This is a genomic window from Steroidobacter flavus (genome assembly GCF_042651805.1).
GTDB lineage: Bacteria > Pseudomonadota > Gammaproteobacteria > Steroidobacterales > Steroidobacteraceae > Steroidobacter > Steroidobacter flavus.
In genome coordinates this window covers 1-114,325 of record NZ_JBHSDU010000002.1, presented here as the reverse complement: position 1 = coordinate 114,325, position 114,325 = coordinate 1, and the positions used below count along the sequence as shown (strand labels likewise).

105 protein-coding genes, 1 tRNA gene, 1 other RNA gene, 1 pseudogene and 2 riboswitches (1 of these 110 cut by a window edge) are annotated in these 114,325 nt (G+C 62.5%); of the genes and pseudogenes, 32 read left to right on the top strand and 76 right to left on the bottom strand.

The features are described 5' to 3' along the window. The 3 genes in view from thyA to ACFPN2_RS04665 are tightly spaced (at most 57 nt apart) and all read right to left on the bottom strand, a layout consistent with a single transcriptional unit that may run on beyond the window. Positions 1 to 696: the 5' portion of a thymidylate synthase gene (thyA, locus tag ACFPN2_RS04675; protein ID WP_380595462.1), read on the bottom strand. Its footprint begins 99 nt before the window's first position; only the first 696 of its 795 coding nucleotides appear in the window; its start codon is at positions 694 to 696; the stop codon falls past the left edge of the window. Then, positions 693 to 1,580, bottom strand: a complete 888-nt coding sequence (gene lgt / locus ACFPN2_RS04670) for a prolipoprotein diacylglyceryl transferase (protein ID WP_380595461.1) — start codon at positions 1,578 to 1,580, stop codon at positions 693 to 695. Before lgt ends, thyA begins: the two co-directional genes overlap by 4 nt. Positions 1,581 to 1,637: 57 nt before the next feature. After that, positions 1,638 to 2,870, bottom strand: coding sequence for a class I SAM-dependent rRNA methyltransferase (locus ACFPN2_RS04665; RefSeq protein WP_380595460.1), 1,233 nt, complete (start codon positions 2,868 to 2,870; stop codon positions 1,638 to 1,640). Positions 2,871 to 2,888: 18 nt separating this feature from the next. On the opposite strand from ACFPN2_RS04665, the gene ACFPN2_RS04660 reads away from it, so the two are divergent. After that, on the top strand, positions 2,889 to 4,961 hold the full coding sequence (locus ACFPN2_RS04660; RefSeq protein WP_380595459.1) for a thioredoxin domain-containing protein: 2,073 nt from the start codon (positions 2,889 to 2,891) through the stop codon (positions 4,959 to 4,961). A 26-nt stretch (positions 4,962 to 4,987) separates the two neighbouring features. Here ACFPN2_RS04660 and ACFPN2_RS04655 read toward each other — a convergent pair whose 3' ends face one another. The 5 genes from ACFPN2_RS04655 to ACFPN2_RS04635 all read right to left on the bottom strand — a co-directional run bounded on the left by ACFPN2_RS04655 (position 4,988) and on the right by ACFPN2_RS04635 (position 8,317). After that, a complete protein-coding gene (locus ACFPN2_RS04655; RefSeq protein ID WP_380595458.1) occupies positions 4,988 to 5,392 on the bottom strand; it encodes a TfoX/Sxy family protein in 405 nt (134 codons plus the stop codon). Positions 5,393 to 5,553: 161 nt separating this feature from the next. Beyond that, entirely contained in the window at positions 5,554 to 6,003 is a 450-nt protein-coding gene (locus ACFPN2_RS04650) for an HIT family protein (RefSeq protein ID WP_380595457.1), read from the bottom strand. After that, positions 6,000 to 6,341, bottom strand: a complete 342-nt coding sequence (locus ACFPN2_RS04645) for a DMT family protein (protein ID WP_380595456.1) — start codon at positions 6,339 to 6,341, stop codon at positions 6,000 to 6,002. Before ACFPN2_RS04645 ends, ACFPN2_RS04650 begins: the two co-directional genes overlap by 4 nt. Then, positions 6,338 to 7,051, bottom strand: coding sequence for a 2-phosphosulfolactate phosphatase (locus tag ACFPN2_RS04640; protein WP_380595455.1), 714 nt, complete (start codon positions 7,049 to 7,051; stop codon positions 6,338 to 6,340). Before ACFPN2_RS04640 ends, ACFPN2_RS04645 begins: the two co-directional genes overlap by 4 nt. A gap of 27 nt (positions 7,052 to 7,078) precedes the next feature. Next, positions 7,079 to 8,317 carry a type III PLP-dependent enzyme gene (locus ACFPN2_RS04635; protein ID WP_380595612.1) on the bottom strand — a complete coding sequence of 413 codons (1,239 nt, stop codon included), beginning with the start codon at positions 8,315 to 8,317 and terminating at the stop codon, positions 7,079 to 7,081. A gap of 295 nt (positions 8,318 to 8,612) precedes the next feature. Here ACFPN2_RS04635 and ACFPN2_RS04630 point away from each other — a divergent pair, with 295 nt between their 5' ends. Beyond that, positions 8,613 to 10,109: an AAA family ATPase gene (locus ACFPN2_RS04630; protein WP_380595454.1), complete on the top strand. Its 1,497-nt coding sequence runs from the start codon at positions 8,613 to 8,615 to the stop codon at positions 10,107 to 10,109. 78 nt (positions 10,110 to 10,187) lie between these two features. Here the strand turns inward: ACFPN2_RS04630 and ACFPN2_RS04625 are convergent, their stop codons facing one another. From ACFPN2_RS04625 to gcvT, 7 genes are all read right to left on the bottom strand, one after another. Then, positions 10,188 to 11,234, bottom strand: a complete 1,047-nt coding sequence (locus ACFPN2_RS04625; RefSeq protein ID WP_380595453.1) for an L-threonylcarbamoyladenylate synthase — start codon at positions 11,232 to 11,234, stop codon at positions 10,188 to 10,190. A gap of 55 nt (positions 11,235 to 11,289) precedes the next feature. Continuing rightward, complete coding sequence (locus ACFPN2_RS04620) at positions 11,290 to 14,148, bottom strand: trypsin-like peptidase domain-containing protein (RefSeq protein WP_380595452.1); 2,859 nt, start codon at positions 14,146 to 14,148, stop codon at positions 11,290 to 11,292. 67 nt (positions 14,149 to 14,215) lie between these two features. Continuing rightward, the gene (locus tag ACFPN2_RS04615; protein WP_380595451.1) at positions 14,216 to 14,587 is read right to left on the bottom strand and encodes a diacylglycerol kinase; all 372 of its coding nucleotides are present in this window, start codon (positions 14,585 to 14,587) and stop codon (positions 14,216 to 14,218) included. Further along, positions 14,584 to 16,044 carry an aminomethyl-transferring glycine dehydrogenase subunit GcvPB gene (gene gcvPB / locus ACFPN2_RS04610; protein WP_380595611.1) on the bottom strand — a complete coding sequence of 487 codons (1,461 nt, stop codon included), beginning with the start codon at positions 16,042 to 16,044 and terminating at the stop codon, positions 14,584 to 14,586. The genes ACFPN2_RS04615 and gcvPB overlap by 4 nt, the downstream gene beginning before the upstream one ends. 5 nt (positions 16,045 to 16,049) lie before the next feature. Next, positions 16,050 to 17,417, bottom strand: coding sequence for an aminomethyl-transferring glycine dehydrogenase subunit GcvPA (gene gcvPA, locus ACFPN2_RS04605; protein WP_380595450.1), 1,368 nt, complete (start codon positions 17,415 to 17,417; stop codon positions 16,050 to 16,052). 8 nt (positions 17,418 to 17,425) lie between these two features. After that, positions 17,426 to 17,821: a glycine cleavage system protein GcvH gene (gene gcvH, locus ACFPN2_RS04600; RefSeq protein ID WP_129775013.1), complete on the bottom strand. Its 396-nt coding sequence runs from the start codon at positions 17,819 to 17,821 to the stop codon at positions 17,426 to 17,428. An 87-nt stretch (positions 17,822 to 17,908) separates the two neighbouring features. Next, complete coding sequence (gene gcvT, locus ACFPN2_RS04595; protein WP_380595449.1) at positions 17,909 to 18,991, bottom strand: glycine cleavage system aminomethyltransferase GcvT; 1,083 nt, start codon at positions 18,989 to 18,991, stop codon at positions 17,909 to 17,911. Positions 18,992 to 19,056: 65 nt separating this feature from the next. Beyond that, positions 19,057 to 19,180: riboswitch (glycine riboswitch) on the bottom strand. Between the two features lie 27 nt (positions 19,181 to 19,207). Beyond that, a riboswitch (glycine riboswitch) is annotated at positions 19,208 to 19,295 on the bottom strand. Between the two features lie 43 nt (positions 19,296 to 19,338). Between gcvT and ispG the strand changes: the two genes are divergently transcribed. Genes ispG through ACFPN2_RS04580 form a run of 3 tightly spaced genes read left to right on the top strand, consistent with a single transcriptional unit; the run spans position 19,339 to position 21,342 of the window. Further along, on the top strand, positions 19,339 to 20,571 hold the full coding sequence (gene ispG / locus ACFPN2_RS04590) for a flavodoxin-dependent (E)-4-hydroxy-3-methylbut-2-enyl-diphosphate synthase (protein ID WP_380595610.1): 1,233 nt from the start codon (positions 19,339 to 19,341) through the stop codon (positions 20,569 to 20,571). Next, positions 20,568 to 20,906 carry a 4a-hydroxytetrahydrobiopterin dehydratase gene (locus ACFPN2_RS04585; protein WP_380595448.1) on the top strand — a complete coding sequence of 113 codons (339 nt, stop codon included), beginning with the start codon at positions 20,568 to 20,570 and terminating at the stop codon, positions 20,904 to 20,906. Before ispG ends, ACFPN2_RS04585 begins: the two co-directional genes overlap by 4 nt. A 13-nt stretch (positions 20,907 to 20,919) precedes the next feature. Next, on the top strand, positions 20,920 to 21,342 hold the full coding sequence (locus ACFPN2_RS04580) for a hypothetical protein (protein WP_380595447.1): 423 nt from the start codon (positions 20,920 to 20,922) through the stop codon (positions 21,340 to 21,342). Here the strand turns inward: ACFPN2_RS04580 and ACFPN2_RS04575 are convergent, their stop codons facing one another. From ACFPN2_RS04575 to ACFPN2_RS04545, 7 genes are read right to left on the bottom strand one after another with little or no spacing between them, the layout of a single operon-like run. After that, positions 21,343 to 22,329, bottom strand: coding sequence for an alpha-L-glutamate ligase-like protein (locus ACFPN2_RS04575; RefSeq protein ID WP_380595446.1), 987 nt, complete (start codon positions 22,327 to 22,329; stop codon positions 21,343 to 21,345). Continuing rightward, positions 22,329 to 23,861, bottom strand: coding sequence for an inactive transglutaminase family protein (locus tag ACFPN2_RS04570; RefSeq protein ID WP_380595445.1), 1,533 nt, complete (start codon positions 23,859 to 23,861; stop codon positions 22,329 to 22,331). Before ACFPN2_RS04570 ends, ACFPN2_RS04575 begins: the two co-directional genes overlap by 1 nt. Then, positions 23,858 to 25,495: an acyl-CoA dehydrogenase family protein gene (locus tag ACFPN2_RS04565; RefSeq protein WP_380595444.1), complete on the bottom strand. Its 1,638-nt coding sequence runs from the start codon at positions 25,493 to 25,495 to the stop codon at positions 23,858 to 23,860. The genes ACFPN2_RS04570 and ACFPN2_RS04565 overlap by 4 nt, the downstream gene beginning before the upstream one ends. A gap of 37 nt (positions 25,496 to 25,532) precedes the next feature. Beyond that, positions 25,533 to 26,783, bottom strand: coding sequence for a UbiH/UbiF/VisC/COQ6 family ubiquinone biosynthesis hydroxylase (locus ACFPN2_RS04560; protein ID WP_380595443.1), 1,251 nt, complete (start codon positions 26,781 to 26,783; stop codon positions 25,533 to 25,535). Next, positions 26,780 to 28,036 (bottom strand): 2-octaprenyl-6-methoxyphenyl hydroxylase, encoded by a 1,257-nt coding sequence (gene ubiH / locus ACFPN2_RS04555; RefSeq protein ID WP_380595442.1) that lies wholly within the window; start codon positions 28,034 to 28,036, stop codon positions 26,780 to 26,782. Before ubiH ends, ACFPN2_RS04560 begins: the two co-directional genes overlap by 4 nt. After that, positions 28,033 to 29,337, bottom strand: coding sequence for a Xaa-Pro aminopeptidase (pepP, locus tag ACFPN2_RS04550; protein ID WP_380595441.1), 1,305 nt, complete (start codon positions 29,335 to 29,337; stop codon positions 28,033 to 28,035). The genes ubiH and pepP overlap by 4 nt, the downstream gene beginning before the upstream one ends. A 17-nt stretch (positions 29,338 to 29,354) precedes the next feature. Continuing rightward, positions 29,355 to 29,972 (bottom strand): UPF0149 family protein, encoded by a 618-nt coding sequence (locus ACFPN2_RS04545; protein WP_380595440.1) that lies wholly within the window; start codon positions 29,970 to 29,972, stop codon positions 29,355 to 29,357. A 95-nt stretch (positions 29,973 to 30,067) separates the two neighbouring features. On the opposite strand from ACFPN2_RS04545, the gene ACFPN2_RS04540 reads away from it, so the two are divergent. The 6 genes from ACFPN2_RS04540 to rpiA all read left to right on the top strand — a co-directional run bounded on the left by ACFPN2_RS04540 (position 30,068) and on the right by rpiA (position 32,997). Continuing rightward, positions 30,068 to 30,319 (top strand): TIGR02449 family protein, encoded by a 252-nt coding sequence (locus tag ACFPN2_RS04540; RefSeq protein ID WP_380595439.1) that lies wholly within the window; start codon positions 30,068 to 30,070, stop codon positions 30,317 to 30,319. Further along, positions 30,316 to 30,627: a cell division protein ZapA gene (locus tag ACFPN2_RS04535; protein WP_380595438.1), complete on the top strand. Its 312-nt coding sequence runs from the start codon at positions 30,316 to 30,318 to the stop codon at positions 30,625 to 30,627. Before ACFPN2_RS04540 ends, ACFPN2_RS04535 begins: the two co-directional genes overlap by 4 nt. Before the next feature lie 100 nt (positions 30,628 to 30,727). Then, positions 30,728 to 30,914, top strand: a non-coding RNA gene (gene ssrS, locus ACFPN2_RS04530) — 6S RNA. A 28-nt stretch (positions 30,915 to 30,942) separates the two neighbouring features. Beyond that, on the top strand, positions 30,943 to 31,551 hold the full coding sequence (locus tag ACFPN2_RS04525; RefSeq protein ID WP_380595609.1) for a 5-formyltetrahydrofolate cyclo-ligase: 609 nt from the start codon (positions 30,943 to 30,945) through the stop codon (positions 31,549 to 31,551). Between the two features lie 21 nt (positions 31,552 to 31,572). Next, complete coding sequence (locus ACFPN2_RS04520; protein ID WP_380595437.1) at positions 31,573 to 32,046, top strand: EVE domain-containing protein; 474 nt, start codon at positions 31,573 to 31,575, stop codon at positions 32,044 to 32,046. 297 nt (positions 32,047 to 32,343) lie between these two features. Then, on the top strand, positions 32,344 to 32,997 hold the full coding sequence (gene rpiA / locus ACFPN2_RS04515; protein ID WP_380595436.1) for a ribose-5-phosphate isomerase RpiA: 654 nt from the start codon (positions 32,344 to 32,346) through the stop codon (positions 32,995 to 32,997). Here rpiA and ACFPN2_RS04510 read toward each other — a convergent pair. From ACFPN2_RS04510 to rplM, 4 genes are all read right to left on the bottom strand, one after another. Then, entirely contained in the window at positions 32,975 to 34,018 is a 1,044-nt protein-coding gene (locus ACFPN2_RS04510) for a quinone-dependent dihydroorotate dehydrogenase (RefSeq protein WP_380595435.1), read from the bottom strand. The genes rpiA and ACFPN2_RS04510 overlap by 23 nt on opposite strands. 111 nt (positions 34,019 to 34,129) lie before the next feature. After that, a tRNA-Gln gene (locus ACFPN2_RS04505) sits at positions 34,130 to 34,203 on the bottom strand. An 18-nt stretch (positions 34,204 to 34,221) separates the two neighbouring features. Then, positions 34,222 to 34,614 (bottom strand): 30S ribosomal protein S9, encoded by a 393-nt coding sequence (rpsI, locus tag ACFPN2_RS04500; RefSeq protein WP_380595434.1) that lies wholly within the window; start codon positions 34,612 to 34,614, stop codon positions 34,222 to 34,224. Between the two features lie 22 nt (positions 34,615 to 34,636). Then, a complete protein-coding gene (gene rplM, locus ACFPN2_RS04495) occupies positions 34,637 to 35,065 on the bottom strand; it encodes a 50S ribosomal protein L13 (RefSeq protein ID WP_380595433.1) in 429 nt (142 codons plus the stop codon). 191 nt (positions 35,066 to 35,256) lie between these two features. Here rplM and coq7 point away from each other — a divergent pair, with 191 nt between their 5' ends. Together coq7 and crp are read left to right on the top strand one after the other, a co-directional pair. After that, positions 35,257 to 35,931: a 2-polyprenyl-3-methyl-6-methoxy-1,4-benzoquinone monooxygenase gene (gene coq7, locus ACFPN2_RS04490; protein WP_380595432.1), complete on the top strand. Its 675-nt coding sequence runs from the start codon at positions 35,257 to 35,259 to the stop codon at positions 35,929 to 35,931. A gap of 197 nt (positions 35,932 to 36,128) precedes the next feature. Beyond that, a pseudogene (gene crp, locus ACFPN2_RS04485) lies at positions 36,129 to 36,764 on the top strand (cAMP-activated global transcriptional regulator CRP); the annotation flags it as partial. A 215-nt stretch (positions 36,765 to 36,979) separates the two neighbouring features. Here crp and rpe read toward each other — a convergent pair. Both rpe and djlA read right to left on the bottom strand, forming a co-directional pair. Beyond that, the gene (gene rpe, locus ACFPN2_RS04480) at positions 36,980 to 37,660 is read right to left on the bottom strand and encodes a ribulose-phosphate 3-epimerase (protein ID WP_380595431.1); all 681 of its coding nucleotides are present in this window, start codon (positions 37,658 to 37,660) and stop codon (positions 36,980 to 36,982) included. Positions 37,661 to 37,910: 250 nt separating this feature from the next. Continuing rightward, on the bottom strand, positions 37,911 to 38,732 hold the full coding sequence (gene djlA / locus ACFPN2_RS04475; RefSeq protein ID WP_380595430.1) for a co-chaperone DjlA: 822 nt from the start codon (positions 38,730 to 38,732) through the stop codon (positions 37,911 to 37,913). Positions 38,733 to 38,895: 163 nt separating this feature from the next. Here djlA and ACFPN2_RS04470 point away from each other — a divergent pair, with 163 nt between their 5' ends. Beyond that, positions 38,896 to 39,768 carry a phosphoribosylaminoimidazolesuccinocarboxamide synthase gene (locus tag ACFPN2_RS04470; protein WP_380595608.1) on the top strand — a complete coding sequence of 291 codons (873 nt, stop codon included), beginning with the start codon at positions 38,896 to 38,898 and terminating at the stop codon, positions 39,766 to 39,768. A 22-nt stretch (positions 39,769 to 39,790) separates the two neighbouring features. Further along, entirely contained in the window at positions 39,791 to 40,783 is a 993-nt protein-coding gene (locus ACFPN2_RS04465; RefSeq protein WP_380595429.1) for a sensor histidine kinase, read from the top strand. On the opposite strand, the gene ACFPN2_RS04460 is transcribed toward ACFPN2_RS04465, so the two are convergent. Further along, the gene (locus ACFPN2_RS04460; RefSeq protein ID WP_380595428.1) at positions 40,749 to 41,567 is read right to left on the bottom strand and encodes an ABC transporter substrate-binding protein; all 819 of its coding nucleotides are present in this window, start codon (positions 41,565 to 41,567) and stop codon (positions 40,749 to 40,751) included. The two genes, ACFPN2_RS04465 and ACFPN2_RS04460, sit on opposite strands and share 35 nt — an antisense overlap. A gap of 23 nt (positions 41,568 to 41,590) precedes the next feature. On the opposite strand from ACFPN2_RS04460, the gene ACFPN2_RS04455 reads away from it, so the two are divergent. After that, positions 41,591 to 42,973, top strand: a complete 1,383-nt coding sequence (locus ACFPN2_RS04455) for a YihY/virulence factor BrkB family protein (protein ID WP_380595427.1) — start codon at positions 41,591 to 41,593, stop codon at positions 42,971 to 42,973. A gap of 9 nt (positions 42,974 to 42,982) precedes the next feature. Here the strand turns inward: ACFPN2_RS04455 and pmbA are convergent, their stop codons facing one another. Further along, complete coding sequence (gene pmbA / locus ACFPN2_RS04450; RefSeq protein ID WP_380595426.1) at positions 42,983 to 44,341, bottom strand: metalloprotease PmbA; 1,359 nt, start codon at positions 44,339 to 44,341, stop codon at positions 42,983 to 42,985. Between the two features lie 77 nt (positions 44,342 to 44,418). On the opposite strand from pmbA, the gene yjgA reads away from it, so the two are divergent. From yjgA to ACFPN2_RS04430, 4 genes are all read left to right on the top strand, one after another. After that, a complete protein-coding gene (gene yjgA, locus ACFPN2_RS04445) occupies positions 44,419 to 44,937 on the top strand; it encodes a ribosome biogenesis factor YjgA (RefSeq protein WP_380595425.1) in 519 nt (172 codons plus the stop codon). Positions 44,938 to 44,950: 13 nt separating this feature from the next. Next, entirely contained in the window at positions 44,951 to 45,457 is a 507-nt protein-coding gene (gene purE, locus ACFPN2_RS04440) for a 5-(carboxyamino)imidazole ribonucleotide mutase (protein WP_380595424.1), read from the top strand. Then, on the top strand, positions 45,454 to 46,536 hold the full coding sequence (locus ACFPN2_RS04435) for a 5-(carboxyamino)imidazole ribonucleotide synthase (protein WP_380595423.1): 1,083 nt from the start codon (positions 45,454 to 45,456) through the stop codon (positions 46,534 to 46,536). Before purE ends, ACFPN2_RS04435 begins: the two co-directional genes overlap by 4 nt. A 116-nt stretch (positions 46,537 to 46,652) precedes the next feature. Beyond that, entirely contained in the window at positions 46,653 to 48,053 is a 1,401-nt protein-coding gene (locus ACFPN2_RS04430) for an AAA family ATPase (RefSeq protein WP_380595422.1), read from the top strand. Here the strand turns inward: ACFPN2_RS04430 and ACFPN2_RS04425 are convergent. From ACFPN2_RS04425 to ACFPN2_RS04395, 7 genes are read right to left on the bottom strand one after another with little or no spacing between them, the layout of a single operon-like run. Further along, on the bottom strand, positions 48,050 to 48,277 hold the full coding sequence (locus ACFPN2_RS04425; RefSeq protein ID WP_380595421.1) for a hypothetical protein: 228 nt from the start codon (positions 48,275 to 48,277) through the stop codon (positions 48,050 to 48,052). The two genes, ACFPN2_RS04430 and ACFPN2_RS04425, sit on opposite strands and share 4 nt — an antisense overlap. Before the next feature lie 44 nt (positions 48,278 to 48,321). Next, positions 48,322 to 49,827: a metalloprotease TldD gene (tldD, locus tag ACFPN2_RS04420; protein WP_380595420.1), complete on the bottom strand. Its 1,506-nt coding sequence runs from the start codon at positions 49,825 to 49,827 to the stop codon at positions 48,322 to 48,324. Positions 49,828 to 49,856: 29 nt separating this feature from the next. Further along, complete coding sequence (locus ACFPN2_RS04415; RefSeq protein ID WP_380595419.1) at positions 49,857 to 50,714, bottom strand: carbon-nitrogen hydrolase family protein; 858 nt, start codon at positions 50,712 to 50,714, stop codon at positions 49,857 to 49,859. Then, positions 50,707 to 54,705: a YhdP family protein gene (locus tag ACFPN2_RS04410; RefSeq protein WP_380595418.1), complete on the bottom strand. Its 3,999-nt coding sequence runs from the start codon at positions 54,703 to 54,705 to the stop codon at positions 50,707 to 50,709. The genes ACFPN2_RS04415 and ACFPN2_RS04410 overlap by 8 nt, the downstream gene beginning before the upstream one ends. A 23-nt stretch (positions 54,706 to 54,728) precedes the next feature. Further along, positions 54,729 to 56,213, bottom strand: coding sequence for a ribonuclease G (rng, locus tag ACFPN2_RS04405; RefSeq protein ID WP_380595417.1), 1,485 nt, complete (start codon positions 56,211 to 56,213; stop codon positions 54,729 to 54,731). Continuing rightward, the gene (locus tag ACFPN2_RS04400) at positions 56,210 to 56,824 is read right to left on the bottom strand and encodes a Maf family protein (protein ID WP_380595415.1); all 615 of its coding nucleotides are present in this window, start codon (positions 56,822 to 56,824) and stop codon (positions 56,210 to 56,212) included. The genes rng and ACFPN2_RS04400 overlap by 4 nt, the downstream gene beginning before the upstream one ends. A gap of 51 nt (positions 56,825 to 56,875) precedes the next feature. Continuing rightward, on the bottom strand, positions 56,876 to 57,820 hold the full coding sequence (locus ACFPN2_RS04395) for an O-acetyl-ADP-ribose deacetylase (RefSeq protein WP_380595413.1): 945 nt from the start codon (positions 57,818 to 57,820) through the stop codon (positions 56,876 to 56,878). Between the two features lie 180 nt (positions 57,821 to 58,000). Here ACFPN2_RS04395 and ACFPN2_RS04390 point away from each other — a divergent pair, with 180 nt between their 5' ends. Beyond that, positions 58,001 to 58,840, top strand: coding sequence for a serine/threonine protein kinase (locus ACFPN2_RS04390; RefSeq protein ID WP_380595411.1), 840 nt, complete (start codon positions 58,001 to 58,003; stop codon positions 58,838 to 58,840). A 2-nt stretch (positions 58,841 to 58,842) separates the two neighbouring features. Here ACFPN2_RS04390 and rlmH read toward each other — a convergent pair whose 3' ends face one another. From rlmH to holA, 4 genes are read right to left on the bottom strand one after another with little or no spacing between them, the layout of a single operon-like run. Next, a complete protein-coding gene (gene rlmH / locus ACFPN2_RS04385; protein WP_380595409.1) occupies positions 58,843 to 59,313 on the bottom strand; it encodes a 23S rRNA (pseudouridine(1915)-N(3))-methyltransferase RlmH in 471 nt (156 codons plus the stop codon). Between the two features lie 9 nt (positions 59,314 to 59,322). Beyond that, positions 59,323 to 59,859, bottom strand: a complete 537-nt coding sequence (gene rsfS / locus ACFPN2_RS04380) for a ribosome silencing factor (protein WP_380595407.1) — start codon at positions 59,857 to 59,859, stop codon at positions 59,323 to 59,325. 2 nt (positions 59,860 to 59,861) lie between these two features. Then, positions 59,862 to 60,509: a nicotinate-nucleotide adenylyltransferase gene (gene nadD / locus ACFPN2_RS04375; RefSeq protein WP_380595405.1), complete on the bottom strand. Its 648-nt coding sequence runs from the start codon at positions 60,507 to 60,509 to the stop codon at positions 59,862 to 59,864. Positions 60,510 to 60,522: 13 nt separating this feature from the next. Continuing rightward, the gene (gene holA / locus ACFPN2_RS04370; protein ID WP_380595403.1) at positions 60,523 to 61,542 is read right to left on the bottom strand and encodes a DNA polymerase III subunit delta; all 1,020 of its coding nucleotides are present in this window, start codon (positions 61,540 to 61,542) and stop codon (positions 60,523 to 60,525) included. Positions 61,543 to 61,844: 302 nt separating this feature from the next. Here holA and ACFPN2_RS04365 point away from each other — a divergent pair, with 302 nt between their 5' ends. Together ACFPN2_RS04365 and ACFPN2_RS04360 are read left to right on the top strand one after the other, a co-directional pair. Beyond that, positions 61,845 to 62,156 (top strand): hypothetical protein, encoded by a 312-nt coding sequence (locus ACFPN2_RS04365; protein WP_380595401.1) that lies wholly within the window; start codon positions 61,845 to 61,847, stop codon positions 62,154 to 62,156. Between the two features lie 115 nt (positions 62,157 to 62,271). Continuing rightward, positions 62,272 to 64,260 carry a TonB-dependent receptor gene (locus ACFPN2_RS04360; RefSeq protein ID WP_380595399.1) on the top strand — a complete coding sequence of 663 codons (1,989 nt, stop codon included), beginning with the start codon at positions 62,272 to 62,274 and terminating at the stop codon, positions 64,258 to 64,260. Positions 64,261 to 64,306: 46 nt separating this feature from the next. On the opposite strand, the gene ACFPN2_RS04355 is transcribed toward ACFPN2_RS04360, so the two are convergent. Beyond that, positions 64,307 to 65,911: a methyl-accepting chemotaxis protein gene (locus ACFPN2_RS04355; protein ID WP_380595397.1), complete on the bottom strand. Its 1,605-nt coding sequence runs from the start codon at positions 65,909 to 65,911 to the stop codon at positions 64,307 to 64,309. 494 nt (positions 65,912 to 66,405) lie between these two features. Between ACFPN2_RS04355 and ACFPN2_RS04350 the strand changes: the two genes are divergently transcribed. Genes ACFPN2_RS04350 through ACFPN2_RS04340 form a run of 3 tightly spaced genes read left to right on the top strand, consistent with a single transcriptional unit; the run spans position 66,406 to position 70,022 of the window. Beyond that, positions 66,406 to 67,752, top strand: coding sequence for a transaminase (locus ACFPN2_RS04350; RefSeq protein ID WP_380595395.1), 1,347 nt, complete (start codon positions 66,406 to 66,408; stop codon positions 67,750 to 67,752). Then, a complete protein-coding gene (locus ACFPN2_RS04345; protein ID WP_380595393.1) occupies positions 67,749 to 69,098 on the top strand; it encodes a glutamine synthetase family protein in 1,350 nt (449 codons plus the stop codon). The genes ACFPN2_RS04350 and ACFPN2_RS04345 overlap by 4 nt, the downstream gene beginning before the upstream one ends. Positions 69,099 to 69,107: 9 nt before the next feature. Then, positions 69,108 to 70,022, top strand: a complete 915-nt coding sequence (locus tag ACFPN2_RS04340) for a LysR family transcriptional regulator (protein ID WP_380595391.1) — start codon at positions 69,108 to 69,110, stop codon at positions 70,020 to 70,022. Here the strand turns inward: ACFPN2_RS04340 and ACFPN2_RS04335 are convergent. Next, positions 70,019 to 70,927 (bottom strand): DMT family transporter, encoded by a 909-nt coding sequence (locus tag ACFPN2_RS04335; protein WP_380595389.1) that lies wholly within the window; start codon positions 70,925 to 70,927, stop codon positions 70,019 to 70,021. The two genes, ACFPN2_RS04340 and ACFPN2_RS04335, sit on opposite strands and share 4 nt — an antisense overlap. A gap of 366 nt (positions 70,928 to 71,293) precedes the next feature. Here ACFPN2_RS04335 and pip point away from each other — a divergent pair, with 366 nt between their 5' ends. Continuing rightward, positions 71,294 to 72,196, top strand: a complete 903-nt coding sequence (gene pip / locus ACFPN2_RS04330; RefSeq protein WP_380595607.1) for a prolyl aminopeptidase — start codon at positions 71,294 to 71,296, stop codon at positions 72,194 to 72,196. Here pip and ACFPN2_RS04325 read toward each other — a convergent pair. From ACFPN2_RS04325 to ACFPN2_RS04250, 16 genes are all read right to left on the bottom strand, one after another. Next, positions 72,189 to 72,683 (bottom strand): hypothetical protein, encoded by a 495-nt coding sequence (locus tag ACFPN2_RS04325; protein ID WP_380595387.1) that lies wholly within the window; start codon positions 72,681 to 72,683, stop codon positions 72,189 to 72,191. The two genes, pip and ACFPN2_RS04325, sit on opposite strands and share 8 nt — an antisense overlap. After that, positions 72,683 to 73,189: an LPS-assembly lipoprotein LptE gene (locus ACFPN2_RS04320; RefSeq protein ID WP_380595385.1), complete on the bottom strand. Its 507-nt coding sequence runs from the start codon at positions 73,187 to 73,189 to the stop codon at positions 72,683 to 72,685. The genes ACFPN2_RS04325 and ACFPN2_RS04320 overlap by 1 nt, the downstream gene beginning before the upstream one ends. A 70-nt stretch (positions 73,190 to 73,259) precedes the next feature. Further along, positions 73,260 to 74,345: a response regulator gene (locus ACFPN2_RS04315; RefSeq protein ID WP_380595383.1), complete on the bottom strand. Its 1,086-nt coding sequence runs from the start codon at positions 74,343 to 74,345 to the stop codon at positions 73,260 to 73,262. A gap of 89 nt (positions 74,346 to 74,434) precedes the next feature. Then, positions 74,435 to 75,211 carry a class II aldolase/adducin family protein gene (locus ACFPN2_RS04310; RefSeq protein WP_380595381.1) on the bottom strand — a complete coding sequence of 259 codons (777 nt, stop codon included), beginning with the start codon at positions 75,209 to 75,211 and terminating at the stop codon, positions 74,435 to 74,437. Between the two features lie 69 nt (positions 75,212 to 75,280). Beyond that, entirely contained in the window at positions 75,281 to 77,881 is a 2,601-nt protein-coding gene (gene leuS / locus ACFPN2_RS04305; RefSeq protein ID WP_380595379.1) for a leucine--tRNA ligase, read from the bottom strand. A 451-nt stretch (positions 77,882 to 78,332) separates the two neighbouring features. Further along, positions 78,333 to 80,063, bottom strand: coding sequence for an ATP-binding protein (locus ACFPN2_RS04300; RefSeq protein ID WP_380595377.1), 1,731 nt, complete (start codon positions 80,061 to 80,063; stop codon positions 78,333 to 78,335). Between the two features lie 298 nt (positions 80,064 to 80,361). Further along, positions 80,362 to 82,080: a methyl-accepting chemotaxis protein gene (locus tag ACFPN2_RS04295; RefSeq protein ID WP_380595375.1), complete on the bottom strand. Its 1,719-nt coding sequence runs from the start codon at positions 82,078 to 82,080 to the stop codon at positions 80,362 to 80,364. Positions 82,081 to 82,276: 196 nt separating this feature from the next. Then, on the bottom strand, positions 82,277 to 83,131 hold the full coding sequence (locus ACFPN2_RS04290) for an HDOD domain-containing protein (protein WP_380595373.1): 855 nt from the start codon (positions 83,129 to 83,131) through the stop codon (positions 82,277 to 82,279). Positions 83,132 to 83,294: 163 nt separating this feature from the next. Next, complete coding sequence (locus ACFPN2_RS04285) at positions 83,295 to 84,407, bottom strand: protein-glutamate methylesterase/protein-glutamine glutaminase (RefSeq protein WP_380595371.1); 1,113 nt, start codon at positions 84,405 to 84,407, stop codon at positions 83,295 to 83,297. Positions 84,408 to 84,424: 17 nt separating this feature from the next. Further along, entirely contained in the window at positions 84,425 to 85,057 is a 633-nt protein-coding gene (locus tag ACFPN2_RS04280) for a chemoreceptor glutamine deamidase CheD (RefSeq protein ID WP_380595369.1), read from the bottom strand. Next, entirely contained in the window at positions 85,050 to 85,931 is an 882-nt protein-coding gene (locus ACFPN2_RS04275) for a CheR family methyltransferase (protein WP_380595367.1), read from the bottom strand. Before ACFPN2_RS04275 ends, ACFPN2_RS04280 begins: the two co-directional genes overlap by 8 nt. A gap of 70 nt (positions 85,932 to 86,001) precedes the next feature. Next, positions 86,002 to 86,508, bottom strand: coding sequence for a chemotaxis protein CheW (locus ACFPN2_RS04270; RefSeq protein ID WP_129775075.1), 507 nt, complete (start codon positions 86,506 to 86,508; stop codon positions 86,002 to 86,004). A 163-nt stretch (positions 86,509 to 86,671) separates the two neighbouring features. Next, entirely contained in the window at positions 86,672 to 88,417 is a 1,746-nt protein-coding gene (locus ACFPN2_RS04265) for a methyl-accepting chemotaxis protein (protein ID WP_380595364.1), read from the bottom strand. A 151-nt stretch (positions 88,418 to 88,568) separates the two neighbouring features. Continuing rightward, positions 88,569 to 90,665, bottom strand: coding sequence for a chemotaxis protein CheA (locus ACFPN2_RS04260; RefSeq protein WP_380595362.1), 2,097 nt, complete (start codon positions 90,663 to 90,665; stop codon positions 88,569 to 88,571). A 6-nt stretch (positions 90,666 to 90,671) separates the two neighbouring features. Then, positions 90,672 to 91,034, bottom strand: a complete 363-nt coding sequence (locus ACFPN2_RS04255; protein ID WP_380595360.1) for a response regulator — start codon at positions 91,032 to 91,034, stop codon at positions 90,672 to 90,674. Continuing rightward, positions 91,031 to 91,684 carry an STAS domain-containing protein gene (locus ACFPN2_RS04250; protein ID WP_380595358.1) on the bottom strand — a complete coding sequence of 218 codons (654 nt, stop codon included), beginning with the start codon at positions 91,682 to 91,684 and terminating at the stop codon, positions 91,031 to 91,033. The genes ACFPN2_RS04255 and ACFPN2_RS04250 overlap by 4 nt, the downstream gene beginning before the upstream one ends. Positions 91,685 to 91,872: 188 nt before the next feature. On the opposite strand from ACFPN2_RS04250, the gene fliK reads away from it, so the two are divergent. Then, positions 91,873 to 93,081, top strand: a complete 1,209-nt coding sequence (gene fliK / locus ACFPN2_RS04245) for a flagellar hook-length control protein FliK (RefSeq protein WP_380595356.1) — start codon at positions 91,873 to 91,875, stop codon at positions 93,079 to 93,081. After that, entirely contained in the window at positions 93,078 to 93,431 is a 354-nt protein-coding gene (locus tag ACFPN2_RS04240; protein WP_380595354.1) for an EscU/YscU/HrcU family type III secretion system export apparatus switch protein, read from the top strand. Before fliK ends, ACFPN2_RS04240 begins: the two co-directional genes overlap by 4 nt. On the opposite strand, the gene ACFPN2_RS04235 is transcribed toward ACFPN2_RS04240, so the two are convergent. The 4 genes from ACFPN2_RS04235 to ACFPN2_RS04220 all read right to left on the bottom strand — a co-directional run bounded on the left by ACFPN2_RS04235 (position 93,424) and on the right by ACFPN2_RS04220 (position 97,912). Continuing rightward, positions 93,424 to 93,963 (bottom strand): DUF2802 domain-containing protein, encoded by a 540-nt coding sequence (locus tag ACFPN2_RS04235; protein WP_380595352.1) that lies wholly within the window; start codon positions 93,961 to 93,963, stop codon positions 93,424 to 93,426. The genes ACFPN2_RS04240 and ACFPN2_RS04235 overlap by 8 nt on opposite strands. 166 nt (positions 93,964 to 94,129) lie before the next feature. Next, positions 94,130 to 94,468 carry an Hpt domain-containing protein gene (locus ACFPN2_RS04230; protein ID WP_380595350.1) on the bottom strand — a complete coding sequence of 113 codons (339 nt, stop codon included), beginning with the start codon at positions 94,466 to 94,468 and terminating at the stop codon, positions 94,130 to 94,132. Between the two features lie 48 nt (positions 94,469 to 94,516). Further along, positions 94,517 to 97,084 (bottom strand): protein kinase domain-containing protein, encoded by a 2,568-nt coding sequence (locus ACFPN2_RS04225; protein WP_380595348.1) that lies wholly within the window; start codon positions 97,082 to 97,084, stop codon positions 94,517 to 94,519. Between the two features lie 93 nt (positions 97,085 to 97,177). Beyond that, positions 97,178 to 97,912 carry a Crp/Fnr family transcriptional regulator gene (locus ACFPN2_RS04220; protein WP_380595346.1) on the bottom strand — a complete coding sequence of 245 codons (735 nt, stop codon included), beginning with the start codon at positions 97,910 to 97,912 and terminating at the stop codon, positions 97,178 to 97,180. Positions 97,913 to 98,032: 120 nt separating this feature from the next. Here ACFPN2_RS04220 and ACFPN2_RS04215 point away from each other — a divergent pair, with 120 nt between their 5' ends. Then, positions 98,033 to 100,588 carry an HWE histidine kinase domain-containing protein gene (locus ACFPN2_RS04215; protein ID WP_380595344.1) on the top strand — a complete coding sequence of 852 codons (2,556 nt, stop codon included), beginning with the start codon at positions 98,033 to 98,035 and terminating at the stop codon, positions 100,586 to 100,588. Between the two features lie 3 nt (positions 100,589 to 100,591). Here the strand turns inward: ACFPN2_RS04215 and ACFPN2_RS04210 are convergent, their stop codons facing one another. From ACFPN2_RS04210 to flhA, 12 genes are all read right to left on the bottom strand, one after another. Continuing rightward, positions 100,592 to 101,104, bottom strand: a complete 513-nt coding sequence (locus ACFPN2_RS04210) for a GNAT family N-acetyltransferase (protein ID WP_380595342.1) — start codon at positions 101,102 to 101,104, stop codon at positions 100,592 to 100,594. A 51-nt stretch (positions 101,105 to 101,155) separates the two neighbouring features. Beyond that, positions 101,156 to 102,259, bottom strand: coding sequence for a glycosyltransferase family 4 protein (locus ACFPN2_RS04205; RefSeq protein ID WP_380595340.1), 1,104 nt, complete (start codon positions 102,257 to 102,259; stop codon positions 101,156 to 101,158). A gap of 9 nt (positions 102,260 to 102,268) precedes the next feature. Further along, entirely contained in the window at positions 102,269 to 103,096 is an 828-nt protein-coding gene (locus ACFPN2_RS04200) for a PIG-L deacetylase family protein (RefSeq protein WP_380595338.1), read from the bottom strand. Beyond that, positions 103,093 to 104,373 carry an oligosaccharide flippase family protein gene (locus ACFPN2_RS04195; RefSeq protein WP_380595336.1) on the bottom strand — a complete coding sequence of 427 codons (1,281 nt, stop codon included), beginning with the start codon at positions 104,371 to 104,373 and terminating at the stop codon, positions 103,093 to 103,095. Before ACFPN2_RS04195 ends, ACFPN2_RS04200 begins: the two co-directional genes overlap by 4 nt. Positions 104,374 to 104,489: 116 nt before the next feature. Continuing rightward, positions 104,490 to 105,464: a flagellar motor protein MotD gene (gene motD, locus ACFPN2_RS04190; protein ID WP_380595334.1), complete on the bottom strand. Its 975-nt coding sequence runs from the start codon at positions 105,462 to 105,464 to the stop codon at positions 104,490 to 104,492. Positions 105,465 to 105,481: 17 nt separating this feature from the next. Next, positions 105,482 to 106,222, bottom strand: a complete 741-nt coding sequence (locus ACFPN2_RS04185; RefSeq protein ID WP_380595332.1) for a flagellar motor protein — start codon at positions 106,220 to 106,222, stop codon at positions 105,482 to 105,484. Positions 106,223 to 106,299: 77 nt separating this feature from the next. Continuing rightward, the gene (locus ACFPN2_RS04180; RefSeq protein WP_380595330.1) at positions 106,300 to 107,055 is read right to left on the bottom strand and encodes a protein phosphatase CheZ; all 756 of its coding nucleotides are present in this window, start codon (positions 107,053 to 107,055) and stop codon (positions 106,300 to 106,302) included. A 39-nt stretch (positions 107,056 to 107,094) separates the two neighbouring features. Beyond that, complete coding sequence (gene cheY / locus ACFPN2_RS04175; protein ID WP_129645882.1) at positions 107,095 to 107,469, bottom strand: chemotaxis response regulator CheY; 375 nt, start codon at positions 107,467 to 107,469, stop codon at positions 107,095 to 107,097. A gap of 28 nt (positions 107,470 to 107,497) precedes the next feature. Further along, positions 107,498 to 108,244 carry an RNA polymerase sigma factor FliA gene (locus tag ACFPN2_RS04170; protein WP_380595328.1) on the bottom strand — a complete coding sequence of 249 codons (747 nt, stop codon included), beginning with the start codon at positions 108,242 to 108,244 and terminating at the stop codon, positions 107,498 to 107,500. Further along, positions 108,241 to 109,113, bottom strand: coding sequence for a MinD/ParA family ATP-binding protein (locus ACFPN2_RS04165; RefSeq protein ID WP_380595326.1), 873 nt, complete (start codon positions 109,111 to 109,113; stop codon positions 108,241 to 108,243). The genes ACFPN2_RS04170 and ACFPN2_RS04165 overlap by 4 nt, the downstream gene beginning before the upstream one ends. A 42-nt stretch (positions 109,114 to 109,155) precedes the next feature. Further along, entirely contained in the window at positions 109,156 to 110,751 is a 1,596-nt protein-coding gene (gene flhF, locus ACFPN2_RS04160; protein ID WP_380595324.1) for a flagellar biosynthesis protein FlhF, read from the bottom strand. Positions 110,752 to 110,780: 29 nt separating this feature from the next. After that, the gene (gene flhA / locus ACFPN2_RS04155; protein WP_380595322.1) at positions 110,781 to 112,886 is read right to left on the bottom strand and encodes a flagellar biosynthesis protein FlhA; all 2,106 of its coding nucleotides are present in this window, start codon (positions 112,884 to 112,886) and stop codon (positions 110,781 to 110,783) included. A 233-nt stretch (positions 112,887 to 113,119) separates the two neighbouring features. Between flhA and ACFPN2_RS04150 the strand changes: the two genes are divergently transcribed. Next, positions 113,120 to 113,275: a DUF3800 domain-containing protein gene (locus tag ACFPN2_RS04150; protein ID WP_380595606.1), complete on the top strand. Its 156-nt coding sequence runs from the start codon at positions 113,120 to 113,122 to the stop codon at positions 113,273 to 113,275. 115 nt (positions 113,276 to 113,390) lie between these two features. Here ACFPN2_RS04150 and ACFPN2_RS04145 read toward each other — a convergent pair whose 3' ends face one another. Continuing rightward, complete coding sequence (locus ACFPN2_RS04145; RefSeq protein ID WP_380595605.1) at positions 113,391 to 113,786, bottom strand: VOC family protein; 396 nt, start codon at positions 113,784 to 113,786, stop codon at positions 113,391 to 113,393. A gap of 216 nt (positions 113,787 to 114,002) precedes the next feature. On the opposite strand from ACFPN2_RS04145, the gene ACFPN2_RS04140 reads away from it, so the two are divergent. Beyond that, on the top strand, positions 114,003 to 114,239 hold the full coding sequence (locus ACFPN2_RS04140) for an ORF6N domain-containing protein (RefSeq protein WP_380595320.1): 237 nt from the start codon (positions 114,003 to 114,005) through the stop codon (positions 114,237 to 114,239). Positions 114,240 to 114,325: the final 86 nt, after the last annotated feature.

The window sequence follows — 114,325 nt, the reverse complement described above, 5'->3', positions numbered from 1 at the left end:
GATCACGAGCTTGGGCAGCGGGAACGGCTCGCGGCGCAGCTGTTCGTCGGCCTGCTCGAGATGATTCAGATACAGGTGACAATCGCCGCCGGTCCAGATGAACTCGCCCGGCTCGAGATCGCACTGCTGCGCGAACATGTGCGTCAGCAACGCATACGAGGCGATATTGAACGGCACACCGAGGAACACATCGGCGCTGCGCTGGTACAGCTGGCACGACAGCTTGCCGTCGCCCACCCAGAACTGAAACAACGCGTGGCAAGGAGTCAGCGACATCTGCTCCAGCTCGCCCACGTTCCAGGCGTTGACGATGATGCGGCGGGAATCGGGATTGCGACGGATCAGATCCAGCGTGCGGCTGATCTGGTCGATGGTCTTCCCATCCGGGCCCGGCCACGAGCGCCACTGCTTGCCGTAGATCGGGCCGAGCTCGCCGTTCTCGTCGGCCCACTCGTCCCAGATCGACACACCGTGGTCGTGCAGATATTTGACGTTGGTGTCGCCCTTCAGGAACCACAGCAACTCATAAACGATGGACTTGAGGTGCAGCTTCTTGGTCGTGACCAGGGGGAAGCCCTGCGCCAGATCGAAGCGCGCCTGATGCCCGAACACGGACAGCGTGCCAGTGCCGGTGCGATCGGTCTTGCGCAGACCGTGCTCCCGGATCTGCCGAAGCAGCTGCAGGTACTGGATCATGACGCGGTCGCGAGCTGCTTGGCGCCGTAGTTGCCGCTCGCCTGCTGGCTGCGATACGCCCAGGCCATCACGATGGCGCCGAGAATGATCATCGGCAACGACAGGATCTGGCCCATGGTCACCCAGTTGAACAACAGGTAACCGCGATTCTCATCGGGCACGCGCACGAACTCCACGGCGAAACGGCACACGCCATACACGATCAGGAACAAACCCGTCGGCGCCAGTCTCGGCCGCGGCGTGCGCGTGAACAGCCACAGGATGACGAACAGCAGCAGCCCTTCGAGCACCCCTTCATAAAGCTGCGATGCATGGACGTGCAGTACGCAGGGATCGATGCCAAAGCGCTGACACAAACGATTGGCCTCGGCGGCCTGCACGGGATAGAGCGGCGCCGGGTCGACGATAAATCCCCAAGGCGCGTCGGTGGGCTTGCCCCACAACTCACCGTTGATGAAGTTACCGATGCGACCGGCGAAGATGCCCACGCCAGGCAACGGCGCGAGAAAGTCGAGCACGTCGGCAAAGCGGCGCTGCCGCTGACGGGCGAACAACAGCGTCGCGAGGATCACGCCGATCAAACCGCCGTGGAAGGACATGCCGCCTTCCCAGATGCGGATGACGGTGAGCGGGTCCGCCATCACCTGTTCGCCGCCGTAGAACAGGATCCAGCCCAGACGACCGCCGAGGATCACGCCGATGGCGGCGAAGAAGATCAGGTCGTCCACTTCGGTGGGCTGCCAAGTCGAGTCGGAGCGAGCCGCCCGCCGACGCGCCAGCCACCAGCCCGCCGCGAAGCCAATGACATACATGAGCCCATACCAGCGCACGGCCAGCGGGCCCACCGAGAAGATGATCGGGTCGATCGCGGGGTAGGGAATCATGATCGGCGAGTATACCAATGCCTCGAGCGATGGCCTGACTTCGCCCGCCCGGTGGTTCTAATCGGTCACGACCCGGCAGAAGTACGCCTTCAGGTAGCGCGTCTCCGGGATTGCAGGGTGGATCGGATGATCCGGCGCCTGGCCCCCGACTTCCACCACCTGCGCGAACCGACCGAGATGACGCGCACCCCGCTGAATCGCAGTCAGCAGGTGATCCGGTTCCAGGTGATACGAGCAGGAGCACGACACCAGGATGCCGTCTTTATCCAGCAACTGCATGGCGAGCTGATTGAGCCGCTTGTACGCCGCCTCGCCCTTGGGCACGTCTTTCTTGCGCTTGATGAACGCCGGCGGATCGATCACCACCACGTCGAAACGGCGGCCTTCGCTGTGGAGCTTCTCCATCACGTCGAACGCGTCGCCTTTGACTACCGCGGGCTTCAGGCCGTTGGCGGCGGCACTCGCCTGCAACTGCTCCAACGCCGATGCCGACGAATCCACACAAGTGACTTCGGTCGCACCCGCCTTCAGCGCGCCCAAGCCCCAGGCACCGAGATAGCTGAAAACGTCGAGCACACGCGCGCCGCCGACGTATTTGCGCAAAGCCAGCCGATTGGCGGCCTGATCGAAGAACCAGCCGGTTTTCTGGCCGCTGCCCAGCGGCACCTGGAATCCCACGCCGCCCTCGTCCACGACCACCGACTCGGGCGCATCGCCGAACACCGTCTCGACGTAGTGCGGCAGCCCTTCCAGATCGCGCACGCCCGCGTCGTTCTTCCACACCAGCGCCGTGGGATTGATGACCTTTTTCACTGCGGCTTCGATCTGCGGCCGCAAGGCTTCCATACCCGCCGTGGCGATCTGCCCGACGATCACGTCGCCGAATCGATCCAGCACCAGGCCCGGCAGCGCATCGGATTCGCCGTACACCAGCCGATAGAACGGCTTGTCATAGAGCGAATGACGCAGCGATTGCGCCACTTGCAGACGATGCACGATCAGCGACTTGTCCGGCGGGTACTGCGGGCTGCGGCCCACGATTCGCGCGCTGATCAGCGAATGCGGATTCACATAGGCATAGCCCAGGAATTTGTCGCGATCGGAGACGATGCGACAGAGCGCACCCGGCTTGAACGCCGTCAGCGGCGTGCGGGCTGTGTCCACTTCGTTGGAAAACACCCACAGGTGGCCAGCGGCTAGACGACGATCCTCGCCCCGCTTCAAGCGCAACTCGGGCAGCTCGGCGGGCGTAGAGGGCGTGGGGGTCGGTGTATCGGGGGAGGTGTTCATTTAAAGTGGGCGCATTCTATGCACGATTCAACACATCGCAACCGTCTCGCTCGAGAGACGAGCCCGTACCTGCTGCAACATGCCGCGAATCCGGTCGATTGGCACCCCTGGGGCGAGGAAGCCTTAGGCCTGGCCAGGCGCGAGAACAAGCCGATTTTACTGTCGATCGGCTATTCCGCCTGCCATTGGTGCCACGTCATGGCGCACGAGTCCTTCGAGGATCCGGCCAGCGCCGCGGTGATGAACGAGCTGTTCGTGAACATCAAGGTCGATCGCGAGGAGCGCCCCGACCTGGACCGCATTTACCAGATTGCGCAGCAGATGCTGACTCAGCGCGGCGGCGGCTGGCCGCTGACGATGTTTCTCTCCCCCCAGGATCAGCGTCCCTTCTTCGGCGGCACTTATTTTCCCAAGGAAGCGCGCCACGGCCTGCCCGCGTTCACCGACTTGTTACAACGCGTGGCCCAGTTCTATCGCGAGCGCGGCGCTGACATCGCCCAGCAGAGCGAAGCGTTACAGCAAGCGTTCGATCAGCTGCACTCGCCGCCCGCCTCGGGCGACACCGCTTTGACATTGGCGCCGGTCCACGCCGCTCGCCAGCAACTCGCCGGTGCCTTCGATCCTGAATTCGGCGGCTTCGGTGGCGCGCCGAAATTTCCGCATCCAACAAACATCGAATTCCTGTTACGTCAGTGGCGCGCGACGGCCGGCGCCGAAGAGCCGGATCTGCACTCGCTCTACATGGGCACACTGACGCTCAAGCGCATGGCCGACGGCGGTATCTACGATCATCTCGGCGGCGGCTTCGCGCGATACAGCGTCGATGCTTACTGGATGATCCCGCACTTCGAAAAGATGCTTTACGACAACGGGCAACTGCTGCGCGTTTATGCACACGCCGCGCTGGCCACCGGCGAGCCGCTGTTCAGTCGCATCGCCGGTGAAACAGCCGATTGGATGATTCGGGACATGCAAGCTCCCGAAGGCGGTTTCCGGGCGGCGCTCGATGCCGATTCGGAGGGTCACGAAGGTAAGTTCTACGTGTGGCAGCCCGAGGAAGTGTCACGACTGCTCGATGCGGACGACTACGCGGTGTTCGCTCGACACTTCGGCCTCGATCGCCCGGCGAATTTCGAAGGTCAGGACTGGCATCTGCATGTGTTTCGTTCGGAAGACGATATCGGTACCGAGCTGGGCATCGAGCCGGCGGAAGTCACCAAACGTCTCGAGCATGCGCGTCGCGTGCTGCTGGAAGTGCGCAATCGCAGAGTCTGGCCGGGGCGTGACGACAAAGTGCTCACGTCGTGGAACGGTCTCGCGATCAGCGGGCTCGCTGTCGCAGCCCGTGCGTTACGCCGAGCCGATCTGGCCGACGCCGCAGCTCGCGCGGTCGATTTCATTCGTCAGCAATGCTGGCGCGATGACCGGCTGCTCGCGACCTACAAGGACGGCCGCGCGCGTTTCGCCGCTTATCTCGACGACTACGCGTTTCTGCTCGACGGCGTGCTGGAACTGTTGCAAACCCGCTGGCGCAGCGAGGATCTGACATTCGCGACCGGGCTGGCCGAAGCTCTGCTGGCGCATTTCGAGGATCGCGAGTCCGGCGGTTTCTTTTTCACCGCCGACGATCACGAACAGCTCATGCATCGCTCCCGTTCGTTCAGCGACGAAGCATTGCCGGCAGGCAACGCGATCGCAGCCCAGGCACTTACCCGGCTGGGGCTACTGCTTGGAGAAACGCGATACCTGGATGCAGCAGCCAAGACGCTGCGCGCCGCCTGGCCTGCCTTGCAGCACTATCCTCACGCGCATACGGCTCTGCTCGTTGCTCTCGAAGAACATCTGGAACCGCCCGAGATCGTCATCGTGCGCGGCGAGCGCACCGAAGCGGAAAGTTGGCGTGACGAGCTGGCGAGGGTCTACACGCCGCGACGATTGGTGTTCGCGATCGCAGCGGATGCCTCGGGACTTCCGTCTGCAATTGCGGATAAGAAAGCTCTGCCTGAAACCGCTGCGTATGTGTGTCGCGGGATGACTTGCTCAGCGCCCGTGCGCTCGCTGTCTTCGCTGGTGGCGCTGACCCGGGGTTAACCTAGGGCCTGTGAACAGGCCCTGGTTTATTTCTTTTCTTTGGCGCGCTTCTTCGCCTGCTTCATGTGGCGGGAGCGCTCGATGCCGGCCATTTGTTTGGCACGCGCCGATTCGATAGCTGCGTTGAGCGCACGCTCGCCCCAGAGCTTCAGCTGCACGACGTCGTCGATCACGTCCTGCGGCACTTCGTGATGATCGGTGGTGAGGTCGAACGCGTTCGGGTACGGCTTGAACTGCGGCATGCCCCGCGCGACATAATCGTCGAGGTTGCTCTTATCGGTGTGCAGGTACAACTTCTCGCCCATCACGATGGCGAGCAAACGATCGTCGATGAACACACCGACGCCGCCGAAAATCGCACGACTGGATATTCGCCCGAGCGGCGCTAGTTGTTCTGCGACGTAACTGGCCAGGCTCGACTTGACCCGCATATCGAGCTACTCACTCTTCCTGATTGCTTCCAAGCAGCGCAGAGTTTACATCGCGAGCCCTTACTGTAAACCCGCGATCGTCACTAACTGGCGACACTGTGCGCCAGTCGACAACAAGGTGCTGGGAAAATCCGCCAAAAACGCCCGGGCGGCAGAAAAAGTTATACGGTCGCGCCGAGACGTTCCAGGTGCTGGCGAATTAAGTCACGCAGCGGCGCGTGCACCCGGACGTCAAATGCAGGTGCCTGCTGCCAGTCATAGCCCCAGGGATTGGCGCTGCGCATGGCCTCCGGCTCGTCGACGAAGCGCGGATGCACGTGAGCATGTAGAGCGGGCTCCACGTTACCGAAGATCGCGTAATTGATTCGCAGCGCGCCGGTCGCGGCGAACACCGCATCGCCCAGCAAGCCGAGCTCGGAGAGGAACAAATCGCGTTGGGAGCGCTCCAGCGCGTGCAAATGCGGCACGACCGGATCGGGTAACAGCAGACAATAGCCGGTGAGCACTTGTCGCTGGCCCATCACCGCCCAGCCCGAGCGCAGACGCGCGACCACGGTGGGATCGTTACCAGCGCGGCAAGTCTCGACCAGACGATGAATGGCAGTGGTCATTTGCGGAACACGAAATAAACCGCGCCCATCATACAGAGCGCCGCCCACAGGTAATCGAGCTTGAGCGGCTGACGCATGTACAACATCACGAACGGCACGAACACCGTCAGCGTGATCACTTCCTGCAGGATCTTCAGTTGCGGCAAGGTCAGCACGGTGTAACCGATTCGGTTCGCCGGCACCTGTAACAAATATTCAAACAGCGCGATGCCCCAGCTGATCAGCGCCGCGATGATCCAGGGCTTCTGACTGAGCTCCTTGAGATGCGCGTACCAGGCAAACGTCATGAAGACGTTCGACATCGTCAGTAACAGGATGGTCCGGAATACCGGGCTCATGGGGTTTCGATACGGGGTTGGGGCACGTCGATCTTGCGCAGACGGGGCGGCGACGCGCTGCTATCCCGCTGTAATACGAAATCGAACTCGTCGACGCGCGTGCACAGATCGAAATCGCGTTCCGGCGCCCAGTCGCACGCCGGGTCGAAGAACTTCACGGCGCTGGACGCCTTGCGCAGCTGCTCGCGGATTCCACCGACAGGCATGGGCTCACCCAACAAGCGAGAGCGCAGCAGCTCGGCGCACAGATCGTCTTCGTCGCAGTTCTCGCGCGCCTCGTGGCCCATGCGAACCAGCGTGACTGCCTCGGGCCGGAGCGCCTGGATATATCGAACAATGGCGCCGGCATTGACCAGCGCGCCGGTAAGCGTCTCTACGGAAGCGGGCACGCTGGTGAATCCCTGCGTTCCAGCGTGCGTGGTGTGAATGATGGTGCGGCCGGCGACATCGAGCTTTTCCAGGTCGGCAGGTGAATTGCCGCAGTCGAAGCCGGGCAACGGTCGCGCGTGACGCTCACCGATCAGCAGCCAGTCCGGATGCTGACGCTTGAGCTCGCGCGCGTAATCGACTTCAGCGACGGGAATGACGGTCGCCGCGCCACGCGAGAACGCGTACGCGGCGACCGAAAACGCTCGGAAGACATCGATGACGACGGCCACGCCCTGCGCCGACTGCGCACCGACGACGTGATCTACAACCGTGACCTGCAAGCGGCGACCTCGTTCAGGCCGCCGCGCTCAGGCAGCGCGGCCTCGACCGCCAGCAGCCTTGCGCTGCAGGCGAACCACACGTCGCGCGTCGGCGGTCTCGTTCATCACGACGACCTTGGCGCGCTTGAAGAAGTTGAAGTCGGTGGCGCTGGCCCAGGTGTAGGCGCCCATCATGCGGCCCACCACCAGATCGCCCATCTCCAGCTCCGGCAACATGATGCATTCGTCGATCACGTCGATGGAGTCGCAAGTCGGGCCCGACAGCACGCTCTCGAACAGCTCGCCACCTTCGCGCAGCACCGACACCGGATACTTGGCGTGGTCGAACATCTGACCGCTGTACGAACCGTACAGACCGTCGTCCAGGTAGTACCACCAGCGACCGTCACGCTTGGCCTTGCCCATCACCGAGGAGACGGCGATAGCGGCAGGCGCGGCGATGAACCGGCCCGGCTCGGCGATCACGCGGACGTGCGGCGGCAACTTGGCGAGCGCGGCGCGGATCGGACGGCAGAACTCGTCGATCGGCGTGACCGCGTCGTTGTACGAAACGGGGAAACCGCCACCGATGTCGAGCACGTCGAGCGACGGCAGGCCGGCCAGCACGGCTTCCGCCATGATGCTGGTGCATGCCTGAACCGCTTCGACATACTTCGCCGGATCGGTCGCCTGGGAGCCGACGTGGAAGGACAAGCCTTTCACGCGCACGCCGAGGCGGCGCGCCTGCTCAATCATGCCGAGCACGTCGCCAGGGGCGCAGCCGAATTTCTTCGACAGGTCGACGACAGCGTTCGGGCTACGGAACGACACGCGGATCAGCAGCTCGGCACGCTTGCGATAGCGCACGAACTTCTTCACCTCTTCCGGGTTGTCCGCGACGAACGTGGTGACGCCGTAACGGAGCGCGTCACGGATGTCGCTGTCACGCTTGATCGGGTGAGTGTGAATGCAGCGGCTCGGGGCAATGCCCTGCTGCTTCACCAGCTCGACTTCGCCGGTGGTGGCGAGGTCGAAATAAGCACCTTCGTCGCGCAAGCACGACACGACCGCGGCGTGCGGCAGCGGCTTGAGCGCGTAGTGAAGGTCAACACCAGGCAGCGCGGCCTTGAGGGCGCGGTACTGGCGGCGCACCTGCTCGCAGTCCACCACCAGCAGGGGCGAACCGAAGCGGGCGACCAGCGCACGGATTTCGGTTTCCGTCAGCGTGGTGGAATCGAAGGAGTGAGCCGGAGAAACGGCGAGCGATTGCTTGGCTGCGCGGGGCAACACCTGTTGGGCACCTCTCAAAAAGCTGCGAACACTTAACCAACCAACAAGAGCGACAGAAATCTTGAACGTCTGAAGCTCTCACAAGTTCTGGTCGAGCGGCACTGCAGCTTACGCGTGGTGCTCTCTTACACAGGGCGACGCGAAATTTATCAAAAATGTCCGGCGATGCAAGAAGCGCGTCACAGTTTTTATCCCCGCGGGCGAAAAAAACTCCGGACGCGCGAACTACAGCACGCAATCAACCACACTCTCGCGCTCTCTTACGTACGAAAGTCCGAGTTAGATTCACCACATGACCGCCACGACAGACACGCGCAGAGAGTTGGACGCGCTGCTGAAGAGCCGCGTGCCGCTGATCGTCATCGAAACGCGCGACGAGCCACGCGCGCTCGCTCTGCTCTCCTCGCTGACGCCGAACCTCGCTACCACCGGACACACGCCGGTATTCCAGTGGACTGTCACGGAAGGTTTGCGCCGGCTCGACATTAGTTTGGGCGGCGCGCAGCAACACAATGCCGAGCCGGACGCGGTGCTGAAATCCATGCGCTCCACGCCGACCGCGGGCGTGTACATCCTGCTCGACTTTCATCCGTTCCTGGCCGATCCGGTGAACGTGCGACTGCTGAAGGACATCTGTCAGGACTACGACCGCGTCGCTCGCACCGTCGTGCTGATCAGTCATGAGATTCAGCTGCCGCGCGAGCTGGATCACTTGTGCGCTCGGCTGACGCTGGCATTTCCCGATCGAAACGAGCGTCTCGGCATCGTCGAGCGGGTCGCTTCGGAGTGGTCGAGAACTTACGGTCAACGTGTAAAGACAGATCGCAAGTCTCTGGAACTGCTCGTGGAAAATCTCGGCGGACTTTCCACCGGCGACACCGAGCGACTGGCGCGCAAAGTGATCTTCGACGACGGCGCGCTGCTGCCGACGGATCTGCCGGCGGTGATGCAGGCGAAATATGAATTGTTAAACCGTGGCGGCGTACTCGCGTTCGAGTACGACACCGCGCAGTTCGCCGATCTCGGCGGCATGTCGCGGCTGAAGGAGTGGCTGCGATTGCGGAAACCGGCGTTCGACGGCAGCGCGCCTCAGCTCGAGGCCCCGAAAGGTGTGCTGCTGCTCGGCGTGCAGGGCTGCGGTAAGAGTGTCGCGGCGAAAGCGGCGGCCGGCATTTTCGGCGTGCCCCTGCTCCGGCTGGATTTCGGCGCCATCGTGAACAAATACATCGGCGAGTCGGAGCGCAACCTGCGCGAGTCGCTGACAACCGCGGAGACGATGTCTCCGTGCGTGCTGTGGATCGACGAGATCGAGAAAGGCGTCTCCCTCGGCGACGGCGACAACGGCACCTCCCGGCGTCTGCTCGGCACGTTTCTCACCTGGCTGGCGGAGAAGAAGACGCGCGTGTTCGTGGTGGCGACGGCGAACGATATTTCCGCGCTCCCGCCGGAGCTGGTACGCAAGGGACGCCTGGATGAAATTTTCTTCGTCGACCTGCCGAGCCCCGCGGTCCGCGAGGACATCCTGCGCATCCATTCGAAGAAGCGAAATCTGGCGCTGGTCGACAACCACGTGCGGCAACTGGCCACGGCGTGCGAAGGTTTCTCGGGCGCGGAAATCGAACAGGCAGTGGTGTCGGCGGTGTACGCCGCTCACTCGAGCGGCGCGCCTGCGACCGCTCAGCACATCCTTCAGGAGATCCGCGCGACCCGTCCCCTCTCGGTGACGATGGCGGAGAAGATTTCGGAGCTGCGGGAGTGGGCGGCGGAGCGAACGGTTCCGGCTGACTGAAGAGGGCCCTCAATCGCCGTACGGCTCAGAACTGCACTCGCATCTGTCCGAGCCGTACGGCGATTGAGGGCTTCTTATTCAGCCCGGCGGCCCGCCCTCTTCGCCGAAGTCGGCGACCCAGGCAGCGATGTCCTGGTCGTAGGTGACGATGTTCTCGGCGCTGGCCGAGCGACGCAGCCGGTCGCGCACGGCGTCCCACTTCTCACCTTCCGGGACTTCCTCGACCAGAATGATCTTCGCTGACGCCTTATCGAGCGTGCGCAGATTCGCGTACAGGTTGCGCGCGTAAATATCCGGCCGGATACCGGCGTTGATCCACGTCATGAACGGATTGGCCGTGCCCGGCGGCCGCTGCGCCAGCACCGCGACTTTCTCGTGATTCGCCGTGAACTCGTTCATCACCGTCTCGAGCCGACGGCTCGGCACGACGTTGACCGGTGTTGCCGGCGAGTAATGCCGTGACGTCGAGCCCGGCACGCGCGGCGTGCTCGGATTCGGACCGACCTGGATGGTCGGCACCACCGCCTGGAGCTGCGACAGACTGATACTTCCCGGGCGCAACACCCGCGGACCGTCAGCGAGACAGCTGACGATGGTGGATTCGAGACCGACCTTGCAGTCGCCGCCATCGAGCACGAACTTCAGCTCGTCGCCGAACTCTTCGCGCACGTGCTCGGCCCGCGTCGGACTGACATGGCCATATTTGTTCGCTGACGGTGCAGCGATGCCGCCGCCGAACGCGTTGAGCAGCTGCTGCGCGACCGGGTGATTCGGCACGCGAATCGCGACCGTGTCCTGCCCGCCAGTAATCACGTCGTTGACCGCCGGGGCGCGCTTCGCCACCAGCGTCAGCGGGCCCGGCCAGAATGCATCGGCGAGCTTCTTCGCCTCCGGCGTCATGTCGCGCACCCAGCGCTGCAAATAACGCGGGTGATCGATGTGCACGATCACCGGATGCGTCGAGGGCCGACCTTTGACGCGGAAAATCTTACGCACCGCGTCCGGATTGTTGGCGTTCGCGCCCAGGCCGTACACCGTCTCGGTAGGAAATGCCACGAGCTCGCCGGCGCGCAGCGCTTCGACGGCCTCCTGGATTTCCTGTTGTAGAACTCGTCCTATAGCCATGGGCGCAATGATAGCAAGAGGGCTCCGGCCCGTTGGTCGCGCGCGACGAACGGTCTTATTCGAGTGCCGTCCGGGTCCAGCCTTGCGCCGTTCGGCGCAGCTCGTAGGTCGGCCAGAAACGCTTGTCGAGCTTCAGTGTCATGACTTCAACCGACCCGTTCCAGGTCACAGTCCGCAGTCTGAGCGAGCTGCGGTCCTCGCGGCCGCTGACGGCCTGGATGAACTGATCCAGATCGGCGACAGGTTTGCCGTCCACCTCGACGATGCGCCGGCCCGCCCACAGCTGATAACGCGTCGCTGGCGAGCCGTACGAGAAGTACGCGACAAACACGCCGTCTGGATCGATACCACGCTGGGCCGCCAGCGCACGGTGCGGCTTCTGCAACACCGCGCCGGCCCACACGACGATGCGATCGAGATCGCGGCCGCCGAGCTCTACCGTCGGCACCTCGATGACCTGCACGCCTTTGTCACGCCAGACGGTCACTCGCACCGACGGCTTCTGCACGCTTCGCTCCACCTCACGGAAGCGATTCACGATGGTGCCGTCGACATCCAGAATCAGATCGCCCGAACGCAGCAGCCCGTCCGCAGGCGAGCCGCCGACCGTGCGCACCACGCTGAGTACCTGACGGCGCTCGGGGCTGTGTTGTTCCAAACGGCGGATCCAGTCATCCGGCAAATCCTGCTTGCGCGCAACCGCCAGCGGCACCGGCTGCAACTCAGCTTCGAGCGAATGCAGCGCGCGGCCTTCGCGCAGTAACGGCAACATCTCCTGCACCAGTTCGGCCGAGATGCCGCGGTTCTCCTGCGCAATCTCACGACCGGCTTCATAAGCGAAGCTGGCCCACGTTGCGATCACCGCGCCGCTCTTGTCGACCAATACACCGTCGTAGTCGGCCGGTCCATTAACCAGGGATATAGTTTCCAGATTCGACTCGCGGAACTGCAGTGTACGCGACAGGGGGAATCCCACAGGGTCCACCGACGCGACCGTTGCCGAGCGCGACTGCACCTTGCCATCGGCGCGCATGCCGACCGCCCACACTTCCTGACCCGGCTGCACATCGACCGATTTCAACGTAGCGGCCTTGGCGGGCGTCGCCCCGATCAGCTTCGGGTCATACGAAATCGCGGCGATATTGTGCAACGGATGAATGTATTCGACGCGACCCGGCACTTCGATCGAGCCCGCGAACGTGATCCGCACATCGCCCAACGGCGACGGCACCGTGTTGCGATCCACGATCACGAGGCCGCGCTCGGCATCGACGATCAGGCCCGTGCCGTAATAGCTGCGCTCAGTGATGCCCGACACCGAATACGGCATGTCGAAATTCACCAGCACCAGCGACGGCGCGAGCTTGTTGACCAACGGATCGGCCGTCTTGGCAAACGTCGTGGTCGCCGGGTCCGGCGCCTTCGCGACACCGTCCTGACCCCAAGGCGTGCACGGCCAAGTGCCTTGCTTGTCATCACGCTTGCAGACGCGCGCCGGGAACCAGCGGCGATCCATACGAATGCTCCGCCACTGCGCGGTTTTCGGGTCGTCGATGGTGAAGAAACGCAGCGTCACACGCTCGCCGTCGCCCAGCTTCGCCAGCACCTCTTCGAGATCGCCCAGACCGCCAATCTCCGTGCCGCTCGCCTCGCTGATGACAGCACCGCGAGGCACGCCTGCGGCGCCGAGCGAGTAGCCGGGATTTGCGACATACACGCCTTTGATCGGCACATTGATGTGACGTGCCTGCTGCCAGGACAGGTTGTGAACGACGGCGTCCCCGAACTCCAGGAACTCATCCGGCATCACTTCATACATGTCCTGGATGGGCAGCTCGCGCTCGAACGCCTGACCGCCGCGCTCGATCGACAGCTTCACCGTCTTGCCGACGCCATCGTCCAGCGTGCTCGCGAGCAGTGAGAAGTCCGCGGTGAGCTGGCCATTGATACGAACCAACACGTCGCCAGGCTCGAGCACGTTCTCGGCTCGCGAGCCCTTCTGCACTTCCGACACCACCAGCATGCCGACGGTGTTCGGAAACTTCTTGCGCACTTCGATCTCGGATTCATTGCGCAGGCCGAGGCGACGCACTTCGTCGAACGGCGTGTAGACGAACACGGTCTGCAGCGTGCCGCGAGCCACCGGCTTGTTCTTCTGAACCGCTTCCAGGGCACGCGTCACGCGATCCAGCGGCAGATAGAAACTGGACGCCGCCGCCGAGCTGCCACCGGCGTTGAGCGCCAGCACGCGACCGTCGATATCGATCACCGGCGAGCCGGACGAGCCGCCCGAGGTGCTCGACGCCGCCTGGTAATAAAACGTGTTGAAGTCGTTGTACTTGCCGAGGCCGTAGTTGGGCGCCTCGCGATCCAGGCGCGCCAGCGTGCCGGCCAGGATCGACAGTTGTTCGCCGGCATCGTTGCCGATGACCCGGATCTCACGTCCCACCTGCGCGCCCTGCGGGAACAGCTTCAATTCGGTGGGCTTGATGAAACGCAGCTTCGACGGGTCGTAACGATAGAAGCCGAAGTCGTGCACCGGGTCGCGGTACACCGGATACAACGTCACTTCCTCGCGGTTCAGAAACACCGCCGTGGCGGTCACCGGGCCGGGCGTCACGACGTGACGATTGGTGAGAATCAGGCCGCGCTGGGCATCGACGACGAAACCGGTCGCCTGACTCGACATATTCCATTCGGTGTCGAAGGCGCGGGCCAGATCGACCTGGATGGTGACCACGCCGCTGGCGACGCGTTCCAGCGTGCGGGTCCAGCGTGAATCCTCGACATCGGGGACCGGCACCGCCGCGGGCGGCACCGGCGAGCCGGCACCGGGCACCGAGCCGGGCGCCTGGGAATGCGAAGGCAGAGAAGCGAGCAGCAGCAGTCCGGCAACGGCGAGAGTTCTATGCATGAGTGAACCGCGTTCGAGGCTGTTTAAGGAGCCGCGACCGAAGGGTTCACGCTGTTGCCCGGGCCGTTCAGCCCAGCAGCAGGAACCCCCAGATCACGATCAGGACGCCGAAGGATAACAGCACGGCGGTCGAGCCGACGTCCTTGGCCAGCCCGGACAGTTCGTGGCGTTCCAGGCCGATGCGATCGACCACGGTCTCGATACCGGTATTGAGCAGCTCCACGATCAACACGAACAGCACCGAGCTGACCAATAGAGCCTTTTCCACCCCGGTTTTACCGAGGTAGACCCCCAGCGGCAGCAGAACCACCGCCAGGGCCACTTCCTGTCTGAATGCCGCCTCGAAGCGGAACGCGCCCCGAAAACCCTTCCATGAATTGACGAATGCGAGCAGTAGCCGGCGCATGCCGGCCAGCTTGGGGCGCTGCGTTGTTGTCATTCAGTACTTCTCATTCCGTACGTCAGGTCGAGTTGTTTGGCGGCGCGCACATCGTCCAGGCGCCGGACCGGCAAAGTATACGGTGCGCCCTTGACCTTGGCCGCATCCTGCTCGGCCTCGGCCTGAATCGCGATCAATGCGTCCACGAAACCATCCAGCTCCTCCTTGGCCTCGGTCTCGGTGGGCTCGATCAACAGGCACTCGGGCACCAGCAATGGGAAGTACGTGGTCGGCGCATGGTAGCCGTAGTCGAGCAGACGCTTGGCGAAATCCATGGCGTTCACGCCCAGCTCCTTGGCCTGGCGCTTCATCGTAATGATGAATTCGTGGCTGGCGCGACGCTCCGGATACGCCGCATCGAAGCCCGCCTTCTTCAAGCGAGCCAGCAGATAATTGGCGTTGAGCGCCGAGAACTCCGCGACCCGATGCATGCCTTCGCGACCGAGCATGCGCATATAAACATACGCACGCAGCAGCACGCCGGCATTGCCCATGAACGCGGACAGACGGCCGATGGTCTGCGGCACATCCTTCTCATCCAGCCAGCGATAGTTGTCGCCGTCCTTACCCACGGTAGGAATCGGGAGGAACGGTAACAAACGCTGACCTACGCCGACCGCACCGGAACCCGGGCCGCCGCCGCCGTGCGGCGTCGAGAAGGTCTTGTGCAGGTTCATGTGGATCACGTCGAAGCCCATGTCGCCCGGGCGCACCTTGCCGAGAATGGCGTTGAGGTTGGCGCCATCGTAATAAAGCAGACCGCCGGCCTCATGCACGAGCTTGGCGACTTCTTGAATACGACGCTCGAACACGCCCAGGGTCGACGGATTGGTCAGCATGATGCCGGCCGTCTTCGGGCCCAGCGCGCCCTTGAGCGCATCGATATCGATATCGCCATTCGGCAGCGACGGAATCTCGACCACCGTGCAACCACACATGGTCGCAGTCGCCGGATTGGTACCGTGCGCGGCATCGGGGACGATGATCTCCGTGCGCTCCAGATCGTTGCGAGCTTTGTGATAGGCGCGAATCATCGCCACGCCGGCAAACTCTCCTTGCGCGCCTGCCATCGGCGTCAGCGACACACCCTTCATGCCGGTGACTTCCTTGAGCATTTCCTGCAGCTCGAACAGGCACGCCAGGAAGCCCTGGCTGACCGAGTTCGGCGCCAGCGGATGACGACCCAAAAACTCCGGCAGCATCGCGAACGCGTTACACGCGCGCGGGTTGTACTTCATCGTGCACGACCCGAGCGGGTAGAAATGCGTGTCGATGGAGAAGTTCAACTGCGACAGGCGAGTGAAGTGACGCACGGCTTGCAGCTCGGACACTTCCGGCAACGCGGCGCGCTTGCGACGACGAAACTTCTCCGGCACCTCGGCGGAAACCGCTTGCGGATATTGGCCAACGGCGCTGCGCCCGGAGCGCGAATGTTTGAAGATCAAAGGTTCAGAAATATGGCTCACGGCTTGCGCTCCAGAACGTCGGCCAGGGCAGCGGCGTAGGTATCCAAATCCGCATCGGTGCGCGTTTCCGTCGCACACACCAGCAGCGCGTTGCCCAGTTCGGGATAAAGATTCGACAAATCCAATCCACCGACGATATTGCGTTTAGCCAAGGCGTCGAGCACATCGCTCACCTTGACCGACAGCTGTAACACAGCTTCATGAAAACGGTAACCGTCGAACGCGAGTTTCACGCCGGGGATGCGCGTGAGTTTCTCGATCAGCTTGCTCGTCTGCCGTTGCGAAGTCGCCGCCACCGATTCCAGACCGGCCGCGCCGAGCAGCGACATATGAATCGTCGCCGCCGTCACCAGCAGGCCCTGGTTGGTGCAGATGTTCGAAGTCGCCTTGCTACGACGGATGTGCTGTTCGCGCGCCTGCAGAGTCAGCGTGAAACCCTGCTTGCCATCGAGGTCGACGGTGCGACCGATGATACGTCCCGGCATCTGACGCACATGTTCCATACGCGTGGTCATGAAGCCGAAGTACGGGCCGCCCGAAGACAGCGGCACGCCGAACGGCTGACCGTCGCCGACGACGATATCGACGCCCTTCGTGCCCCACTCGCCCGGCGGCTTGAACAACGCCAGCGACAGCGGATTCACGACCGCAATGACCAGCGCATTGTTGGCATGCGCCCAGTCGGTGATCGCATCCACGTCTTCCATCTGGCCGAAGAAATTCGGCTGCTGGATGACGACGGCGGTGAGATCTTCGCCCTTGAGCGCCTCGAGCTTCGAGAACTGCAGTGTGCCCTTGCCGGACTCATACGGCAGCACCGTGAAGCTGAGATTCTGACCTTCGACGACGGCGCGCGAGACCGACAGATACGTCGGGTTCAACGTCGACGGCACGACGATGCGGGCCGACTTCGATTTGCGATGGGCGCGCACCGCCATCAAGCACGCTTCGGCGAGCGCCGATGCGCCGTCGTACAGCGACGCATTCGAGACTTCCATGCCCGTCAGGCTGCTCATCATGGACTGGTATTCGTACAACAGCTGCAGCGTGCCCTGGCTCGCTTCGGCTTGGTACGGCGTGTACGCGCTGTAGAACTCACCGCGCGTGACGATCGCCCAGACAGCAGCGGGAATGTGATGCTCGTAAGCGCCGGCGCCCAGGAAGTTCAGCGGCCGACCGTCCTGGCTGGCTCGTGCCTGCATGAGGCGCCCGACATCCATCTCGCTCAGTGCATCGGGAATCGCGGCGAGCGATTTGATCCGCAGCGCCGCCGGAATTTCGTCGAACAGCGCATCGATGCTGGGCGCGCCGATGGCGGCCAGCATTTCGCCGATCTCGGTTTCGGTATGAGGAATGAACGGCATGGCGGCACTCAGTGGGCAGCGTCAGCGACGACCTTCTCGTAGGCCTTGGCGTCGAGCAGCTGTTGCAGCTCGCCGTTGTTGCTCGGCTTGATCTTGAACAACCAGCCGGCGCCGTACGGATCGCTGTTGACCAGCTCGGGCGAGCCGCTCAGCGCGTCGTTCGCGGCGATCACTTCACCCGACAGCGGGCTATAAACATCGGAGGCGGCCTTGACCGACTCGACCACGGCGGCGGCGCCGCCTTTGCTCAGCGACTTGCCCACTTCCGGCACTTCGACGAACACCAGATCGCCCAGCGCGCCCTGCGCATGGTCGGAGATACCGATGGTGACCGTGCCGTCGCTTTCGACGCGCGCCCATTCGTGGGAGTCCAGATACTTCAAATCGGCTGGAATGTTCGACATGACGATGTCCTCAATAACGAAGCGAAGATGAAATCAGAAAAACTCGAATATTCGAAATCTGGCATACGGCACGGAGGCCGCGGCGCGTTACGAGACGAGCGGCTTGCCGTTGCGCACGAACGGATATTTCACGACGCGTGCGGAGAGCAGCTTGCCGCGGATATCGACCTCGACGCGATCGCCCGTCGCCGCCGGCACCCGCGCGAAGCCGATGGATTTCTCCATGGTCGGCGAGAAAGTGCCGCTGGTGAGCTCGCCGTCGCCGGCCGGAGTCACGACGCGCTGATGACCGCGCAGTACGCCGCGATCGTCGAGAATCAAACCGACGAGCTTGCGCTTCACGCCCGCCGCACGCTGCGCATCGAGCGCGGCGCGGCCGACGAAATCGCGCTCCGGCGGATCGAATGCGACGGTCCAGGTCAGACCGGATTCGAGCGGTGACTGTTTCTCATCCATGTCGTTGCCGTACAGGTTCATGCCCGCTTCGAGACGCAGCGTGTCGCGCGCACCGAGACCGCACTCCGCGACGCCGGCCGCCTTCAGATCGCTCCAAAACTTGGGCGCTTCGCCGACCGGCAACATCACTTCCCAGCCGTCTTCGCCGGTGTAACCGGTGCGGGCGATGAAGTATTGACCGAGCTCGCGGCCCACAAAGGTCTTCAATTGCAGCGCTTCGTCAGCATGCTTGCCGATCAGCGTCGCGGCCTTCGTGCGGGCGTTTGGGCCTTGCACGGCGATCATCGCCAGATCGGTGCGCGGCTTGATGTCGACGCCGAACTTGTCGGAGAAGCGCTTCAGCCACGCGATATCCTTGTCACGCGTGCCGGCGTTCACGACCACACGGAACCAGGACTCGTTGATGAAATAGACAATGAGGTCGTCGACCACGCCGCCCTGCTCGTTGAGCATGCAGCTGTACAGCGCTTTGCCTGAATCCTTCAGCTTGGCGACATCGTTGGCGAGCAGATAGCGCAGGTAGTCGCGCACGCGAGCGCCGGTGACATCGGCGATAAGCATGTGGGACACATCGAACATGCCGGCGTCGCGACGGACCGCGTGATGTTCTTCGATCTGGGAGCCGTAATTGACCGGCATGTCCCAGCCGCCGAAATCGACCATGCGGGCGCCGGCGGCGACGTGTGTGTCGTACAGGGGAGTCTTGAAGCCCATCGAATGCTCCGGATTGGCCGAGAGTTGAATCAGGTAAAAAGGTCCGCGCCGAACGGATGACCGTTCAACGCCCCTCTGTCCTGTGACCTGAGAGATCCGGCCCTCACTGGCAGTAAGGCACCTCTCCCCTTCGGTGAACTGCCCCTCCGAATCAGTCAGAGTTCGCAGTTACTCTCCAGAGCCCGCCGTGTGGTGGGCGGAATTCCGCCCGGTCCACAGTGCACGCCGTTCATTTGCCTGAGCGTTTCCGGGCGGTTGCGCCTTCGGCGGCGGGGTCGTTCCCGCTCTCTCCGGCCGTGCCTTGCGATGGGTGCGCGTATGGTAGCCGAAGCCGGCATACAATACGCATCTCTATGCGCCCAACCCGACGTCAATCCATCCCCGTTCGTATCGGCTCTGTCACTGTGGGCGGTCCCGCCCCGGTCGTCGTGCAATCGATGACCAACACCGACACCGCCGATATCGAGTCCACCACCCAGCAGATCAAAGCCTTGGCTCGCGCCGGCTCCGAACTGGTGCGCGTTACTGTTAACACCGACGAAGCCGCCGCCGCCGTCCCGCACGTCCGCGACCGGCTCGCACGGATGGGCATTCACGTGCCCATCGTCGGCGACTTCCATTTCAACGGTCACAAGCTGCTCAAGGCGCACCCGGCCTGCGCCGAGGCGCTGGCGAAATACCGTATCAACCCTGGCAATGTCGGCCGCGGCAGCAAGCGCGACCCGCAGTTCGCCGAAATGATCGAAGTCGCGATCCGCAACGACAAGCCGGTGCGCATCGGCGTGAACTGGGGCAGCCTGGATCAGGATCTGCTGACCCGTCTGATGGACGAAAACTCCAAATCCGCCGATCCGATGGACGCCCGCGATGTCACGCGCGAGGCGCTGGTCGTCTCGGCGCTGGAATCGGCCAAGCGCGCCGAAGAGCTGGGCCTCGGCTCCGATCACATCGTGATTTCGTGCAAGGTCAGCGGCGTGCAGGATCTGATCTCTGTGTATCGTAATTTGGCGAAACGCTGCGATTACGCGCTCCACCTCGGCCTTACCGAAGCCGGCATGGGCTCGAAAGGCATCGTCGCTTCCACCGCGGGTATGGCGGTCCTGCTTCAAGAGGGCATCGGCGACACCATTCGCGTCTCGCTCACACCCGAGCCCAATGGCGACCGCACCACCGAGGTCATCGTCGCGCAGGAGATTCTGCAAACCATGGGGCTGCGTTCGTTCATGCCCATGGTCGTCGCGTGCCCCGGCTGCGGCCGGACGACATCGACATATTTCCAGGAGCTCGCCCAGAAGATCCAATCTCACATTCGCCATCAGATGCCGGAATGGCGCAAGCAATTCGTCGGCGTCGAGGACATGACCGTCGCGGTCATGGGCTGCGTCGTCAACGGCCCGGGCGAGAGCAAGCACGCCAACATCGGCATCAGCCTGCCCGGCACGGGCGAGCGGCCGGTGGCCCCAGTCTATGTCGATGGCGAGAAAGGCCCCACGCTCAAGGGCGAGCACATCGCCGAAGAGTTTCAGTCGCTGGTCGAGGAGTACATCGCCAAGACCTATGCGCGGCGGGAGACGGCATGACGTCACTCACTGAACAACGCTGCAAGCCCTGTGAAGGCGGCATCGCACCGCTGTCGCTGAGCGAGGCGCAGTCGTTGATGAAGCAGCTGAGCGACGTTTGGAAACTCGCCGCCGACGGGCGCAGCATCCGCGCCGAATGGAAGTTTCGTAACTTTTATCATGCGATGAGCTTCGTGAACGCGGTGGCGCATATCGCCAACGCCGAAGATCATCACCCCGACCTGGAAGTCGGCTACGGCTATTGTCGAATGACCTATAACACTCACGCCATTGGCGGGCTGTCGCAGAACGATTTCATCTGCGCCGCCAAGGTGGACGCTCTACCACGCACTTAGCTGGAGACCCGACATGCGCCGCGTTACGTTAGCTCGACTCGTCGCAAGTATCGCTGCCCTCCTCTACCTCGCCCCCGCATTGGCGATTTCGGTAACCAAGCTGACCTACGACGCGCCGAAAGATCAACTCGTGATGACCATCGCGTATCGCGGCACCAACCCGGATCATCAGTTCCGCGTGCAATGGGACAAGTGCACCAGGCTCGACGATGAGCGCATGCAAATCCTCGGCTTGCTGATCGACGACCAACCCAACGACCACGCCCGCCAGGACTTCACCAAGCCCATGCGCATCGACCTGCGCGACTTCACCTGCCGACCGTCCAAGGTAACTATCCGAACCTCCGCCGGCTTCTTCACCTCGATCGATATCCCCGCACCGAAAACCAAGTGGAGCCCACCTCAGCCCGGCTCGGATCCGCGCAACGCGCCGTAACTACGCAACGCTGGCGACAGCCTCAGTAGAAAGCACAGGCCCGACCGGGTGGCAAAACTCGCGTTGAGCGAAAGCGATGCGCTCGGGGGCGGGGGCGGAGAAGTTGGCGCGCTCGTCGCAGATTTTCAGGCGGCGTAACAAGCCCTGCCGGTTGGCGATCTGAATCGCCAGCCCCGGGCGGGCATTGAGCTCGAGCACCAGAGGACCGAGGTCGCGATCGAGCACGACGTCGACGCCGATATATCCCATGCCGGTCAGCTCATAACATCGCGCCGAAATATCCAGGATCACATCCCAGTCCGGAATCTTCAGCCCCGAAATCGCGTGCGTCGTATCCGGATGATGCGTGACCACCTGCGTTCCGACGACGCCATCCAAAGTCACACCGGTGGCGAGATCGATGCCCGCGCCGACCGCACCCTGATGCAAATTCGCTTTGCCATGCGACTGACGCGTCGGCAGACGCACCATCGACATGATCGGGAAGCCGCGATACACGATCACCCGAATGTCCGGCACACCTTGATAGCTGATGCGCTCGAACAGCGGCGAGAAACGGACCATATATTCGACGATCACCACATCCTGCACGCCGCCCAGACTGAACTGTCCGTTGATGGCATTCGAAAGGTGATGCGACAGGAAGTCGTCGTCGAGCAACGTGCCGCTGATGGTTCGATACCGTTGCGAGCTGCGCCCCGAGATCACGACGATGCCGTCGCCCGCGCTGCCATGCGCCGGCTTCAACGCGAACTCCGGATGATCCTTCACAATCTCCGGCAGCCGCCGGATGTCGTGCTGAGTCTCAATGACTCCATACAACTGCGGAACCGCAATCCCCGCCGCCAACGCCAGCCGCTTGGTTTTCAGCTTGTCATCGACCAGCGGATACAGCCGCCGCGGATTGAAACGCAGGATGTAATCGCCGTTGCGCTTGTTGAGCCCAAGCACCCCTTCGTCGGCCAACCCGCGGTAGCGGCCAAACATTACGGGCCACTCCGCGACGGCGACAGCGCTTTGAAGCGTCGCAATTCCAGCAATCGATAGCCGGTGTAACGACCCGCCAGCAGCGACACCGCGATCACCAGCAACAGCAGCTCAGGGAACACGAAGATCAAGTGTTCCAGCCACGCGATGCCCATGACGACATACGCGACCGCCGCCACCAGCAAGCTGCCGATGCCTTCCTGAATGGCCTCGGACGCGCCACGCTCCTCCCAAACAATGGACATGCGCTCGATAGTCATCGACAGAATGACCATGGGGAACAGCGCAATCGACAGGCCCGGCTGCAGCTCCAACTTCTGACTGAGCACGCTGATGCCCGCCATCAACAACACGACGACCGTGAGCACGGTGGTCAAACGCGGTACCAGCAACAACCGCAGCTTCTCCAGATAAAACCGGATCAACAGCCCCAGCGAGACGATGATCGCGAACAACACGATGCCCCACAGCAACCGCGTCTCGCGAAACGCCAGCGCGACCAGCACCGGCATGAACGTACCGAACGTCTTCACGCCGATGAAGTTACGCAACAGCATGATCACCAGCGCGCCGATCGGGATCATCATCAGCACCGCGTACACCGCCTGCGTCGCGATGGGCAGCGAGAACAGCGAGAAGTCCATCGCGTGCGAGCCGGTCAATTCGGCCCGACGTTCCGCGACCACCATCGAGTCCAGCAGGTTCTGCTGAACCGCGAGCGTCACATCCAGATTGCTGCCGCCTTCGAGGCTGGCGATCGGCTCGTCGCCCCGCCACCAGATCAGAAAGTCCGGCGGCAAGCCCTGCTCCAGCGTCTTGGGATCGAAGTACAACCATTGCACGCCGTCGTGCACTTCCAGCAGCTGCTGGGATTGCACCGGGCCCGTCACGCTACGCAGTTGAATGCCGTGCGCGATACGAGCCGGGATCTGGGCGCCGGCCAGAAAGATCGTCGCGAGCTCAGCCGCATCGGCATTCGCGCTGCCGCGGCTCATGAACAGGCTGACATACGGATCGCGCTCGGCATGATTGATATGACGAAGCAGCTCGGTCGTGAAGCTCGCCACGTCCGCCGACTGACGCCGCACTTCGGCAATCAAACCTTCCATGGCGATGCGCGACGGCTCATCGAGCACCGGCGGCTCAGGAAATGGCGGTGTCGTGTCCTCGGCGATCCGGCTGGCATCGCGATACACCTGCGCCCGGTAATAGAGCGTTTGCGGACCGTTGGCCTGACGCAGCGTCCATTGCGATTCGCGGCCCGCCGGCGCGCTGCGGGTCGCATGACCGAAGCCGCGCGAAATGAAATTCTCATCCAGAATGGAAAAGCCCGGCGTCAGGTTCGGAATGCGCAAAGTCGCTTTGACGGCCGCCGGCCCCGGATCGAAGCGCACCGCCGCCTCGACGGTCCAGACGCGCGTCTGTTCCTGCGGCTGCAGCGGGAAGCCGAGCACTTGCGACTTGTACGCGAACAGCGCCAAGCCGATCAGCGCCAGCACCGCTGACAGCACATAGATGTGACGATTGTTCATTCGATCAGGCGGGCGGAATCTTCGCTCTTGATATCGACCAGCAAATCCACGGGAGCCGCAGCGAACCGACAGGCCGCGGCAACATCGCCATGCTCGACCAGCAACGCCAGCTCCAGCGCGCGACCCAGAGTCATCGCCACCCGGCGGGCGTGGGCCTGCAGGCGACGCGGGTCGTCATTGTGACTCAACCAGCTCGAGACGTGCTCGACAGCAGCCAGTGCCTGCCGACCCACCTTGGCCAGGCGCTCCTCTCCCTGAGCCGAGATAGCTTGCTGGACCCGCTGCCGCAATGCCGGCAAGCCGACGCTGAGCTCCCCACGCAGCACTGTATCCAATGCCAGCACATTCGTGGTTCCTTCCCAAATCGGCAGCACCTGCGCGTCACGTAACAGCAGCGGCAGACCGGTATCTTCTACATAACCGGCACCACCGAACGCTTCTATGCATTCGCTCACAACGTGGACGGCTTGTTTGGCGGTCAGCAGCTTGGCGATGGGCGTGATGACTCGAAGCAGCGCTTTCTGGACATCGTCGAGCTCGCCGGCTTCCTGCCGCCCCATCAGCTCGACCAGTTCGAAGGCCAGCAGGAACGCGCCACGCGTTTCCGCTTCCAGGCCGGCGAGCGTATCGACGTGCAAGGGCAGCTCGTCCAGCTTCGCACCGAACGCGCGTCGCTGACTGGCATAGGCACGCGCCAATGCCATCGCCCGGCGCATGAAGCTGACCGACGTCACGCTGTTCCAGGCGCGGGTCACGGTCAGCATGGGCTCGATGTTTCGAGTGCCATGCCGGGTGTCGCCGACCAGCACTGCCCGCGCACCGTCCAATGTGAGTTCAGCCGTCGGGACCTTTCGCGTCCCCAACTTATCTTTCAAACGCTCGACGCGAATGCCGTTCAAGCTGCCATCGTCGTTGTGAGTCTCGACGTAGAACATGGCCAGACCGCTGCCGCCAGGACCATTGCCTTCGGGGCGCGCCAGCGTGAGCGCCATTTGTGACGTAATGGCCGAGGTGAACCACTTCTTGCCATACAACCGCCATTGGCCCGACTCGTCGCGCACAGCGCGAGTCAACGACGCACCAACATCGGAGCCGCCGGTCGATTCGGTCATCCATTGACCGGACGTCCAGGCCTGCGCAGGATCGCGACTGGTCAACCGAGTGACGGCTCGATCGATGAGTGGCTGATTGCCGGAAACGGACAACGTACGGGCGGCACCGTCGGTCATGGCCAACGGGCAGGTATAAACATCGGACGACGGATGGAACAGATACACCGCCGCGAACTGATGGATTCGGGAAAAGCGCCCGTGACGACGCTCATAGGGAATCGCGATCAGCCCCTGGCTCGCCGCAATGTCAGCGGCCCGGCGCCACAGCGGCGAGACCTCGATACGATCGACGCGATTGCCCCAGGCATCCCACTGCGTGAGCGTCGGCTCGTTGAGTCGGTCCTGCAGCTGCAGTCGATACATCTCGCCGCCAGCCGACTCGCCCAGCTCCGCGAGCGACGGCTCGATCTCAGCCAACATTCCAGCCGGCAGGCGTCGCTGCAAATAGTCACGCAAAAAGGCGTCGTCGCCATACTGGTTGCCCAGCACCGGCGGGGATTGGATGAAGAGCGTGCTTTGCATCCCCCGGCCCACCCTAGTTGAATCGTGTCCGTGCAGTTCAGCGATGCGAGCGAACCAACGCCGGCGCCGCCCCGCGTATGCCGAGCGCACGCCCCATCAGGAAACGTTTGGCGAGCATACTGCCATCGAGCATGCTCAAGCCGGTGCGACGCGCCCAGCCGAGCGTATCGGCGCGACTGCCAAACAATTTGTTCAAGCCATCGACCAGACCCAGCGCCACCGCGTTCTCGCTCTTGCGCCAGCGCTCGTAACGACGCAGGACCCGTCGCTCACCAATAGCGACCGGCGGAAGTCCACCCTCCAGCTCCTCCGCCAGCACTTCGACCAGCGCGGCGCTGTCCAGGAAACCGAGGTTCACGCCCTGCCCCGCCAAGGGATGAATGGCATGGGCCGCATCGCCGACCAGCACGAATCGCTCGCGGCAATACTCTTTGGCATGCGTGAGCCGCAAAGGGAATTGTCCCCGCGGGCCGGCCAGCTCGACCTTGCCGAGCGTGTTGTCGATGGCCCGTGCCAACTCATTGCCAACCTGTTCGGGCGCTTCGGTCACCAGACGTTCGGCATGGTCCGGTGTGGTGGTCCACACGATGGAACTGCGCCCATCCGCGAGCGGCAGGAACGCAATCGGTCCCTCCGGCAAGAATCGTTGCCACGCCGTTCGCTCATGCGGATGTTCGGTGCGCACGTGAGTAACGAATGCGCGTTGATCGTAATCCCAACCGCGAGTTTCGATGCCGGCGAGCTTGCGACTCAACGAGCCGGAGCCGTCGGAGCCCACGATCAGCGCCGCCTCGATACGACGACCGTCGCTGAGAATCGCAGCGGCACGATCGTCCTCGAACTCCAGACCGGTCAGCTCGCCACGAAGCAACGTCACCCGATTGCGGAAAGCGGCGCAGTCATGGATCGACCACAGCACGCGACGGTTCTCGACGATATATCCCAGGTTGGGCTCACCCGATTCGCTGGCGGAGAAATGAATCGACCCGGGACCGCGCGGCTTGCCGTCAGCGTCCCATACGCTCATGTCGTCGTACGCACAGACGTGCTGGCGCGGTATCAGCGGCCATGCACCGATCTCGCTCAGAATGCGCTCTGAAGCGCGTGAGATCGCAGAGACGCGCAGATCGATGTCGTCGACCGCCTCGGGCGGGGGCATTGTTGGCGGGTTCGCCTCCAGCACAGCGATGCGCAGATCGGCGAAGTGACGATTGGAGGCGGCCAAGGCGGCGACACAAGCGCCGACCATACCGCCACCGATGATCAGAATGTGGAAGCCTGTTTTCATCCCTTGCTCAACGGCGCACCGCGTGCCAGTCGCGGCACTCGACCCGCCGCTCCCAACGACAACTGCGATAACGCGTCCTTCGCGGCCGGCATGAGGTCGAACGCCAGCATGCCCGCATTCCGCAGCAGCTTGATCGGACCCAACGGCTGGGAGAACAACCTCACCATGCCATCGGTGAAGCGCACGATGTTGCCGCGATCGGCCGCCCGCCATTCACGATAGCGTTGCAGCCACATGCCATCGCCCGCATCGAACTCGCCGTTGGCTTCCGCGAGCCCGTCGGCAAGCACTTCCGCGAGGCTCACGGCATCGCGCAGGCCGAGGTTGAATCCTTGCCCCGCGATCGGATGCAGCGTCTGCGCCGCATTCCCCACAATCGCCAGACGCTCGGCGACGTACTCGTCCGAACGGGTCAACGACAACGGATACAAGTGACGTTGCCCCACCCGCGTGAAGCGGCCGAGGCGGAAACCAAACGTGTCCTGTAAGCGCGCCAGAAACTCGGTATCGCTCAGGGCCGTCATTTCTTTGGCGGTCTCGGGACTGAACGTCCACACCAGCCCCAATCGACCCTCCGTCAACGGCAGCAGCGCGAGCGGCCCCGCATTAGTGAAACGCTCGTACGCGACGTGATCGTGGAAGTGCTGAGAGAGCACGTTGCTGACCAGCGCGACCTGCTCGTAATCCCAAGTGCTAGAGCCGATGCCCGCCGATTGCCGCACGGTGGAACGAGCACCGTCGGCGGCGATTGCGAGCTTCGCCTCGACGATGCGCACGCTGTCGTCCATCGCGCATTCGAGACGCTGGACGTGCTGTTGTAATTGCATCGACTGAACTTTGGCCGGTGCCAGCACGGTGATGGAGGGCTCAGCCTTCAGCCGCCGCCACAACGCCGCGCCCATGACGCGATTGACGACCACGTAGCCCAGCGAGCTCAGTCCCTGTTCCTTGGCATCGATCCGAGTGAAGCCAAAGCGGCCTTGATCGGAAACATGAATGCGACGGATCGCGGTGGCCTCGCGCTCGATCAAGGGCCACACCCCGAGCGCTTCGAAAATGCGTCGGCTGCCGTTCGATATCGCAGTCGTGCGATCGTCGAAGCTCGGTTGATCGACGGCACCGAAAGGCGCGGCCTCGATCAGCACGACTTTGAGCTGCAGCTTCGCCAATGCGAGCGCCAGGCTCGCGCCGACCAGTCCGCCGCCGGCAATGGCGACGTCGACCACCAGGGGAGTTGAATCCGGGTCGCTCATGAGCTCATCAACTTCTCGATGCCGTCGGCGTCCTTGACCAGACCCGCCGTCAGCACCTCGTTGCCATCCTTGGTCACGACCACGTCGTCCTCGATACGCACGCCGATATTCCACCAGCGCTTCGGCACGCCCTTGCTGCCGGCCGGAATATAAATCCCCGGCTCGACCGTCATCGCCATGCCCGGCTCGAGCACGCGCCATTGATCGCCGATCTTGTAGTCGCCGACATCGTGCACATCCATGCCCAGCCAATGACCGGTCCGATGCATGTAGAAGCGGCGATACGCCCCTTCCTTGATCAGATTGGGCACCTTGCCCTTGAGCAGGCCGAGCTTCACCAGGCCTTGAGTGATCGCTTTGACGGCCGCCTCGTGCGGCTCGTTCCAATGATTGCCCGGCCGGGTCTTCTCGATCGCGGCATGCTGGGCTTCCAACACGACCTCATACACGGCCCGCTGCTCGGGCGTGAACCGACCGCCTACCGGAAAGGTGCGCGTGATATCGGACGCATACAGCTGGTATTCGCAGCCGGCGTCGATCAACAACAGGTCGCCGTCGTGCAGCTCTTCCGAATTCTCGTGATAGTGCAGGATGCAGGTGTTCGCGCCGCTGCCGACGATGGGGTGATACGAGATATCCGCATCGTTCATCCGGAACTCGTGCAGCAGCTCCGCCATCACCTGGTATTCCTTGCGGCCGGGCTCGACGAACTTCATCGCGCGCGTATGAGCGGCGACGGCGATGCGGGCCGACTCGCGCATCGCGTCCAGTTCGGGGCGCGATTTGTATAGACGCATGTCGTGCAGCAGGTGATCGAGCGCCACGAATTCCTGCGGAGGCTGCACACCGGTCCGCGCCTGCGACTTGAGCGAGTTGACCCAGCCGATCACGCGTTGATCGAACTCCTGATGCAGGCCCATCGTGTAGTAAACGCGTGAACAGTGTTCCATCAATCCCGGAAGGATGTCGTCGATGTCGTTGATGGGGAACGCATCGTCAGCGCCGTAATCGCGCACAGCGCCTTCCGGCCCCGCGCGTTTGCCGTCCCAGGTTTCGCGGGCCGGATCGCGCTCGCGAGTGAACAGCACATATTCGCCGTGGGCGCGTCCCGGTATCAGCACGGCAACCGACTCGGGCTCGGCGAAGCCGGTGAGATAGAAGAAATCGCTATCGGGCCGATAGTGATAGCTGACGTCGCTATTGCGCGTCTTCTCGGGAACGGCGGGCAGGATGACGATGGCACCGCGGCCCATCATCTTCATGAGCTGCCGGCGCCGGCGGGCGAATTCGTCTTTGCGCATGATCTACGCTGGTTGGATTAATGCAGAGGACCGGGATCGGCGTTGGTATCGTCGTCGTCCAGCTCGATGCCGGTGTCTTCGCCGGTCTCGATACGATGGGCGGCGGCGGGAATCAGCTCGTCGTGGATCAGCTGCACGCCGACGCGCACATACTCGACCACTTCGGCATAGGCTTCTTCTTCGCTCTCGTTGCCGTCGCCTTCGAGCTCGACGCTGGCGCGACCGATGTGCGTGAGGTCGTTGAGAATCTCGTTGACGTTGCCGGGCAGCTCTTCCTGTTTCACCGGCTTGCCGCCGGTGCCGAATCCATACAGAAAGCCCTGGCACCACTGCGACAGGCCGCTGGCGCGTGCGGTGAGCGGAATATCGTCATCGGGCAGCAGCGCCTCGAATTCCATGTCTTCGCCGCGCAACGCATTGAGCGTGTCGGCATACAACAGACGTAACGCCTGCTGACTGTCCTCGTCGTTACGCTGCTCGGCGTCGGGAATGATTTCTTCCAGCCAGCGCTCCATCGGATAGTGGGGCGAGGTGCACAGCGCGCCGACCAGACAACCGTGGGCTTCCGCCGCCGGCACCGACGAGCCGAGTCCTTCCAGGACGCGAGCGACTTCAGCGAATGTGACTTGCAGCATCCGCCCTATCTTAGCACTGTGCCCTTCGATCCATGGATTTGACCGATTCCGGGCGCGGTTTGACCGGTCGGGGAGCGGGACGCATAATCGCCCGCATGAATCCTGGTTCGTCCAATGGCAGTGGGGCCTCCCGGGCCGTCGTCGATCAAGAGCTGAAACAGCTCGAGCGGCGCGTGGACGAGCTGGTCGCGCTGGTCTCCCAATTGCAGGAAGAGAACCGCGCCTTGCGCCAGCGACAGGATTCGATGATGACGGAGCGTGCCACGCTGCTACAGAAGAATGAGCAGGTGCGTGCGCGGGTCGAAGCGATGATTGGCCGCCTGAAGGCGATGGAGCACAACGCATGAGCGACCGCCTGGTCCGTGTCAGTGTGCGCATCCTGGAAAAGGAGTATCAGGTCGCCTGTCTGCCCGAAGAGCGCTCCGAGCTGCTCGACTCGGCGGAATTTCTCAACGGCAAGATGCGCGACATCCGCGACGCCGGCAATATCGTCGGCCTGGACCGGATCGCGGTGATGGCTGCTCTGAACCTCGCGCACGAGCTGCTCAAGCGCAATCGTAACGAGGCCATCGAGAGCGAAGTCAGCGAGCGCGTCAAGCAGATGCGCGAGCGTGTGGAATCGGCACTGAGCCGAGGACAGCAATTGCCGCTGTAGGCATTGAAAGCCCGGCGATCTGACCCAGATATCGGGCTCGGATGAACTTGGGACTGCGGATGCGCGTTACGGACGCAGACTCAAAATGGTTTTGTTATGGCGCTGCCTGCGGTGTTCGACGTGTGTCGGGTTACCTCTCGACCCTAACGTTAATACCCCAGGGATTCGGTTTCGTGGTAGCCGTGTGCATGTCCGTCTCGAACGGAAAGCCTTAGCTATCATGGCTGCGTCCCACCTATTGCTCCGTGTCGAGAGCAATGGCTCATGACGGCACAGGCGGGTAGCGCCTCCTCTCTCTCCTCCGCGTCGGCGGCACTGCTGGAACGACAGCAGCTGCGCCGACAGATGCGGCAACTCCGACGCGCGCTCTCTCCAGCGACACGCGATGAAGCGCATCGGCAATTCGCCCGCTTACTCAGCGGCACGCATCGGCTGCGCCCTCAACAACGGATCGCGGTGTATTTCGCCTACGGTCACGAAGCGGACCTGCGCTATGTGATCGACGTCGCACGCCGGCGCGGTTGCCTGCTCTACTTACCGGTCATCACCGACTTTCGTCATAGCCGCATGCGCTTCGTGCGTTATCGAACCGATAGCGTGATGCGCGTAAACCGGTACGGCATCGCCGAACCCGATCCTCGTCATGCCGAAGTCATCTCGGTGCGCCGACTCGATCTGATCCTGCTGCCGCTGGTCGCCTTCGATGAGCGCGGCTGGCGACTCGGCAGCGGCGCCGGTTTCTACGATCGCAGCCTGCATCACTTGCGCGAAGGACGCCGCTGGCGACGACCGACGCTCATCGGCGTCGGTTACGAATGCCAGCGCGTCGCTCGACTGCAACCCGATCGCTGGGATGTGCCGCTGGATGGCATCGTGACTGAACGCGGACTGCGTTGGTTCGAGCGTCACCCTGCTACGCTCTGATCATTCACTCACGGAGTCGTCATGAACTACTGGTTGATGAAGTCCGAGCCCTCGGTGTTCGGCATCGAGCAACTCGCGAAGGCCAAGAACAGCACCACCGGCTGGGATGGCGTGCGCAATTTCCAGGCGCGCAACTACCTCAAGGAGATGAAGCAGGGCGACCTGGTGTTCTTCTATCACTCGAGCTGCGAAATCCCTGGAATTGCAGGCGTTGCCGCCGTACAACGCGAGGCGTATCCGGACCCGACGCAGTTCGACAAGAAGAACGATCACTACGATGCCGCCAGCGATCCTTCGAGCCCGCGCTGGCTCATGGTCGATGTGAAGCTCGTCAGGAAGTTCGACAGGGTCATCGCACTCGATGAGCTGCGCAAGCATGCCGACGGCAAGCTCAAGGACATGATCGTGCTCAAGCGCGGCAACCGACTGTCGATCACACCGGTCACGAAGAGCGAATGGAGCTTCATCGAGTCGCTCGAACGAGCATCGAGATGAGTCGAGGCGAGTCCGAGATGAGAGGGAGCACAACAAAATTGCACGCGCCTCTTGCTTGCAACTTTTAGTTTATGTATATACTGCGCCCGGACTAACTCGACATGGAGATCTAGTATCATGGCAACGAAAGCAAAGAAGTCTGCGAAGAAGAAAGGCGGCAAGAAGAAGGCTGCCAAGAAGAAGTAAGTTCTTCTGAGTAGATGATGATGAAGACTGTGCCCGCGAAAGCGGGCACAGTCGTTTCCGGACCCTGGAAAAATAGGCTTTTCCGATTACCGAGCCAAAGAGCCGCACACCATGAACGCCGACCAACTTAAGCAACAGGCCGCCCTCGCCGCCCTTACCCATGTGGAAGAGGACTCGGTTCTCGGCATTGGAACCGGGTCGACGGTCGACCTCTTCATCGACGCGTTGGCTGCGCAAAAGCTGCGCATTCGAGGCGCGGTATCCAGTTCGGAGCGCTCGACGACGCGTTTGAAGCGCCATGGCATCGATGTGCTCGACCTCAATACCACCGGTGAGCTGGACCTCTACATCGATGGCGCCGACGAGTCGGATCGTCACCGACGCCTGATCAAGGGCGGTGGGGGTGCGTTGACCCGCGAGAAGATCGTTGCCGCCGCATCGCGGCGCTTCATCTGCATCGCCGATGAATCCAAACTCGTCGGCGTGCTCGGTAAGTTCCCCTTGCCGGTCGAAGTGATTCCGATGGCGCGCTCGTATGTCGCCCGACAATTGGTTGCTTTAGGGGGACAGCCGGTCTATCGCGAAGGCTTCGTCACCGATAACGGCAATCAAATCCTCGACGTGCACGGTCTGTCCATCGTCGATCCGGTCACGATGGAGAGCGAGATCAATCAGCTCGCCGGCGTCGTGACCGTCGGTCTGTTCGCGCGACGACCGGCGGATCTGTTGATTCTCGGCTCGCCTAACGGCGTGCAGACGATTTGAAGTCGGCAACCGCGGCCAGGATCTCTGTGACCAGCTTTGGACCGCGATAGATGAGGCCGGTGTAGATCTGAATCAGATCCGCACCTGCCTGCAAGGCAGCAACCGCCGCCGCACCTGAATCGATCCCACCCACGGCAACGAGCGGCACGTCGCTCCCCAGATGCTCACGCAAGACGGGGATCGACTTCAGCGCCAACGCACGCATCGGCGCACCGCTCAATCCACCTTGCTGCTCGCTGTTCGCCACACCCTTCACCACATCGCGAGTGATCGTGGTGTTGGTGGCGATCACTCCATCGATGCGCAGCTCGCGAACCAATCCGGCAATCGCGGCGAGATCTTCAGTCGCAAGATCGGGCGATACCTTCACCAATATCGGCAGCGCCTTGCCGGAGCTTGAGGTCAATTGCAGTCGCGCTTCGAGGAGCGCATCGAGGATGGGACGCAATTGATCGACCTGCTGCAGTTGTCGCAGGTTCGCCGTGTTCGGTGACGAGACGTTCACGGTCACGTAGTCGGCATGAGGCGCGACGACACGAAAACATTCGACGTAATTTCGCGCAGCATCTTCGAGTGGCGTGGTCGCGTTCTTGCCGATGTTGATACCGCACGGCCCTTTGAACTTGCGCTGCGCCAGACGATGCGCGATCGCCTCGCTGCCTTCATTCGGAAAGCCCATGCGATTGATGAGCGCATTCACTTCGGGAAGACGAAACAGTCTTGGCTTCGCGTTACCGACTTGTGCCTGAGCTGTCACCGTCCCCGCTTCGATAAAACCAAAACCGAGTGCCCCGAGTGCATCGATGTGCCTCGCGTTTTTATCCAGACCCGCCGCCAGACCAACGCGGTTTGGAAAACGCAAACCCATGAGCGTCACGCCCTCCTCCACCTTCGACTCATGCGCCCCGAGCATGCCCAACGAATGCGCCACCTCGAGCATGGAGAAGGTCACTTCATGCGCACGTTCACCTTCGAGCGAAAACAGCAGAGGCCGAAGCAAAGGGTAGAGCGAGTCGATCATGTTGTGGCTGGCGAGTGCGCGTTTGATGGAGGCGCGATTATCGCAGTGAAGAGGACGCGCGGGAGAACCCCCAAAAAGCAAAAGCCCGCCGAGAAGGCGGGCTTTGCGTATTGGTTGGGGGACTAGGATTCGAACCTAGGTTGACGGAGTCAGAGTCCGTAGTCCTACCGCTAGACGATCCCCCAATAATCCAAGGATCGCGGTTAGCGCTTCGAGAACTGAGTTCCGCGACGGGCCTTGCGGAAACCGACCTTCTTACGCTCGACTTCGCGGGCGTCGCGGGTCACGTAACCGGCGTCGCGCAGCGTCTTGCGCAGAGTCTCGTCGTATTCCATCAACGCACGGGTCAGACCGTGGCGGATCGCGCCGGCCTGGCCGGTGATGCCACCGCCCTTCACCGTCACTTCGACATCGAAGCTGTTGTCCATGGCGACGGCTTCCAGCGGCTGACGCACGATCATGCGCGCGGTCTTACGGCCGAAGAACTCATCGAGAGTCCGGTCGTTGACGCGGATGTTGCCGGTGCCCTTGCGCAGGAACACGCGGGCCGTGGAGGTCTTGCGGCGGCCGGTGCCGTAGTTGGTCTGGGTGGCCATGTCTGAATACGTACCTTAGGAATTAGATCTCGAGCGCCTTCGGCTGCTGCGCGACGTGCGGGTGCTTGTCGCCCGCGAACACATGCAGCTTCTTGAACATCGCCCGACCGAGCGGGTTCTTCGGGAGCATGCCCTTGACCGCGAACTCGATGGCGCGCTCGGGGTGCTTGTCGAGCAGCTTTTCCAGGCTGGTGCTCTTCAAGTTACCCATGTAGCCGGTGTGGTGATGGTAGAACTTGTCCGTCAGCTTGCGACCGGTCACGCGGATCTTGCCCGCATTGACGATGACGATGTGATCGCCGGTGTCGCAGTTGGGCGTGTAAGCCGCCTTGTGCTTGCCGCGCAGACGCGAAGCGACCTGCGAAGCCAGGCGGCCCAGGGTCTTGCCGGTCGCGTCGACCACATACCAGTCACGACGGACCGTTTGCGCATTGGCGAAGACGGTACTCATTGAAATCTCCGGGAAAACTTTAACGCCCCTGCCCACATAACAACAGGGGGGGTCGAAAAGGCCGGCAAGTCTAATGGACGACCGGGGCCAATGCAAACGCTTAGAAGCATTGGATTTACAGCAGGATCCCTTAGGCAGCGCCGGACACCCCGGAGCGGCCCGCCGGCGGGCGACATATATAATGAATCCCCATGGAATCCTCGAGCCCCGCCGAGCCGACCGGCCGCCGTTATACCCTCCTCGACCGCCTGCTGCTGCCGGCCGATCAGACCCTGCGAACCCTGTTCGCCAGCCACGTCGCGGCCCGGCCGAATCCCGCCGAAAACCAGCCCGAAACACCGGAAATTGCCGACAACCCGGCCAACCGCCGCCATGTGGCCGCGCTGATGCGGATCAATCATTCCGGGGAAGTGGCCGCCCAGGCGCTGTATCAGGGACAGGCGTTCACTTCGCGGGCCGATGCAACCAGGGCTTCACTGATGGAAGCGGCTCGCGAGGAGACCGACCATCTGGCCTGGTGCGCCGATCGCATCCGCCAGCTGGGCGGCCGGACCAGTGTGCTGAACCCGCTGTGGTATGCGGGTTCGTTCACCATCGGGGCCCTCGCCGGGCTGGCGGGCGACAAGGTCAGCCTGGGCTTCGTGGCCGAGACCGAACGCCAGGTGGTGGAGCATCTCGACGGACATTTGCAACGTTTGCCGGCGGAGGATGCGCGCACCCGCGCCATCATCCAGCAAATGAGCGCCGACGAAGAACGTCATGGACGCAATGCTGAACTGGCCGGCGGTGCGGAGTTGCCGGGGCCGGTGCGGGGGTTGATGAAGCTCACCGCCAAAGTGATGACACGGACCGCCTATTGGCTATGAGAGTGTGACCGGGTCGACACATTGGGGCTGAACGACGTTGGGCTCTGCCGTCAAATAGTCGACGTAAAGTTTTGCCGTGCAAGCAAAAGCTTGCGGTGTTGGGTCATACTGTATTAAAAGGCGCGGCAAGACATATTGTCGTCAAGTCATCCCACTAAAGTCATTTAGTTACAAGCACAAGGCGAATAGGGGCGGGTATGGAAGAGGGCGCAAGGCCATTGAGCGATATTCCGGCGATCAACCGGTTCCTGAGCTATTGCCGAATCCGCACGGTGCCTTCCAAGACCGTCGTCATCCACGCCGGCGACCTGCCCGATGTGCTGTATTACATCGTCAGCGGCTCGGTCGAAGTGATGATCGAGGACGAGGAAGGCAACGAGATGGTGCTCGCCTACCTCAACAAAGGGCAGTTCTTCGGTGAGATGGGTCTGTTCTACGAACAGCCCACCCGCAGCGCCTGGGTCCGCACGCGTCAGCAGTGCGAGCTCGCTGAAATGACCTATCCCCGCTTCCGTCAGCTCGCGGCCGAAAGCCCGGGCCTGGTGTTCGAGCTTGCCACGCAGCTCGCCACCCGCCTCGATCGCACCAATCGCAAGCTCGGCGATCTCGCCTTCGTCGACGTGACCGGTCGGGTCGCGCACGCCATCATGGATCTGTGCAGCGAACCGGATGCGATGACTCATCCGGAAGGCATGCAGATCAAGGTGAGCCGTCAGGAGCTGTCGCGCCTGGTCGGTTGCTCGCGTGAAATGGCAGGCCGCGTGTTGAAGGTGCTGGAAGATCAGGGTCTGCTGCGCGCTACCGGCAAGACCATCGTTGTATTCGGCGCGCGTCCGAAGATGAAGACCAAGCCGCCGCTGGCTGCCGCCGCGGGTCGCGCTGGCGCTGCTACTGCAGGCACGTCACCTGCCAATCGTCGCACCGACGAGGACGACGAAGATGATGATGACGATTTCGATGACGAGGACGAGGAATAAAACCTCGCCGGGTCGCGAGACGACTCACTGAAGAAGGCCGCGCAAGCGGCCTTCTCTGTTTCTGGCGCCAGCTACTTGGTCGCTTTCGCGATCTCAGCACGCATGTCTGAAATCGTCTTCCGATAATCCTTCGAGCCGAAGATCGCCGAGCCCGCGACGAAGGTATCGGCACCGGCCGCCGCGATCTCACCGATGTTGTCGACCTTCACGCCGCCATCGATCTGCAAGCGAATATCGCGACCGCTCGCCGCGATCATCTCGCGCACCTTCTTCAATTTGCCGAGTGCGGAAGGAATGAACTTCTGTCCGCCGAACCCCGGGTTGACCGACATCAGCAAAATCATATCGACCTTGTCGAGCACGTAATCCAGCACATTCAGCGGCGTGGCCGGGTTGAGCACGATGCCGGGATGACAGCCGTGCTCGCGAATCAAGCCGAGCGTGCGATCGATATGCTCGCTCGCTTCGGGATGAAAACTGATCCACGACGCGCCGGCGGCGGCGAAGTCAGGAATGATCCGATCGACCGGCTTCACCATCAAATGTACATCGATGGGCGCGGTGATGCCGTGCTTACGCAGCGCCTCGCACACCAGCGGACCGATGGTGAGATTGGGCACGTAATGATTGTCCATCACGTCGAAATGAATGGTGTCGGCGCCGGCCTCCAGCACGGCCTTCACCTCTTCGCCGAGACGAGCGAAATCGGCGGAGAGAATCGAAGGAGCGATCCAGGGTTGATGTGTGGGCATGGCGGAAACCTCGTGAGCCAGGGCCTGATAATACTCATTGGCTGGGCCGCGTTGCGCCTCCAATCGCCTGCAGCAAGGCGATTGGAGGCACAACCCATTTAATGAATAAATATCATTAGATGGGACGAGCTATTGCGGTTCAGGACGTCGTTGCTCCTCCCTTATGTACTGCAGAGTACACGGCGGTCGTCCCGCCTAGCCCTGAACCGCAATAGCTCGTCGCGGCCCAGCCAATGAGTATTATCAGGCCCTACCGCATCGCGCGTGCTTCACGCAGCACTTCGTAAGCAGCGCGAACTTGCCGGGTTTTTTCCTCGGCGACTTTCATCATCGACTCCGGCAGGCCGCGCGCGACCAGCTTGTCGGGATGATTTTGATTCATCAAGCGGCGATATGCCTTCGTGACTTCGGCATCCGACGCCTCGGCGGTAACACCGAGCACTTCGTAAGCTTGCGCGACTTTATCGACCTGGGGGCGCGCCTCGGGCGGTTGACGGGACGACTGCTGCATTCGCAGGAGCGCCTCCATCTGTATCACCTCGTAAGCCGACACGCTCAACGTCGCCGCAACGCGTGCCATCACCTGGCGCGCGGCCGGCGCGAAGCTGCCGCTCCACAAGGCGGTCTGCAATTGAATCTGGATGAACATGCGCAGGACGTCGGGGCGGTCGGCCAGCTTGCGGCGCAGCTGTCGCAGTGTCGCCTCCAGCGGAAATTCCTTTTCCTTGCCTTGCGTGAACAGCTGGATCGCGAATTCGACTTCGCGCTCGCCGAGGCGGAACTCGGCCATGATGGCGCGGGCGGCGCGGATATCATTTTCGGAGACGCGCCCGTCCGCCTTGGCCATGTGGCCCATGGTCAAGAATGTGGCGCGAAAGAACGCTTCCTGCGCGCCCATGCCGGACATCTGGGCGGCGGTCGCGTCGTCTTCGTCATTGCCCAGGCGGCCGGCCAGACCGCTCTCGGCCTGCGCGTCGAACAGGTGACCGATGAAGGTGCCGAACAATGCGCCAACCGGACCCGCGGTCACCCCGCCGATCAGCGCGCCCAGTGCTTTACCTTGCCAGAACATCGATGCTTGAAGGCCTCGTCAGCCGCTGCGACAATCGTGTCCTAACTTAGGACACGGGCCCAATGGTAGCAGTCCGGTGCTGCACCACCATTCGCCCGACGCTCAACAGTGTTTTTCCTCTCATTTTTCATCGAGTAATCCTGTGACTCAGCCCTCCCCGCCCATGCACGAGTCGCACTTGAGCGGCCTCAAGCGCATCTATCAGGGCAAGGTCCGCGACATTTACGCCATCGACGACAAGCAGATGCTGATCGTCACCACCGACCGTCTGAGCGCGTTCGACGTGGTGCTGCCCGACCCGATTCCGGGCAAAGGCGCGGTGTTGACCAAGATCTCGCGCTTCTGGTTCGACCGCACCAAGCACATCGTGCCCAATCACATCCTGGATACGCCGCTGGAGAGCGTGGTCACCGATCCGGCCGAGCGTGCGTTGATTGCCGATCGGTACCTGATCGTGAAGCGCCTCAAGGCGCTGCCCATCGAGGCGGTGGTGCGCGGTTACATCATTGGTTCGGGTTGGAAGGATTACCAACAGAGCGGCAAGGTGTGCGGCATCCAGCTGCCGGAAGGTCTGCGACAGGCCGATCGCCTGGCCGAGCCTCTGTTCACGCCGGCGACCAAAGCCGAGATCGGCGAGCACGACGAGAACATCGATTACGACCGCGCCGTCGCGATCGTCGGCCGCGGTCTTGCCGAACAAGTGCGCGCCACCGCGCTCGCGTTGTATCGCTTTGCCGCCGAGTACGCGCTCACCCGCGGCATCATCATCGCCGACACCAAATTCGAATTTGGCGTCGACGACGCCGGTCACCTGACGCTGATCGACGAGGCACTGACACCCGATTCCTCGCGCTTCTGGCCCGCCGATACCTACCGCCCCGGCACCAGCCCGCCGAGCTTCGACAAACAATTCGTGCGGGACTATCTGGAAACATTGGTGTGGGACAAGCGCGCTCCGGGGCCGAAGCTGCCGCCGGAAGTGGCTCAGAAGACCGGCGAGAAATACGCCGAAGCACTGCGCCGCCTGACCGCATAGGGCACGACTTCGAGCCGGTTGCATGCCAAGAACGATCGCATTGATCTATCTGGCCGCTGGCGCCCTCTGGATCTTCCTGACCGATCGCTGGCTGGCCTGGCTGGACCTGGATCCTCACACGCTCGAGGTCCTGCACACCAGCAAGGGCTGGCTGGCGATTCTCGGCTCGGCCGTACTGCTGTACATCCTGCTTCGACGACACAAGCGACGCGATGAAGCGGCAGTCTCCGCGCTGCTCGAATCACAGCGCGAAGTGCAGCAGATGAATGCCGAGCTGGAAAAGCGCGTGGCCGAGCGCACGCGTCAGCTGCAAGCGGCGAATCGCGAGCTGGAGTCGTTCGCTTACGCCGTATCTCACGATCTACGCGCACCGCTGCGCAGCCTGTCCGGCTTCAGTCAGATCCTGCAAGAGACTGCCGCCGAGCAGCTGGACGACAAGTCGCTGCATTATCTGCGACGCATTCACGATGCGAGTCAGCGCATGTCTGGCCTCATCGAAGCACTGCTCGGCTTGTCTCGTATCAGCACCGCTGAGCTGGCGATCCGGCCCGTCAATCTCACCCAGCTCTGCACCGACGCCGCCGCAGCGCTGCGCGAGAAGTTTCCGGATCATAAGGTGCAGATCGAGATCGCACCCAACATGCACGTCGAAGGCGATGCCCGATTGCTTCGTATCGCCGTGGACTCCCTGCTCGGAAATGCCTGGAAATTTTCGATGAAAGCTGCGCAGCCGACGATCGCTGTCGGCGTTCAGACGGGCGTGACCGGCGGTCACATCTACTTCGTGCGCGATAACGGCGTCGGCTTCGACATGGCGTACGCGAACAAATTGTTCGTGCCATTCCAGCGTCTGCATCCGGACGCGGAGTTTCAAGGCAGCGGCATCGGGCTCGTCACCGCGCAGCGCGTGATCGCGCGTCACAACGGTCGCATCTGGGCCGAAGCCCAGGTCAACGAAGGCGCGACGTTTTATTTCACCATCAACGCGCCGCTCGCCCCGCCTGCCACGCCTTGAAGACGTTGTGAATTTCGGTGACGCCGTCGGTCAGCGCCGCCGGCCCCGGCTGCAAAATAATCGGTGACTTGATCTCATAAAGCTGTGCGTTGGCGACCGCGGGCACCTTGTCCCAACCCTCGCGCGCGATCACGTTCCCCGGCTGAAATTTCTTGCCGCACCAGGAGCCGAGAATGATATCGGGCGCGCGTCGCACGACTTCCTGCGGGTCGGCGATGATGCGGTTCTTCGCCAGCGATTGACGCGAGTTGTCTTCGAAACAATCGTCGCCGCCGGCCACGCCGATCAGTTCCGAGACCCAGCGGATGCCCGAGATCATCGGCTCGTCCCACTCCTCGAAATAAACGCGCGGACGGACGGTGAACTGCGCCGCCGAGGCGCGAATCCTCTCCAGATTCTCAGCAAGCTTCACGCACAGCTGTGCGGCCTTGGCCTCGCAGCCGATCATGCCGCCGAGAATGCCGATCATGCCGAAGATCCCGGCGATGTCGCGGTGGTTGAAAATGTGAACGTTCAGCCCGTGCCGCACCAGATCGGCGGCGATGTCGGCCTGCAGGTCGGAGAACCCCAGCACCAGATCGGGCTCGAGCTCACGGATACGATCGACCTTGGCGCTGGTGAACGCCGAGACCTTCGGCTTCTCCTTGCGCGCCCGCGGCGGCCGCACGGTGAAGCCCGAAATACCTACGATGCGCCAGTCCTCTTCGAGCAGGTACAGCGTTTCGGTGGTCTCCTCGGTGAGGCAGACGATGCGGGTCGGGAAGTTGCCGGTTAAATAACTCATAAACTTGCTCACGCCGCGGCCGCGTGTCACGCTCATCGAGCATGATCGCGCCGTTGCTAGCTCGCCTGGAACATTGGCTGTTCGAGCCGCCGGAATCCATCATCGGCCGGCCGTTGTGGAAACTTACGCGCATCCTGCGGTATCCCTACGCGCTGATCCGCGATATCGCCCTCGGCGAGCTCACGCTCCGCGCCATGAGCCTGGTGTACACGACGCTATTGTCGATCGTGCCCATCATCGCCCTGTCCTTCTCGGTGCTCAAAGGCCTGGGCTATCACCGCGAGCTCGAGCCGGTACTGTACAGCTTCCTGGAGCCGCTCGGCGACCGCGCCTACGAGATCACCCAGCAGGTGATGGCGTTCGTCGATAACGTGCGCGGCGGCGTGCTGGGCTCGATCGGCTTGATCTTCCTGCTCTACACCTTGATCACGACCGTGCAGAAGGTCGAAGAGAGTTTCAATTTCGTGTGGCGGGTCGAGCAGCCCCGCAGTATCGGGCGCCGCTTCAGCGAGTACCTGAGCGTCATGGTGGTCGGGCCGGCCGTCATCGTCGCGGCATTGGGAGTGATTGCAACGATCGGCAGCACGACGTTCGTCGAAACACTGTCGCATTACCGGCCCTTCGACACCGTGCTGCTGATCTTGGGTCGTATCACGCCCTATCTGCTGGTCTCGGGCGTGTTCACGTTCATGTATGCCTTCGTGCCCAACACCAAGGTGCGATTGCGTGCCGCATTGATCGGCGGTGTCGCGGCCGGCGCCGCCTGGGCCTTCAGCGGCATGGTGATGGCGCAGTTCGTTTCCAGGGCGTCGACCACCATGGTCATCTACGCCGGTTTTGCCATCGTCATCGTGGCGCTGATGTGGCTGTACATTTCCTGGCTCATCCTGCTGCTCGGCGCGCAGCTGTCGTTCTATATCCAGAATCCGCAGTACCTGCGACCCGGGCGCGGCGTGATTGCGCTGAACTCGAGCATGCGCGAGCGAGTGGCGCTGTCCATCATGTATCTCATCGTCAACGATTACCGGACGGCCCAGCATCGCTGGACGTCGAATCGTCTCGCTGAACATCTGGATCTGCCGGGCGCGGCGCTCACACCGATCATGGACGCACTCGAATATCGCAAGCTGTTGCTGGTCGCGGAGGATGACAGCTGGGTGCCGGCACGCGATCCGCATACGATCGAACTGAACGACGTGCTGGACGCCGTACGTCACGACACCGCAGGCCCGCGTCTCAGCAAATGCAGAGATATCGCGCCCGCGGTGGAAGCGGCTCGGATTGCCGAGCAGGCGCTACAGAACAGCTTGAAGGGAAGAACCGTGGCTGAGTTGGTGAAGGAAACGAATGTCGTCCAGCACACGCACGGCCATCACGTGCCCAATCAGCACGCGTCCAATCAGTGAGGCAGACGATTACTCGCCTGCGATCGTCATCTTCTCCAGCAGCACCGATCCGGTTCGAATGCCGCCGCGCGCGTCGACGTCGCTGCCGATCGCAACGATCTCTCGATACATGTCCTTGAGGTTGCCGGCGATGGTGATCTCGTTCACCGGATATTGAATCTCGCCGTTCTCGATCCAGAAGCCGGCGGCCCCGCGCGAGTAATCGCCAGTGACGCCGTTGATGCCCTGGCCCATCAACTCCGTCACCATCAGGCCGCGATTCATCTTCTTCAGCAGCCCCTGAAAATCATCGGCGCCGTGCGACACGATGAGATTGTGAACGCCGCCGGCATTGCCAGTCGTGCGCAGCCCGAGCTTGCGGGCCGAATAGGTGCTCAGGATGTAGCCGGTCAGCACACCGTCCTTGATCAACTCGCGATCGCGCGTGACCACGCCTTCGCTATCGAAAGGCGAGCTCGCCAGCGCCTTGGGGATGTGCGGCCGCTCGGAAATCTGCACCCACGACGGAAAGATCTGCTGACCGGCGGCGTCGAGCAGGAACGATGCACGTCGATACTGACTGCCGCCACGAACCGCACCGAGGAAATGTCCCATCAGTCCGCGAGCCAGCTCTGGAACAAACAACACGGGCGCAGTGATCGTCGGCAACTTCTTCGCATTCAACCGACGTAATGCTCGAGCGGCAGCCGTCTTGCCAATCGACTCGCCATCTTCCAACTCGCGCCAGTCGCGCACCGAGCTGTACCAATAGTCGCGCTGCATTTCGCCGTCTTCCTGCGCGACGACCACGCAGCTCAGGCTGTGAATGCTGCTCGGGAATCCACCAAGGAATCCAAGTGAGTTACCGAACACGCGCAGGCCTTGATGACTCGACAGCGTCGCGCCTTCGGAATTGCCGATGCGCTTGTCCGCTTTGAGCGCGGCCGCTTCGCACGCCACCGCCAGATCGCGCGCGGCATCGGGCTCGATGCCCCACGGATGTGACAGCTGCAGATCGGGAAACTCACGCGCCAGATCTTCGGGATCCGGCAGACCCGCGCACTCATCTTCCGCCGTGAAGCCGGCGATGCTGAATGCTTTGGCGACGGTTTCGCGAATCGCTTGCGGCCGCAGGTCGGCGGTGCTCGCCGTGCCTTTGCGTTTACCGCGATAGACAGTGATGCCCATCCCCCGGTCGCGTTGATACTCGAGCGTCTCGACTTCGCCCAAGCGTGCGGTCACGGACAGCCCGGTGTCGACGCTGACGCCAACCTCGGATTCGGTGGCACCGAGCTTTCGCCCCTCCTCGATGGCTAGGGCAACCAGGTCCTGCAGGTCCTGTTGCGAGTGGCTGAGCTGGGTGGATGAGGTATTGGGAACTTGAGCCATAGCCCGATTGTATCAGTCGACTTGCATGAGGACCGCCAGGCCCGCATCCTTGCGCCCCCAGAAACGGCCTGTCCTACATGATCGACGACGCCGACCAAGACGACAGCCGCCCCAGCAAAAGCCTGCGGAAGCGGCAGAGCGATGACCTGCAGCAGCTCGGCGAAGCGCTGATCGAGCTGTCGGACAGCGAGCTGGACGCCCTGCCCCTGCCTGATCAACTGCGCGACGCCGTGGTGCTGGCCCGTCGAATCACCGCACATGGCGGCCTGTACCGGCAGAAACAGTACATCGGCAAGCTGATGCGTAAGATCGACGCCGAGCCCATCCGCGAGGCACTGGCTGCCAAACGCGACCGGGAACGGGTCGAGGCAATCCGTTTTCACCGCATCGAGCAATGGCGCGACCGGTTGTTACGCGAAGGCAGCGAAGGCGTCGCCGCGCTGACCGCCGAATTTCCTCACGTCGATGGCAAGGCCGTCGGCAAGCTGATCGAGCGCGCCCGGAAGGAACAGCAGCAGACCTCCCAGAAAGTCACGCCCGCCGGGCGCGAGCTGTTCCGCGTCTTACGCGACGCCCTGTCAAACGCAGCCCCCTGATACAATCCCCCTTATGAAACCGCTAGTTGGCATCATCATGGGCTCCAAGTCCGATTGGGAGACTTTGCAGCCCGCCGCGAACACCCTGGAGCGCCTGGGGATCGCCTTCGAGACGCGCGTGGTCTCGGCCCATCGCACACCGGACTTGCTGTTCGAGTATGCGGAGACGGCACGGGAGCGCGGCCTGGAAGTCATCATCGCCGGCGCCGGTGGCGCCGCCCATTTGCCGGGCATGACCGCTGCGAAGACCAGCCTGCCCGTGCTCGGCGTGCCGGTGCAGTCGAAGATGCTCTCGGGCATCGACTCGTTGTTGTCCATCGTGCAGATGCCCGCCGGCATTCCGGTCGGCACGCTGGCGATCGGTCAGGCCGGCGCCACCAATGCGGCGTTGTTTGCCGCCTCGATCCTCGCGAACAAATACGAGCCGGTGCGCACCGCGCTCGACAAGTTCCGGGCTGACCAGACCGCAACTGTGCTGGCCAATCCCGACCCGTCCATCACTGCCCTTTCCCGCCCATGAAAATCGGCATCATCGGTGCGGGCCAGCTGGGACGCATGCTGGCCCTGGCAGGCTATCCGCTCGGCCTGCGCTTCGTGTTCCTGGATCAGAGCAGCGACGCGCCCGGCGGTCAGGTCGGCAAGATCATTCCTGGTGCATTCGACGATCCGGACAAGCTCGCGGAGCTGGCCGACGAAGTCGACGTTGTAACATTCGACGTCGAGAATGTGCCGGTTGCCGCAGTCGAGCCCATTGCAAGCTCGAAACCTTTCCTGCCGCCGGTGAAAGCTCTCGGTGCTTCGCAGGATCGCTTGCACGAGAAAACATTGTTCCGCCAGCTGAAGATTCCGACGCCGGAATTCATGGCGGTCGACTCGATCGAAGATCTGCGCGCGGCCGTTGAAAACATCGGCCTGCCCGGCGTGCTCAAGACGCGACGTCTCGGTTACGACGGGCGCGGTCAGTTCTATTTGAAAAAGCCCGCGGACATCGAAGCCGCGTGGCAGGCGCTCGGCACCGTGCCGTTGATCTACGAAGGCTTCGTCGATTTCTCGCGCGAGGTTTCCATCATCGGCGTGCGTAGCACGCGTGGCGAAACATTGTTTTATCCATTGTCGGCGAACACCCATTCGCAAGGCATTCTGCGCTACTCAATCGCGCCGTATCGAAGCGCCTCACTGCAGAAGCAGGCGGAAACATATATGCGCCGCCTGTTGAAACATCTGGACTACGCCGGGGTACTCACCATCGAGTTCTTCGTCCGCGGCGGCAAGCTGATCGCCAACGAGATGGCGCCCCGCGTGCACAACTCCGGACACTGGACCATCGAAGGCGCACAGACCAGTCAGTTCGAGAATCACGTGCGTGCCATTCTCGGCTTGCCGCTGGGAAGCACTCGCCCGAACGGGCACTCGGCGATGATGAACTTCATCGGTAGCATTCCGGAGCTCGGGAACATTCTCCGGGTATCGGGCGTACACTTCCACAGCTACGGGAAAGAACCGCGGCCCAACCGCAAGCTAGGACATTGCACCATCAACGCCCCATCGCCGGCCGCCAGGGATCGGGCATTGCAGCAGTTGCTCCGGCTGAAGATGTAACTCGAGCGGGACCCCTGGTCAGCGCCAGATTCTGGTGAATTGACGGTGGGATTTTTGTGTCCGGCTACGGTTCTCCGTAAACTTACCTCGCCTCGACCGGGAACAGATCCAACCGCATGTATCTCGAACTGTTCAAACTGCACGAACTGCCGTTCCGGCTCACGCCGGATCCGCAGTTCCTGTACCTGTCCAAGCACCATGCACGCGCCAAGGCGTACATGGAGTCCACCATCTGGTTCACCGACGGTTTCGTGGTCATTACCGGCGAGATCGGCTCGGGCAAGACCACACTGATCGAGACCTTCCTCAAGGAGCTCGAAAAAGACGTGGTGGTGGCGCAGATCAATCAGACCCAGGTCACCGCCATCGAATTCCTGCAGAGCGTGCTGGTGCAGTTCGGCTTTTCGCCGTTCAAGATGAAAAAGGCCGAGCTGCTCGCCACCCTGAACGAGTTTCTGGTCGAGCAATATGCCAACGGCCGACGCGTGCTGCTGATCGTCGATGAAGCCCAGAATCTGTCAAACAAGGTGCTGGAAGAGATCCGCATGCTATCGGGCGTGGAGACCACCAAGGAAAAGGTCCTGCGCATCATCCTCGCCGGTCAGCCGGAGCTGAACGACAAGCTCAACGCGCCGGGACTGGTGCAGCTGGCTCAGCGCATTCGCCTGCGCTTCCATCTGACCGCGTTGTCCAAGGCCGATATGGCCGCATACATCCAGCACCGTCTGGAAGTGGCCGGCTCGCAGGGGCGGCAGATTTTCGATCCGGAAACATTCTCGTTGATCTACCGCTACACCGGCGGCGTGCCGCGTCTGGTGAACACACTCGCGGACACCGCGATGATGGCCGCGTTCGCGCAGGATCGCCCTTCTGTGACGGTCGACGATGTGAAAGCCGCCGTCGAAGAATTGCAGTGGGTCGAATACGCCGAGCGTTCTGTGAAATTGCAGGCACTGCATGGCATGCCGGGCAGCATGAACGGCGGAATGCACGGTGGCATGAACGGTGGAGAAGAAACATCGACCGGTGCGCGTCGTATCGTGCTCGGTCGCATCCTGGTCGGCTTCAACGGTCAGACCATCGCCGAGCGCGAGCTGACGCCGGGCCGGTTCATCATCGGCCGCACGCCCGATAACGATCTGCAGATCGACAGCAAATTCATCAGCCGTCATCACGCGCAGATCATCACTTCGATTCATACCTCGGTGCTCGAGGATCTGAACAGCACCAACGGTATCTACGTGCGCTCCAAGCGCGTCCGCCGCCGCATGCTGAACGACGGCGATGTCGTGCAGATCGGTCAGCACGAGATCATGTATTTCGATGAGCGGACCAATCGCAGCCGGACGGCGTTCCATGAACTGGACGACGACGCGCAGCCGATGCATGACGGCCCGGATCGCGGTCACGCTGCCACGCTCGCGCAGGACGACGGCTCCTCATTGCAGGAACGGGCCGAGCGCGAGGAAGAAGAAGAGGAAGAGCAGCGGGCGAATGAGTTCGGCGGCGGTCGCTAGATCTTGTCGTCGAGCGAGCGGCTGTTGTATTCGGCCTGTTTGGTCCGATAGTCCTTCCGGCGCAGCCAGAGCACCAGTCCGCCCATCAGGCTCAGTGCACCCACGGTGAGAAACACACTGGGCCAGGTCTTGGCTTCGACCACCCAGGCCGCGGCCAGCAAGGCGATCCCCACCAGCATGTACAGGTAGGGCAGCAGCTCGTAGACGGGACGAGAAATCCACATAGGACGGCAATCGTAGCAGCGCGACCGCCGTCCGGGGAAACTGACTACGCGGCCGTGCCGCCGACGGTCAGGCCGTCGACCCGCAGGGTGGGCTGGCCGACACCCACCGGGATGTCCTGCCCTTCCTTGCCGCAGGTACCGACGCCCTCGTCCAGCTTCAGGTCGTTACCGACCATGGACACCCGGCGCATGACTTCGGGGCCGTTGCCGATCAGCGTAGCGCCGCGCACCGGCGCACCCAATTTGCCGTTCTCGATCAGATAAGCCTCGCTGGCCGAGAACACGAACTTGCCGGAAGTGATATCCACCTGGCCGCCGCCGAAGTTGCGGCAATACAGGCCCTTCTGCACCGAGCCGATGATTTCCTGCGGATCGTGCTTGCCCGCCAGCATGTATGTATTCGTCATACGCGGCATGGTCATGTGGGCGAACGACTCGCGACGACCGTTACCCGTCGGGGCGACACCCATCAGTCGCGCGTTCAGCTTGTCCTGCATGTAGCCGCGCAGGATGCCGTTCTCGATGAGCGTCGTGCACTGAGTTGGCACGCCTTCGTCATCGATATTCAACGAACCACGGCGCGAGCCGAGCGTACCGTCGTCAACGATGGTGCAAAGCTCGGACGCGACCTGCTCGCCGATCTTGCCGGAGAACGCCGACGTTCCTTTGCGATTGAAGTCACCTTCCAGACCGTGACCCACCGCCTCGTGCAACAACACGCCGGGCCAACCCGGGCCGAGCACCACAGTCATCGTGCCCGCCGGCGCCGGGACCGCGTCGAGATTCACCATCGCGCCGCGCACCGCCTCGTGCACCAGTTCTTTCCAACGATCTTTTTCCAGGAACTTGGCGAAGCCATAACGACCGCCCGTGCCCGAATAACCCTGTTCGCGGCGACCGTCCTTCTCGACGATCACAGAAACATTCATGCGCACCAGCGGGCGCACGTCGGCGGCCACCGTGCCGTCGCTCGCCATCACCAGCACGACTTCATGCGCGCCGGACAAGCTCGCCATCACCTGAGTCACATGCGGGTCTAGACGCCGCGCTTCGCGATCGACACGCTCGAGTAATTGCACTTTGTCGGTGTCGCTCAAGCCTTCGAGCGGATCGAACGGCAGATACAACTGATGACCGGCGGTCGAGCGCCAGGCCTGCATGGATTTGTTTGCTCCGCTGCGCGCGATGGCACGCGCGGCCATCGATGCTTCGGTCAGCGCCGGCAACACAATCTCATCGGAATAAGCGAAACCGGTCTTCTCACCCGCGAGCGCACGCACGCCGACGCCCTGCTCGATGCTGTGCGAGCCATCTTTGACGATGCCGTCTTCCAGCGACCACGACTCTTCGCGGCTCAGCTGAAAATACAAATCGGCGTAGTCGACGCTGTAGCCCATGACGCTGCCGAGCACACTGGCGATGCGGTCGTCATCGAGCCCCGACGGCGCGAGGATGGCCTGACGCGCCACATCCAGCGGCTGCGACGCGTTGAACGCCTTGGGCAGCTCCAGATGCAGACGGTCATGAACGGCGGTAACTGTGGTGCTCATGCGCGTGGGTATTCCTCGTGATCGCGAGATCAAAGCGTGGGCGCGATTGTAAATCGCCGGTGCGACAGCGCCGGGAATCGTTCGCGAAGTTCTTGTTGGACAGTGCGGTCGATTTCCGCCACTGCAAGGCCGGGACCGGCGTCGGTCACGCGAGAAAGGACCTGGCCCCAGGGATCCACGATGAGCGAGTCTCCCCAGGTCTCCCGCCCATTGGGGTGGATGCCACTTTGCGCTGGGGCCAGGACATAGCACAGATTCTCGACCGCCCGCGCACGCATCAACAATTCCCAATGTGCCTTACCGGTGGGTGCGGTAAACGCTGAAGGCAGGCTAAGGATTTCCGCCCCCTGCTGTTGAAGTACCCGGAATAGCTCGGGAAAGCGCACGTCGTAGCACACCGCCATGCCGATTCGACCCAGCGGCGTGGGCACGACACAGGGCTCGCGGCCAGGCGCGACCGTGGCAGATTCCCGATAGCGCTCGTCGCGCTGAGGCGCGTCGCGATTCGGAATGCCTACATCGAATAGATGAATCTTGTCGTAGCGACCGACGCAGCGACCGTGATCGTCGAACAGCAGCGACGCTGACGCGACGCGCTGGGGCTCATTCTCGACGCGCAGAGGAATCGTGCCGCCGATGATCCACAACCCCAGCTCACGGGCGCAATGACCTAGAAACGCTTGAATGGGCCCCTCGCCCGGCGTTTCGGCCACCTCGACCTTATCGGTCTCTTTGCGGCCCATGATGGCAAAGTTTTCAGGCAGTGCTGCGAGGGTCACCTCTTGGGCTCGGGCACGCTCCAACAAACCGCGCGCCATCGCGAGATTGGCTTCGACCTCGGGCGCCGAGGTCATTTGCAGGACAGCTGCCCGAACTGTGTTAGTCACCCGTTACTTCCGCTTTGGCGTCCGCTGCATCCACCCGTTCCACCACTGGGGCATCCCAGGGCCCGGTGATGCGATAGTAGCCGCGCGTGATGCCCTTGAGCGGCTCCTTGAAGACTTGCGAGAACAGCAGCACCGCAGCGCCGACGACCGGGCCACCGGCAAGCGCGCCTGCGACCGGCAATGACGCCCCCAGATTCCCTGTGACAACGGCCGTTTGGTCGTAATCACGCGTACCAAGACCAGTACGACCTGCGATACCGATCTCGGCAGCGGGACCTCTCAGCAATAAGTTGTTGGTGTAAGCATTGCCGTCGCGTAATTCGAAATCGCCGCGCACGGTATCGAACGCCAGACCTTTCTCAGTGAGATCGCTGAAGTCCAACGCCAATCGACGCGGCAGCGCGCCGACGCTGAACAGGCCAAGCACGCGCCCCGCGCCCGGCTGCAAATTCACAATTTGCCCGGTCTCCGCTTCGATACGGATCGCGCCCGAGGCGTGCTCGAGAATGTTGCTGTCGTAGCCGCCATTCCACGCGAGGTCCGCTGTGATCGCGCCCCGCTTGGCTTCGAGGAACGGCGTGTAATTCAACGCCTTCAACGTCGCGGCGACATCTTTGCTTTCGATGGACGCATCCAGCGTGGAACGCGGACCATCCACTGTCTTCAACCATTCGCCCTGCGCCTCGGCTCGCACGGATTCGGCGAGGACGGTCGCACTGTCGAAGCGAATGCCTTGCGGGACTCGCGTTGCTTTCAAGTCGACCGCGCCAACGGTGCGCGTGCCGAGCAGCAAGCTGCCCACGTAGATCTGCATGTTCGGCAGATTGCGCGGATCCAGATCTTCATCGTCATCTTTGTTGGCTGCGCCGCCCTGCTCTTCGTTCTGCACTTTGTTGATGACCAGTCGTTCCATCGTCGCGCGCAGCGGCTGTGTGCCCGTGAACGATTCCGGAATCAACACCTGGCCCGTCGCACTGTCGCCGCTCACGTCGACGCGCCACCCACTCTGAGTCGATTGCAACAGGCCGCGCAGATCGGCGAAGCGATAACCGAACATTTGAAAGTCGGCGACCCGCACGTTCGCGGCCTGGAGATAGTCGGACAGCTTCGGACCATCATCGTTGCGTGCGGCGGCGGTACCCGGAGCCGGGTCAGGACCGCGCAGTGCCAGCCAGTCATCGAGAACGAACCGTTGCACATTGCCTTCGATCCGAAAGCCGCGATGACCGGGTAATGCGGGCGCGATCGCATCGGCTCGCACGCCACCGCGATCCAGCGTCCAGCCATCGTCGGATGAACGCAGGCGAATCAACGCTCGCACATCGCCATAAGAGGTGCGTGACACCAGCTGTTCATCGTCTATGTCCAAGGCCACTTGCAACGGCCGCGAATCGGCCATGCCTTTGCCGATCGGTTCCGGCAAAGCAATCCCCAGCCCGCGCAGATCGGAATCGATTTTGATGTTCCGACGCTGAGCCGCCTCGCTGTCGCCGCTCGCGATCGGCATGCTCACGTGGTAGTCGCTGGCGCCACTCAGTTTCACCGTGGCCGGCAACGAGAACAGCGAATGCAGCTCGGTGGCTTCCGCGTGACCCAGCGCATTCAGCTGCGAGGCGTTGGCATTCTGCTGCTCGATCTTCACGCTGAGCGGGCCGCCCAGGAAACGACCCTTCAGGTCCGCCTGCGCGATCAATGAGTTCTTCACCGTCAGCTCGCCGGTCAACGACTGCACCGGTGCCGAGACCTTTTGCATCGTCACGGTCGCATCGGCGAAACGCGCGGTGACATCGATCTTGCGATTGTCGAGATTCTTCAGTGGCAATTCCAACCGTACATCGGCGGTCATCGAACCACGTCCACCCAAGCGCGCGAATGTTTCTCCGAGCCGCGGACCGATCGGGCTGCCTTTCACGAACGCCAGACCTGCATCGAGATCGCTGGCGGCGGCCGCCTTGATCGACAGCTCGTTCTGTCTGAAATCCGGAATGTCGGCCGTGGCCTGAGTCATGCGCAGATCGCCGATCATCGCGGACGTCGCATGCACGCGCATACCTTGATTGCGGAACTCGACTTCCGCCATCAGATCGCGCGCCGGCTGCCAGCCTTCCTGATAATCGAACAACGCATTCTGGACCTGGGCTCGAGCCAGGAACGTTCCTTCGTTCTTACGGAACGGAAACTGGCGCATCGGTCCCTTGTAGGTGAACTCGGCGGTGGCGATGCGGCCGTCGATCAGCGCGTGATCGAACCACTCCAGCGTCTTCGGGCCGAGCTTGTCGGCCGGCAGATATTTGTGGGTCGAGCCGACCTTCAGATCTTCGCCCTGCGCGAACAGATCCATGATGGGCGACGTGCCGTCGCTGGGCAGGGTCAAATGCATGCGCGCCACCGCGCGACCATCATCACCCTGCACCCGGAACTGATCAGTGCTGACGACCAGACCCGCATCGCTTCGCTGCCACGACACCACGCCTTCGGCAGAGGATGCGACCAGCACGTCACGAAACGTTCGCGGCAAGCTGAACTCGATCACCTTGCTCGCGAGTTTCAGCTGACCCGCATGATCGTTGATGTCCAGACTGCCGGTGACGCCAGTGACTCCCGGAGTCTGTAACACCGGCTCGAATCCAATGTTGTCGAGCTTGGTTTCTAACGAATACGTGACGGGCACATCCGGCGCCGTGCGCGCGAATGAGAACTTCACATCCGTCAGCGCGCCTCGGGTCTGCATTGCGCGAACCCGCGCGAGTGTTTCGCTTTCGGGCGCGTAGACCAGCCAGGGCCAGATGTTTGCCAGCACGATGCGATCCGCTTCGCCGCTGACCTTGAGCATGCCTTGATCGTTACGAGACCAGCGCGCCGCGATCTTCTTTGCCTGCCACGACGAGTCGCTGCGAATTGCATCCACATCCGACAGCGTGACGCTCCACTGATTGTCCGCCTTCTGCGCATTCAGCGCGAAGGCCAGTCGCGAGTAGCTCAGGATTTGAGGCGCGGGCGCGGATTCCTCTGCAACGACCGCCGGCTCGGGCTCGATGGGATATTTCGGCGTGGGTTTCGGTGGCGGCGGCGGATCGCTATCGGAAACATAAGGGACGAGCGGCGCGGCCTTCGGCAACGGAATCGTCCACACCGGCAACTCCGTGGTGAGCTGGCCCACATCGACGGCTGCCGACAGTTGCAACAGCTCCGCGCCTCTCAACGTGCCGCTCACCCGTAAGGCGCCGTGACCGCTCTCGGGCGCCGGCCACGCGTCGGGCAACAGATCGGCCCAGCCGGCCAGGTCCAGCTTTTGTCCCTCGACGTTGAAGGTCGATAGCAGCTTGCTGGAATTTTCGAGCGTGCCTTCCGCCGTGGCGCTAAACTTCAATTCCTCGCCCAACGTCCTCGGCAAGGACGCCATGCCTTTCAAGTCCATCGAGTCGGTGCTGCGCTTGAGCTCGAAACTCACCCCCGACAGCGACCAGGGGCCGCGTCCGGTGATCGCATCTCGAAACGACACCACGGCGTCATGCACGACGAAACGACCGGTCGGCAATTGTTCCAACGAGATCGGCTTGATCTCACGTTCGGGCAGCGCGCTTTGGCCGAGCAACTGGATCTTGCCTTCGGTGGTACGGATCAGAGCGATCTCCGGCGCCTCGAGCGAGAAGCGACCGCCGGTCAGACGACCGTTGACGAGGGACGTCCAGAGATCGAAGCCGACGCTGCCCCGACGCGCGACAAACAAAGTCCGTGTGCGATCCGGAGTGCGCACCGCCGCGTCATTGAATACCAGCTCCGGACCATAGAGCCGCAGTCGTGCGCTCAAGGATCGGAACTCGACGATCAAGCCGCTGCGCTCGCCGATCCAGTCCTGCAGCTGTACTCGATATTCCGGCACGCGGCCGACGATGAAACCGAAGGTCGCAAACAACAGGCCCACGAGCATGGCGAGCACGATCAACGTGCCGAGCAGCCATTTGAGAATTTTACGTGGGCGGGAAGACATTACTGTCGGGCATCACACTGCGATCACATCAACACCACATCGTACTGATCCTGTTGATAGAGCGCTTCGGTCTGAAGGCGGATGGGCTTGCCGGTGTGCACTTCCAGCTCGGCCAGCGCCGCCGACTCCTCATCCAGCAGCCGCTCGATCACATCCTGATGCGCCAGCACCATCAGTTCCTGGAACTGGAACTGACGCGACTGTCGCAGAATCTCGCGGAAGATCTCGTAACAAACTGTTTCGGTGGTCTTGACGAAGCCGCGACCCTCGCAGGTTGGACACGCCGAACACAACATATGTTCAAGGCTCTCGCGGGTACGCTTGCGGGTCATCTCCACCAGGCCCAGCGGCGACACCGACGAGATGTGATTCTTCGCATGATCGGCGGCCAGCGATTTCTCCAGCGCCTGCAGCACCTGCTTGCGGTGCTCCTCTTCTTCCATGTCGATGAAGTCGATGATGATGATGCCGCCCAGATTACGTAAGCGCAGCTGACGCGCGATCGCCACGGCCGCTTCCAGATTGGTCCGGAAAATCGTCTCCTCGAGCGAGCGCTGACCGACATACGCGCCGGTGTTCACATCGATGGTGGTCATCGATTCGGTCTGGTCGAAAATCAGATGTCCGCCGGATTTCAGCGGCACCTTGCGCTCCAGCGATTTCTGGATTTCGTCCTCGACGCCGTACAGATCGAAGATCGGGCGCTCGCCGCGATACAGCTCGATGCGCTCGGTCATCTCCGGCATGAAGGTGCGCGCGAATTCGATCATGCGCTGATGCGTCTCGGGTTGATCGACACCGACGTGCTCGATGCCGCTCGATACCACGTCACGCATGACGCGCACCGGCAACGGCAGATCCTCATGCACCAGGCTGCCCGGTTTGGCGGCCGCCGCTTTCTCGCTGAGCACGCTCCACAGTTTCTGCAGGAACATCATGTCGGCGCGCAACGCGTCTGGAGTCGCGCCCTCAGCAGCAGTACGCACGATATAACCGCCGGGTTCATCGGGGCGCACGAACAGGCTCGCGGCCTCGCGTAAGCGCTGCCGCTCAGCTTCATCTTCGATGCGTGCCGAAATTCCGATGCCGCGGCCCTTGGGCATATAAACCAGATACCGTGACGGAATCGTGATGAACGTCGTCAGACGGGCGCCCTTGGTGCCGAGCGGATCCTTCAGCACCTGGACCAATATTTCGCCCCCTTCGCTGACCAGAGTCTGAATATCCGGCGTCCGACCCTCGTCCACCGGCAGATCGGGACTGCCGTTTTCACCCACGGCCGGGTGCACGATGTCGGACGCGTGCAAAAACGCGGTGCGCTCCAGACCGATATCGACGAACGCGGCCTGCATGCCCGGCAGCACGCGCGACACACGTCCCTTGTAAATATTGCTGATGAGACCGCGCTTGTTGGCCCGCTCCAGAAAGATTTCCTGCAGGACGCCGTTCTCGACCAGGGCGGCGCGGGCCTCGCGGGGGCTGATGTTGATCAGGATCTCGGCCGTCATCCCTGAACCTCGCTCGCGATCTGATGCGCGCTCAGCAATTCGGCGGTCTCGAACAATGGCAGGCCCATGATGCCGGAGTAACTCCCGGCGATATGCCGGATGAACACGGCGCCGCGCCCCTGAACGGCATAGCCGCCCGCCTTGTCGGCCGGTTCCCCCGTGCGCCAGTAGGCCCTTATCTCCGCGGGTGTCAGATCGCGAAAAGTGACATCGCTGATGCTCAGGCGCACGTCGCTGCCGCTGGCGCTGCGGACCGCAACGGCCGTGTGGACCTGATGAGTACGCCCGGACAGCAATTGGAGCATCCGGACACAGTCGTTTTCGTCAGCCGGCTTGCCGAGGATGCTTCGATCAACGACGACGGTGGTGTCCGAGCCGAGCACCGGTAGACGCTGATCTTGGGGAAGGCTGTCCCAGAGGGTGTCGGCCTTCAGAGCGGCGAGCCGTGTGACATATTTTTCCGGCGCCTCGGCGCCGGCCACAGATTCGTCGACGGCCACCGGCGCGACGCGGTGCGCGACCCCGATCTGGCTCAGCAACGCGCTCCGGCGCGGGGACGCCGAGGCCAAATAGATCAACGGCTTGGCGGTTGAAATTGGGGGTGATGACATGCGCCGAAGGATACAGGATGAGTTACCTCCTGTACGCTCGGGCGGTGCTCGTTAGAACTGCTGGTTGGCCAGGAACACATCCAGGTCGGCGGCCGAGAAGAACACCAGCGACACCTGCTCGATGGCATCGGCCCGCGCCAGCGCCTCGCTGATCGCGGTCGACGCGATCGCCGCCGCTTCGTCCTTCGGATAGCCATAAGCGCCGGTGGAAATCGCCGGAAACGCCACCGAGCCCAAGGAATGATTCGCCGCCAGCGCCAGGGATTTCTTGTAGCAGGACGCGAGCAGCGTATCGGGCTGCTGATCCCGGCCCCAGACCGGGCCGACGGTATGAATCACGTAACGCGCCGGCAGATTGCCCGCTGTCGTCAGCACCGCCTCGCCGGCCGGCAAGCCGCGCGGATAACAGGTCTCCCGCAGCTCCTGACAGGCCCGCAGGATTTCCCCACCGCCGCGCCGATGAATGGCGCCATCGACGCCGCCCCCGCCCAGCAACGTGGAATTGGCCGCGTTCACCACCGCATCGACCGGCAGCCCGGTGATGTCGCCGGTGCGCACCTCGACCCGACCGTTCAAGAATTTGTGACTCATGCTGGCTTCCGGGCGGTCCTCCCCGCGCACCCAGCGCAGGGCGGCGGCCGGCTCCTCGAACATGCGCATCCTTATGTCCGCTCCGACCGCCTCGCTGATCAATATCAGGACGTGGGCGGCGGCCGCCAGGTTCCCGGGCTTGAAAATTGCGGCCCAGCGCACTTCGCAGGGGACCGCGATGTGCATCAGGTAGTCGCGAAAGCGCTGGATTTCGCTGTAATCCCAGTTGCCGTAGGCCTCGCGATAGTCGGCGACGGCATGCATGCCCGGGACATATTCCGGATCGGCTCGTGCCTGATTCAGCAACTCCATCAACGAATCCGCGCTCAACTCGCCCCAGACTTTGAGTCTTATCAGGTTCGCGCCGGTGTCGATCGAGTAGCTGGACTCCATGACTATCGCCATAACCTTCGATCCCATCCTGGCCAATGCCGTGGCCTGTTCCTATCATAACCTCGTCACGTACATTTGCGACTGTGCCGTGGCAATGGATGCGCTGAGGGAATCAACTTAGGATGTTCTATACATCGATGCGACCGATGTCGAGTCAACCGTTCGCGAGTGCGAATGTGAGCAGGGTCACGGATGCGCCCAGAGGATAAAAAATCTCCCGGCAGTCGGCAGCGCACGGCGTTTCCGGTCATCCCCGGCTACCGCTTTCTGCAGACCATCGCGCGCTCGCCGAAGTCCGAGGTGCACGTGGCGCTGTCGGTGGAGTTGGGTCACAACGTGGCGGTGAAGGTGCTGCGCACCGGTCCGTTGTCGACCCTGGAAGCCGGCGAGGAAGAGCGCTTCGAGCGCGAGCGCGAGCTGCTGATGCGCATCAAACATCCGGCCATCGTGGATGTTTACGACTGGGGGCATGGCGAGGACTTTCGTTACATCGTCACCGAATACTTCCCTGGCGGTAGCCTCGAGTTACGGATCCGTAACTTGATGACAGCGAAAGACAGCGTGGATATCTTTCTGCAGATCGCCGCCGCTTTGCAGGCGCTGCACGCCGCCAAGCTCTGTCATCGCGACCTCAAGCCGGCCAATGTGATGATGCGGCCCGACGGGCGCATCGTGCTCATCGACTTCGGGCTGGCCAAACATCTGGACACATCGCACACCAACGCGGGCGAAGTGCGCGGCTCGCCCTACTACATCAGCCCGGAACAGGCTGAAGGCGCCGAGGTCGATCAACGCAGCGACATCTACAGCCTGGGCATCATGCTTTACGAAATGCTTACCGGGCAGCGGCCGTTCAAAGGGACCTCGGTGATCGGGATCATACAATCACACCGCAACGATCCGATTCCCGTGCTGCCGGAGCCGCTAAGCCGCTTTCAACGATTGATCGATGGGATGCTGGCGAAGGAGCCGTCTGAGAGATTTCCCACCGTTGCGTCCGCGGTTGCGGAGATGGCCCGGCTCAAGGTTTGAGGTCAGGCGCGGTGGTACGGATGACCTTTGATGATCATCACCGCGCGATAAAGAGCTTCCGCCAGCACAACGCGAGCCAACGCATGCGGCAGAGTCAGCGCCGATAAAGACCATCGGAACTCCGCCCGCGCATCGACTTCAGGCGCCAATCCTTCCGGGCCGCCGATGCAGAACACAACGTCGCGACCGTCGCGAGCGCGAGCCTGGAGAAACTGAGCGAGCTGCTCGCTGGAAACGTTCTTGCCGCCGACCTGCATGGCCACGACATACGCACCTTGGGGAATGGCAGCGAGCATTTTCTCGCCTTCCTTAGCGATGGCTTGCGCCGGGGGACTGGAGCCGGCGCGCTGGCCGAGCGCGATCTCTTTGAGTTCGAGTTTGTAATCGCGCGTGAATCGGCCTGCGTAGTCCTCGAAACCGGCGTTGACCCAGTCAGGCAGCTTCGTCCCCGCTGCTACGACAATCAACCGCATGAATCAGTTTTAAGCGCTCTGCTCAGCCGCTTCGCGGCGGGCGGCGCTCACATCCCACAGGCTTTCGAGCCGGTAGAACTCACGCACCTTCGGCAGCATGATGTGGACGATCACATCGCCCATATCGACCAGCACCCATTCGCCGTCCCGCTCGCCTTCCACGCCCATTGGACGGAAGCCCGCCTTCTTGGCGTGCTCGACGACGCGATCGGCAATGGAACGCACATGACGATCGGAGTTGCCGCTGGCAATGATCATCGTGTCGGTGATGTCGGTGAGCTTGGTCACCGCCAGCACTTTCACATTCACAGCCTTCATCTCATCGAGCGCATGCTCCACGACACTGACCACGGGCTGCTGCTTGGCGGCCACAGTGGCAGGCGCCTTGCTGGCAGCGGCCTTCTTCTTCGCGGCGGGCGCCGGTCCCTTACTGGCGAGCTTCTTTCGGGCGGTGCTCAGCTTGGTCACATTGGCAGGCGCCTTGGAAGCAGCCTTCTTCTTGGCGCTGGAGGGTCGGGAAGTTTTTTTCGCTCGCTTGACGGCCATGCTCACCTCTTGGGTTGCGACTTGTAACAGCCGGTCTGCTCAATGATCGCCCGGACCGAATCGGGCATCAGGTAGCGCGGATCGCGGCCCATCGCGATCAACTTGCGCACCTCGGTGGATGAAATTTCCAGCTGCGTCACCGCGTGAATGTAAATGCACCCGGCGCGTTGTTCGTGCAGATCGTTGATGCGGCCCGTGCCGCGATCCACCAGCAGCTCGCCCAACGGCCCCATGCTCGGCGCACGCCAGCCGGGACGATGCGCCACGACCAGATGCGCCAGTTCCAGCAGTTCACGCCACTGGTGCCATTTCGGCAAGCCTAAAAATGCGTCCATGCCGACGATCAGGCACAGCGAGTGGTCGGGAAAGTCCGCTCGCAAGGTCCGCATGGTATCGACCGAATAAGACAATCCTTCGCGTCGGATCTCGCGATCGTCGACGGTAAAGCCTGGTTGGCCTTCGCAAGCGGCCTTGACCATGGCGAGGCGCTGCTCGGCGTCCGCCACCGTCGTATCACGATGCGGAGGGGTGCCGGCTGGCATGAAGCGCATTTCGTTCAAGCGCAGCGCTTGCAGCAATTCAAAGGCGGTGCGCAGATGTCCGAAATGAATCGGATCGAAAGTGCCGCCGAAAATACCGATCGTCGTCATGGTAGCAAGGTCATCAGGCGGCGGTTGCGAGCCGAACGCCGGCCAGGCCCGCCACCAGGCGTTCGAACTCCAGCCACGGATCGTTGCGGATCACGCCCTTGATCATGCGATCGGCGCGTTCGGCGCTGAGCAACAGCTCGCGCACGGTTTTCGGCTTGAGTCGTGACAAGGCATGTTTCATCGCTGGCTGACGATTGCGCCACACATAGAGTGCGTTCATGGCGCTGTCGGGACTCTGACCCCGGCGCATCAGATGCTGGCAACGCGCGATCCATTGCAGATCTTTATTCAGCGCCCAGAGCACGATGGGCGGCTCGACATCTTCACCGCGCAGACCTTCCAGCACGCGCAGAGCTCGGGCGGCATTACCCTTCATCGCGGCGTCACCCAGTTGCAGGACATCGAAGCGCGCACTGTCGGCGACCGCATCGATGATCGTATCCGCGGTGACCGGGCCCGGCGGTAGCAACAGCGCGAGCTTTTCGACTTCCTGATGCGCGGCCAGCAGATTGCCTTCGACGCGCTCGGCGAGCAGCGTCGCCGCCTCGCTATCGGCTTTCAGGTTCTGTTTCGCGAGGCGATCGCGAATCCACGCCGGCAGACGCGGCAACTCCAGCGGCCAGATCTGCACGACCACACCATGCTTCTCGATGGCGCTGACCCAGCGCGAGTTCTGCACGCGCCCGTCCATCTTGCCGGTGATGATCAGCACCAGATTGTCGGCCGAAGGATCGGTCGCCAGTTCGATGATGGCGTCGGCGCCCTGCTCGCCCGGCGTCGGATTGGTCATCCGGATCTCGATGATCTTGCGCTCGGCGAACAGCGACATGGCCTTGCTGTTGGAAAGCAACGCCTGCCAGTCGAAGCCGCGCTCGACCACATTCAACTCACGCTCGGTGAAACCCTGGCTGCGCGCACGCGCGCGGACGGCATCGGCCGCTTCATTGACCAACAGGGGCTCGTCGCCGGAGATCAAATAGATCGACGCGAGCCGCGACAGACTGGCCGCGAGGTTATCGCCGGAGAGCTTCACAGCGTAGCGCCGGAGCACCGGCGTGAAGTTGCGGAGGACACGGCAGGAAGGGTCGAAAACACTCGCGCCAAAATAACTTGCGCCTGAATTGCGGGAGGAACGCGGCCTGATTGCGATGGCCGGGATTATGGCCCAAGCCGGTCCGGGAGCGCCAGTTGCGCCCCACGTTGCAGGCACCCAACAACGGTGCTTTTACTCAGGATTCCGCCAGGAACTGCTGGTATTGTGCTTGGCAAGAGACAGGTCCTCCGTTAGCTTACGTCGCTGAGGGTGTGGCCAACCCCTCGAGTTTCCGACCGCACATGTCCATTTTCCACTTCGCAAGAAACCCACCAGCCTGGCTACGAGCGGCGCTCGTATGCTTGCTGCTGGCGTTTGCGGTGGATTCGGTCGCGCACGTCGTCCACCAGCACGACGATACGGTCAAAACGTTAGGCGCTCATGGTCCGGCCTGCGGCTACTGTGCCGCCTTCGACGGGCTCATCGATGCCCCGAAGCAGAGCTTCGCCGCGGTCAGCGCCGTCACCGTCGTTACTTATGTAGCGCCGGTTGCCGATGTTTCCGTTTCCTTCCGCCCCGCCGTCGTCGCGCAACCGCGCGGCCCGCCTCGATAACTCGCAGTCCGTAATCACTCCTCACCCGCGCCGGTGAGGTCGTTTCTCGTGCGATCGAAGTCCCCAACACCGGACCGTCGCGCGAGTCGCTGCAGTTATTCAGGAATGTTTTGTCATGCGCCGTTCTCATTTGTTACGCGTAGCCGTGGCCGCGTTGTTGGTCAGCCACGTCGCTTTGTCCCAGGAATCCAAGACCGAGGAAGTGGTGGTCACGTCCTCGGCGTTGCGTGAAAACCCACTCGATGTCGCGCAACCCACCTCGGTGATGGCGGGCGACGATTTGCGCCGTCAGATCGCGGGTAGCATCGGCGAGACCCTGTCGAGCCAGCTGGGCGTCAGTTCGACCTACTTCGGTCCGAGCGCCAGCCGGCCGGTGATTCGCGGCCTGGCCGGCGATCGCGTGCAGGTCCTGCAGGACGGCCTCGCGTCGCTGGACGTTTCCAGTCTCAGCCAGGATCACGCTGTGACCTTGGAAACGGTGGTGTCTCAGCAGATCGAGATCGTCAAAGGACCCGCTGCGCTCCTGTACGGCAGCGGTGCCTCGGGCGGTCTGGTGAACGTCGTCAGCACGCGCGTGCCGACCGAAGTGCCGGCACAACCGGTCACCGGTGCCGTCGAGGTTCGTGGCGATACCGCTAGTGAAGAGCGCACCGGAGCGTTCAGTCTCGATGGCGGCGCGGGCAACTTCGCCTTCCACGCCGACTACTTCGATCGCGAGACCGACGACGTCGAGATTCCCGGCTTCGCACAGTCCGACGCCCTGCGTCGTCAGCTGATCGAAGCCGGCGAAGAGCCGGACAACGTCCGCGGCCACATTCCGAACACCCAGGGTGAAGCGAGCGGCGGCGCGATCGGCGGCTCGTATATCGGTCAGCAGGGGCTCGCCGGCCTGTCGTATAGCCGTTACGAAACGACGTACGGTATCCCGGGCGAGGAAGAAGCGTTCATCGACATGAAGCAGGACCGCTTCGACGGCAAAGCCGAGCTCGACCTGGAAGGCGCGATCAAGAAGCTGCGCCTGACCGGCGCGTACAACGACTACACCCACACCGAGTTCGAAGCGCCCGGCGTGCCTGGCACCGTGTTCAACCAGGACGCGTACGAACTGCGCTTTGCCGCCGATCATGAGCTCGGCAGCGGCTGGCGCGGCACGACGGGCTTGCAATACGTCGACGTGGACTTCGAGGCCATCGGCGAGGAAGCGTTCGTGCCGAGCTCGAAGACGCAAACGTTGAGTGTGTTCGCGTTCGAAGAGCATCACTTCGAGAAGTGGACCATCGAGCTGGGCGCACGCGCCGAACAGCAGAAGATCGACGTCAACGCCGATCTGCCCGATTACGACGAGACTGCTATCAGCCTGTCCGCCGGCGCCGTGTGGGACTTCGCGGAGGATCACGCCCTCGCGCTGAACCTGACGCGCACTCAGCGCAACCCGCAGGCGGCCGAGCTCTACGCCGACGGTCCTCACATCGCCGCGCAACGGTTCGAAGTCGGCGATACTAATCTGGACAAAGAAACATCGGTGACAGCCGACCTGTCGCTGCGTCACACGGGCGAGAGCGTCAGCTGGACCTTGAGCGCGTTCTACAACGACTACACCGATTACATCTACGCCTCGCCGACGGGCGAGATCGAAGACGATCTGCCGGTGTACGTCTATCTGCAGAACGGCGCGAAGTTTCACGGCTTCGAAGCCGAAGTGAATGTGCCGCTGATCGATGACGGCAACCGCCACTTGGGCCTGCGTCTCGCGTCGGACTATGTGCGTGGCAAGCTCGATAACGGCGAAGATCTGCCGCAGATTCCGCCGCTGCGCTTCGGCGCCGGCCTGCACTACGACCAGGATGCGTGGCACATCGGTGCCCAGGCGTTCTATTACGACAAGCAGGACCAGGTCGCTACCAATGAGCTGCCGACCGACAGTTTCGTGCTGGCCGAAATGGATGCGAGCTATCGAGTGCCGGTGGGATCGACGAGCGTGTTCCTGTTCTTGCGTGGTACGAACCTGCTCGATGAGGACGCGCGCCAACACGCGTCCCCGTTGAAGGACATTGCACCGTTGGGCGGCCGCTCCTGGCACATCGGCGCACGCGCGGAGTTCTAAACGAGACGTTGAGCGAGGGCTCGATGGAGCCCTCGCTCAGTCGTTGTTACGCGGCCTCAGCGTAAGACTCTTGCTGTTCGCTGACGCTCGGGCTCGCAACGTACGACGCGCGGGCTGATGAGCTCAACCGGAAGAACGACACCAGCTCCTGCAACCGCTGCGCCTGCTGTTGCATGGACTTCGCCGCCGCCGCCGACTCTTCCACCAACGCAGCGTTCTGCTGAGTGGCCGTGTCCATGTTCGCGATGGCGTGATTGATCTGATCGATGCCGGTCGACTGCTCGGACGTCGCGGCGGCGATCTCGGCGACGATGTTTGTCACCTTCGCCACGCCATTGACGATATCCGCGAGCGACTTGCCCGAGTTACCGACCAGCTGCGAGCCCGCGTCGACCTTGCCGACCGAGTCGCTGATCAAACCTTTGATCTCGCGAGCCGCGGTGGCGCTACGCTGAGCGAGGCTGCGCACTTCGCCGGCCACGACCGCGAAGCCACGCCCCTGTTCACCCGCGCGTGCCGCTTCCACCGCCGCATTCAACGCGAGCAGGTTGGTCTGGAACGCGATCTCGTCGATCACACCAATGATGTCTTCGATCCGCTTGCTGGACGAAGTGATCTCGCCCATCGCGCCGACAGCGCGCTGAACGGCCACGCCGCCCTGGTCCGCCTGCGAGCGCGTGTTCGACGCGATCTGATTCGCATGCTTCGCGTTTTCCGCGTTCTGCTTCACCGTCGCGGTCATCTCTTCGATGCTCGCGGCGGTTTCTTCCAGCGCCGCAGCCTGTTCCTGCGTGCGCTCGCTCAAATCGTCGCTGCCCTGAGAGAGCTGACGCGCGGCGCGATCCACTTCGGCGGCGCTCTCGTTCACCTGCGTCATGGTCTCCATCAACTTGGAGTCCATCTCCTTCAGGCTGCTCAACAGCGCTGAGATCTCATCGCTGCCGCTGGTATCGACCTGATTGCCCAGCTCGCCACGGCTGACGCGACGGGCCAGATCTTCGGCGCGGGCCAGGCCGCGGGAAATGTGCTTCGTCAGCAGCACCGCGAACCAGATCGCCACCACCAGCGCGACCGCGAAGCAGCCGAGCATGAAGTTGCGATCGCGATTCAGCTCGCTCTGCGCGCGAGCAATCGTTTCGGCAGCCGCCTTCTCGCGCGCCTTCGCCAATTCTTCGGTGGTCACGTCCATGCGATCGATCACCGGCTCGATGGCTTCGATGCGAATTTTCGCGGCAGCGTCGTATTCGCCGGCCAGCAGCAACTCGATTTCTTTCTTGCCGGCGTCGACGATGGCGGCGCGCTGCGACTTGACCTCATCCAGCAGGCGGCGCTCTTCATCGCTCAGCGGATACTTGCTGAACAGCTCGGTGAGCTCGTTGATCCGGCCGCGGTTCTCTTTGACCTGCTCGTAGTTCTTTTGGGTGAACGCCGGATCGCGATGCACGTAGCCTTCCAGCCGATACTGCTGACTCTGCAGCGAACGCTGGTAGATCTCGTTGATCTGCGTGATCGGCACCAGATTCTCGGCGTGCAGCTGTTGCATGCGCTTGGAACTGGCATTGAACGCGCTGAGCGCGACACCGCACACCACCAGCATTGCGACCGCTAACACTCCCAGATTCACGTACATCCGGGTTTTGATAGTAAGCATCGACATGGACTTCTTGCCTGTATGAGAACGGGGGCGTCCCGCGAGCAAACGCCGGCCGTGGCAAGATGCGGGATATGTCCGACTTATCGACCGATGTGGCCCGGGATGCAGTCCCCCCATGCCGATTCAGGGACCGCCTGATCCCGCGCCGGGCGATGGTCTATGATCCGGGCGCCTCCATAGGGCCTGTGAACACTCATTGGATGGGCTGCGACGAGCTATTGCGGTTCAGGGCTAGGCGCGACGACCGCCGTGTACTCTCTGTACATAAGGGAGGAGTAACGACGGCCTGAACCGCAATAGCTCGTCCCATATAACGATATTTATTCATTAAATGGGTTGCGTCTCGAATCGCCAGCAGCTGCGTTACAAAGCTTGCCCATATCGACATATGGGCTGCGCTTTGCGCCTTGCTGCAGGCGATTGGAGGCGCAACGCAGCCCATCCAATGAGTGTTCACAGGCCCTGGTGCATGACCTTGAAGGGGAATCACTTTGTCTCGTTTTAGTGCGTCCAGCGCAGCTCTATTGGAGCGCGAGCAACGCCGTTTCATCGCCGAGCATCCTGAAACTCTCCGTCGCGACAAGGCCTTGCGACAGCATTGGTTGAATGGCGTGCCGATGCATTGGATGACGGACTGGCAGTTGCCGGCGCCATTGATCCTGCGCGAAGCCACCGGATCCACGCTCACCGATGTCGACGGACGCACGTATTCCGACTTCTGCCTGGGCGACACCGGAGCGATGTTCGGTCACTCGCCACCCGCAGTCGCGAATGCGTTGAAACATCAAGCGACGCACGGATTGACCTGCATGCTGCCTACAGACCACACCGCACGTGCCGGTGAGCTATTGGCTGAGCGCTTCGACCTGCCTTACTGGCAAATCACTCAAACAGCGACGGATGCGAATCGCGCGGTACTGCGTTGGGCTCGTGCGCTGACAGGTCGCAAACAGATTCTGGTGTTCGACGGCTGCTATCACGGCTCGCTCGAAGACACGCTCGTGCGACTCGATCGCGGCAAAGCGGTCACGCGGCCCGGGCAGATCGGTCAAGTCGCCGACTTCGCGTCCCATGCGCGCGTGGTCGAGTTCAACGATCTCGCCGCACTCGAGGTGGCGCTCGCCGATGGCCAGGTCGCCTGTTTGCTCGCCGAGCCCGTCATGACGAATGCCGGCATGGTGTTGCCACACGAAGACTTCTGGGCGGAGGCTCGCAAGCTCTGCACTCGCTATCGGACTTTGCTCGCCATCGATGAGACTCACACGCTCAGCAGCGGCCCGCGCGGACACGCACATCGACTCGGACTCGACCCTGACTTCTTGATTGCCGGCAAAGCCATTGCCGGCGGCATGCCGACCGCGGTCTACGGCTTCACCGCCGAGCTCGCGAGACAGATGGAACATCTGCTCGAAACGAAACCCTCGGGCCACTCGGGCATGGGCACGACGTTGGCCGCGAATGCGCTCGCGACCGCCGCGCTCGTCGCCTGTTTGCAAGATGTGATGACGGACGACGCCTACGCACACATGCTCGCGCTCTCCACCACGCTGGCGGACGGATTGAGAAAGCGCATCGACGAGGGCGCCCTGCCCTGGCATGTCACGAGCGTCGGTGCGCGCAGCGAGTTGGTCTTCACGCCGACTCCAGCGCGAACGGCACGCGAGTCCCTGGCAGCCGCGTCGCCGACGCTCGAACGTCTGTTACATCTTTACCTGCTGAATCGGGGCGTGCTGGTCACGCCGTTCCACAACATGATGCTGGTGAGCCCCGCGACCGCCGCCGATCAGGTGCAAGCGCTGCTCGACCGCTTCGATGAATTCCTGCACGAGTTGTCATGAACGAAGCCAAGGCCTTTCTCGACGCGCATCCCGACGTCGAAGCCATCGAGCTGCTGATCACCGATCCGGGCGGTGTGCCGAGAGGCAAGCTGATCGCGCGCGAAGAATTGCTCTCGCTTTACAACGACGGCCGCTGCGTGGCGGGCTCGATTCTCGGCCTCGATGTCACGGGTGAAGATGTGGAGGCGACCGGGCTCGTCTGGTCGGTGGGCGATGCCGATCGTATCTGTCGCCCCGTGCCGGGCACACTGGTGCGAGCGAACTGGATGTCGCGCCCTGGCGCGCAAGTGCTGATGACGATGTTCGACGCCGATGGTCAGCCTTGCACTGCCGATCCAAGACATGCATTGGCCCGCTCGGCACAACGGTTACAGCAACTGGGCCTGCGCGCAGTCGTCGCCGCCGAGATCGAGTTTTATCTCGTTGCGAGAGACGCGCAAGGAAAGCTCGTGCCCGCACCGGGGCTGTTATCACAACGCTCGCCGCAACGACTCGACTCGTATGGTCTCGGCAAGCTGCAGGACATGGCGCCCCTCTTCGATGACATCTACGCGGGCGCCCGCGCGCAAGGACTGCCGCTGCGAACGCTTATGTCTGAGTATGCGCCGGGGCAATATGAGATCACTCTGCTTCATCGAGACGACGCGTTACGCGCCATCGACGATGCCATTCTGTTCAAGCGATTGATCCGCGCGACCGCGCTGAAACATGGGCTGACCGCCTGCTTCATGCCAAAACCTTTCGCAGATCAGGCCGGCAGTGGAATGCACATGCACGTCAGCGTTCAGGATGCGAGCGGCACCAATGCCTTCGCCGCTGACGACCCCGCCGGCGCGCCGTTGCTACGACATGCGATTGGCGGACTGCAAAAGACCATGGCCGAGAGCATGCTGATCTTCGCGCCCAACGCGAACTCGTATCGACGCTTCCGTCATCAGAGCTACGCGCCGATGGCGCCGACTTGGGGCATCAACAATCGCTCCGTCAGTTTGCGCGTGCCGGCCGGCCCTCCGTCGAGCCGACACATCGAGCATCGGGTCAGCGGTGCCGACGCGAATCCTTACCTGGTCGCGGCGACCGTGCTTGCTGGCGTGCATGCCGGCATCACGGCAAAGCTCGATCCTGGTCCGCCGATCACAGGCAACGGCTACGAAAGCGGCATCGCCGCCTCGCTACCTCGCGATTGGTTGGGCGCGATCAAGGCCGCCGACGACTCGCTATTCCTGCACGAAGCACTGGGCGAGGAATTCCTGCGCGCTTATCTCGCGATCAAGACCCAGGAATGGGACAAGTACAACGCGCTGGTGCCCCCGACAGACCACGACTGGTACCTCGATAGCGTATAAACTGCGCCGATGCGTTTCGATTTGACCGATCTCAAGCTGTTCCTGCACGTCGTCGAAGCCGGCAGCATCACCGCCGGCGCGGAGCGCATGCACCTCGCCGTCGCCGCCGCCAGCACTCGCATCCGGAACATGGAAATCGAGCTGGGCACGCCGCTGCTGAACCGCGAGCGCCAGGGCGTTCATCCGACGCCCGCGGGTCGCACTCTGGTTCACCACGCGCGCCAGATGTTGCAACAGGCGGAGCGCATGCGAGCCGAGCTGGGCGAGTACGCCGACGGGCTCAAAGGTCACGTGCGGCTGCTCTCCAATACCAATGCGCTGACCGAATTCCTGCCCGAGCCGCTCAGTAATTTCCTGACATCGCATCCCCAGGTGAACATCGACCTGGAAGAGCGCTTGAGCGATGAAATCGTCGCCGCCATCGCGGACGGCAAGGCCGATATCGGCATCGTCGCCGGCACCGAAGACGTCACGGGCCTGGAAGTCTTTCCGTTCCGCGTCGACAGGTTTGTTCTAGTGACTGCGCCGACGCATCCGCTCGCCGATAAGAAGCGGATCGCGTTCGCCGAAGCGCTCGACAGCGACTTCGTCGGTCTCGATCGATCCAGCTCGCTGCAACGGTTTCTTTCCGAGAAGGCCGAGCGCATCGGTCGGCGGCTCAAACTGCGCGTGCAGCTACGCAGCTTCGATGCTGTGTGTCGCATGGTCGAAGGCAACGTCGGTATCGGCGTCGTGCCGGAGACCACCGCCGCCCGCGCCCTGCGCACGATGAAATTGCATGTGATCGAGCTGAGCGACGATTGGGCGCCGCGTAATCTGATGATCTGCGTGCGCAGCCTGCGGGATCTGCCGATCTACGCGCAGGACCTGGTGAAGTCGCTCGCGCAGCCGCTCGATATGGAGATGTGGGTCGCGAAGGCTTAGGCCGTTACCGCCACCGGCCGCTCCGATCGGCTGGTGATCCACACACCGAACATCACGACCAGTCCGCCGACGATGGCGCGGGCCGACAAAGGCTCGCCCAGCACGATCACGCCGGTGAGAACGCCGACGATGGGGATCAGGTTGGTGTAGACGCCGACTTCGCTCGCATCGAGGTGGCGGAGCGACGCGTTGTACAGCAAGTACGCCACACCTGACGCGATCCCGCCCAAATACAGCAGCTCCACCCATCCGATCGGCGGCAATGGCGGCAACCCGTTGCCTGCGAGATTCGCGGTAACGATTTCGTAGCCTGCTAACGGCAACAACAGCACCGAACCCGTGCCAGTCACGGCTACGGTGATCACCAGCGAGTCGAAGCCGGCCGCGCGTTTGGCGAGCGCGGTATACAACCCCCAACACACCACCGAAACAAACATCAGCAGACTGCCGAACAAACTCGACTCGCCGCCGTCCGAGCCGCTGCCCGAAAACACGATCAGTACACCGCCGACCGACAACGCGATGCCCAGCCAGCGCAGCGGCGATGCCCGCTCACGCAGCCATAGCACGGCGACCAGCGCGGTCATGGCGGGAATGGACGCCTGAACCAGCGCCCCCTGCGATGCCGATACGGACACCATCGCCAGATTGAATACGAGGTAGTACAGCGCCACGCCGATAAAGCCCATCAACCAGATGGTCGGCCACGGCAACCGGACCCCAGGGGTCTTGCGGGACAACGCAAACGGCAGCAATACCAGGGTACCCACGATCACGCGCACGAAAGCCACCGTGAACGGCGGCCACACCGCGATCAGCTCCTTGGTCACCATGAAAGTACTGCCCCACACCGTCATGGTGAGCAACAACAAAAGCATGGAGCGGGTGTGGGTCGCGGACGGCATGCCCCATTGTCGCACGTGCGGCGCTTCCCTATCTGCTCGCGAGAGCCGAGAATTCGTTATCCAAAAAGTTAGGGTACATGGATGTACCCCGCCGCCTTGGGCGGCGAGCGACCGGCAAAAGTCGCGCCTTTTGTCGGGCGCACGAGGGTCGCGGCAGGATGCCCGATCCCGAGTTATTAAAAGGAAGCTTGAATGGCTACGAAGAAGCGTAAAACGACCCGTCGCACGGCCCGCCCCGCCCCCGCCAGCAAACAACGCAATCATGCCCGGCATGCGGTGCTCGCCAAGCGCAAGCGCCCGGCCAAGGCGAAGAGCGGCGGCGGACTGCGCACTTTGTATCCAGCCATCAAGCCCTATAAGTCCGGCATGTTGCGCGTGTCGGATACTCACGAGATCTATTACGAGGAATGCGGCAACCCCAAGGGCAAGCCCGCCGTGTTCGTGCATGGCGGCCCGGGCGCCGGTTGTGACAATCGCGCCCGCAGCTTCTTCGACCCCGACGCCTATCGCATCATCCTGTTCGATCAACGCGGCTGCGGCCGGAGCAAGCCGCACGCCAGCCTCGAGGACAACACCACCTGGCACCTGGTCGAGGACATGGAGAAGCTACGGAAGCATCTCAGCATCGACAAATGGCTGGTGTTCGGCGGCTCCTGGGGCTCGACGCTGGGATTGGCGTATTCGCAGACCCATCCCGAGCGCGTCAGCGAGATCGTCCTGCGCGGCATCTTCACGCTGACCCAGTTCGAGTTGCGCTGGTTCTATTACGAGGGCGGCGCCAGCGCGCTGTTCCCCGATCACTGGCCGAACTACGTCGCCGCGATTCCGCCCGCCGAGCGCGGCGACATGATCAAGGCATTCTACAAGCGCCTGACCAGCGACGATCGCGAGACGCGGGTGAAAGCAGCCCGTGCCTGGTCGATCTGGGAAGCCGCGACCAGCTACCTGCACATCAACGAAGAAAACCTGCACAAGTGGAACGAAGAGGAATTCGCGGTGGCCGTGGCGCGCATCGAATGTCACTACTTCGTGAACCGCGGCTTCCTGGAAACCGAGGATCAGCTGATCAAGAACGTGGAGCGCATTCGTCACATCCCAGCCGTGATCGTGCAGGGTCGATACGACGTGGTGTGCCCGATGCAAACCGCATGGAAGCTGCATCAGGCGTGGCCGGAAGCGGAGTTCAATATCGCACCGGACGCGGGTCACTCGGCGTTCGAGGCCGGTAACACGCATCGCCTCATCGAGGCGACGGATAAGTTCAGGTAGTTCTTCTGCGCCAGGTTGGCCGCGCGTCATTGTCAATGACGCCGCGGTCGACCAGCCAGGCCCGCGCATCGTCAGCGTCCTGCTCGAACCAGGCGCGGGCGGAGCCGAGACGAAAGGTGTAGCCCCACGCGTCCATGTCATGAAACATGCGCTCGCGACCGACGCCCGGCAGCTCACCGGCCAGCACGATCTGCAAATAACAAACGCCGTTCTCTTCGTCGTAATCGCCGCCCGCGTCCTTCTCTAGCTGCTCGCGACGCGAGTCGTCCATGCAGATGAAATGACCGGCTTCGTGCAGCAGCGAATGCAGCGGCGTATCGGGGCGCCAATAAATCTTCGCGCCGATCAGCCCGGCTTCGCTGTCGCCCCAATAAGAGCCGGGAATGGTTTCATCGACGCCGAGGGCCACGCATTCCATGCCGTACCGATGCAGGAGCCCGGTCACGACATCGCCCCCGACGTCGGTAACCTTCAACACATCCACCATCAGAGCGCGGCCAGACGTCTCACGACCTGTCCCGCCAGGTCCCGAGCCAGCGCCTCACGCAGAATCGATTGTTCCTTCTGCTTCGCGAGCACGGCGGTTTCGTCGTAGCTGTAATCGCGGGTCAGCTCGAGCTTCTCCGGCGCAATCAGCTCCTCGGTGCGACCGTTGACCGAGTACTCGATGGAGTAGAACACCTCGTATTCCTCCGGCGTGTTACGGCCGGACACGGTGAGCACGCGCTGCCCGCTCACGTCCTTGATGATCTTGACGACGGCGGTCGCTTCTTTCTCGTTGTTGGTCAGCCGCGCGCCCGAGGCCTGCAAGCTCTCACGCAACGCCCGATTGAAATCGGTGTAGCGATCCTTGGTATCGACATAGGTGGTCGCCATGACCGGCGACAGCTTGGTCGTGCCCTGCAGGCGCCAGCCGCACCCTGCCAACACCGAGGTCAGGCAGAGCGAAACCAGCAACCAGCAAAGGCGACGGGCGGAGGCAGAAGGCGTCACAGGCACTCTCGCGGGAGCGAAACAGGGCCGACATGTTCGCGGGCCCTGGCTTCTGGGTCAATCTGCGAGGTCAGCGGGCCGCGGTAAACGACTGGCTCGCTCGCATTGCCGCCGGACTTTTGAGCACGCATTGGCTGTCCACCACGTAACCGTGGCGGCAGACGATGCCGGCATGCGTGGCCACACTGCGCTGAACGGCGGCCAGCTGCTCGTTGCCTGAATGGCCCGGGCAGCCCCGACAATGCTCGGCCACGTTGAGCATTTCGTTCGCTTCGACCGGCGCGCTGTCGTTGCCATCGCGCTCCAGCGCCGCCACGCCATAGCTGAAGGCCAGCGGCACCGACACACTGGCGGCATAGCGGGTCAACCCGACCATCATGCGTTCCTTGATGAGCGGCGCCTCTGTGATGCCGGCCTCGGGCAACACGACCGCGAACACCGCGCCCACCGGCGATTCCATGCGAGCAATCCAGTCCACGTGCGCACGAACCGAGGCATCGATCGCCTGGACCACGCACTTCAACGTCGTTGCATCGGGCACGCTGTCGTCGGCGGGTGCGCCTTCGACCCGGACACCCAACGTCAGCACGCCCAACTGCCGGCCATAGCGCTGGCCGCGACGGATCTCGGACAGCAGGCGGGTGTGCAGTTCGCTATGTGAGAACGCGCCGGACTCGACATCGATGCTCACCGACTGCTCCATTACCGCTTCCTGCGCCTCCCGCAGCGAACGACGCAACGCCAGCGTGTTGAACGCGGCGTAGATGCGAGCGAACAATTCGGGATCGGAAACTTTCTTGGTGAGATAGTCGTCGACGCCCGCGACGTAGCCCTGCTCGAAGTCAGTGCTCGCGTCACGCATGGTCAGCATGATTATGTAAGTATCTTCGGTACCGCGCGCCCGCAGTGTCTGCGTCAGCGCCAGGCCATCCATCACCGGCATGTGCCAGTCGGTGACCACCAGCGGGTACCACTGACGATCGAGCACATCCAGCGCCTCCTGTCCGTTCGAGGCATGCTCGACTTCGAAACCGGCGGCGCTCAGCCGCCGCATGATCAACTCGCGATCCTGCTCGTCGTCATCGACCACCAGGATGCGTGACGGCAACGCTCGCTGCAGTACTGACAGCCGCGTTGCCATGACACCCGCTTTCATCCGCGTATCTCTCGAGACCGTACAAAATTTGCACTACGCGCGTTGCTTTATCATTTCACGAGTGCGGGTGGCAACCACGGTTTGTACGTTTACTCCTTATAGCTGGGGTCGACGCGGTCCATTTTCCGCAACAATGCCGGCCACACGAGCCCAGTGCCGGCGCCGCGAGTCACCTGTTTCATGTACTCGGGCACGGTGGCGAGCACACTCTCGGGAATTCCTATGAGCTGCGAATTACCGCCGGCGGCTTGCGCCATGATTTGAATCTCACAAGCCCGCTGCAGGCTGAACATCATCATGAAAGCGTCGGAGACAGTGCGGCCGACCGTCAGCAGTCCGTGATTGCGCAGGATCATGTGGCGCGTATTGCCCAGATGCGCCTGCAGACGTCCCTTCTCTTCCGGGTTGAGCGCGATGCCTTCGTAATCGTGATACGACAGGCTGAGCAAAATCAGCGTCGCCTGTTGTGAGATCGGCAGCAGCCCGTCCTTCTGTGCCGAGACCGCGATGCCCGCCATCGTGTGGAGATGTAATACACAACCGGCGTCGTCACGCACCTGGTGAATGGCGCTGTGAATGGTGTAGCCGGCGGGATTGATCTCGTACGGGCTCGGCAATGTTCTATTGCCAGACAAATCGACGCGCACCAGGTTGGAGGCGGTGACTTCCTCGAACATCAAGCCATACGGATTGATGAGGAAATCATGCGTGCCCGGCACGCGCGCCGAGATGTGCGTGAAGACCAGATCGTCCCAGCCGAAATGGGCGACGAGACGATAACAGGCGGCCAGATCCACACGAGTCGCCCATTCCTCGGCCGACACTTGCGCGCGGACGTCGGCGACGGCGCGTTCTGCAGCTGACATATGCGATCCCCCCGATGTATGTCATCGAGGCTACGCCGGCGCCGCAAGTCCCCGCAAGTCTCCCGTTGGTCAGACGACCACGTTCACCAGCTTGCCTTTCACCACGATCACTTTGCGGACCGGCTTGCCTTCGATCCACTTCTGCACAGTGGCGTCCGCCAGCGCCGCCTCGCGAATGTGCTGCTCGGTGGCACTCGCTTCGACCGTGATCTGGCTGCGCAATTTGCCGTTTACTTGTATGACGACATCGATGCTGTCGCGAACCAGCGCGGCTGGATCGGGCTGCGGCCAGGGATGATCGATCAGCGGATCCGTGTGGCCCAGCGCCTGCCACAGCACATGCCCCGCATGCGGCACGATGGGAGACAACATCTGCACGACGAACTCGAGCGCTTCCTGGCGCACTGCGCGACCTTGCGGCGACTGATCTTCGAACTTCGACAGCGTGTTCATGAATTCCATCACCGCGGCGATGGCGGTGTTGAACACGCGGCGACGACCGATATCGCCCGTGACTTTTTGCAACGTGGTGTGAGCGGCACGGCGCACGTTACGTTGCTCATCGGTCAGCTCGCCAGAGACTTTGCCGCTCACCAAGCCGGCGGTGACATGCTCGTGCACCATGCGCCACAAGCGACGCATGAAACGCGACGCGCCTTCGACGCCGTCGTCCGACCATTCCAACGTATCTTCCGGCGGCGCCTTGAACATCATGAACAAGCGCACGCTGTCCGCGCCGTACTGCTGGACCAGCTGGGTCGGATCGACGCCGTTGTTCTTGGACTTCGACATGGTGCGCATGCCTTCCCACTGGACCGGCTTGCCGTCCGAGTTCAAGGTGGCACCGATGCGCGCACCCTTCGCATCGACCTGCACGCTCACATCGACTGGATTGAAATATTCGATCGCGCCTTCACCGGTGCGACGCGAATATATATCGTTGAGCACCATGCCCTGCGTGAGCAGGTTCTGGAACGGCTCCTGGATTTTCACCAGACCCATGTCATGCATCACGCGCGTCCAGAAACGCGCATACAACAAGTGCAGAATCGCGTGCTCGATGCCGCCGATGTATTGATTGACCGGCGACCAGTAGTTGGCGCGCTCATCGACCATCGCTTTATCGTTCTTCGCCGAGGCGAAGCGCAGGAAGTACCACGACGAATCGACGAACGTATCCATCGTGTCCGTCTCGCGCCGGGCCGGGCCGCCGCACTTGGGACATTTGCAATCGAGGAACGACGGCGTCTTGTTGAGCGGATTGCCGCTGCCATCGGGCACCAGGCCTTCAGGCAATACCACCGGCAGATCCTGTTCCGGCACCGGCACGACATCGCACTTCGGGCAATGAATCAGCGGAATCGGGCAGCCCCAGTAGCGCTGACGTGAGATACCCCAATCGCGCAGACGCCATTGCACGTGCTTCTCGCCGTAGCCCTTGGCGCTGAGATCGGCGGCGATGGCATCGATGGCCTTTTGATAGTCGAGTCCGTCGTACTTGCCGGAGTGGATCAGCGTGCCGTACTCGCCGTACCACGCGTGCCATTCCTTATCGGTGAACGCCGGCTCCGCGCCCGCGACCTCGATCACTTGTTTGATCGGCAGGCCGTACTTCAACGAGAACGCGAAGTCGCGCTCGTCGTGCGCGGGCACGCCCATCACGGCGCCTTCGCCGTAAGTCATGAGCACATAGTTGCCCACCCACACCGGCACCTGTTCGCCTGAGAGCGGATGCTTCACGAACAGGCCGGTCGGCATGCCCTTCTTTTCCATCTGCGCGATCTCGGCTTCCTGCTCCGTGCCGAGTTTGCATTCTTCGATGAATGCGGCGAGCTGGGGATTCGACTGCGCGGCGTACGTCGCGAGCGGATGCTCGGCGGCGACGGCAACGAAGGTCACACCCATGATGGTGTCGGCGCGCGTGGTGAACACGCTCAGCAAACGTTGCTCGCCCTGCAATTCATACGGGAAGCTCAGCCGCACGCCTTCGCTGCGACCGATCCAGTTCGCCTGCATGGCGCGCACGCGCTCGGGCCAGCCCGGCATGTCGTTCAGCGCTTCGAGCAGGTCGGGCGCGTAGTCGGTGATGCGCAGGTAGTACATCGGGATCTCGCGCTTCTCGACCAGCGCGCCGGTGCGCCAGCCGCGGCCGTCGATCACCTGCTCGTTGGCGAGCACGGTCTGATCGATGGGATCCCAGTTCACGACGCCGGTCTTGCGATAGGCGATGCCCTTTTCCAGCATCTTCAGGAACAGCCACTGGTTCCAGCGGTAGTACTCGGGCTGGCAGGTCGCCAGCTCCCGGTCCCAGTCCATCGCAAAGCCCAGCGACTGCAGCTGGCGCTTCATGTAGGCGATGTTCTCGTAGGTCCATTTCGCCGGCGGCACGCCATTTTTCATGGCGGCGTTCTCGGCCGGCAGACCGAAGGCGTCCCACCCCATGGGCTGCAGCACGTTGTAGCCCTGCATGCGCAGGAACCGGGTGATCACGTCGCCGATGGTGTAGTTGCGCACGTGCCCCATGTGCAGCCGACCGCTGGGGTACGGGAACATGCACAGGCAGTAATAGCTCGGGCGGCTCGGATCTTCCTTGACGGCGAAGGCCTGGCGATCGGCCCAAAAGGCTTGCGCCTCGGCCTCCACGGCGGAAGGTTTGTATTCGGACTGCATCGTTGTAGGGCGGGCCTTGACAGGCCCCGGGTCGGTTTAAAGGCGCGAAGGATACCAGAGCCCTGCTGGCTCCCGCCGACCCGAAGACCCACCCCCTAACCCCCTCCCGTGCCCGGGAGGGGGAATTAGAGTTCTATTTTTCTCCTGCGGAGGGCCCCGACTCGATGCCGCCAGCATCCGCGCCCGCGCGCGATCCCTGCCCCGGTGCGGCCGGGTCATTCCCGAGTGCGCTTCCCTGAGCGACTGCTCCGGATCTTCCCCGAGCGCAATTTCCCTGAGCGACTGCGGCCGGGTCATTCCCGAGCGCAATTTCGCTGATCCCAGTGCCGCCGGGATTTTCCGCGAGCGTTATCTCCGGGAGAAAAACTTTTTTAAAAATTTGAGTTCCCCCTCCCGGGCACGGGAGGGGGTTAGGGGGTGGGTCTTCTGGCCGGCAAAGCCAAAAAAGCCTTCAATCCATCCCGCGCAGAGTAAATCGAAACTCCGCCCCCCGCCCCGGGCTGGCCTCAGCCCAGATCGTGCCGCCGTGCCGCTCGACAATCCGGCTGACAGTAGCCAACCCTATGCCGGTCCCCTCAAATTCATCCTGCCGGTGCAGGCGCTGAAAAACACCGAACAGCTTCCGGGCATAACGCATGTCGAAGCCGACGCCGTTGTCCCGGACGTAGATGTATCGCTCGCCGGGCGTGGCTGTCGTGCCGTTGTCGCCCTCGCTGACCACGCCGGTGCCGATCTCGATGACGGTCTTGGCGCGCGGGCGGGAATATTTGACTGAGTTGCCGATCAGGTTCGCGAACACCTGTTGCATCAGCTCGGGATCGCAGCTCACGGCGGGCAAGGGATTCAAGCGCCACTCGATGTCGCGGCCCTGCGCATCCTGGCTGGCGCGATCGACCGCGTGCTTGGCCAGGCTGTCCAGCTTGCACGGCTCGCGACGCATCTCGACATGACTGACTCGCGACAATGCCAGCAGCCCGTCGATCAGCGCGCTCATTTCCTTGGCGCCGCGCTGAATCTGTTCCATATGAATGGTCGGCTCGCGCGCCCCCGGCGGGCCTTTATGCTCGCGAAGCATTTGCACGTGCGCGTGAATCAACCGCAGCGGCGCACGCAGATCATGCGCGACCGAATACGAAAACGCCTCGAGCTCGCGATTGGCGATTTCCAACTCGGCCGTGCGCTCGGCGACGCGCTTTTCCAGATCCTGATTCAAGCGCCGGATCTCACTCTCCATCTCGGCGCGCCGGTCGATTTCATCCTGCAGCGCCTGGTGCTGAAGCGCGTTCTCATAGGCCACCGCCACCTGAGCGGCAATCGCCCGCGCCACCGCCAGATCCTCCTCGGTGAATCCCGGCAAGCCGATCCGATTCAACACGCACAGGTAACCATAGGATTTGGTAACGGACGCGATCGGCACGCCCAGCATGGAAACAAATTCGCCGCGCTGACTCACTGCATCGGCGGGCAGCGATTCATCCGGTGACATCGGATAGAGCGCCGAGCCCCCGCTCTCCAGCGACTGCACCAGATCGCGATACATGTGTGAGGCCAGCAAACGTTCCATTTCCTCGCCAGCCAGACCGCTGGACGTGGTCACCTGACGCGAGCCGTTGTCGCCCACGATCACGAGCTGGGCCACTTGCGCGAGCAGGATGTCGCGCGCGGCGTCACAGGTAGATTCGAGAATCACGGCAGGATCGGTCTGCCCGAACACGCGACGACTGAATGTCACCAATGCACTCAACCGTTCCTGCGCGCCGCCATTCACGGAAAGCGCGGGTGGCTGCTGCGTTCCACCGGCGGGCTTGGTCGCCAGCGCTGCGTTCACGGTCTCGCGCACGATCTCCAGATCGTAGGGTTTCGACAGCGTGCTACGAACGCCCAGCGACCGGGCCATCTCGCGCACTTCACGTTCATGATAGGAGGCCGAACAAAAAATCACCGGCGTGCCGGACATGCTCTCGTCCTGGCGCAGCTTGCGCACCAGTTCGTAACCGTCCATGCGCGGCATGACGATGTCGGTGATGAGCAGGTCAGGATGCTCGGTGCGCAATAAATGCAGAGCTTCGATCCCGTCGGCAGCTTGCAACAGGTCGTAATCGCCGTCGGCCAGCGACAGCATCAGCAGCTCGCGTGCCTCCGCATCGTCTTCCGCGACCAGTATTTTTCCGCCCTTTGCCACGTCCCGTTCCCCGCGACCAAATCTGTGGCCATCGTTGAAATGAAAATCGCCACACGCTGGCGTCCCTCGCCAGCGAACGCAATCAGTACGTTTCACCGCACAACGGCGTTCCTCATCCAATCCCTTTATACGCGGATAGGGCAATCCCTCAAAACCAGGGGAACGTGAGTCCGTTCACCTGTACCAGACCGTTGTACCCGGAGGCAGGCCGCTCGCCTACAAACGCAGACCCACCCCCTAACCCCCTCCCGTGTACGGGAGGGGGAATTCAATTTTTGCGCACTTGTTTCGTTCTGAATCAGAACTCCTGCCAGGCGCTGTCGTCGCCGCTGGCCTTGGCCACCGGCATCGGCGCCGCCGCCGGGCGAGCCGCCGGCTTGGCGGCGGGACGCTTGACGGGCGGACGCGCGATCGGTCGTACCGAAGCGGTCGGCTTGGTCGACGCGATCGTGGCGGTCATCGGCGTGTGATTGCCCGCCGTGCGGAAGAACGAAATCTCCGTCACCAGCTGCTGAGCCTGCTGTTCCATGGACTTGGCCGCCGAAGCCGCCTCTTCCACCAGCGCCGCGTTCTGCTGGGTGGTGTCATCCATCTGTGTGACAGCATTGTTCACCTGATCGATGCCCTGCGCCTGCTCTTCGCTGGCGGCGGCAATCTCGGCGACGATATCGCTGACCTTCTTGACGCTGTCCATGATCTCGCCGAGCACCTTGCCGGACTCGTCGACCAGCTCGCTGCCGCTGCGGACCTTCTCCACCGAATCGCCGATGAGATCTTTGATCTCCTTGGCGGCCGTGGCGCTGCGCTGAGCGAGGCTGCGAACTTCGCTCGCCACCACCGCGAAGCCCCGGCCCTGCTCGCCGGCACGCGCCGCTTCGACAGCCGCGTTCAACGCCAGCAGATTGGTCTGGAACGCGATCTCGTCGATGACACTGATGATGTCGGCGATCTTGCGGCTGGAGTTGTTGATCTCCGCCATCGCACCGACCGCACGCGACACCACTTCGCCGCCGCGCTCGGCCTGACCGCGAGCACCGCTGGCCAGCTGATTCGCCTGCCGCGCGTTATCGGCGTTTTGTTTCACCGTCGCGGTCATCTCTTCCATGCTCGACGCGGTCTCTTCCAGCGCCGACGCCTGTTCCTGCGTACGCTGCGACAGATCGTCATTACCGCGCGAAAGCTGCGAAGCTGCGCCACCGACTGCATCGGACGCGCTACGCACGCTGCCGACGATCTCGTGCAGTTTTTCATCCATGCGCTTGAGCGCAGCGAGCAACACGCCGAGCTCGTCGCGACGGCTGCTGTCGATCTTGTGACCGAGATGACCGTCAGCAATCTGTTCGGCAACCTTCACCGCGGTGTTCAGACCATTCACGATTGAGCGGATCAGCAACAGCGCGAACACGCCGGCCAGCGCCAGCGCGATGACGATTGCACCGATCGTGATACCGCGGCTGAAACGAAATTCGCCCTGCGCGGATTCCAACGCCTCGCGGGCGCGACCGAACTGATGCTCAGAGGCGTCCTCGAGCGCGTCGTTCAGCACGTCGAACGCCGGATCCAGCTTTTCGACGATCAGCTTGGCGGCCAGATCGTCGTCGTTCTTGGCCAGGGCCGAATCGACCTCGTCGATGGAGCGCTGCAGACCGTCGTGCGCATCTTTCACCTTGGCGAATTTCGCCTGGCCCTCAGGCGTAATCTGGCTTTCGCCGAAGACTTTCAGCAGGCGCTCAGCTTCGACCTTGTTGTCCTTGCGGAGGCCCTGGAACTTGGCGACGGCGGCCGGATCGTCGGCCAGCACAGTGAGCGAGATCAACGCCTGGCGGTCCAGCTCCCTGGCCTTCAGCTCGCCGAGCTGCTGCACGCCGACGACCCGTCGGCTGAACATCTGCTCCAGATCGTCGACCACGCCATCCATGCCGTGCAAGCCCAGGATTCCGACCACCAGCATGGACGCTGCGAGCAACAGCAGTGTGCCGGTGATACGCGTGCGAATACTTAGAGACCCGAAGTTCATACCAATCTACCAATGAGTATTTCCCAACGGGTCTATCGACCTTAAGCGCCCGGTAATGAACATCGGAATATACGAATCAGGGAGCGCCCGGGAGGGCGCTGCGAGTTCCCCCGAGCGGCAGGCACAGCTTCGGCGCAAATGAAAACGCCCGCCGGCTCTTGCGAACCGGCGGGCGTGCGATCGAGTCAATATCTGTTTAGTCGCCGAGCGCCGTGCGCAGCGCGCTGATCTCATCGGCGCAATCGCGCATCACGTGCACGCACTTCTGGTTGTCGAGGCCCAGGCGCCAGAACGATTTCACGCCCTGCATGTTGAGCTCGAGATCGGTCTCGTGACCGAAGAAGCCGGCCATCATCACCGCTACGGTCAGCACGTCGGTCACGTCGCGCTCGTCGTTGATGCGCTCGATGTTCTCGTGCTCGCCGATGGCTTCGGCGATGTGCTCGGGGAAGCCCCAGTTCTCCACAATCGCCTTGCCGATATTGGCATGCCAGTCGCGCAGCAGCTGTTGCAACGTCTCCGGTTCCTTGAAGAACGGATGTTTGTGAGCCCGCGCCAGGATGTAGATCTTGCCCACGTTGTGCAGCAGGCCGGCGAGCATGGCTTCGTCGGCATTCACGCTGGTGCGCGAAGCGACTGCATAGGCCAGCGCCGCCACGGTGGTCGCTTCCTGCCACAGAGCTTCCAGCTCCTTGGAGATATGTTTCAGCTCGCTCGCCTTGCGCAGCTGCGCGATGGCGAACGACACGGCCGCGGTACGCACGTTGTTGTGACCGATGCGATTCACCGCGGTCTTCAAATCGGCGACCGAGCGACCGCTACGATTCAACGCCGCCGAATTGGCGAGCGTGAAGACGCGGGCCGCGAGACCGGCTTCGGAGCCGACCACGCGAGCGATCTGTTCGTTGGAAACGTGCTCGTCCGCCAGCACCTTACGCACGCGCACGGCGACGTCGGGGAACGACGGCAGCTCGACCTTGCCGGTGGAAACCTCGGCGGCCAACTCACTCACGAACGCGAACGCCGAGGCGTGTTCAGAGCCAGCGGTCATCTGAGCTTGTTGGGCAGCCTGGTAGGCGTTATGTGGGGTGCTCATGGTCGCGGTTATGGCAGTCGGGCGGAATCTGTACAAACTCTACTGCGACGTGCTTCTCACGATCTGCGGCGCCGTTGGCATTTCTGAGCACCGCTGTACATATTTCAGTCCGGATTCACTAACCGTGCGCCAGCTTCCCGCTCGGTTGATCCGCCGTCAGCTGCAGCACCTCGCCGGCGATCCGATGCAAAGGCAACACGTGCTGGGCTGCACCCATTTTCACCGCGGCGCCCGGCATGCCCCAGACCACACTGGTGGCCTCGTCCTGGGCAATGGTCGACGCACCGACTTCCAGCATTTCTTTCAGGCCGCGAGCGCCGTCGTCGCCCATGCCCGTGAGAATCACGCCCACGGCGTTCGGGCCGACGTTCTGCGCGACCGAGCGGAACATCACATCCACGCTGGGCCGGTGACGATTCACATGCGGGCCGTTGCTCAGCTTGCAGCGATAGCGCGCACCGTCCCGCTCGATCAACAAGTGCTGATCGCCGGGCGCGATGTAAACGTGACCGGGGAGAATGTATTGACCGTCGCTGGCCTCGCACACCGACATCGGCGAGCAACGATTCATGCGCTCGGCAAACGGTTTGCTGAAAGCCGCCGGAATGTGTTGAGAGATCACCACAGCCGGCGCGTCTGGCGGCAACGATTCGAGCACTTCGCGAATGGCTTCGGTACCGCCGGTCGACGCCCCGATGGCAATGATTCGATCGGTCGTCCGCAGGAAACGTTTGCCAGCGCCCGCCGGCAGCACCGCGTCAGCGCTGTGGCGCTGTTCGGCGTGCAAGGACGCAGCCACCGCCGGTCTCGGCGTCGACACACGTGCATTGACGCGTGCCTTGGAGGCAACTTTGACTTTCGCGATCAGCTCGTCGGCGTATTTCTCCAGGCTGCCGGCCAGGTCGACCTTCGGCTTGGTGACGAAATCGATTGCACCCAGTTCCAGCGCACGCAACGTGACATCGGCGCCCTGCGCGGTCAGTGACGACACCATCACCACCGGCATCGGTCGCAAGCGCATCAGGTTCTCGAGGAACGTGACGCCGTCCATCCGGGGCATTTCCACGTCGAGCGTGATGACATCCGGATTCAGCTGTTTGATCTTCTCGCGCGCCGCGTACGGATCGGTGGCGGTGCCGACGATCTCGATGTCGCCATCCTTGCTGAGCATTTCGCTCAGCAACTTGCGCACCAGGGCGGAGTCGTCGACGATCAGGAGTTTGATGGCCATAATTGTCAGCTCCGCCGTCAGAACAGATCGATCTCGCCGGCCACTGGCGTCTTCTCCAGGCCCTTGAGGAATTGTTCGTCTTGCGAGGCCACGTCCCTGGTATGGCTCGAGGTCAGGTGGCGCACGCGGACGCGGCCCGTCAACGGAAAATACTGCACGTGGCGCGGGCAGGTATCGCCCACGTCCTCGGAAGTCACGCGCAAGCCTTCCTGCTTGAGGAACTCGCGCACGAAAGTCACATTGTGATCGCCGACATCGGTCAGCGTCTTCAACACGCGGCCGCCGCCGAAGATTTTCACTTCGAGGTCGGCGCGCGTGCCGCCGGCTTTCAGAATTCGGTTGATCAATTGTTCCATCGAGGCGCTGCCATAACGCGTGGCGCGGCCGGCGGCGCCGGTCTCCCAGGTGTCATGACCGTTGCCGCTCGGACGGGGCAACATGAAATGATTCATGCCGCCGATGCCGAGCTTGGCGTTGCGGATGCAGGCCGAGACACATGAGCCGAGCACCGTGTCGAGCACTTCATCGTGAGTGGTCACGTAGAAGTCGCCCGGCAGCAGCTTGGCGATCACCTGGCCCTGCGGATTGGTGTAGCGACGGATGCCCTCGAAGCCGGGCAATACCTTGGCCAATGCTGGTTTCTCAGCCATTGGCGCCTCCGTTGCGACGATAGATGGTCTTGCCAACCAGCTTGAAGGGCGCGGAGCCTGCATGAATGGATTCCGAGTGGCCGATACACAGGTAACCGCCGGGCGTCAGCATCTCGCTGAAGCGGTTCACCAGCTTCTCGCGCGTCGGTTGGTCGAAGTAGATCATCACGTTCCGGCAAAAAATCACGTCGAATGGACCTTTCATCGGCCACGCATGCAGCAGGTTGAGCGTGCGGAACGTAATCATCGACTTGAGATCCTGCTTGGCGACGGCACTACCTTCGTTGTCGCCGCTGCCTTTGTGGAAGAAGCGCTTCAGGCGCTCCTGCGACACGCTCGACATGCGATCCACCGGGTAGATGCCCGAGGTCGCGGCAGCGACCACGTCGCTGTCGATATCGGTCGCGAGAATCTTGAAATCGTAACGGGGCGAGGACGGCAGCACTTCGCCGGCGACCATGCCGATACAGTGCGGCTCTTCGCCAGTCGAGCAGCCCGCGGACCAGATGCGGATCCGGCGCGAAGCGGCGTTGCGCTTCATCGCTTCGGGCAGCATGTACGAAGCCAGCGCTTCGAAGTGATGGTTCTCGCGGAAGAACGAAGTGACGTTGGTGGTGATCGCGTTGATCAGCCCGACCAGTTCTTCGGGACCGGCATCGCGCAGATATTCGCAGTAGGCCTCGTAGCTCGGCAGCCCGAGCTCGCGCAGGCGTCGCGCCAGCCGCCCCTGCACCAGCTGGCGCTTGTTGGGGCCGAGCACGATGCCGGCGTTCTCGCCGACCACGTGGCGGATGAAGTCGAACTCGGCGTCGCCGAGCTGAGGTCCATAATGCGCGGAGTCGGCGGAGGAAGCGGATGAAGCTAGAGTCGGCATATGGACAATTCGTCTGTGACCAACGGCTCGCAAGGTGGCCCTCGCGAGCCGTTACTCACTTATTCATCGATTAAGCCGCTGGACTCAGTGCCACTCCCGTGACATCCGCGCCGATCAGTTGATCGATGTCGAGCAGCATCACCATGCGGCCCGACACAGAAGCCAAACCTTCGATGAATTCGGTGCTGACGTGCGCGCCGAACTCCGGCGCCGGCTTCACGTCGCTGGCAGCCACGTCGATCACGTCGGAGACGCCATCGACCACCACGCCGAAGTCGCGACGACCGGTCGCCGACTGCACCGTCAACACGATGATGACCGTGAGCGGGGTGTATTCGGCATGCTGCAGGTTGAAGCGCATGCGCAGGTCGACGATCGGAACGATCGAGCCGCGCAGGTTCAACACGCCGAGCACGTGGCTGGGCGCCTGCGGAATGCGCGTGACCGGCTGCCAACCGCGAATTTCCTGAACTCGCAGAATGTCCACGCCGTAAGTTTCTTCGCCCAGAGTGAAGGTCAGCATCTGGTTGGAACCGGCAGCGGCGGCATCGATCTGCGCGGCAACTTGATTGGTCATGAAACGAATCTCCTACCTGTCTGTCGTTGTTGTCGCCGGCAACCGGCCTGCGTCAGTGACAGCTCTCAAAAGATGTATCGGCGTTTATCGGTGCGGGATGAGTAAGACATTCACTGCATCGACCGTGCGTCGGGCGCCGGTGACCGGCGCCCGAAACTGAGAACTAGAAATCACTCCACTGGCTGTCGTCGCCGCTGGCGCGGGCCAGAGGCGCCGGTGACGAGGCAACGGCCTTCGGCTTCGCGCCGGCCTTACGGACGGCCTGCGGACGCGGACGAGTGACCGGAGATGCCTGGCGCACGCTTTCCGTCGAATTGGCCGGCGCCGCATGCGTATGCGAGCCCGAACCCGTGATGCCACTGCCGTCGGAGCGGCGGAAGTAACCGATCTGCGTGACCAGCGTGCCGGACTGCTGTTCCATCGACTTGCTGGCCGCGGACGCCTCTTCCACCAGCGCAGCGTTCTGCTGTGTGACGTTGTCCATCTGGCTGACGGCGTTGTTCACCTGCTCGATACCCGCCGATTGTTCTTCGGACGCGGCCGCGATCTCGGCGACGATGTCGGTGACCTTCTTGACGCTTTCCATGATCTCGGAGAGCGTCTTGCCGGACTCATCCACCAGCTCCGAGCCGACCTTGACCTTGTCGACGGAGTCGTTGATGAGACCTTTGATTTCTTTCGCAGCGCTGGCGCTACGCTGCGCGAGGTTGCGCACTTCGGTCGCGACCACCGCGAAGCCGCGGCCCTGTTCGCCGGCACGCGCCGCTTCGACGGCCGCGTTCAACGCGAGCAGATTCGTTTGGAACGCGATCTCGTCGATGACGCCGATGATGTCGGCGATCTTGCGGCTCGAGTTGTTGATCTCGCCCACCGCGGCGATCGCACGCTGCACGACGGCTCCACCCTTTTCGGCCTGTTCTCGAGCACCCACCGCCAGCTGATTCGCCTGACGCGCATTGTCCGCGTTCTGTTTCACCGTCGCGGTCATCTGCTCCATGCTGGAAGCGGTTTCTTCCAGAGCGGCCGCCTGTTCCTGCGTACGCTGAGACAGATCGTCGTTGCCGTGTGACAGCTGACGAGCCGCCGCGCCAACCGCATCCGCGCTACCGCGCACGCCGCCGACGATTTCAACCAGCTTGCCGTCCATGCGCTTGAGGCCTTCGAGCAGGCGACCCAGCTCGTCGCGGCTGTCGACACGCACGTCGTTGCCCAGCTCGCCGCTGGCGATACGGTCGGCAATGTTCACCGCCGTGTTCAACGTGCTGACGATGGAGCGGATGATCAGCAGGCCGAGCAGACCGGACAAGCCGATGCCGACCACGATGGCGCCGATGATGAAGGCGCTGGACTTCTTGAACGACGCGTCCGCTTCGGTGCGCATCTGCTGCGCCACTTCGATCTGCGTCTTGAGCAGAGTGTCGCCGGCGCCGTTGAGCTTCTCGTAGGCCGGGCGGGCCTTCTCGATCAGCGCGCTTTCCGCGGCGCTGAAGTTGCCCGACTGTGCCGCGAGCAGCGCTTCCTGCACCCGGCCGAGCACGTCGGCGCCGTGACCGCGGAACTGTTCGACGATCTGGCGCTCCTTATCGGTCAGCTCGGTGGCGTCGAGCTTTGCGAGCAGCTCTTTCACTTCGCCCTGACGTTCCTGGAGCAGATCGAGCGCAGCCTTGACCGATGCCGCATCCTGTCGAATGACGACTTCCTCGGCCTTCTCGAGCACCGCACGCTCGTTCGTCTCGATGGCGCCGACCCAGCCCGTGGGCATGAAGCGATTTGAGAAAATCGCGTCCAGGTCGGAGTTGGAAGATTTAGTGCCGCTCAACCCGATGACGCCGACCAGGATCATCACGACCCCCGCCAACGCCAAGGTTGCGAACAGCTTGGCCTTCACCGAAATATTCCACGTGTTCATACGATCGATTCCTTAGCTCGCTCTTGAGCCCCAACTTGCTTTTGTGAACCCCAAACAAAAACCAGACCGCGCCCGGGCAATCCGTTGGGCGCCCCGTGCCGTCGATCCGATCGCGAGCTGCCTGGCCAGGCAGCCGTGCGAGGCGGCTGCGTTACGCAGCCAGCCTCTGCGTTGCCACTCGGATCAAGCCCGGCACGTCGAGAATCAATGCCACGGCGCCGTCCCCAAGGATGGTCGCGCCGGACACACCGTCGACTCGACGGAAATTCGTTTCCAGAGATTTGATGACCACTTGCTGCTGACCGAGCAGGTCGTCGACGAACAAGCCGACTTTGCGGCCCTCGCCTTCCACGACCATGATCAAGCCCTCGTGCAGCTGAGTCGTGCGCGGCGTGGCGCCGAACACTTCATGCAGGCGCACCACCGGCACGTAGCCATCGCGGAACCAGAACACTTCGCCCTGACCGGCGACGCGATTCACCATGCCCTGCTTCAACTGCAGCGACTCGATGATGGTGATCAGCGGCACGATGTAGGTTTCGCCGCCCACCGCCACCGACTGACCGTCCACGATCGCGAGCGTCAGTGGCAACGTGATGATGAAGCGCGAGCCCTTGCCGTACTCCGAGCGCACTTCGATCGTGCCGCCCAGCTCCTTGATGTTCCTGCGCACCACGTCCATGCCGACGCCGCGGCCGGAAATGTCGGTGGTCTGCTCGGCGGTCGAGAAGCCCGCCATGAAAATCAGCTCGTAGATCTGGTCGTCGGAAAGCGTTTCGTTCGGGCCGATCAGATTGCGCTCCCGCGCCTTCTTCAGGATGCGGTCCTTGTTCAAGCCGCCGCCGTCATCGCCCACTTCGACGGTGATGGCGCCGCCCTTGTGATAAGCGTTCAAGAACACGGTGCCGGTCTGCGACTTGCCAGCGGCCGCGCGCACGTCGGGCATTTCGATGCCGTGGTCGACGCTGTTACGCACCAGGTGCACCAGCGGATCGCCGATCTTTTCCATGACCGTCTTGTCGAGCTCGGTCTGGTCGCCGGTCATCTTCAACTCGACATGCTTGCCGAGGCGGCCGCTCAGGTCGCGCACCATGCGCGGGAAGCGGCTGAACACGAAGCTGATGGGCAACATGCGCACGCGCATGACGCTTTCCTGCAGCTCGCGAACGTTTCTTTCCAGGGTCGCCAGACCCGAGCGCAACTGCTCGGCGACGTGACCGGTGAACTTCGAGCCCAGCTGCGTCAGCATGGACTGCGTGATCACCAGCTCGCCGACCGTGTTCATCAGCTCGTCGATTTTCTCGGTGCTGACGCGGATCGAGCCGCCGTCGGCCGGCCCGCTAGCCTTCGGTCCTTCGTGGACCGCGGCTGCAGCGGCCGGATGCGGCGCGTCCTTCGGCGCTTCGGCGGGCTTGGCATCCGCAATGTTTACTACGTTGGAAGGTTTGGCTTCCGGCGCCGGAGCGGCGGCGGCCACAGGCGCGGCGGCCTGCACCGGCACTTCTTCCTCAGTGATCTTCAGATCGCAATCGCCCTCGGCCCAATCGAACACGCCGTTGACCACTTCCTTAGCGGCCTCGGTGTCGAGGGTCAGATCCCAGGCGAGATAGCAGCTTTCCGGCTCGAGCTCTTCGAGCGACGGCAACGCATTGCCATCGAGCTTGACGCTGAGCTCACCGAGCTCGCTCAGCTCACGGATCATGCGCAACGGATCGTTACCGTGCACGAACAGCTGCGGATACGGACGGAAGCTGATGCGCCAGCGATGTGCAAAGCCCGGCTTCGCAGCTTCGACGGCGACCGCCGGAGCGGCTTCGACGACCGGAGCGGCGGCAGGCGCGGCAGGCGCAGCTTGATTCTTCTGCGCGATCGCAAGCTCGAGATCGAACTGCAGATCGGCGACTTTCTGCGCGTCGATCGGTTCCTTACGCTGCACCGAGCGAAGCATCTCGCGCATCACGTCCACTGACTTCAACAGCAGATCGGTGACGTGACGGGTCACCTGCATGCGATTGGCACGCAGCTCGTCGAGCAAGGTTTCGCAAGTGTGAGTAAACGAGGCCACTTCGGAGAAGCCGAAGGTCGCGCTGCCCCCCTTGATGGAGTGAGCGACGCGGAAAATCGTACCGATCAACTCGGGCTCGGGGGCGCCGAGGTTGAGCTTGAGCAGAGCTGCCTCCATCGAGTCGAGCGCTTCGAAGCTCTCCTCGAAAAAGGCGTCGTGGAATTGAGCGAGATCGATGGCCACTCTTATTTACCTCAGCACGCGATGCATAGTCGCCACCAGTTGTGCCGGATCGAAAGGTTTGACGATCCAGCCGGTGGCCCCGGCGTCCTTGCCTTCTTTTTTACGGTCCGGGCCCGCTTCGGTGGTCAGCATCAAAATGGGAATGTGGCGATAGGCGGATTCGGCGCGCAGCGCCCGAATCAGCTGGATGCCATCCATCACCGGCATGTTGACGTCCGAGAGCACCAGGTCGAAACCCGATTGGCGCGCGATATCGAGCGCTTCCTGACCATCGCTGGCCGAAGTCACATCGAAGCCCGCGCTGGTCAGCGCGATGCGCACCATGTCGCGCATCGAAGGAGAATCGTCGACGGCCAGTATCCGCGTCATGCGGCAACTCCTTTTGTCTCGAAGCCGAGCAGCTCGCCGACGCCGAGCAGGCGCACTGCATCCTGCAGAGCAGCCGACTCGCCGCGCCACGCGACGCTCTGGTTACGACCGCTGCGATCGCGCACGAAGGCGCACAGCAACTGCATGGTCGCGGTATCGACACGTTCGACGGCGCTCACATCGACAGTCACGGCGTCGCCGTGATTCGAGAAAGCGCTCAAAGAAGTCTTGAGGGCAGCGGCATCTTTCACGCTGCAGTTGGAAGCCAGCACCACGATGGGATCGCCGACGACGGCGGGCTCGGCGGCCGCTTCGGCGACGACTGTCTCTTCCGCCACCGGCTCGGCGGCGACCGCTTCTTCAGAAGTGACTTCGGCAACCTGCTCGAGCGCAGCTTCGGCGATCGGCTCGCTGGAAACATCGGCGACCGCTTCAGCCGCAACGGCTGCAGCGACCTGCTCAACCGACGCGTCGACCACCGACTCAGCGACCAGCGCTTCAACGGCGGTCGGGCTCAATTCGACGGCAGATTCCATAGCGGCCTCGACGACAGCGGCAGCGACCGGCACGTCAGCGCTGATAACGTCCCCGCCCGTCGCCTCGGTGACCGATGCGGCTTTGGTGGCACGTTTACGCTTAGTTGTTTTCATGACGCTGCTTAAGGGACTCGTAGTACTGATTTCACAGATTCGGGATTCATATCGGCATATCAGGGGTCAGCTTTAGGTGAGCCACGTCGCACTACTTAACCGTGGCAGGCTAAAGCTCGGGGATTCCCTGCCGTTAAATTGGTGAAGCAGTTCACGTTGCAACTGCACGTCGCACGAGTGACTCATTCATGCGTATCGACCTGGTGGACTTTCGCAGTACCAGCCCGGCCGGGAGCACCAACCCGAGCCTGCTGTCGGAGTGGCGCGTTGGCGCGCTCCTGCAGGCTATTGCCGTGCGCGACGCTGCCAGCGGTCAGCTGTTTCTCGACATCGGCGGTCAGCGGCACAACGCCCGCCTCGCTTCCGGCAACAGCGCCGGTCCGGCGAATGGCGAGGTATTAAATGTGCGCGTACTGCGTAACAGCCCGGTGCTCGCGTTGGAGACTCTGTCTTCTGCCACCGCTGTGACCGCAGATGCGGAAGCCACCGTCGTTTCCGATGCCATGCGTCGCTTCGTGCCTCGCCAGGAAAGCCCTGCGCTCATGCTCGCCAATCTTTCCTGGCTCGCCCAAGGCAAGAATGGCGCGGAGGAACTGCCGAAGGCCGTGACGCAAGCCGCAGCACAACTGTGGCAGGCTTTGCCTGATGCGGAATCCCTCGGCGACCCTAAAACACTGGCCAACGCGATCCAGCGTTCCGGCACTTTTCTAGAAGCGAATCTCGCCGATGCGTCGCGCGGCGCGGCCGATCCCAAAGTGCTGGTGAATGATTTGAAAGCGTTGATGCTCACATTGAGCCGCACGCTGCGCGAAAGCGGTGCGCGCCCCAACGCAGCTCGTTCGGATATCGCGATGGATGCGGCGCCTCCGACGGCTCGCGGTCCGTTGACCTCGCTGAATGCAGCGCCGGCGACGTTCTCGATGATCGACGGGACCGAGCAGCAGCTCAATGAATTGTCACGTCAGACTGAAGGCGCAATCGCGCGCCTCACGACGACACAGATCACCAACACGACGCCGGATCCGGCGATGCAGTCGATGCTGATCGAGCTGCCGGTGCGACACGACGATCGTGCCTCAATGCTCCGCCTGCGCGTCGAGCACGATGAATCCCGTAAACGCCAGGGCGGCGGCGATTCGTGGAGCGTCGAAGCTGCCATGGATCTGGGCCAGGTCGGCGCGTTGCATGCGAAAGTGACGTTGACCGGCCACCGTATCGGCGTGCAGCTGCGAGCCGAATCGCCATCTATTGTGAATGCGCTGGCCGCGCACGCCGGCGAGCTCGAAGCCATTCTGCGCGATGCCGGACTCGAGATCGATCGAGTCGTTTGTTTGCACGGCATGCCGGTCGGCGATACCGGCGCTCGTCCCGCGCGCTTATTGGACGTACGAGCATGAATGAACGTCCCAAACCACCGATCGCAGTCGCGCTCCACTACAACGTCAGTGGCGGTGGCGCCCCTCGCGTCGTCGCCAAAGGCGTCGGTCAGATCGCGGAAAAGATCGTCGAGACCGCCCGCGAGCACAACGTTCCTCTGCAAGAGGACGCGGCGCTCGCTGGCGCGTTGTCTAAATTAGATATCGGCCGGGAAATTCCCAAAGAACTGTACGTGGCGGTTGCGCACGTACTCGCGTTCGCCTGGTCGATCGCAGGCAAGAGCCCGCCGCCGGCGAGCTCGTCACGGCCTGAAGAACAGACTTCCCAGACCGCGCGACTGCCGGCACTGGGTTATTCGCGCTTTAGCTGACCACGCTCAACAGCGAGCCGCGCTTGCGGCCCGTGGGCTGCGGCGCCGGCGCCTGCTGTTGCGGAGCCTGGGCAACCTGCTGCTGTTGACGAGCCTGCCAGGCGGCGACTTCCGGTTGTGACTTCGCGGCGTGCAGACGAGTGAGCAATTCGGCTTCATGACGAGTGATGCCGCAGTTCGACACCAGATCTTCGACGGCCGAGCCGTTCTTCGCCATACGCAGCGCCAGGTCATAACCGCGCGCCTGCGCGTTGGCGACGACGGCCGGCAGTTGCGGACGGCGCGAATCCGTTTCAGCGCGCTCGCTCATCGCTTCGATGCGTGCGCTCATGACCGTCACGGTCTCGTGCAGGGTGCGCATTTCAGTGAAGGCGCGGTCGAGTTGATCCCGCAGTGCCTGCGAATCCCGCTCGTCGGCCCGACGCCAGCGCGTAAACGCCAACGCGAAAATCCAGAACGCGCCGATCAGCAGGACGGCACGGCCGGCGATCAGCACGGCTTCCAGCGAGGGATTGGGCAGAATTTCAAACATCGCGACTCCCGTCAGATGGCGTCAAACCTTTGGCGCGAGCCTCAGGTCCCGACAGGAAAGGAGCAGGATGCGTGCCACCGCCCTCCGGCCGGCCCTTGCCACCGAGGCGGCAAAGGCTGCTTTTGCGAACCGGTTAACGTTCTGGCGCGGCCGTCCCGGCGAACACCTACAGCCGATCGAGCTCCGCCCACAACGCCGCCTCCTGGGCATCGAGCTGCTCCGACTGCTCGCGGGCCAGCGTCAGGTCGCCGGCGCGTGCCGCCTGCTCGATGGCGCCGGCACATCGGGCCATCGCGGTCGCCCCGATATTCAAGCTGGCGCCCTTCAAGAAGTGCGCTTCGCGAATAACCTGGGTTAATTGGCCGGCCGACAACGCCGTTCGAAGCCGGGCGAGCGTACCTTGGGCACTGTCGCGATATGCACTGATCAGCTCGCGCTCGAACTCCGCATCGCCGTCGGTCATTTCGAGCAGATGCTTGCGGTCGAGCACGGCAGCCTGGTTCATCGGTTGAGCACAAACTCAACGCGATGCCGATGCCATCCTGGACGTTACCTATTCGCCGCCGCGGCCGGCCGCATCGCGCACTTGTTGTAGCTCTTTCCGTAGGAAGGCGAAGTTCGACGGCCCCCCATGCTCGCGCAAATGGGCCAGCGCCGGGTCGGCCAGCTCGATGGCGCCGTGCGTATCGCCCATGCGGAGTTTCAAACGTGCGCCGTCGAGCGCCAGCTGCAGATAGTCGAGGTCGAACTCTTTGGGAACTTCGATCGGCCCCTGCGCCAACACCGCCCGCGCAGTAGGCAAATCGTTGCCGGCGAGGGCGACGTCGATGACGGCGGCGAGATAACGATCCGATTTCTGCGCCGGATAGCCATAGAACGGCGGCAACTCGGCCACGTGCGTCAGCTCGGCCTTCGCGGCGGCCACCTTGCCCTGTGAAGCCAAGGCACGGGCACGCACAGCTAAATACTGAATGCCGTTGGGAACGAAGCGCTTGCCGAACTCCAGCCACTGTTTGCTATACGGTTCGAGCACGGCCAGCGCCTGCCCGGCGTGTCCTTCCTCTAGCAGGCCGTGCGCTTTGTAGACCGCAGTATCGAATTCGACGGCGGTCGGATGCGCGACATGCTCCGGCGTCAGCACCATATCGAAATATTCGTGCGCCTGTTTGGTCTTGCCGGCTTGATGCAGCGCCTGACCGTACAGGCCCAGATGAATGCGCGTGTAGATGGAAACGTCGCCGGCATGCTGGCGCAACAGCCCGATGCCCTTCTCATAATCGCGCAAGGCATCGTCGACCCAGCCCAACTGCATCTCACAGAACGCCGCCCACGCGTAGCTCGCGCCCAGATCGCTGTAGGCTTGCAGGCCCGACTGTTGAAACACTTCGATAGCGGCCTGGAAATATTTGACGGCCGTGGGCATGTCGCCCTGGGTCCGGTACAACTGACCGAGCGCATACACCGAGTTGAAGTGACCGGGATCGTTCGGATACCGCGCCTTGAACAGGTCCACTGCCGCGGACATGAGTTGAATCTCCCGCATGGGGTCGGGAGAGAACTGCGCGATCGTCGTGCCAAGCGCGCGTGCTCGCAGCAGCGATGTTTGATCGTTGCGGGCATCGAGTACTCGCAACGCCTCGTCACGACTCTCGGCCGCTTCCTCGCCCCGACCGAGCAATCGGCCGGCGAAGGCAACGCCAATCAATGCATCGACGTAGGCATCACTGTCGGTGAGATGCTGCTCGCGCGCGATCTTCACCGACTCACGCGATAGCGCACTGGCCCGCTCGAACTCGTTGATATCGATGAGCAGTCGCGCGACGGTGTTCATGACTTCCATGTGCACCGCCGGCGTGTCCTTGAACTCGTGCAGGACTTTGTCGCCTGCCGCCACCAACAGCTCGTGCACCGGCATATTGCGGGCCTTGAGCGCGTCGGGCTGCAAACGCGTGTTCTTTTCAAACAAGGCGGTCATGAACGACTGCACCGCGCGCGTCTTTCTCACTTCTTCTTGAGCGATGAGCGTCTGCTCGGCCGCAATGCGTGCCTGCCACGTGGTGGTCACGATGCCCGCCACCAGCGCGAGCGTCGCCAGCAACGCCGCCGTCACCGCATATTTGTGACGACTCATGAACTTGCTGGCGCGATATCTCAGCGAGTCGCCGCGTGCTCGCACCGGCATGCCGTCGAGATAATTGCGCAAGTCTTCGGCGAACTGACCGACGCTGGCGTAGCGACGCTCCGGTTCTTTGCGCAAAGCCATCAGCAGCACGTTGTCGAGATCGCCCTGTAACGCGCGTCGCACTCGCTTGCGGGCAAATTGCGCTTGCGGCGCTGTCTCGCCCTCCGCTGTTCGGACGCGAGTTTCGTTGACGGCCGTGCTCGGCTTGCTGGGCGCGGAGTCGCTGAGAATTTCCACGGCCCGCTCGGCGGCATTGTCCTCGCGGTAAGGGCTGCGACCAGTCAACAGTCGATACAGCACCACACCCAACGAATAGACATCGCTGGCAGTGGTGATGGGATCGCCACGAACCTGCTCCGGACTCGCGTATTCCAGCGTCATCACGCGCACGTGGGTCGCCGTCATGTCCGATGGTGTCGTGGCTGGCTCGGTTTCGAGCAGCTTGGCGATGCCGAAGTCCAGCAGCTTCACCGTGCCTTCGGCCGTCACCAGGATGTTGCCGGGCTTCAAGTCCCGATGCACGACGAGCCGTTGATGCGCGAAGCTGACCGCCGCGCACACCTGCAGGAACAAGCGCACTCGCTGCTCGACGGTGAGATGGCGCTCTTCGCAATACACGTCGATGGGCTGACCGGCGATCAGCTCCATGACCAGATACGGCACGCCCTCTTCGGTCGCCCCGCCGTCGATCAGACGTGCGATGTTGGGATGTTCCAGCTGAGCGAGGATCTGCCGTTCGGAACGGAACCGCCAGGCGACCCGCGAGGCATCGTGATCGACGCGCACCAGCTTGATGGCCACGCGCGAATCGTAGTGCTCGTCGGCGCGCTCGGCCTGATACACCTCTCCCATGCCGCCACGACCGATCAACTCGATCAGGCGGTAAGGCCCCAGGCGCGAGCCGATGCGGAGCTTGGGAAAGATGGGTTCGGTCGACATGCAGCTCGAAGGGCGCTTTTGGCCGCTATTCTGGCATGAGTTCCGCGCGCCCTTGCGCGGCGCAGCTCAAAAAAATGTCGGCGCCGGATTTCTTTACGTTATCGGCCGGGCGTTAGGGTAGACCCCTAACAACACGCGTCGGAAGTGCTGTTTGACCGCGTTGTGACAGCGACAGGCGCGCTGCTCGAGCCCGGCTCGATCGGTGATTTGCAGGCCGCCACGACGGGTCCGGATCAAGCCAGCCTCGCGAAACACCTGTAACAGCCGGCTGGCATAATTTCTTCCTATGCCCACCATCGCGGCCAGCTGTGCATGAGTCAACGGCAGGTCCCGGTCGTCGCGCCGATCCATCGCGTCGATGATCCATTTGGCGAGCCGTTGCTCGATGGAATGAGCAGCGTTGCAGGCGGTGGACTGAAAGATCTGCGCCAGCAGACAGTCAGCGTAACGGGCGAACAGATGCGCGGCATACCTCGACTGCTGCTGGATAGCCTGCAGGTCCTCGAGCCGCAAGCGTAGGAAGGGGCCGCCGAACTGCACCACGATGCGAGTGAACGCGGGCACGTCGCCATGACTGACGATGCCGCCAACCGCGCCTTCCTTGCCGACCAGCACGGTCTCGATCTCTTGCCCTTCTTCGGTAACCACCCGGAATGATGCGACGCTCGGGCCACACGGAAAATAGACAGTCCCGATCGAATCGCCCGGGCTGTAGAGCACTTGACCGGCGTGCGCGCCGAACCAGTCGACGCGCCGCTGAAACAATGCGAAATCCGGCTCGCTCAGCAGCCGCAACAGATAATTGTCCGGTCGTCGGTCCGCCGTCATCGCCCCCTTCCCCTGGCTGTTTTTGTCGGAAAGAACTGTACAATTTTGGACACAGTCGTCGGCGCTGCGTCTCTAACATACGCAGTCCACTTCGAGCCTCAACACTCTTAGAATCCAGCGATGACTAGTCCTGGCGCACCGATCGGCACCTGCGTTGATCTCACCAATTGCGACCGTGAGCCCATTCACCTGCTCGGCGCCATTCAACCTTTCGGATTCTTGCTGGCCGTCTCGACGCCCGATTGGTTCGTGCAGCGCGTATCCAGCAACGTCGCTGACTGGCTGAAAGTTGCACCGGCCGACATGCTCGGTCGCTCGCTACTGAATTTCATCCATGCCGACGCCATCCATACACTGCGCAATCAGCTGCATATCGTGAACATGACGGGCACCGCCGCCCGGCTGTTCGGCATTCATATCGACGACTCGCTCCGCCGCTTCGACCTCGCCGTGCACACGCTGGAGGGCCTGGTCGTGATCGAATGCGAGCCCAGCGTCGCCGACAGCTCAGTGAACGCGAGCGCGCTGGTTCGAGGCATGATGAATCGCGTGCAGGGCATGCGCGATGCGCGCACGCTGAGTCGGGTCGCCGCCCGGGAGCTGCGAGCTTTGACGGGTTTCGATCGCGTGATGGTGTATCGCTTCGCCCATGACGACTCCGGCGAAGTCATCGCCGAGTCGACGCACGCCGGCGTCGAATCGTTCCTCGGCCTGCACTACCCGGCCAGCGATATTCCTCGCCAGGCGCGAGTGCTGTACGAACGCAACTGGCTGCGAATCATCCCCGACATCGAGGCCGTGCCCTCGCCCATCCAGTCGGCGCCCGAATGCGGCGGCAAGCCGCTCGATCTGTCGCAGAGCGTGTTACGCAGCGTGTCGCCCATCCATCTCGAATATCTGCGCAATATGGGCGTGCGCGCGTCCATGTCGGTATCGATTCTCAGAGAAGGACGGTTGTGGGGATTGTTCGCCTGCCATCACCACGGCCCACTGCACGTCAGCTTCGAGCGGCGCACGGCCGCCGAGCTGTTCGGACAGATGTTCTCGCTGCTGATGGAGAACCGCGAGCGCGAGGCCGAAAGCGGTTACGAGAATCGCGCCCGTGAGCTGCACAATCGATTGGTGCAGGACATGGTGGGCGAAGAGAACCGCGCTCAAGGCATCATCAAACATCTGGATGATATCGCCGATCAGTTGACCTGCGACGGTGTCGGCCTGTCGCTCGGCAGCCAGGTTACATTGCACGGCATGACACCGGAGCCGCCGCAGTTCGCCGGCTTGATCCAGCACCTGCGAACTGAGCTCGCCTCGTCGGATAACTACGCCACCAACGAAATTCGTGTCGTCTATCCGGAGGCCGCCGAGTTTCAGGAGCGCGCCGCCGGCATGTTGGTCATGCCGCTTTCCAGGCTGCCTCGCGACTATCTGATCTTCTTCCGGCGCGAAGTGGCACGCACCGTCAACTGGGCCGGCGATCCGAACAAGCCCGTCACAGCGGGCCCGCTCGGCGATCGGCTGACGCCGCGCAAGAGCTTCGAGTTGTGGCGCGAGACGGTCACGGGTCAATCGGCGCCGTGGACCGAGGCCGATCGACGCATCGCCAACGGTCTGCGCATCAGCCTGCTCGAAGTGATTCTGCGCCTGTCCGATCAAACCGAGGAAGAACGGCGCCGCGCGATGCAACGGCAGGATCTGCTGATCGCCGAGCTCAATCATCGCGTACGAAACATCCTGAGCCTGATCCGTGGCCTGATCAATCAAAGCCGCGACCCCGATCTGACCTCCGTGCAATTCATGGACGTGGTTGGATCCCGCATTCAGGCATTGGCTCGCGCGCACGATCTGATCACGGCGGATCAATGGGGGCCCGCGCTATTCAGCGTGCTGGTGGAATCGGAAGCGGCCGCTTACTTGAACGGCGGCGCCAGGCGCGTGCAACTGGTCGGGCCCGACGCACGTCTGCAGCCGCAAGCGTTCAACGCGGTGGCGCTGGTGATTCACGAGCTCATTACGAACTCCGCCAAATACGGCGCACTGACCGACCGGCGAGGCACGGTCACTATCGAAACGCGGCTGGACGATGCAAACAACTTCATCATCGACTGGCGCGAACGGGGCGGCCCACCGGTCCAGGCACCGAGCCGGCGCGGCTTCGGTAGCGCAGTGATCGAGCGAACCATTCCCTTCGATCTCAAGGGCGAGGCGCAGATCTATTTCGAGCTGGCCGGCGTGCAAGCCCGCTTCCTCATTCCGAGCGACTACGTGCGCCGGGTGGACAAGACGTCGACGCAACCCGACGCGGCGGCGATCGCTACCGAAGAGATGCTCGCCCCCGAGGATGTCCTGCTGGTGGAAGATAACTTCATCATCGCGCTCGACGCCGAAGATGCCATTCGCAGAGTCGGGGCTCGTGAAGTGCGCACCGCGAGCAACGTCAGCGCCGCGCTGGAGATGATCGACGAGCGCACGCCGGAGTTCGCGGTGCTGGATGTGAACTTGGGGATCGAGACCAGTTTCGAGATTGCGAACCGGCTGCTCGCGCTCGGCGTGCCATTCGCATTCATGACCGGCTACGGGGAGAACGAAGCCTTCCCCGAAGAGCTCGCGCAGGTCCCGCGCATCCGCAAGCCCTTCACGCATCAAAGTCTCGCCGCCGTGCTCGGCCGGCGACGTTGAGCCTCAGCCGACGAACTCGAGCGCGAACAGCTTCACCTGATCCTTTTCCGCCATCTCGATGAAGCGCTGGAAATGCATGCCGCACTTCTGTAACACCTGGATCGAGCGCTCGTTGTCGGGCGAAGTGATGGCGAGGATGCGCGGCAAACGATGCTCGCGATGGCCATACTTGAGCACGGCGGCCGCGGCTTCCAGCGCATACCCCTTGCCCCAATGCTCGGGCAGGAACGCATAGCCGATATCCGGATCCGGCAAAATATCCCGTTTCAGCAAGCCGCACGAGCCGACCACCTCGCCGGTCGCTTTCAGCTCGACGCAAAACATGCCGAAGCCGAAGCGCTCGTACATGTCCAGCGGCCCGGTGCGTAGATAGTTGCGCGCATCGTCCAGATTGCGCACGTGCTTGTCGCCGATGTAGCGCAGCCATGCCGGCTCGTTGACCAGCCTGAAAATGAATTCAGCGTCGTCGAGCGTCAGCCGCCGCAGCACCAGCCTCTCGGTTTCCAGAACGCGCATGGCATCCCCCGCCTGGTAGTGCGCAGTTTGTTCAACTGCAGTGGGACGATGCTACAGGCTTTCCAGAACGCCCAGCAATTCGCTGGCGGTATGGGTCCAGGAGAACCGCTCGGCACGCGCCAGGCCCGCCGCGATGTTGGTCTCACGCAGCTGCCGGTCGTTGAGCAAGCGATCGATGCCCGCGGCGATCGCGTCCACCGATTCCGGGTCGACCAGCAACGCGGCATCGCCGGAGATCTCCTTGGTGCCGAAGCGATCCGACGTGAGCACCGGACAACGGCACGCCATCGCTTCCATGATGGGCATGCCGACCGACTCGTATAACGACGGCAACAACAGACCTTCGGCCATCTGATAGAACGCGGGCAGATCCTTGTTCTCGATCCAGCCCGGCCATTTCACCCACTCGGAAATATTCTGACGCTCAGGCTCGTGCAGCTCGTGCTCGGACAGATAGCGATTGCCGCCGCCGGCGATCACCAGCGGGATGCCTTGCGCCGGACCGACCTTGGCGTACGCCTGGATCAAGCGCGTGAAATTCTTCGGCGGATAGACAGCGCCACAGTACAACAGGAAGCGCGGCGGCAACGAGAAGCGCTGGCGAACCTGTTCCAGCTCGGCCTGCGACAGCCGCGTGCGAAAGCCCTCGTTCAATCCGGAATAAATCGTGTGAATCCGCTCGCGCGGCACTTGCAGATATTTCTGCAGATGATCGGTGGTGACGGCGGACACCGAGATCAACGCATCGGCCTTGGCCGCATAGCGCGGCACTAGATAGCGATGACTCATTCGATCGAGAAACGCCGAAGCCTGGGGCATGGCGTACCAGTCGAGCCCGTGACAGACCCACGACGTCTTGCACTTCGCCCGCAGCGGAATCGAATACTTGGGATTGAACAACACGTCGATGCCGAGCTTCTTCACCGCGCGCGGCACTTTGATCTGATCCCAATACAGAATCGGGCCGCCTTCCAGCAGCACTTCCTGCACGCCGTCGATGCCTCGGTACGTGCCGAGCCGCTGTCGATTCCGAAACAACAGCACGATCTCATGCTGGCGATTGATTTCGATCAGCGAGCGCACGACTTCGCGGGTGTAGACCTTCACCCCGCCCTCGTGCTGATCGAAGTGACGCAACATGATCCCTAAGCGCATGACATCAACTCAGTGCCTACGATAAGCCGTGAATTGCTCGCGGTACTGGGGCAATGGCGTCGCATAAAACGCTTCGGCGTAACCGCCCTGAAAACCGGGCGGATTCATCAGCCCCGCCGAGCGGTGCGCATTCAAGCCGATACTGGCGTGCAGGTAGTCGCATTGTTTCAATTGACTGCGATACTCCTGCAGCGCCTGCTTCTTGGTATCGATGGTGCTGTCGATCCGCACCAGGCAGTTCGGGAACAGCGGCGTCCACACCTCGTAGCCCATGCACTGGAACTCGAGCGACGTGCCCGCCACGGCATCCAGCAAGATACGACTCGTGGCCCGATGATCCGGATGCTCTTCCAGATAGAACGGCAGGTAGACGAGCTGCGGCCGATGTTTCAACAGCACGTCGCGCAACTTCTCCGCCACCCAGTCGCATTTATCGAGCGCGCCGTCCTCCGCGTCCAGGCAAACCATGCGACTGATGCCAAGCCGTTGTAGCGCCGCCCGTGCCTCGGTGATGCGCAATTCGATCAGCTCCCGCTGCTTTTGCTTTCGTTCCTGGCCGTACAAGGTGTTTACCTCACTGCTGCCATTGCGCCCATCCGTGAGGAACACCACTGTGATCTGCGCTCCGCGTTGGGCATGCAAAGCCAACGTTCCACCGCAGCCAATCGTTTCATCGTCCATGTGGGGCGCCAGGACCACGATCTGTTCCGCGCCCGGCTGCCATGCCATGGCCGAATGGTTGTACACGCCCGAGACCTGCAGCAGCCCGGACGATTGCAGATAAGGTCGCGCCGCGCGACTGAGTCTTTTCAACAGGACCTTGGTCAACTGTTTCATGTCAGGCCGGGAGCGTAGCTGCGCCGGCGCAGCGCGCCGGACAAATTGCCGAAATAGAGTAAATCCACCAACAGATAAGAGCCAACCAGCGCGGCGATGGTCGCGTGAATTCCGAACAAAGGTGTAAAGCTAACCGTCAGTAGCACGCAGACCAGCGTGCCCAGGGTGATCCGCACTGCTCGCGCCACATTCAAATTCGCCGCCAGCATCAGACGGCCGAGCACGATTTCCAGGCCCTGCGCGAACACGATGGCCGCCATCGTCGCGATGATTGTTTCGGAGCCTGCGAACCGCTCGCCGAGCACCGGCACCAGCAGCGGCGGCACCAACAGATACATCGACAGCGCCAATATCACCGCCAGCGCCGTGCCAATGATCAGGCCCTGACGTGTCAGTCTTCGAAATACCGCCGGATCCGCGAACGCGAGGCACAGGCGCGGATAGGCGGCCACGCCGATGAACACCAGCGGCAGACAGGCCACCTCGACCAATTTGAGCCCGGTGGCATAGACACCCGCGGCCGCTTCTCCCAACTGCAGCGACAACGCGATCACGCCGATACGATTCAACAATTGACCTAACAGCCCCACCGCCGCGAACGACCACAACCGCCGCGTCCCGTCGAGCACATTGCTGGTGGCGAAATTCGGCAGCAGCTGCGCCTTGAACGCCGCCGCCGAGCGCAACGCCAGTGCCAGCATCAACAAACCGCCGGCGGCAAACGCCACCGAGGCGGCATGCAGCGACCATTCGAACGCCCAGATCAGCAGACCGGTGATGACGAAAGCGGAACCCCTGCCGAGCAGATTGATGAATGCCGGCGGCAGCATCTGTTGCTGAGCCATGGCCGGCACGAACAACGTCGCCGAAAACGCCGCGCCCAATTGATAAATAGTCATCGAGATGATGATCAGCAGCGTGGTCGGTCTGGGCTGCGTGATCAATAAGTAGCCGAGGAGCACGAACGTCACGACCACAGCGATGCAGATCTGCGAGCCGAGCAGATTCGAAATCAATGCCGGGCGCCGCTCCACCGGCAGGCGCGAATACTCACGCACCCCGAACTCATCGATGCCAAGTGTCGCCGCGTAATAAACCAGGCCCGCCAGGGCGAAGCCATAACCGTACTCGCCCATGCCCTCCGGGCCGAAGCGCCGGGACACGACCAGAAACAACAGAAAATTGAGCAGGTCCGCGCCAATCCGGCACGCGAGCATCGCAAACGCATTGCGCCCGGTGTTGTGCCCCATCGACAAGGGGGGAGGAGATGCAGTCATGGACCCGCTTAAGGCGCTGCAGCGCCTTGTTCCGTTATTCCGCGGATTTGCTTCGCGGATCTGGCAGATAACGCGCCGCGTCGACGGCGGTTCCAAGCGCCGCCGTTACGGAAAGTTTATCTGCCGCCCGGGGACGCGGGGGGCTCGATGGTTTGCGCGGTGGTGACTGCGGGTTGGGGTTGCGCTTGTGGCTGTGGCGGCGGCGGTGGCGCCACCTCCGGCTGACCGCGATCGCCGGCGTATTCGCCTTCGGGATTGCCGCTACCGCTCAGAATCACCAGCAGCACGCGGCGATTCAGATTACGGTTCTGCTCGGTGTCGTTGGGATAGGCGGGACGAAACTCACCCAGGCCGACAATCGCCAGACGATGCGGGTCCATGCCGGCGTCGGTGAACAGGTGCACCACGCTGGCCGCGCGTGCCGCCGACAGCTCCCAGTTCGACGTGAACGCGGCGGACTTGATCGGCCGGTTGTCGGTGTGACCTTCGACGCGGATCGCATTGGGGAACGGCTTCAGCGTCAGCGCCAGCTGCTTCAGAATGTTCTGTGCTTCCTCCGACAGCTTCGCGATACCGCTGGGGAACAGGATGTCGGTGCGGATCTCAACTTCGACCCACAAGCCGTGCCGGCGTACCACGATCATCTGATCGCGGATCAGTTCGCCCATCGCCTGCTCGACTTCGGCAGCGACGCTTTCCAGTTCTGCCACCGCCGAGGACGAATGCTCGGCTTCATAAGCATTGTCGGCGGCGTGACGAGCGCCCTGACTCTGATCGGCAACTTGCAACGGCGAAGGCTCGAGCATGCTGCGAGGCTGCCCGTTGAGCATCGCCTGCTGCACGATCGTCATGTTGATATCGGCGCCCGAGCCGACACTCTTCTCACCGACTTGAATCGGTTGCAGCGTACGAGGCGAGCCGCGGAACGCGGCCACGAGCGAGTCGGAGAGAATTCGATACTTGCCCTCGTTGACCGAGGACATGGCGTACATCACGACGAAGAACGCCAGCAGCAACGTCACGAGGTCGCCATAGGGGATGGCCCACGCTTCGTGGTTGGCATGCTCTTCGTGTTGATGACGGCGGCCCATGATGTTTCCTGGGTCGCTTAGTGCAAGTAGCCCTGCAGCTTCGCTTCGATGCTACGAGGGTTCTCGCCCTGTGCGATCGAGATCATACCTTCGATCACCATCTCGCGCGTCTGACTCAAGCCCTGGATCGATACCTTGAGCTTGCTGGCGACCGGCAGAAAGAACAGATTGGCGAAACCGATGCCGTAGATCGTTGCAACGAACGCGGCCGCGATACCGTGACCGAGCTTGGCCGGATCGGCGAGGTTCTGCATCACCGCCATCAAGCCCAGCACGGCGCCGATGATGCCGAGCGTCGGTGCGTAAATTCCCATGCCTTCGAAAACTTTGGCCGCGCGCGTGTCAGCCTGCTCACGCGTATGCAGGTCCACTTCCATGACGCTGCGGATGATCTCCGGCTCGCTGCCGTCGACCACCAGTTGCAAGCCTTTGCGCACGAACTCGTCGCGCTCGCGCTCGATCAACGACTCGAGGCCCAGCAAGCCTTGCTTGCGAGCCGTGTTACTCCACTCGACCATTTTCTTGATCATGGTGTCGCGCTCGGTCGTCGGCGGGTTGAACACCCACGGCAGAATCGAGAGCGCACGTTTCATCACGTGCAGCGGCGTCTGGATACAGATGGCGGCGATCGTGCCGACCACCACGATCATGAAAGCCGCGCCCGACAATAGCGAATGGATCCCGGCGCCTTTCAGCACGGCGCCGATGAGGATCGCACAGGCCGCGAGCACCAGGCCGATGAGCGAAAGAATATCCATGGGGCGAGTTCGTCTTCCTTCTTAAACTTGCGTCGCTGCGTGCTGACTGATCGCCCTTGAGCAGTCAGCGCGGGTTGCTACATGCCCAGCCCTGCGAGCAACGAGTCCACGTCATCCTGGCTGCTGGCCGAGGGGCCGTTGTCGACACCCGGCACCGCCGGACCGAAGCCGCGAGACATGCCGTCGCTGGGCGCCGCCGGCTTCTCGACCGGCAATGCGCCTGGGCCCGTGCGCGACAGACGCACCAGATCCACCAGCGCGGTCTCGAGCTCGGAGACCAGCTTCATCACGCCGCGAATGATCTGACCCGACAAGTCCTGATAGCCCTGGGCCATCAGCACCTCGGTCAGGTTGCCGCGCACTTTATCCATATCGGTGCGCGAGGCCGCGAGAAACGCGTCCATTTTCTGAATCATGGCCCGGAATTCATCGATCTCGATCTTGCGAGCGCGGAACTTGGTCCACATCTCGTTGATGTCACCGGCGCTGCGCGAGGTGCGATCGGCGAGCGGGCCGCACTGTTCCACCAGGTCCATCGTGCGGTGAGCCGCTTCGTCGGTCATCTTCAACACGTGATCGAGGCGTGCGCGTGCATCCGGCACTTCCTTTTCGGCCAGGTCCACCAGCCGTGAGTCGACGCTGAAACGATCCAGCGCGGATTGCAGATCGCCGGTCAGCTTACGCAGCTCGGAGAACAGCGTGCGTTCGCGCTTGTGCACGAGCAGATCCAGTTCGGAAAGAAACAAGTGCTCGTCGCCGGCGGCGAGCGCGCCGGCCAACGTAGCAATGCTCGAACCGTAATCTTTGCGTAGCGCTTCTATGCCTGAAGTCATGATGGTCAGCTCAATGTTCGCTTGTGGCGTGCGCTGGCTTTAGGCCGCGCGCTGCTCCAAGATCTTGTCGATCTTTTCCTTGAGCGTAACCGCGGTGAACGGTTTGATGACGTAGCCGCTCACGCCGGCCTGCGCCGCTTCGACGATCTGCTCGCGCTTGGCTTCCGCGGTCAGCATCAGCACCGGCAGCTTCGCCAGCTTCGGATCGGAGCGCACCGCCTTCAACAGGTCGAGGCCCGGCATGCCCGGCATGTTCCAGTCGGTGACCAGGAATTCGATGCCGCCGGCCTGCAGGATCGGCAGCGCGGTCTGGCCGTCGTCGGCTTCCTGCACGTTCTGGTAGCCCAGATCGTTCAACAGATTCTTGATGATTCGACGCATGGTCGAGAAGTCGTCGACCACCAGGAACTTCATATCTTTGCTCACTTCAGCCTCTCCTCTCTCAGATCCGGCTCTCGACGCGGTCACGCCAATCCGACAATCGAGCCTTCAAACGCACCAGTGCCTGTCCGTGCAGCTGGCAAACCCGCGATTCAGTCACCTTCAACACCGCGCCGATCTCTTTCAGATTCAGCTCGTCGTCGTAGTACATCGACATCACCAGACGCTCGCGCTCCGGCAGCTCCTTGATCGCGCCGGCCAGCGCCGAGCGAAACCCGTCTTCGGTCGCATCGAGGAACGGATCCGCGCCCTCGTCTTCCACCCGGCCCAGCAACGACTCCTCGTCGCCGCTCGAATCGTCGAGACTCGCGACCCGGCAGCTCGCCGCGTCCTGAGCGATGCGGTGGTACTCATCGAGCGACACACCCATCTTCTCGGCGATCTCGACATCGCGAGCTTCGCGGCCAAACTCCGCTTCCAGCTCACGCACGGCCGCGGCCGCTGCACGCGCCTTGCGATGTACCGAGCGCGGCGCCCAGTCCAGCTTGCGAAGCGCATCGAGCATCGCGCCACGAATGCGGATACCCGCATACGTTTCAAAACTCGCTCCGCGATCCGCCGTATAGTTGGACGCGGCTTCCAGCAGGCCGAGCATGCCGGCCTGGATTAAGTCGGATACTTCGACCGAGGCCGGCAGACGTCCCGCCAGGTGATAGGCGATTCGTTTGACCAGCTCGGCATGACGGACGACCAAAGCATCGGTCTTGGGGGCAGTGGCTGCGCCCTGGTAAGCACGCAAGCCGCTCATTTCACCACCTCCAGGCGGACCTGGGGACGGCGCACCAACCGCTCCACGAAGAACTCGAGGTTGCCTCGCGGACCCTCCGGCACAGGCCACTTATCGGCCTTCAGCGCCAATTTCTTGAATGCACGCGAGGCGGGAGACGCGGGGAACGCGCTCACGACGGGACGCTGTTCACGAATCGCACGGCGCAAATACGGGTCTTCAGGGATTTCCCCAACATATTCCAGGGTGACATCCAGGAACCGACTGGTGACCTTCTGCAGCTTCTCGAACAAACCAGCACCTTCGCCCGGCGAGCGGGCCATGTTTGCTACGACTTGGAACTTGTTCACGCCGTGGTTGCGGCTCAGCACCTTGGCGAGCGCATACGCGTCGGTCATCGAGGCCGGTTCGTCGCACACCACCAGCAGCACGTGCTGCGCGGCTTGTGTGAACTGGACCACACTATGAGCAATGCCGGCCGACGTATCGACGATCAACGTGTCGACTCGCGTGCTGATCGCGCTGAACGCCTGCACCAGACTCAGATGACCCGCGGCGGAGAGATTAGCCAGCTCGGCCACCCCCGATGCACCAGGCACCACCTGAATGCCGTGCGGCGATTCCAGGATAATTTCTTCGAGCGTGCGCTCGCCGTTCAAAACGTGAGCCATTGTGTAGCGCGGCGATAAACCGAGGAACACGTCGACGTTGGCCAGACCGAGATCGCCATCGAGCAGCATCACGCGACGGCCGGTGCTGGCCAGCGCGGTCGCGAGGTTCACGGACACGCTGGTCTTGCCGACGCCACCTTTGCCGCCGGTGACTGCAATCACCTGCACCGGCCCGGGATTCGCGGCTCGTTGCAGACCGATCGATTGAATGGATTCCATAGATACTTCGTCAAAGATGAGAAATTGAACGGGTCGTCAGGTTCATGCGATGGCGTGCGCCACGGTGCCGAATCGGCGACGTAACAAGTCCTCATCCGCTGAGGCGCCAGACTTACGAGACAAATCGACGGCACGCGCGATCAACTGATGCGCACGCGCGGGAGCCAGATCTTCCGGGACGCGCTGACCTTCGCTGACATACGTCACCGGCAGGCGGGCCCGAATCAATGTTGAAATCGCACCACCGAGGCTGGTTGCTTCGTCCAGCTTGGTGAGCACGCAAGTGGTCGGCTTCGCCGGCGCGAATCGCGTGACGGCTTCTTCGATCGCACCGGCCTGCGCGGACGCGGACAATACGAGCGTCGTTTCCATGCGCTTGCTCGCGGCGGCCAAGAGCTTGAGCTCCTGTTCGAGGCGCGGATCGCGCGGGCTCAGGCCGGCGGTGTCGATCAACACCAAACGTTTGTCGGCGAGATGTTCGAGCACATCGGCCAACTCGGCCGAGCCATCGAGTGCATAGGCCGGCACGCCGAGCAGGCGACCGAGCGTCTGAACCTGTTCCTGCGCGCCGATGCGAACGGAATCGGTCGAGATCAGCGCGATGTCACGAGTGCCATGGCGCATCACCCAGCGAGCAGCGAGCTTGGCGATCAGCGTGGTCTTACCCACGCCCGTCGCACCGACGAGCGCTACGACTCCGCCACCATCCATCCACCGCTCACCGCCCGTCGTTTCGATCTTTCGCGCAAGGAGCGCGAGCGCCAGACGATTCGCTTCGGCCAACTCGAGACGCGTCGGCATCTGAGTCACGACTTCCGTCGCGAGTTCCTGCGCGAGACCGAGCTGCGTCAGCTGCTTGAGCAGTTCCGTTTGAATCGGCGAGCGACGGGAAAGATCGTTCCAAGCCAGCGTCGCCAGCTGCGTTTCCAGCATGCGACGCAGAGTGCGGAGCTCTTCGTTGACATCGCTGTTCGCGTCGATCAGATCGAGCCGATCCATATCGCGCACCGGCTCGGCCTCAACGGCGTACCGGGCACGGTCGCTAGCTGCCTGCGTCTCAGCAGAGTTACGAGCGCGGCTAGCAGAGGTCTGTGCCTCAGACGTGTAGCGAGCGCGGTCGCTGGCTGCCTGCATTTCCGTCGCGTAGCGAGCGCGCTCGTTAGAGCCCGCGCGATTTGCCGGCGAACGCTCGGCCGTCGCGTAACGCTGCGCGCCGTCGTCGCTCTCTTCGATGTAACGATTCGTCGTCTGCTGAGCGCGCGGCTGCGCCTGGGCGGCAAACTGGCGCGCCAGCTCGGCGCGCTCGTTCATATATTCATTGGCCGGCGCACTCTGCGTGCGGGGCTTCGACGCGCCACTGAACAACGCCGGGTCATGCTGGACGGCGCGTGCAGGCGCAGCCTGCGAAACATTGCTTTGTGCCTGACGACGCTCGGCACCGTACGTATCGACGAGCCCGCTATCGACCGCCAACTGCTCCGTCGCAGCGTCTTCGCCTTCGTAGTCGACGGCAGCGACGACTTCGACGCCGCCCGGCACGCGACGGCTCGACAAGATCACCGCGTCGGGACCCTGCGCATCGCGCACCTGGCGCAACGCTGTCCGCATGTCTTCGGCACGATAATGTTTGATCTTCATAACGAGCTAACTACTCTCAACGACTCACATCAACGCCCGACGGCAGTGACCAATCGCACCTTGCGGTTGTCCGGAATCTCATTCCAAGCGAGCACATGCATGCTCGGCACGATCGAGCGCATGAAGCGCGCCAGCGTCTGTCTCAGCTGCGGCGGCACCAGCAACACCGCCGGCTCACCCGTCAGCTCCTGACGTTGCGCGGCTTCCGCCAGGCGACGCTGCATCCGTTCCGCCAGGCCCGGCTCGAGGCCCGGCGTCGCGGCGTTGGTCCCCGACAGCGAATTCGTCAACAGCTGCTCCAGATCGGGCTCGAGCGTGATGACCGGCAACTCGGTGGACATCCCGGCGATGTCTTGAACGATTTGCCGACCCAAAGCGACGCGCACTTGCGACTGCAACTGCACCGGATCCTGAGTACGCGCCGCATGCTCCGCCAAAGTTTCGACGATCGTGCGCATGTTTCGGATCGGAACTCGCTCTGCCAACAAACCTTGCAAGGTGCGGACCACCGTGCCCAGCGGCAGCAGTCGCGGAGTGAGATCTTCGACAAGCTTTGGAGCAGTTTTCGCGAGCGTGTTGAGCAGGTGCTGCACTTCCTCATGACCGAGCAGCTCATGGGCGTGTGTCTGAATTACATTGCTCAAGTGCGTGGCAATCACGGTGCTGGCATCGACCACCGTATAGCCGAGCGTCTGCGCGTGATCGCGCATGGAAGGCTCGATCCATACCGCTTCCATACCGAACGCCGGATCGCGCGTCTCGATACCGGTCAGACGACCGAACACCTTGCCCGGGTTGATGGCGAGCTCGCGCTCGGGATAGATCACGCCATCGCCCACCGGCACGCCGGCCAGATTGATGCGATAGGAATTCGGCGCCAGGTCGAGGTTGTCGCGAATGTGTACGGTTTGTACCAGGAAACCCAGATCCTGCGTGAGCTTGCGACGAACGCCCCGGATGCGCGCGAGCAAATCGCCGCCCTGAGCTTTGTCAACGAGCGGCACCAGTCGATAACCGACTTCCAGTCCGATGATGTCGACCGGCTGCACGTCATCCCACGTGAGCTCCTTCGACTCCGTCGCCGCCGGCGGCGGAGCTGCAGCGGCGGCCGCAGCGGCCATTTCTTCTTCGGACGGCTGCTGCTGAGCGCGCTTGTGGAGCATATAAGCACCACCACCGCACAGCGCCGCCATCATCAGAAACGGCAGGTTCGGCATGCCCGGGATGATGCCCATCACACCCAGCAAGCTCGCAGCGATCGCCAGCGCCCGCGGCTGACCGAACAACTGCTTCGACAATTCGCCGCCCATGTCCTGCGCACTTGAGACGCGCGTCACAATGATCGCGACCGCGGTCGAGAGCAGCAGCGCCGGAATCTGTGCGACCAGACCGTCGCCGATGGCGAGCAGCGTGTAAGTCCGAGCCGCGTCGCTGAAAGCCATGCCGTGAGCCATCATGCCGATGCCCAGGCCGCCCAACATATTAATCACCAGAATCAGAATGCCCGCCGTCGCGTCACCGCGCACGAACTTGCTGGCACCATCCATCGAACCGTAGAAATCCGCTTCCTGACGCACTTCGCCACGACGAGTGCGCGCTTCTTCCTGCGTGATCAACCCGGCGTTGAGGTCGGCGTCGATCGCCATCTGCTTGCCGGGCATCGCGTCCAAGGTGAACCGCGCCGTCACTTCGGAGATACGACCCGAACCCTTGGTCACGACGATGAAGTTGATGATGGTGAGAATTGCGAACACGATCACACCGACCGCGTAATTCCCGCCGATCACGAACTCACCGAACGAAGCAATCACCTTACCGGCCGCGTGCCCGCCCGTGTGACCGTGGAGAAGCACCACACGCGTCGACGCCACGTTCAACGCGAGACGAAGCAACGTCGCGAGCAGCAGGACCGTCGGAAAAATGGCGAACTCGAGCGGCCGCTGCACATAGAACACCACCATCACCACGATCAGCGACAGCGCGATGTTGAACGTGAAGAGCACATCCAGCGCGATCGGCGGCAACGGCAGAATCACCATCGCCAACGTCGCCAACACGCCCACCGGCACACCGATGCCAGAGCGCAGGAGCGCTTTCAGGTCGAGCTTGGAGCTGGTTGCAGTGGCTGTGGCCATTCGTCGTCGTCAAAAATCCGTTGTCTGTTCCCGGCGTCGGTATTCCGTCGCACGCCCTATAGGGTGCAACTCCCGGACCACGGGCCTTCCCACCCGGCGGGCGTTGGTCACAGTTTGGAAAGGTGCCGCTAAGGGAGCGGACTAGGGGGCCGATAGCCGGCCCGGCCTGGCGGGGCCGAGTGTGATGGGCGTCACGGTGGGAGGCGTCATCGACTTGCGCGCCTGCGCACGGACTGCTCACACGGCATTCACCGCGGCGACAGCAAGAACGCGGTTGCGCTCGTCGCTCCAAGGAATCGTTCTTTATCCAGCTGGCCGACCTCAACGCTTATGCGGCCTACCGAAAAGTGGCGAGCCGCCAGGCATCGTCGTATGGCCGACGTAAATGAAAAGCCCGCCTTACGGCGGGCGGGGAAGTCCTACTACCGACCAAAGGGGCGGGCTCAGACTTCGAAGCGAAGTATGGAGCGGGCGGGCGCGCACTAACAACCTGCAAAATGGCCCCTAACCTTCTTTGAGCACTCCACCCCAGCTCGCAGGATCGACATCGGTGATGGTCTGCGAGAACGTCCAAACATAGCCCGCGAGATCCTGCGCAGAGTACTGCCGCTCTCCATAGAGATAGTCCGTTGGCTCACTGATGATCGTCGCTCCGTGCGTCTTCGCGTGTACGAAGTGCGCGGCAGCGTCTGCGACTCTGATCATCACGGAGACGGTGGCGCGCGACATCTCACTCGCGGCGCCACTCGCAACGACCACCGCGCCCGTTCCCGCCTGAAGCTGCACACGGTGAGCTCCTATCAGGAGACGTTCTCGGAAACCGAACGCGGCACAAAGCCACCTGCTCGCCTCAATCACATCCGGATAAGTCAGCACCGGGATGACGCCGCTGGACGGCATCGAGCGATTCTCCAGCATGGGACTGCCCTCAAGTCTGTCGCGCAGCGATCATAGCCCCAAGCTGGATTTCGGTGTGCAAGTGCGCACGAGGTCGGACTGCAAACCGAGCACCAGCGGCGCCTCTTTACGAGATTCTTCGGGCCCTCTATCTCGCACACACTGCATTCTCCCCACAGATAGCATCCTCGCCAGCAAGGAAGCACTTGAGGAGTTCTGATGCCGAAGGATAGAACAGGCGCCCTCGCCCCTACTGAGCGCATTGCGCAATCAATCATCGTGCTGCGCGGTCAGCGTGTACTGCTCGATAGCGATCTCGCAGTGCTGTACGAGGTTGAAACGCGCCGACTCAACGAGCAAGTCCGTCGAAACAAGGACCGATTTCCCGCGGACTTCATATTCGAGCTGACAGACGAGGAGTTCGAAATCTTGATGTCGCAATTTGGGGAAGGGTAAAGTAATTCTGTTGATCCGATAGCCATTGCAGGTGATGGTGGGCCGTAATCGGATGAGAGCGGTGGTCCAGAGCAGCAGCGATTTAG

Coding starts and splice junctions, on each gene's coding strand:
- ACFPN2_RS04250 (WP_380595358.1), bottom strand. CDS start 91,684: ATGAAAACAACTAAGCGTAAACGTGCCACCAAAGCCGCATCGGTCACC.
- ACFPN2_RS04465 (WP_380595429.1), top strand. CDS start 39,791: ATGCCAAGAACGATCGCATTGATCTATCTGGCCGCTGGCGCCCTCTGG.
- ACFPN2_RS04280 (WP_380595369.1), bottom strand. CDS start 85,057: ATGGCTGAGAAACCAGCATTGGCCAAGGTATTGCCCGGCTTCGAGGGC.
- ACFPN2_RS04335 (WP_380595389.1), bottom strand. CDS start 70,927: ATGCCGTCCGCGACCCACACCCGCTCCATGCTTTTGTTGTTGCTCACC.
- ACFPN2_RS04390 (WP_380595411.1), top strand. CDS start 58,001: ATGCGCCCAGAGGATAAAAAATCTCCCGGCAGTCGGCAGCGCACGGCG.
- ACFPN2_RS04240 (WP_380595354.1), top strand. CDS start 93,078: ATGAATGAACGTCCCAAACCACCGATCGCAGTCGCGCTCCACTACAAC.
- ACFPN2_RS04665 (WP_380595460.1), bottom strand. CDS start 2,870: ATGAACACCTCCCCCGATACACCGACCCCCACGCCCTCTACGCCCGCC.
- ACFPN2_RS04225 (WP_380595348.1), bottom strand. CDS start 97,084: ATGTCGACCGAACCCATCTTTCCCAAGCTCCGCATCGGCTCGCGCCTG.
- tldD (WP_380595420.1), bottom strand. CDS start 49,827: ATGAGCACCACAGTTACCGCCGTTCATGACCGTCTGCATCTGGAGCTG.
- rplM (WP_380595433.1), bottom strand. CDS start 35,065: ATGAGTACCGTCTTCGCCAATGCGCAAACGGTCCGTCGTGACTGGTAT.
- gcvH (WP_129775013.1), bottom strand. CDS start 17,821: ATGTCGAACATTCCAGCCGATTTGAAGTATCTGGACTCCCACGAATGG.
- leuS (WP_380595379.1), bottom strand. CDS start 77,881: ATGCAGTCCGAATACAAACCTTCCGCCGTGGAGGCCGAGGCGCAAGCC.
- ACFPN2_RS04540 (WP_380595439.1), top strand. CDS start 30,068: ATGAATCCTGGTTCGTCCAATGGCAGTGGGGCCTCCCGGGCCGTCGTC.
- coq7 (WP_380595432.1), top strand. CDS start 35,257: ATGGAATCCTCGAGCCCCGCCGAGCCGACCGGCCGCCGTTATACCCTC.
- ACFPN2_RS04165 (WP_380595326.1), bottom strand. CDS start 109,113: ATGGAATCCATTCAATCGATCGGTCTGCAACGAGCCGCGAATCCCGGG.
- ACFPN2_RS04215 (WP_380595344.1), top strand. CDS start 98,033: ATGACTAGTCCTGGCGCACCGATCGGCACCTGCGTTGATCTCACCAAT.
- ACFPN2_RS04235 (WP_380595352.1), bottom strand. CDS start 93,963: ATGTTTGAAATTCTGCCCAATCCCTCGCTGGAAGCCGTGCTGATCGCC.
- ACFPN2_RS04565 (WP_380595444.1), bottom strand. CDS start 25,495: ATGCAAAGCACGCTCTTCATCCAATCCCCGCCGGTGCTGGGCAACCAG.
- ACFPN2_RS04620 (WP_380595452.1), bottom strand. CDS start 14,148: ATGCATAGAACTCTCGCCGTTGCCGGACTGCTGCTGCTCGCTTCTCTG.
- ACFPN2_RS04185 (WP_380595332.1), bottom strand. CDS start 106,222: ATGGATATTCTTTCGCTCATCGGCCTGGTGCTCGCGGCCTGTGCGATC.
- ACFPN2_RS04360 (WP_380595399.1), top strand. CDS start 62,272: ATGCGCCGTTCTCATTTGTTACGCGTAGCCGTGGCCGCGTTGTTGGTC.
- ACFPN2_RS04230 (WP_380595350.1), bottom strand. CDS start 94,468: ATGAACCAGGCTGCCGTGCTCGACCGCAAGCATCTGCTCGAAATGACC.
- ACFPN2_RS04325 (WP_380595387.1), bottom strand. CDS start 72,683: ATGGTGGATGTGTTGAAGGTTACCGACGTCGGGGGCGATGTCGTGACC.
- ACFPN2_RS04345 (WP_380595393.1), top strand. CDS start 67,749: ATGAACGAAGCCAAGGCCTTTCTCGACGCGCATCCCGACGTCGAAGCC.
- ACFPN2_RS04410 (WP_380595418.1), bottom strand. CDS start 54,705: ATGTCTTCCCGCCCACGTAAAATTCTCAAATGGCTGCTCGGCACGTTG.
- ACFPN2_RS04210 (WP_380595342.1), bottom strand. CDS start 101,104: ATGCGCGTTCTGGAAACCGAGAGGCTGGTGCTGCGGCGGCTGACGCTC.
- ACFPN2_RS04145 (WP_380595605.1), bottom strand. CDS start 113,786: ATGCCGTCCAGCGGCGTCATCCCGGTGCTGACTTATCCGGATGTGATT.
- ACFPN2_RS04585 (WP_380595448.1), top strand. CDS start 20,568: ATGACGTCACTCACTGAACAACGCTGCAAGCCCTGTGAAGGCGGCATC.
- ACFPN2_RS04650 (WP_380595457.1), bottom strand. CDS start 6,003: ATGACCACTGCCATTCATCGTCTGGTCGAGACTTGCCGCGCTGGTAAC.
- ACFPN2_RS04645 (WP_380595456.1), bottom strand. CDS start 6,341: ATGAGCCCGGTATTCCGGACCATCCTGTTACTGACGATGTCGAACGTC.
- ACFPN2_RS04315 (WP_380595383.1), bottom strand. CDS start 74,345: ATGAAAGCGGGTGTCATGGCAACGCGGCTGTCAGTACTGCAGCGAGCG.
- ACFPN2_RS04535 (WP_380595438.1), top strand. CDS start 30,316: ATGAGCGACCGCCTGGTCCGTGTCAGTGTGCGCATCCTGGAAAAGGAG.
- rsfS (WP_380595407.1), bottom strand. CDS start 59,859: ATGGCCGTCAAGCGAGCGAAAAAAACTTCCCGACCCTCCAGCGCCAAG.
- djlA (WP_380595430.1), bottom strand. CDS start 38,732: ATGTTCTGGCAAGGTAAAGCACTGGGCGCGCTGATCGGCGGGGTGACC.
- flhF (WP_380595324.1), bottom strand. CDS start 110,751: ATGAAGATCAAACATTATCGTGCCGAAGACATGCGGACAGCGTTGCGC.
- ACFPN2_RS04435 (WP_380595423.1), top strand. CDS start 45,454: ATGAAAATCGGCATCATCGGTGCGGGCCAGCTGGGACGCATGCTGGCC.
- ACFPN2_RS04290 (WP_380595373.1), bottom strand. CDS start 83,131: ATGACCGCTGGCTCTGAACACGCCTCGGCGTTCGCGTTCGTGAGTGAG.
- ACFPN2_RS04340 (WP_380595391.1), top strand. CDS start 69,108: ATGCGTTTCGATTTGACCGATCTCAAGCTGTTCCTGCACGTCGTCGAA.
- ACFPN2_RS04255 (WP_380595360.1), bottom strand. CDS start 91,034: ATGACGCGGATACTGGCCGTCGACGATTCTCCTTCGATGCGCGACATG.
- ACFPN2_RS04365 (WP_380595401.1), top strand. CDS start 61,845: ATGTCCATTTTCCACTTCGCAAGAAACCCACCAGCCTGGCTACGAGCG.
- ACFPN2_RS04560 (WP_380595443.1), bottom strand. CDS start 26,783: ATGAAAACAGGCTTCCACATTCTGATCATCGGTGGCGGTATGGTCGGC.
- ACFPN2_RS04140 (WP_380595320.1), top strand. CDS start 114,003: ATGCCGAAGGATAGAACAGGCGCCCTCGCCCCTACTGAGCGCATTGCG.
- cheY (WP_129645882.1), bottom strand. CDS start 107,469: ATGAAGTTCCTGGTGGTCGACGACTTCTCGACCATGCGTCGAATCATC.
- ACFPN2_RS04200 (WP_380595338.1), bottom strand. CDS start 103,096: ATGAAACAGTTGACCAAGGTCCTGTTGAAAAGACTCAGTCGCGCGGCG.
- rpe (WP_380595431.1), bottom strand. CDS start 37,660: ATGCCCACACATCAACCCTGGATCGCTCCTTCGATTCTCTCCGCCGAT.
- ACFPN2_RS04425 (WP_380595421.1), bottom strand. CDS start 48,277: ATGTGGATTTCTCGTCCCGTCTACGAGCTGCTGCCCTACCTGTACATG.
- ACFPN2_RS04355 (WP_380595397.1), bottom strand. CDS start 65,911: ATGCTTACTATCAAAACCCGGATGTACGTGAATCTGGGAGTGTTAGCG.
- ACFPN2_RS04265 (WP_380595364.1), bottom strand. CDS start 88,417: ATGAACACGTGGAATATTTCGGTGAAGGCCAAGCTGTTCGCAACCTTG.
- ACFPN2_RS04545 (WP_380595440.1), bottom strand. CDS start 29,972: ATGCTGCAAGTCACATTCGCTGAAGTCGCTCGCGTCCTGGAAGGACTC.
- fliK (WP_380595356.1), top strand. CDS start 91,873: ATGCGTATCGACCTGGTGGACTTTCGCAGTACCAGCCCGGCCGGGAGC.
- ubiH (WP_380595442.1), bottom strand. CDS start 28,036: ATGAGCGACCCGGATTCAACTCCCCTGGTGGTCGACGTCGCCATTGCC.
- ACFPN2_RS04295 (WP_380595375.1), bottom strand. CDS start 82,080: ATGAACTTCGGGTCTCTAAGTATTCGCACGCGTATCACCGGCACACTG.
- ACFPN2_RS04580 (WP_380595447.1), top strand. CDS start 20,920: ATGCGCCGCGTTACGTTAGCTCGACTCGTCGCAAGTATCGCTGCCCTC.
- rng (WP_380595417.1), bottom strand. CDS start 56,213: ATGACGGCCGAGATCCTGATCAACATCAGCCCCCGCGAGGCCCGCGCC.
- ACFPN2_RS04275 (WP_380595367.1), bottom strand. CDS start 85,931: ATGCCGACTCTAGCTTCATCCGCTTCCTCCGCCGACTCCGCGCATTAT.
- ACFPN2_RS04625 (WP_380595453.1), bottom strand. CDS start 11,234: ATGGCTATAGGACGAGTTCTACAACAGGAAATCCAGGAGGCCGTCGAA.
- pmbA (WP_380595426.1), bottom strand. CDS start 44,341: ATGGCTCAAGTTCCCAATACCTCATCCACCCAGCTCAGCCACTCGCAA.
- ACFPN2_RS04195 (WP_380595336.1), bottom strand. CDS start 104,373: ATGACTGCATCTCCTCCCCCCTTGTCGATGGGGCACAACACCGGGCGC.
- ACFPN2_RS04660 (WP_380595459.1), top strand. CDS start 2,889: ATGCACGATTCAACACATCGCAACCGTCTCGCTCGAGAGACGAGCCCG.
- ACFPN2_RS04395 (WP_380595413.1), bottom strand. CDS start 57,820: ATGGCGATAGTCATGGAGTCCAGCTACTCGATCGACACCGGCGCGAAC.
- ACFPN2_RS04400 (WP_380595415.1), bottom strand. CDS start 56,824: ATGTCATCACCCCCAATTTCAACCGCCAAGCCGTTGATCTATTTGGCC.
- gcvPA (WP_380595450.1), bottom strand. CDS start 17,417: ATGCCGTTCATTCCTCATACCGAAACCGAGATCGGCGAAATGCTGGCC.
- gcvT (WP_380595449.1), bottom strand. CDS start 18,991: ATGGGCTTCAAGACTCCCCTGTACGACACACACGTCGCCGCCGGCGCC.
- rlmH (WP_380595409.1), bottom strand. CDS start 59,313: ATGCGGTTGATTGTCGTAGCAGCGGGGACGAAGCTGCCTGACTGGGTC.
- ACFPN2_RS04430 (WP_380595422.1), top strand. CDS start 46,653: ATGTATCTCGAACTGTTCAAACTGCACGAACTGCCGTTCCGGCTCACG.
- ACFPN2_RS04630 (WP_380595454.1), top strand. CDS start 8,613: ATGACCGCCACGACAGACACGCGCAGAGAGTTGGACGCGCTGCTGAAG.
- ACFPN2_RS04615 (WP_380595451.1), bottom strand. CDS start 14,587: ATGACAACAACGCAGCGCCCCAAGCTGGCCGGCATGCGCCGGCTACTG.
- purE (WP_380595424.1), top strand. CDS start 44,951: ATGAAACCGCTAGTTGGCATCATCATGGGCTCCAAGTCCGATTGGGAG.
- ACFPN2_RS04655 (WP_380595458.1), bottom strand. CDS start 5,392: ATGCGGGTCAAGTCGAGCCTGGCCAGTTACGTCGCAGAACAACTAGCG.
- ACFPN2_RS04575 (WP_380595446.1), bottom strand. CDS start 22,329: ATGTTTGGCCGCTACCGCGGGTTGGCCGACGAAGGGGTGCTTGGGCTC.
- ACFPN2_RS04520 (WP_380595437.1), top strand. CDS start 31,573: ATGAACTACTGGTTGATGAAGTCCGAGCCCTCGGTGTTCGGCATCGAG.
- rpiA (WP_380595436.1), top strand. CDS start 32,344: ATGAACGCCGACCAACTTAAGCAACAGGCCGCCCTCGCCGCCCTTACC.
- ACFPN2_RS04570 (WP_380595445.1), bottom strand. CDS start 23,861: ATGAACAATCGTCACATCTATGTGCTGTCAGCGGTGCTGGCGCTGATC.
- motD (WP_380595334.1), bottom strand. CDS start 105,464: ATGGGCCGCCGTCATCAACACGAAGAGCATGCCAACCACGAAGCGTGG.
- yjgA (WP_380595425.1), top strand. CDS start 44,419: ATGATCGACGACGCCGACCAAGACGACAGCCGCCCCAGCAAAAGCCTG.
- rpsI (WP_380595434.1), bottom strand. CDS start 34,614: ATGGCCACCCAGACCAACTACGGCACCGGCCGCCGCAAGACCTCCACG.
- ACFPN2_RS04510 (WP_380595435.1), bottom strand. CDS start 34,018: ATGATCGACTCGCTCTACCCTTTGCTTCGGCCTCTGCTGTTTTCGCTC.
- ACFPN2_RS04285 (WP_380595371.1), bottom strand. CDS start 84,407: ATGGCCATCAAACTCCTGATCGTCGACGACTCCGCCCTGGTGCGCAAG.
- lgt (WP_380595461.1), bottom strand. CDS start 1,580: ATGATTCCCTACCCCGCGATCGACCCGATCATCTTCTCGGTGGGCCCG.
- ACFPN2_RS04170 (WP_380595328.1), bottom strand. CDS start 108,244: ATGAGCGGCTTGCGTGCTTACCAGGGCGCAGCCACTGCCCCCAAGACC.
- ACFPN2_RS04270 (WP_129775075.1), bottom strand. CDS start 86,508: ATGACCAATCAAGTTGCCGCGCAGATCGATGCCGCCGCTGCCGGTTCC.
- ACFPN2_RS04310 (WP_380595381.1), bottom strand. CDS start 75,211: ATGTCAGCTGCAGAACGCGCCGTCGCCGACGTCCGCGCGCAAGTGTCG.
- ACFPN2_RS04205 (WP_380595340.1), bottom strand. CDS start 102,259: ATGCGCTTAGGGATCATGTTGCGTCACTTCGATCAGCACGAGGGCGGG.
- flhA (WP_380595322.1), bottom strand. CDS start 112,886: ATGGCCACAGCCACTGCAACCAGCTCCAAGCTCGACCTGAAAGCGCTC.
- ACFPN2_RS04220 (WP_380595346.1), bottom strand. CDS start 97,912: ATGACGGCGGACCGACGACCGGACAATTATCTGTTGCGGCTGCTGAGC.
- ACFPN2_RS04470 (WP_380595608.1), top strand. CDS start 38,896: ATGCACGAGTCGCACTTGAGCGGCCTCAAGCGCATCTATCAGGGCAAG.
- ACFPN2_RS04460 (WP_380595428.1), bottom strand. CDS start 41,567: ATGAGTTATTTAACCGGCAACTTCCCGACCCGCATCGTCTGCCTCACC.
- pepP (WP_380595441.1), bottom strand. CDS start 29,337: ATGCGCAAAGACGAATTCGCCCGCCGGCGCCGGCAGCTCATGAAGATG.
- pip (WP_380595607.1), top strand. CDS start 71,294: ATGTTGCGCGTGTCGGATACTCACGAGATCTATTACGAGGAATGCGGC.
- ACFPN2_RS04180 (WP_380595330.1), bottom strand. CDS start 107,055: ATGACTTCAGGCATAGAAGCGCTACGCAAAGATTACGGTTCGAGCATT.
- nadD (WP_380595405.1), bottom strand. CDS start 60,509: ATGACGACGATCGGTATTTTCGGCGGCACTTTCGATCCGATTCATTTC.